The sequence below is a fragment of the Mesorhizobium sp. LNJC394B00 genome, assembly GCF_000502555.1.
GTDB lineage: Bacteria > Pseudomonadota > Alphaproteobacteria > Rhizobiales > Rhizobiaceae > Mesorhizobium.
Genome location: NZ_AYWH01000001.1, coordinates 282798 through 398140, shown reverse-complemented (window position 1 = coordinate 398140; position 115343 = coordinate 282798). Strand labels below are relative to the sequence as shown.

The following is a 115343-nucleotide window of genomic DNA, read 5'->3' as shown; positions in this document are numbered from 1 at the left end:
CACGACGATCCAGACGATCCGCGACGACTTCTCCCTGCTCGACGAGTGGGAAGACCGCTATCGCTATGTCATCGAGCTCGGCGAAGCGCTGCCGCCATTTCCCGACGCCGAACGCAACGCCGCCAACAAGGTGCCGGGCTGCGTCAGCCAGGTCTGGCTGACCACGAGCCGAGCGCCGGGCGCCGATCCGGTCATCACCTTCACAGGCGATTCAGACGCTCATATCGTGCGCGGTCTGGTCGCCATCATGCTCGCGCTGTTTTCGGGACGGACTGCCAGCCAGATCCTTGAAACGGACGCCGAGGCGACGCTGAGGTCGCTTGGCCTCGACGAACATCTGTCGCCGCAGCGGGCCAATGGCCTGCGCTCGATGGTCAAGCGCATCAAGCGCGACGCCGAGATGGCTCTCAAGCAGACTGCTTGATTGCTCTATCTTCTCTTCTTTCGACGCAATTCCAAGGGAAAGCGCTCGGCAGTTTTCCTGGAATTGTTCTAGAAACAAAAACGGCGCCGTAAGGGGCGCCGTTGATCTTGTCCATTGGAGCCGGTGTTACCGCCCCTTGCGCTTGCGGCCGAGGCCCATCTTCTTGGCCAGCTGCGAACGGGCAGCGGCATAGTTGGGGGCAACCATCGGATAGCTGGCGTCGAGATTCCACTTCTCGCGGTATTCATCGGGCGTCAGACCGTAATGGGTCATCAGGTGGCGCTTCAGCGACTTGAACTTCTTGCCATCTTCAAGGCAGACGATGTAATCGTCATGAACAGAGCGCTTCGGGTTTACCGCAGGCTTCTGCTTGTCGGCCGGAGGCTGTTCGCTTGCTCCGCCCACGCGCCCGAGAGCGGCATGGACATCAGCGATAAGGTTCGGCAATTCGCCGACCGGCACGGGATTGTTGCTGACATAGGCTGCCACCACATCGGCGGTCAGCTCGATCAGCGCATCGCTATTTCTGGAAGGTGTTTCGACGATATCCATGGTTTAGGCCCCAACGAAGGATGTTTCTGTTTGCGCCCTTTTTGGAAGATCGGGCATGGCGCGAATTTCACGCGGGAAGAGCTTCATGGATTCGCGTCCGGGCATCTTAATGAGCCCCCAGACAAAGTAAGTCAATTCGCATCTTGCGCTATATTCAACGATATTCATCGAATAGTCGCTCTTCAGCTTCAATCTTTCGTGCACTCTGTAACTTCGCGATATTTTCTGGTCGGACCAGGACTAGCATGACGTAAGGTCACGCCGTCGCTAAATCAGCAGGGACTCATAAAATGGGCAGCGATGCTTGATCTATGCTTCAAGGTTTGGGCAGCTGATTGTCGGATTCGTACCAAACCGCAAGTTGCAAAGCGTTGGCGAAACCCGCCGAAGAAGATCTTCGGTCTGACCGGATTCAATACGGCGTGAGGTATTTTCCATAGACCCAGCCACTAACAAAACCACCATTTTGCGCCGGGTCGTGCCAAACTTGACACCATTGATAGCGAATTGCCTGTTTCTGTTTCCAGTGCGGCTGGCCGGCGATCTCCAGAAGATTCAAGCCGCCGGTGCACTTGCCGGTCATCTGCAGGATCGTCCCGTTGGGATAGGCGGCCTGCTTCTGCGAGGTGCCGGACGGATATTTGCGAACGTTGAGCGTGTCGCCGAACGGCACGCCAGCCACTTGCCAAGCGGCGAACGCGGTTGCATGAGACTGGCCGGTGAAAGCCAGAACGGTCGAAGCGACGACGGCGAGAGCCGCAGCGGTGTTGATATGGAAATTCATCATCCTCTCCTTTTGGCTCATCTCCCGAGCCCGCCGCAACCAATACATCCCGGCCCTTGAACCCGCGCTGATCGGCGTGTTCATTTGCCATTCAAGTAATTTCTTCAGTGAGACGCAATGACCAAGACCTCAGCTTTTCCGTCCGCCAGCCCGCCGATCCCCGAGAAACACCCCGTCTTCGACACGCATCACGGCATTACCCGCACAGATGACTATGCCTGGCTGAGGGCCGAGAACTGGCAGGCGATGTTCAGGGACCCTTCCCTGCTTGAGGGCCGCATCCGCGCCCATCTCGAAGCCGAAAACGCCTATCAAGCAGTGCTTATGGCCGATACGCTAGAGCTTCGAAAGCAGCTGTTCGGCGAGATGAAGGGGCGCATCAAGGAAGATGATTCGACGGTGCCGATGAAGGATGGCCCCTATGCTTACGGCTCATCCTTCAAGCTTGGCGGCGAACAGCCCCGCTATTTCCGCATGCCGCGCGATGGCGGCGATGAGCAGATCCTGCTCGATGGCGACGCGGAAGCCGAGGGCAAGCCCTATTTCCGCCTCGGCGGCGTCGACCATTCGGCCGATCACCGCAAGCTGTTGTGGGCGTTCGACGACAAGGGCTCTGAATTCTTCACACTTCGCGTGCGCGATCTCACCAGCGGCAAGGAACTGAGCGACCAGATCGAGGCCACCAGTGGTGGCGGCGTCTGGAATGCCGCCGATGACGGTTTCTTCTACACAAGGCTCGACGACAATCATCGCCCGTCCAAGGTGCTGTTCCACGCGCTCGGCGGCAGCCCCCTTAATGACCGGCTGATTTATGAGGAAACCGATCCCGGCTTCTTCATGGATGTCGGCGGCACGCGCTCCAACGAATGGATCATGATCGGGATCAACGATCACGAAACCTCGGAATATCACCTGATGCGCGCCGATGAGCCTTTCGCCGAGCCAAAGCTGGTGGCAAAGCGAGAGACCGGCCTGCAATATGATCTGGAAGAAGGCGGCGACATCTTCTTCATCCTCACCAATGCCGACGGCGCCAAGGACTTCAAGATCATGACGGCGCCGGCTGATGACCCGGTTCGCGCCAACTGGGAAGAGCTGGTGGCGCACGAGCCAGGCCGGCTGATCCTGTCGGTGGTCGGCTTCAGGGATCATATGGTCAGGCTCGAACGCAAGGAAGGGCTGCCGCGCATCGTCGTGCGCGATCGCCGCAGCGGCGAGGAGCATCTGATCTCGTTCGACGAAGAGGCGTTCTCGCTCGGCCTGTCGGGGTCCTATGAATACGACACCGAGATCATGCGCTTCACCTATTCGTCGATGACGACCCCGGCGCAGGTCTTCGACTACAATATGCGCAGCCGCGAGCGTGTGCTGCTGAAGACCCAGGAAGTGCCGTCCGGTCACAATCCGGATCATTATGTCACGCGCCGGCTGATGGCGCCGGCCGCCGATGGCGAACTGGTGCCGGTCTCGCTCCTGCATCACCGCGACACGCCGCTCGATGGCTCCGCACCGTGCCTGCTTTACGGCTACGGCTCTTACGGCATTGCCATCCCGGCGGCGTTCAACACCAACTGGTTCTCGCTGGTCGACCGTGGCTTTGTCTTTGCCATCGCCCATGTCCGCGGCGGCAAGGACAAGGGCTATGGCTGGTATGACGACGGCAAGCGGGCGCACAAGATGAACACGTTCACCGATTTCATCGCCGTCGCGCAGCATCTCGTCGCCGAGCGTTACACCCAACACGACCGCATCGTCGCGCAAGGCGGCTCGGCCGGCGGCATGCTGATGGGTGCGATCGCCAACATGGCGCCGCAAAATTTCGGCGCCATCGTTGCCGAGGTCCCCTTTGTCGACGTGCTGACCACGATGCTCGACGCAAGCTTGCCGCTGACGCCGCCGGAGTGGCCGGAATGGGGCAACCCGATCGCGTCGGCGGAAGATTACCAAACGATCGCCGCCTACTCACCCTATGACAATGTCGCCGATCACGACTACCCGCCGATCCTGGCGCTGGCCGGCCTCACCGATCCGCGCGTCACCTATTGGGAGCCGGCCAAATGGGTGGCGCGGCTGCGCGAGCGCAAGAGCGGCGACAATCCGGTGCTGTTCAAGATCAACATGGATTCCGGCCATGCCGGCGCCTCCGGCCGCTTTTCAAGGCTGGAGGAGATCGCCTATACCTACTCCTTCGCGCTCAAGGTTACGGCCAAGCCCGAACCCGAGGTTACGGGCAAGGCTGAGAATGCAACGGAGGCGTCGCAATGATCGATCTATCCACCTTGACGGCTTACATAGCGGTTGTGCTTGGCTTTGTGTTTATTCCAGGCCCAGCCACGCTTTTGACGGTCGCGCGAGCGACGAGTTCCGGAACCAGGGTTGGCGTCGCGACGGGCGCGGGCGTCGCGGCTGGCGATGTGTTCCATACCGTCATGGCGATGGTCGGCATTTCGGCGATCATCGCCACTTCGGCAACGCTGTTCAGCGTCGTAAAATACATCGGCGCGGCGTATCTCGTTTACCTCGGCATCCGCGCAATCATCGAGAGAATACCGGCCGACCCTACTGCCGGCGCACTCGCGATCTCCGCCAGCAAGGCGTTTCGTCAAGCTGTCCTGACCGAAGTGCTTAATCCAAAGACGGCGCTTTTCTTCCTCGCCTTCCTGCCCCAGTTCGTGCGGCCTGAAAACGGATCGGTGATGCTCCAGCTGATGACGCTGGGCATAATCTTTGTTCTGCTCGGCCTTTTCAGCACAGTCGTCTTTGCCGTGAGTGCGGGCCGGCTCGGCACGTTCCTGCGCCGCAATCCGTCGGTGGTGAAATGGCAAGGCAAGGTGGTTGGCGGCATCTACTGCGCGTTAGGCGTCCGTCTGGCCTTGCAGCAGCGCTGATGTCGATGCGAAAGGCGCGCCCGTCGAGGCGCGCCGATCGTCACTTTTTGAATTCCAGGCTGCTCATTTTCACTCGCATTTGCAATGGCTGCGCGCTACCCAATGCGCGCCACCTTCCAGACCATGACATACGCAAAGGGGCCACTATGTTGCTCGTCGACACCTATCTCGAGAAATCACCGATCCAGGGCATCGGGGTTTTCGCCAGGAACCACATTGCCAAGGGCACGCTGGTCTGGAAGCTCGACCCCAGATTCGACCGGATCATCGACGTCGAGACCTATGAAGGCGAGAGCGGCCCGGTGAAGAACTATCTCGACCGTTATTCCTATCCAGACCGCCGGGATCCGAACTACATCGTCTTCGAAGCCGACGACGCCCGCTACATGAACCATGACGACGAACCGAATTGCGACGTCTCCTCGCCCGAGGAAACCTATGCCTTGCGCGACATCGCACCCGGCGAGGAACTGACCTGCAATTACAGCCATTTCTTCGAGACGGGCTTCGACTTCCTCGGCGATCGCCACCTGTAGATCGCCACCTGTGGCCGGGATCACTTGGCCGGCTTGCTGCGCACCGGGTAGCCGTTGGGATGCGGCGGCACCGCCTTGAGATAGGCGGCTATTGCCGCGCGATCTTCCGGCGGCAGTTCGGCCATGTTGCGCTGCACGTCGACCATGGCGCCGCCGACCGAATCGAAATCAGGGGTAAAACCGGTTTCGAGATAGTTGGCGATGTCGGCTTCCGACCAGTCACCGAGCCCGCCTTCGCCCGATGTGATGTTCGGCACGATGCCGCTGCCTTCGGCGGCCGCCGCGCCAGCCAGCCACTGGCTCTTCCTGGTGCCGCCGGTGATGTCGCGCGGCGTGTGGCATTCGCCGCAATGGCCGGGCCCCTCGACCAGATAGCGGCCGGCGAGTACCAGATCAGGCCTGCCATCGGCAAAGGCAATCACCGGCTCTTTGCTGAGATGGAGCCGCTTCCACAGGCCGAGGCCGCGGCGGATGTTGAAGGGGAAAGTCAGGGAATTGTCGGGCGCCTTGCCGGCGACCGCCGGCAGCGTCTTCAGGAACGCATAGAGATCGGCAATATCAGCCGGCTTCATCCGGGCGTAGGACGCGTAGGGAAAGGCCGGATAGAAATGCTCGCCCGACGGCGACACGCCCTTCAGCATGGCGTTGGCAAGGTCCTCGACCGTCCAGGCGCCGATGCCGTCCTTGGGATCCTGTGAGATGTTGGGCGGCACGAAGGTGCCGAACGGCGTCTTGAGCTCGAGGCCGCCGACCAGTTGCAAACGGCCGTCGCCTTGCGAGCCCGGCTTGGCGTGACAGGAGGTGCAGCCGCCGGCATTGAAAATGCGCTTGCCCCTGGCGGCGTCGCCGGGGCCGAGCTGCGCCAGGGTGTCAGTGTCGAGCTTGACCGGCGCCGACAACAGCCAGCCGGCGCCGGCACCGACGACGCCCAGGACAAGGGCGGCGCCGACAAATTTTTTCCACAAGGGCATTGCCCGGGATCAGCTCTTCTTCACCCGATAGGTCTTGTGGCAGGTGCCGCAATCACTGCCGAGCGTATCGATCTGCGCCTTCAGCGCATCGACATCGGCGGGTGCGGCGGCGACTGCGGCCTTGACGTCGGCGAGGTACTTGTCTTCGGTCGATTTGAAGCCCGCCATGTCTTTCCAGATTTTGGGCGAGGCGGTGGTATCACCGCTGTCGCTGCCGGCCGGGAACAGCGTGTCGACATCGAACTTTTCCGCGTTGACCTGCAGCGCCTGCAGCGCCGTCAGCACGGCGGCGGCATCGAAGTCCGCTTCGCCCTTGGCGATCTTCGACAGGCCGCCGACGATCTTGCCTCGTTCCTTCATCAGTCCCTGTCGGTCGAGGATCGGGTCGGCAAAAGCCGCCGAGGCGGCGAGGCTGAGCATAGAGATGGCGATAACAAGCTTTCTCATTCAATTGGCTCCAGGATGATGAGGGGTCGCGACCTAACGTTAACGGAGGGCGGGCCGGGATTATTCCCTGTCCGCCGGCCGGATTCTGCCGAATTTTGTGTGCCTGCTGCTTCAGCTGAGAAAGAAAAGCCCCGGAGTACCGGGGCTTCTCTGGGTCGATCAGGCTTTCGCCTCTTCGTACATTTCAAGGACATGGTCCCAGTTGATGAGGCTGTCGACGAAGGCCTCGAGATATTTCGGCCGCGCGTTGCGGTAGTCGATGTAATAGGAATGTTCCCAGACATCGACGCCGAGGATCGGCGATGCGCCATGGACGAGCGGGTTCTCACCATTCGGTGTCTTGGAGATCGCCAGCTTGCCGTCGTTGACCGAGACCCAGGCCCAGCCCGAGCCGAACTGCGTGATGCCGGCGGCGATGAAGTCGGCCTTGAACTTGTCGTAGCCGCCGAGGTCGGCGTCGAAAGCCTTCTGCAGGGCGCCCGGAAGCTTGTTGCCGCCGCCGCCCTTCTTCATCCACTTCCAGAAATGGATGTGGTTGTAGTGCTGGGCTGCGTTGTTGAAGAGGCCGGCATTCTTGCCGAACGACTGTTTGACCACCTCTTCGACCGACAGATCGCCAAGGCCCGCTTCGGCGGCCAGCTTGTTGCCGTTGTCGACATAGGCCTTGTGGTGCTTGTCGTGGTGATACTCCAGCGTCTCCTTCGACATGTAAGGCTGCAAGGCCTCGTAGTCGTAGGGCAAGGCGGGCAATTCAAAAGCCATCGGTCATACTCCTCATGGAAAAATCCGGTGCGGATACCGGATTAAGATAGGGCTGCATTGATCTGGAACAACTCCGGAATGAAGCGCCAATTGCCTTTTAGCGGCTCAACCGGCGGAAGTCGAATGCGCCCATTCCCAATAAAGGTCGCGCGCTTTCTTGGCCACCGGCCCGGGCTGCAGATCGCGGTCCTCGATGCGGGTGATCGGCACGACCTTGGAATGATTTCCGGTCGAAAAGATCTCATCGGCTTCGAGAAAGTCGCGCACCGACAGCATCTTCTCCGTGGTCTTGAAGCCGTAATCGCCAAGCAGCGTCATGGTGCGCGAGCGGGTGATGCCGGACAGGAAGGTGCCGTTGGGCGCCGGCGTCAACACGTGGCTGTCCTTGACCAGGAAGATGTTCGAGGTTCCGGTCTCGGCGACATTGCCCAGCATGTCCAGCACCAGCGCATTGTCGAAGCCGCGTCCCTTCGCTTCGAGGATGGCGCGGCCATTGTTGGGATAGAGGCAGCCGGCCTTGGCATTGGTCGGCATGGTCTCGATGGTCGGCCGCCGGAACGGCGACACGGTGATCGAAAAGCCGGTCGGCGAGATCATCGGCGATTCGTAGAGGCAGAGGCAGAAACGGGTCGAGGCCGGATCGGCCGGCACGCCCATGTAGCCGCCATGCTCGGCCCAGTACATCGGCCTGATGTAGACCGCTGTCTTGCCGTCGAACTTCTTCAGCCCGTCCCAGGTCAGTCCAACAATCTCATCGGCGCTCATCGACGGCGCGAGGCCGAGCGCGGTCGCCGATGCGTTCACCCTAGCGGCATGCAGCTCGAGATCGGGGGCGACGCCTTCGAACCAGCGGGCGCCGTCGAAGACGCTGGTGCCGAGCCACATGGCGTGGCTGCGCGGACCCAGAATGGCGACGTTGCCTTCGTACCAGTCGCCGTCGACGAAGGTCCATGTCGCCGATAGCGCCGCAGTCGCCAGTGTCATTGTTCGGTTCCGCTTCAAAGCTGCCTGTGCCAAGCATTGGAAGATGCTTTGACCGGCGCCGTCAACCGGCATGGAGCGGTTTTTGTTGAGGCCAGAGCGCCCCAAGAAAGCGATCAAGACTACAATCGATGCTTGCACCTTGCGCCGCCTGCCCTCAAAACTGTCGCCATGCATTACGCGGCTTACGTTTTCGACGCCTATGGCACGTTGTTCGACGTGCACGCCGCCGTGCGCCGTCACGACGGCGAGATCGGCCCCGACGGCCCGCTGCTTTCGGAAATCTGGCGCGCCAAGCAGCTGGAATATTCCTGGGTGCGCACGCTGATGGGCGGCTATGCCGATTTCTGGCAGCTCACCGAACAGGCGCTCGATTTCGCCCTGCGCAAGGTTCCCTCCGCCGACAAGGGACTGAAGGCCAAGCTGCTCGAAGCCTATTGGCGGCTCGACTGCTATCCGGAAGTGCCGGCCGTGCTGAAGGCACTGAAAGCATCCGGCGCCAAGCTCGCAATCCTGTCCAACGGCTCGCCCGAGATGCTGGAAGCGGCGGTCAAGTCGGCCGCCCTCGACCAGGTGCTGGACGATATCTTTTCGGTCGACGCCGTCAGGCGCTTCAAGACCGACCCGTCGACCTACGACATGGTGGCGACGGGCTGGCGGCTCTATCCGGGCGCCGTCTCGTTCCAGTCGTCCAACCGCTGGGACATCGCCGGCGCCACCAAATTCGGCTTTCGCACCGTCTGGATCAACCGCGCCAACCAGCCCGAGGAATACCGGGATTTCCCGCCGGCGCTGATCCTGCCGTCGCTTGAAGGCCTGCTGACCGGCGGCTGATCACTCTGTTGCCTTCGAGCAACAGTGGCAGGGCGGTCACAGCTTCGCCTTTGTTTGTCCACCCTCAGGCCAGAATCGGAACCGCCTATCGCGTCAGGCATTGGGGGAGGCCGACCACTGCGCCGCTTGAAGGCATTCACGCTTTCTTGCGATTCGAGACTTAAAAAAGGCAACCATGTTGAAGACCGAAATCGACCCCTATCGCCTGAGCCGTCGCGGCTTTCTGAATGCTGCAGCCCTTGGCGCCGCTTCGATTGCGGTCTCCGCCTGCACCACCACCGGACCGGCGCCGGCGCCGGTCGAACCGCCACCGCCGACCTATGACGAGCCGCCGCTCGGCGACTATGCGACGATGTACGGCCCGATTTCCGACAGCGGGTTCGAGCTCCCGGCCATCCCGATCAAGAAGATGGACCCGCAGTTCCTGCGCCAGATCGTTCCCGATCCGACCGGCCAGCGGCCAGGCACCATCATCGTCGATACGACCAACCATTTCCTCTATCTGGTGCGCGAAGGCGGCCAGGCGATCCGTTACGGCGTCGGCCTCGGCCGCGCCGGCTTCGAATGGTCGGGAGACGCCGTCGTCCAGTGGAAGCAGAAATGGCCGAAATGGACGCCGCCCGATGAGATGGTTGCCCGCCAGCCTGAACTGGAAGAATACAGCGCCAAGAACGGCGGCATGCCCGGCGGCCTCAAGAACCCGCTCGGCGCCCGCGCGCTCTACCTGTTCCACGACAACGTCGACACGCTCTACCGCCTGCATGGTTCGCCGGAATGGAACTCGATCGGCAAATCCGTCTCGTCAGGCTGCGTGCGCCTGATAAATCAGGACATCATCGACCTCTACGACCGCGTGCCGTCGAAGAGCCCGGTCATCGTGACGTCCGACATCGGCCAGCCGATGGCGGCGAGCGCAAACCGCAGAGCCATCCCGATCGATGGCGGGGTGCCGGATGGCTCGGTCCTGCTCGGCCCGGTGACCTGATCGACTTCATCGATGTCATGAAGCGGCAGGTTCGCCGCTCCATGCGGCAAACCCCCGCCAGGATTCCGATAGCTTTACGCGAATGCCTGGGGTTCGCATCCAAGATATGCAATGCCGGCAACAGGAGGCCAAAAAAGACGTCCAGACGAACCATGGAGCCGCTGCAATCGGGGCGGCCATGCCCTGTCAATCTCGACGCTGCTGTGTTTCGTTACCGATTGATGTATATTAGACGGGTGTATGATTGCAGAGACATACATTTCATTAGATCATTGATGGCGGGGGAACGCCGATGGTGGGATTTGATTTCGATAGTCCGCCTGCCGACGGCGCCGAGGCCAACCTGTCGGCCGAATGCGAGCGGCAATTGCTGCCGCTCGTCCGCGGAATTGTCGAGGCGGCGGTTGCCGCCGGGTGGAGCCAGGAAGACGTTCTTCTGGCCATGGTCGAGCTGTCCTGGGATCTGTACGAGAAACGCCGAGGCGATCTTTAGCAGGCCTGCGTGAGCCGGATAATTCCGTAGCGCCGGCCAAGCCAGGCCATGTTTTTCTCGCGCGAACTTTTTTCTTCACCTACAATGTTTTTTCTATCCGCGGGATGCGCTACGCTGCCTTTGGGCAGGACTATGGGGGATACAAATTACCGTCCGGATTTCCGGGTTGGCTGTTTGCACGGCACGGAATTTCGATGGGCTGGCAAAGCGGCTGAGGCAAGGCTGAATGAAAAATGCGGGCGAGGTTCAGGAACGCAGCGCAGGCGCCGATCGGGTCGATCGGCACGCCCTCGACACAATCCCCGAAAATGCCAATCCCAGAAGAGCAACCATGCGGGGGAGCGGGATATGCTCTGTCCGCAGCCCTGGATCGCTCCCGGAGGGTCGCCATCGCCGAAGTCGCCTACCTCGCGGGATTTTCGGATCAAGGCCATTTGGCCACCGCCATGAAGAAGCACAAGGGAAAGAAGCCATGGTTCGGGCGATAACTGCTGCTGGATCGTCCGTGGCGATGACAGATAGTCGACCAGCTCTGTCAATGGCCGCGCGATCTATATTCAGAATACAACGCTGGATTGTGACGGCGCACTATGCACAATAACTAGGCTAAAAATGGTAAGATAAGATCGGAAAATAGTCAGGTAGCCTTGGCTAAAAATTCAAACCTGTAAATTTATAGTCAAAATCCTGGTAAAATTTTCGCTTGAGCTCAAATTCTTCTTTGCAATATAAAGCAGCATCTGTAGGATTCGAAGGAACGCCCAGGAGCAAACGTGAATTCTGGGCGCCTCGATACAGCACAGGATTGGATTGATCGGCGCAGCAGTGGCAGAGACGAAGATGCAACATAGAGGCAACGTCCAGGAAAGCGCCGGGACAGAGCGGCGGCGCGCGGATCGTCGCATCTTCGACGGAATTCCGGAAAGCGCGGGGCGCTACCTGGTCACGTTTCGAGGCGGCGCGGCTCATGTCGTTCATGGGCCGGGATCACACACATTCAAAGCGGCGGAACATTTCGCTTCGGTTCTGCTTACGCCCTCACCAGGGATTGCGGCATCGCTGGGCAGCGACAAAGTCCACGAATACGACGGCGACGTCGGCATGATCATGATCGTCCCAGCCGACCTCGGCGGCAAGGTGACCCGATCATCCACCACGGAAAGCGCAATCGTGGCGCTCACCCCCGAGAGTCTCTTCGAGCTGGCAACGCGTGAATTCGACACCGGCCATGCCGAGCTTCAGCCGCCGCCGTTCGGGACCGTCGACTTCCAAGCGCTGCAACTCGCGCAGTTGCTGAAGGCGGAACTGACGGATCGGGAAACTCCAAACGAGTTCTATGTCGATTCGTTGGTCACCATGTTCGGCGTCCATTTGCTTCGGAACTACGCAGGAGCGCGAAAGTTGCCACAAGCCCCAAAGGGCGGTCTGTCGAACCGCAGCGCCCGGCGGGTGCGCGAATTCCTGGAGGTAAATTTTTCCAGCAAGATCGCGGTGGCCGAGCTGGCCGCACTCTGTGGCCTTTCGCCGAGCCATTTCATCCTGGCATTCACCAAGACCTTTGGCGAGCCGCCGCACAAATACCTGCTGCGGCTGCGTCTCGATTTCGCCGAAAAACTTCTCATCGAGAGCGACCTGTCGATTGCGGAAGTCGCTCATCTCAGTGGATTCTCGGACCAGAGCCACTTGACAGTCACCATGTCCAGATACCGGAACAGAACCCCCAGGCAGGTGAAGCTGCAACGTTAACGACTGTTGAGGCGCGCATGATTGTCCGCGGCGATACCTCGATTGATCTTCAGTATAGTCGAAGGTTGTGTGGCAGAGCAGTCACAGTTGTCGCGCAGGGACCAAATACCGGATTTTCCTACAAAGATTCCGGATTATTCCAAAATACCTGCACCGCGAATGTGCTCATGGTCGCGATGGAAGTCATTTGGGGCGGGGGAGCAACCAGATGATACAGCATGTCGGATTGTCCCATGGACATTCAATTCGCGGAAATCGAGGTCTTCGCGCCTAAGGCCGAAGCGGCCTGGGCTGCACTGCAACGCCAATACGCCAGCCGGATCAGCGCTGCGGAACTCGACCATCTCCTGGCCTGTTTCGTGCTTGGACTGACCTCTCCGGCTTGTGGTGAAGGCGATCCGGGATTTCATTTCGATCTCTGCCGCGCGCTGGTGGCGGTAAGCCTGCCGCCGGAACGGACGGAGGCTGCACTGCATACGGTTCCAGAACCGACGCAGCCATGGGTCGCGAGCGCCTATCAGCTGATTGAAAAACAAGGCGCGAAGGTTGGTCTCTCGTTGCGGGAGAAGACGCGCAATTTCGAAGATTTTTTGGCCACCGAGGCGAATGGTGCGGCACATCAGGGCGCCTCGGCAATTGCGAGGAAAAACTAGCATGACCAGACGCGTCGAGGGGCAAGCAAGGATCGAATTTCTTCCTGGATTTGTCGGAAACTGGATCGCGGGTGCGGCCGACAGTCGCTCGGTTCGTCGCCGCCTGATGGCGGTCCTGCGCATGGCGCATCGTACGCTTGGAATGCGCCGCAAGGGTTTGGGGTTGGGGACGTTGGGCGTCGGCACCAGCGTGCGTTCGGCCTTGGCCTGCGGCGTGAGCCCGGCCAGCATGATCGGCGGCCTGGCCGCGATCGCCGCGATCGGCATCGCCACACCGGCCCAGGCGCAATACCAGGCTGGCGGTGGTTCGGCGACCGGCGGCAACGCCGTCGCCATCGGTAACGGCACCGCGACGAATGGCAACAACAGCGTGGCGTTGGGCAGTTCCAACAGTGCAACGGGCGACGGCACGATCGCCATCGGCTATGCGATGGGTGTCAATGGCCTCAATGCCATAGGCATAGGTGTCTTCGCAGGCGCAACCGGCGTCAATGCCCTCGCCGTGGGCGGGAACGCCAAGGCCAACGGGGACGCAGCAAGCGCGATTGGCGTCAATTCGGTTGCGACCACAGGCGCGGCCGCCTTTGGCCTGAATGCGCGTGCCGACGGACTGAACTCGACGGCGATCGGCTATGTTACCCGCGCGACCGGGCTGCGCGCCACCGCGCTCGGGTTTGGGGCAACAGCATCCGGCGTGGATTCGATTGCGCAAGGTAACAGCGCCGTCGCCAGCAACCAGAATGCCGTCGCCATCGGTTTCCAGGCGACCGCGACCAGCATCAACTCCATCAACATTGGCGGGCGCACCGTCGTGGGAACAGGCGCGCTGTCGCAGGGCGCCATCGCCCTTGGTACGGATGTGCTGGCATCTCAGCAAAACACGGTCTCCATCGGCGTCCTGACCAAAGCGACCGGAACGGGCGCAACGGCGATGGGCAACACCGCCAGTGCATGGGGCAACCAGTCCATCGCATTCGGCGTCGGCGCGCAGGCAGGCGTTCAGGCCAACACTGCCCTGCCGAACAGCATTGCCATCGGCACCAATTCGCTGTCTTCGGGCGCTTTCGCCACCGCGATGGGCGCTACCTCGGTTGCGAGTGGCTCCGCCAGCACCGCTATTGGCAACACCGCCGTTGCCAGCGGCGCAAACGCCTCCTCGTTCGGTTCCGGCGCGAATGCGACGGGAGACAATTCTCTTGCCGCCGGTGTCAGCGCCGCCGCCAGCGGGATTGCCAGCACCGCGCTCGGCATCGGCTCCAAGGCCAGCGCCACCAACGCCGTGGCGATCGGTAATGCGGCGGTCGCCAATTCCGCCGACGCTGTTGCAGTGGGCACGAATGCAACGGCGACGGGCGGCAAGGCTGTCGCCATCGGCGCCGGCAACACAGCCTTTGGCAACGGCGCGGTCTCCATCGGCGATCCCAGCTATGCCAGCGGCACCGGCGCCTTCACCGGCGGCGCCAACAACATCGCCAACAGCGACGGCACGGCAACCGCCACCGCCGCAAACCAGGCCGCAGGCGCGGTTGCCATCGGCAACAACAACAAGGCCGTCGGGCAAGGCTCCGTGGCGCTGGGCAATGGCTCGACGGCGGGTGCAGCCGGCCTTGCCGGCAATGTCGCGCTGGGCAATGGCGCGACGGCGACGGCAAGCTCCGGCGACGTAGCGCTCGGTTCGGGCTCGGTGACCGCGACGGCGGTCGGCACCAGCGGCGCGACGATCGGCGGCACGGCCTACAGCTTCGCCGGCACGACGCCGACGAGCACTGTCAGCGTCGGCGCGCTCGGCGCGGAGCGGACAATCACCAATGTCGCGGCGGGCCGGCTCAGCAATTCGTCGACCGACGCCATCAATGGCTCGCAGCTGTTTGCGACCAACCAGCAGGTGACGCAGAACACGACGGCGATCGCCGCCAACACCGCCGACATCACCAATCTCGGCAACACGATCAACAGCATCAGCACCGGTGGCGGCATCAAGTATTTCCACGCCAATTCGACGGCGGCGGACTCGTCCGCAACGGGCACGGACTCCGTTGCTATCGGACCAGTCGCGACCGCGACGGGGACAAACGCCATCGCGGCCGGCACCAATTCGAGCGCCTCCGACGCCAACGCCTCGGCCTTCGGCAGCGGCGCCGTCGCATCGGCGCTTGACGCAACGGCGATGGGATACATCTCCAAGGCCTCGGGCCAATACAGCACCGCCGTCGGCGCCAACGCCAATGCCACAGCCACGTCCAGCACCGCGATCGGCCAGAACGCGTTTGCAACCGCCTTTCAAGCGACCGCTCTCGGCGTAGGAGCGAATGCCGGCGCCCAGAATGCAATCGCGCTGGGCGCCCTCGCCAACGCCAGCAACGCCGGCGACGTGGCGCTCGGCTCGGGCTCGGTAACCGCCGCGGCGGTCGGCACCGCCGGCACGACGATCGGCGGCGTCGCCTACAACTTCGCCGGCACGACGCCGGCAAGCACCGTCAGCGTCGGCGCGGTCGGCGCGGAACGCACCATCACCAATGTCGCGGCGGGCCGGCTCAGCAATTCGTCGACCGACGCGATCAACGGCTCGCAGCTCTTCGCCACCAACCAGCAGGTGACGCAGAATACGACCGACATCGCCGCCAACACCGCCGACATCACCAATCTCGGCAACACGATCAACAGCATCAGCACGGGCGGCGGCATCAAGTATTTCCACGCCAATTCGACGCTGGCGGATTCGCAGGCGCTGGGGACGGATTCCGTTGCCATCGGCCCGAACGCGGTCGCCAACAATGCCGGCGACGTGGCGATCGGCGCGAATGCGGTGTCGACCGTGACGACGGCTGTCGGCGGCACCACGATCGGCGGCGTTGCCTACACCTTCGCCGGCGCAACGCCCGCGGGTGCATTCTCGGTCGGCTCGGTGGGCGCCGAACGCCAGATCCAGAACGTCGCGGCCGGGCAGTTGAGCGGCTCCTCGACCGATGCGGTCAATGGTTCGCAGCTGTTTGCGACCAACCAGCAGGTGACGCAGAACACGACCGACATTGCCGCCAACACGGCTGACATAACCAATCTCGGCAATTCGATCAGCAACATTACCGGCGACACCTCGCTGGCCTACACCGACGCCAATGGCGACGGCATACGCTATGTGCGCACCAACGACCGGACGCTCGCCGTCGCCGACTCCTTCGCGCAAGGGATCGGCTCGTCCGCCCTCGGCTACCAGGCGACCGCGAGCGCCGACAATGCGCTGGCGCTCGGCCGCGACACCCAGGCCAGCGTCATCGGCGGCGTGGCGCTCGGCGCCGGCTCGGTTTCGGATCGGGCGGTCGCACCCGTATCGGGATCGATCCTCTCCGGCACCGGCCTCATTCCCTACAACACCGCGGACATGAGCCTGCTCGGCGCCGTCTCGGTCGGCACCTCCACCTCCTATCGCCAGATCATCAACGTGGCCGACGGCACGCAGGACCAGGACGCGGTCACGCTTCGCCAGTTGAAGGGCGCGCTGAGCTCGTTCGCGGTGACGGGGAGCCTGTACTTCCACGCCAATTCGACGGCCGCGGATTCGCTTGCGGTCGGCGTCGATTCGGTTGCGGTCGGTCCGCGCACCACCGTCAATGGCGACAACGGCATCGGCATCGGCAATGGCGCCATCGTGCAGCAGACGGCGCCGGGAGGCATCGCGATCGGCCAGAGTTCGACGGTCAACCAGGCCGACAGCATCGCCCTCGGCACCAACGCGACCACCAACGGAGCGCAGGCCGTGGCGCTCGGCGCCGGCGCAAAGGCCAACGAGCCGGGCAGCGTCGCGCTCGGCGCGGGCTCGACGACGGCGGCGGCGGTCGCCACCACCGGCACCACGATCAACGGCGTTGCCTATACCTTCGCCGGAACAGCTCCGACGAGCACGGTCAGCGTCGGCACCGTCGGCAACGAGCGCACCGTCACCAATGTCGCGGCGGGCCGGATCAGCGGCACCTCCACCGACGCCATCAACGGCAGCCAGCTCTTCGCCACCAACCAGGCGGTCGAAGCCATGCAGGGTAGCGTCGGCGACCTGAATCAGTTCGCCGTCCAGTACGACAAGGACGGGAACGGCAACAAGTCCAACTCGATTACCCTTGCCGGCGGCGACCCGAACACGCCGGTGGTCATCCACAATGTCGGGCCGGGCGTTGCCAACACCGATGCGGTCAATGTTCAGCAGTTCAACAGCGGGTTAGCACTCAACCTGGACAATTCGAAGAACTACACCAACCAGGTGGCGGCCACCACGCTGCAGCAAGCCAATGCGTATGCGGACTCCAAACTCAGCCAGCTCAACATGGACATGGGAGAGGTCAGGGGCGAGGCGCGCCAGGCTGCGGCAATCGGCTTGGCGGCCGGCTCGCTGCGCTACGACGATCGTCCCGGCAAGCTGAGCGTGGCCGCCGGCGGAGGCTATTGGCGCGGTGAAGGCGCCCTGGCCTTCGGCGCCGGCTACACGAGCGAGGAGGGACGTGTTCGAGCGAACCTGTCCGGCACAACGGCAGGCGGGCACTGGGGCGTCGGCGCGGGCGTCAGCCTTACGCTGAACTAGAGCCCGGCCATGATCAGGCAGGCAGTCCTTGCTGTCGCGATATCCATGACGTCAATGCTCCTGTCCGGCTCGTTAGCGGCCGGGCAGGAAGCGATCCCTTCCGACTACAGGGTAAAACCTTCCGACGTAGCGATCCCTGCGGATGCGAAGCTTGGCGAATATCAACGGACCACCCGTCCGTTCGAGAACTGGACGCTGATCTGCGACGAGAACCTGAAGGCGCGCCAAAAGGTCTGCAATGTCACCCAGATCATCGAGGACCAGGCAGGACAGGTTGCGTTCAGCTGGTCGCTTGCCGCCACCAAGGAAGGCAACCCCTACATGATCTTGCGCGCCCCGCCGATCGCCAAGAGCGACGCTCCTGTCTCGCTGACATTCGAGGGGCGCAAGGAGCCGATAAAAATTCAACTCGACGGATGCAATCAGGCCGTCTGCGTCGGCATGCTGCCGGTTGGTCCGATCATGCGCGAACAGATTTCGAAGGCCGCGGCATCCGTCATCTCCTTCCCGACCACGGATGGCAGGACGATCAACGTAACCGCGACCCTCAAGGGCTTGGCCGCGGCCGTTGCGGCGATCAATTGACGAGGCAATCGCGATGAACCAGCAATCGATCCATGACCGGATAATGTCCCGCAACCAGGGAAAGGATGCTGTCCGGGTCGGCATCGAAGACCGGAGCAGACCGCAACGAAACCGCGCGAGGACCGCTGTCTTCTCGTTGCTCGCCATTGCCGTCGTCGCCACGGCCGGCTTCGCGGCCATGCGCTACGACCTGCTCCACAATTTATTGCCGCAGCCGGCGGTCGCGGAGACCAACCAGCCCAATCCGGCCCTGGCCGAGACGCCATTTCTGCAACACGCCAAAGAGGCAGGCTTGCAGTCTTGTTCCAACATTTTCCCAGCCCTTGGGCAGATGCTGACAACCGGCACGACGTACAGCGTCCAGTCGATCTGGAACAACGAGGCCCCCGACAAACACCTCGTGGAAGCCCTGGTCGGCATGAACTACGCAACACAGGGCTACAGCGGCCCGGCGGCAGGCCTGGTGTTCGCGGCACCCACCGCATCCGTTTGCGAAGGTACGATGGTCAGGGTGGCGCCATTCGCGGCCAATTGCGCCGATGTTCCGGCCCTCCTTCCGAAAGACAGCAAGCTCGCCAACAATCTTGGACAAATCAGCGTCTATGAACTGGCCAATGGAGGGGGCAACGCGATGCTGCTGCCAACCGGCAACAGCTGCGTCGTCATTTCCGTGGCCTCGGCAGCAGGTAAACAAGGAGGCGTACAATGAGGGTGAATTCCGCCATTGCGGCGATCGGCATGCTGTTGCTTTGCGCCGGACGGCTGGGCGCGGCGGACCTCGCCCCGGCGGCGGACGTGCCCGAGCCGCCGGCCCAGGAGGAGAGAGGCATCTGGGCGGCGATCGCCTATTCGAGCCCCGACGAGAAGCACGGCTTCTTTTGGGGCGCCGACAAGCGGCAGGAGGCGATGGACATCGCGCTGAAGCATTGCCAGAACGCCGGCGGCGGCAGCTGCGCCGTGGTCAGCGTATTCCGCAATCATCGCCATTGGGACGATGACGACAATACCGGCTTTCCCTACAAGCATTGCGGCGCCCTCGCCGTAGGCGAGAAGCCGGAAGGGCGGCTGACCAGTTGGGGCGCCGAGACGGCGCAAACACGCCGGGATGCCGAAGACCTGACACTGCAGGCGTGCGAGCGGAACGGACAGAAATGCAAGATCCGCGAGTGGGTGTGCACATGACCCATCAGAGCGAAGCAGCGGAACGCCAATCGAGGCGCATGTTTGCACTCAGCGTAGCGCCGTGCTCAAGCGGGGTCAGCCCTTTGCCGTGATGCGCATCGACGGTATGCGACACCGGCTCGAAGCAGAAGAAATCGGCATCCATCGACGGCGAATAGAGGATGAAGACATCGAGGGGCGGTGAGGCGGTGAGCGAGATGGCGATCCTGTCCTCGGGCCGGGTGATCCTGGCGCGGCGGTCCCAGCCGTCGAAGGCGTTGCTGACCCAGCTCCGCGGCAACAGGGAGGCGTTCGAGAAATTCCACGCGGGGTAATCGGCCACCGGCGCCACGCCGACCGGCAGATGATGCTTGTCCTCCAGCCAGACCCGCGCCGCCTTCGCCTCGAGCGTCGTTCCGGCGCTGCGCGGGAACCACGGATGAAAGCCGAGCCCGTAAGGCAGGCGAATGCCGGTGCGATTCTCCACCGTGAGCGTGGCATCCAAGGCCCCGTCATGCAGCGCATAGGCGACCCGCGCCGTATATCGGTAGGGGCCGATTTCACCGGCGTCGAGGACCAGTTCTGCCTCGGTGGCGCTGTGGCTGGCAATCCGCCACTCCCTCTGGAAGCCGTCGCCATGGATTGGAAAGGCCTCCCCCGGCACGTTCGGCTCGATCGCATGGAAGCGGCCGTCGAAGGCGAAACCGCCGCCTGAGATGCGGTTCGACCAGGGAACCAGAAGCTGGCAGCCGGAGGCGCCGGTGCCATCGTCGGGGCGGAGCAGCGGCACCGTTGCGCCGCAGACCAGTGCGTCGAAGCGGGCGATCGCTGCGCCCTTTTGCGGCGCCAGGACCAGACGGGCGCGGTCGTCGCGCAGTTCCAGGAGGCCGGCCATCCCTACCAACCGCCGTCAATAGCGATATTTTGGCCGCTGATCATGTCCGAGGCGGGCTGGCTGACACTTTTCACCGCCCCCTGGACAGGCTGCCCAGAATCCCGCGCACGATCGCGCGGCCGACCGACGAGCCGACCGAGCGCACCACCGCTTTGATCGCGGCTTCGGCCACCGTCTGGCGGTTGGACGGGCGCGGCGCCGGGGCGCGGCGACCGCCTGATTGCGGCGGCGGCGGATCGTCATTGCCGAAGCCCGGAATAGTCCAGCGCGAGCGGCCAGTGTCGGCCTGCTGCGCCTGCTCGTCCTGCGCATCCCTGGCTTTCTTCTGCAGCATCTCGAAGGCCGATTCGCGGTCGATGGTCTGGTCGTACTGGCCGGCGACCGGGCTCTGGTCGATCAGCTTGCGGCGCTCGTCCGCCGTGATCGGGCCAAGCCTGGACGACGGCGGCCGGATCAATGTCCGCTGCACCATGGACGGCACGCCCTTGACCTCCAGCGTCGAGACCAGCGCCTCGCCGGTGCCGAGCTGGGTGATGGCGGTGGCGCAGTCGAAATCCGGGTTGGGCCGGAAAGTGTCGGCGGCGGTCTTGACCGCCTGCTGCTCACGCGGCGTATAGGCGCGCAGCGCGTGCTGCACACGGTTGCCGAGCTGGGCGAGAACCTTTTCAGGGATATCCAAAGGGTTCTGCGTGACGAAATAGACGCCGACGCCTTTCGAGCGGATCAAGCGAACCACCTGCTCGACGCGGTCGATCAGCACCTTCGGCGCTTCGTCGAAAAGCAGATGCGCCTCGTCGAAGAAGAACACCAGCTTCGGCTTGTCGGGATCACCGACCTCGGGCAATTCCTCGAACAGCTCCGACATCAGCCAGAGCAGGAAGGTGCCGTAGAGCCTGGGGTTCATCATCAATCTGTCGGCGGCAAGCACGCTGATGGCGCCACGGCCGTCGCGGGTGGTGCGCATGATGTCGGCGATGCGCAAGGCCGGTTCCCCAAAGAAATGCGCCGCGCCCTGCTGTTCCAGCACCAGAAGCGTGCGCTGGATTGCGCCGACCGACGGCTTGGTGACATTGCCGTAGCGCGAGCTGATCTCGTCGGCGCGCTCGGCGATGTTGGCCAGCAGCGCCTGCAGATCCTTCATGTCGAGCAGCAGCAGGCCATCCTCATCGGCGATGCGGAAGGCGATGTTCATGATGCCTTCCTGCGCTTCGGAGAGGTTCATCAGCCGCGACAGAAGCAGCGGCCCCATTTCCGAGACGGTGGCGCGGATCGGATGGCCCTGCTCGCCGAACAGGTCCCAGAAGATGACCGGGAATTCCTGGAAGTCGTAAGGGTCGAGCTTGACCTGCTCGGCCCGCTTGACCAGGAAATCCTGCGCCTTGCCCATCATGGCAATGCCGGACAGGTCGCCCTTGATATCGGCGCAGAACACAGGCACGCCGGCATTGGAAAACCCCTCGGCCAGGATCTGCAGGCTAACCGTCTTGCCGGTGCCGGTGGCGCCGGTGATCAGGCCATGGCGGTTGCCATATTGCAGCAAGAGCTGTTCGGCGCGCTGATAGCTGTCGTCCGGCTTGCGGCTGGCGCCGAGGAAAATACTGGTGTCGTCAGCCATATGGCCATGTCTCCGCAAATTGATGTGTTAAAAGCCTGTGGCCGTGCCGCAGGGTATAGGCAGGCCATTGCGCAGCGACAATGCTATTCTCCAATTGGGCTATCCATCCAGTTGGCTATTCATCCAGATTGGGCCAATCGTCTAAATTGAACCAATCCTCCAAATCGGCTTTTTGGAACTTGCGGATTTTGCCGCTGTTTGGCAATCGTTCATGGTTCGTCCACGCAGGCTGCCCTATGTCAGGGAAGCGAATCCCAACCGCGCAAGCGCATTGCATTGCGATATCTGGCAGGGAACCGTAGACTGGACGGCTGACGCTGGTGCGGCCGCATAAAAACGAGGAGCATGGATGGGCGCCGGAGCCTTGACCAGGAGTGTCGAACCCGCTGACGTCGAGCGCCAGCGTTGGCTGGCCTTGGCCGAAAAGGCGCTCGCCGGCGCCTCCTTCGAGGAAAAACTGGTCTCGCATACCGACGATCAGATTCGCATCGAACCGCTCTACGATCGCGCCGCCGGCGCCGAGCCGCTTGTGCGCGCCAACCCCAAATTGCCCTGGATCGTCAGCCAGCGCATTGACGATCCCGATATCGGCCGCGCCAAGGCGCAGGCCCTGGACGATGTGGCACAAGGCGCGACGGGATTGTCGCTTGTCTTCGAAGGTGCTCCGAATGCGTTCGGCTATGGCCTGCCGAGGACGGCGCAGGCGCTGGAGACGGTGCTGGATGGCGTACCGCTAAACCGCACGCAGATCCGCATCGACGCCCATCCCTGGAGCCGTGCCGTCGCTGACTGGCTGGTGGCGTTCCTGAGCAAGCGCCGCTCCGACCCGGCAAAGCTGAACCTCTCCTTCGGCATCGACCCGGCGGCAATCTTTGCCGGAACCGGCCGGCTGCGCATGTCGATCGAGGCGTTGCAGGCATCGATGCCGCAATCACTGGCGCATTTCTTCTCGCTGGGCGTGCCGGGTGTGCTGCTGGAGGCGGATGGGCGAGTGTTCCACAATGCCGGCGCCACGGAGGCGCAGGAACTCGGCACCATGCTCGCTTCCGCCGTCTCCTACCTCAGGATGTTCGAGGATGCGCGCCAGCCGCTTGTCTATGCCGCTCCCCATATCGGCTTTGCGCTGAGCGTCGACCAGGACCAGTTCCTGTCCATGGCCAAGGTCCGGGCCTTGCGCAGGCTGTGGGCGCGCATCCAGGAAACCTGTTCCATCCCGGCATCGNATGCCGAGACGTCGTTCCGCATGATGACGGCGGCGGATCCCGAAACCAACATCCTGCGCACCACCATTGCCAGCTTTGCGGCGGCAGCAGGCGGCGCGGATTCGATCTCAATCCTGCCACACACCATCGCCCACGGGCTGCCGGCCGGCTTTGCCCGCCGCGTCGCCCGCAATGCGCAGTTGATCATGGCCAATGAAAGCCATATCGACCATGTCGCCGACCCAGCATTTGGGTCGGGCGCAGTCGAGGCGCTGACCCTGGGCCTGTGCGAAGCGGCGTGGGAAGAGTTCCAGCGGATCGAAGCGGAAGGCGGCGTTCTGGCAAGCCTGCAGCAAGGGCATATCCAGAAGCGCGTGAAGGCAGCATCCGAGCGCCGCGCCGAGGCCTACCGGTCGGGTGAACGGGCAATCATCGGCACCACGCTTTACCCGCTGAAAAACGATGCCCCGGTCGAGACGCTGGCGGCTGAGCGGCGGCCGCTTTTCACAGAGGGCGTGGCGGTGTGCGAGGCGCTGTTTCCCGTCCGCATCGACCAGGCAATCGGAGCCGCACAGTGATCCCGGATTTCAGCCATATTGGCTGGTCGGCGCCACGGCGCGCGCCGGTCGAGGTCAAGGGCCAGCGGCTGACGCCGGAAGGCATCGCCGTCAAGCATCTCTACGGCCAGGGCGATCTCAAGGGGCTGCCGAATCTCGACACCTATCCGGGAATGCCGCCCTTCGTGCGCGGTCCCTATCCGACCATGTATGTCCAGCAGCCGTGGACGATCCGGCAATATGCCGGCTTCTCGACGGCCGAGGAATCCAACGCCTTCTACCGGCGCAATCTCGCCGCCGGCCAAAAGGGCCTTTCGGTCGCTTTCGATCTGCCCACCCATCGCGGCTATGACAGCGACCATCCGCGCGTTGCCGGCGATGTCGGCATGGCGGGCGTGGCCATCGATTCCATCCTCGACATGCGGCAATTGTTCGACGGCATCCCGCTCGACGAAATGACGGTGTCGATGACCATGAACGGCGCGGTGCTGCCGATCATGGCGCTCTATATCGTTGCGGCCGAAGAACAAGGAGTTGCGCAGAAGGATCTCGCCGGCACCATTCAGAACGACATTCTGAAGGAGTTCATGGTCCGCAACACCTACATCTATCCGCCGAAGCCCTCGATGCGGATCGTGTCTGACATCTTCTCCTATACCTCCCAGCACATGCCGAAGTTCAATTCGATCTCGATCTCCGGCTATCACATGCAGGAGGCCGGCGCGACCGCGGACCTGGAGCTCGCCTACACCATCGCCGACGGCATCGAATATGCCCGCGCCGGCGTCGCCGCCGGGCTCGACATCGACCGTTTCGCCCCGCGGCTTTCCTTCTTCTGGGCGATCGGCATGAACTTCTTCATGGAGATCGCCAAGCTCCGCGCGGCGCGCCTGTTGTGGGCGACCCTGATGCAGAAGAATTTTGCACCGAAGGATGAACGCTCGCTGTCGCTGCGCACCCATTGCCAGACCTCCGGCTGGTCGCTGACGGCGCAGGACCCCTACAACAACATCACCCGCACCATGATCGAGGCGATGGCGGCGACGCAGGGACATACCCAGTCGCTGCACACCAACTCCTTCGACGAGGCGATGGCGCTGCCGACCGACCACTCGGCGCGCATCGCCCGCAACACGCAGTTGATCCTGCAGAAGGAATCCGGCACCACCCGCATCATCGATCCGTGGGGCGGCTCGGCCTATATCGAACGGCTGACGCACGATCTGGCGGCGCGTGCGCTCGCCCATATCGAAGAGGTCGAGGCGCTTGGCGGCATGGCGGCGGCAACCGAACAGGGCATTCCAAAACTGCGCATCGAGGAAGCGGCGGCGCGCACGCAGGCGCGTATCGATTCCGGCGAGCAGATACTGGTTGGCGTAAACGCGCATCGCCCCGAGAACGACATCGACGTCGACGTGCTGAAGATCGACAATGCCGAGGTCAAGGCCCGGCAATTGTCGAAGCTGCAGAACCTGAAAGGCACGCGCAATGTCGGCGCGGTCGAGAGCGCGCTCGATGCGCTGACCCGCGCTGCGCAGGGTAACGAAAACCTGCTGGAATTTGCCATCCGCGCCGCGCGCGCCAATGCCACGGTCGGCGAGATCTCGCTGGCGCTCGAAAAGGTCTTTGGCCGTCACGTCGCCTCGGTGCAAACGATCTCCGGCGTTTATCGCAATGCGCTTGGCGACAATCTGACGGTCGACCGATTGCTGGAGAAGCTCGAAGCTTTCGAGAAGAAGTCCGGCGGCAAGCCGCGCATCCTGGTCGCAAAGATGGGACAGGACGGCCACGACCGTGGCCAGAAGGTGATCGCCACGGCCTTCGCCGATCTCGGCTTCGACGTGACGGTCGGCGCGATGTTCCAGACACCCGACGAGATCGCCAGGCTGGCGGTGGCGCAGGACGTCCATGTCATCGGCGCCTCATCGCTGGCGGCGGGGCACCTGACGCTGATCCCCGAACTACGCGACGCGCTGACGAAGCTCGGCCGCAGCGACATGCTGATCGTCGCCGGCGGCGTCATCCCGCCGCAGGATTACGGCGCAGTGCTGGAAGCGGGTGCCGCGGAAATCTTCCCGCCAGGGACGGTTATCCCGGAGGCTGCGGATCGGTTGCTGGACCGGCTGCTGGCGGGCTGATTGAAACAGTTGCACTGCTTATCAAAGTTGCGTTGCAATATCGGGCGCAACCTATGGTATAGCTATGAACACCATCATTCACGGACTTGAGGACGGATCGGGCGTTGTAATCCTGCCGCGGGAAACGCTCGACAGCTTGGGCCTGCAGGTGGGCGATGAACTCCAGATCATCGAAACCGACGACGGCATCATCCTAAGGCCGGTGCCGTGTGACGACGTCGAACGGCAAATGCGTGCTGCTCGCGATGTCATGGACAAGTATGAGCCCGCGTTGCGAAAGCTGGCTGTGCAAATAGGGTGAGCTGGCGTCAGGCGTCCGACAGCTTGACGATTTCCCATTCCTTGCCGTTGACGCTTGCGACGTCGCCGATCTTCTTGCCGAACAGCGCCACGGCCATTGGCGAGACGTGTGAGATGCTGCCCTTTGAGGGGTCGGCCTCGTCCTCGCCGACGATCTTCCAGTGCACTTTCTTGCCGTCATCGCTTTCCAGCGTGACACCCATGCCGAAGCGCACCTGGTCGCTGCCCGGTTCCGGCACGGAAAGCTCGGCGCTTTCGCGGCGCGCTGTCCAGTAGCGCAGGTCGCGCGAGACGACGGCAATGCGCTCGCGATCGGCTTTTCGCTCGGCTTTCGCCAAGATGTCGCGCAGATCGGCCAGATTGTCCTCGATCATCGCCAGGCCGCGCTCCGTCACCAGATTGCGGTGTTGGCTGATCGGCCGCTCGCCGATGCCGGCAATGGCGTTTTCGCTGTCTTCCTCGCGGGTAAAAGCCCTGCTCATCGGATAAACTTAGGCCCGCTTCGGCGACTGTACAAGCCACTTGCCGGACCCGGTCATTGGCCGGACTATCGCCGAGCGGAGACCTATGCGGCTGGCCCAATTCCTGCGAAGAACCATTTCATCGCAGGGATCTGTGCCGATGCTGAACAGACGAACGCTTCTCAAGGGGACTGTCGGCTTTGCGGTGCTCGGCGTTTCGCTGGACAACGCCTTGGCGAAGACGGCAGCGCTTGGCTCGATCAATGCCGCCGAGCTTGGCGTGGAGCCGGACGCACCGGACGACCAGAGCAAGGCCTTCGCCACGATGCTAGCCGAGGCAAGCCAGCGCAATGCGCCGGTGTTCCTGCCGCCGGGCACCTATGTCGTGTCCAACCTGACCCTGCCCGCCCGCGTCAGGCTTTCGGGCGTGCCGGGCGCCTCGCGCANTCGCGCATCCTCTATGGCGGCAATGGCCATTTGCTGACGGCCGAACAGGCCGAGCATATAGAGTTCACCGCATTGGTCTTCGACGGCGCCAACGGCGGGTTGGCCGACGATGCGCAAGGCCTGCTCGACCTGCGCCGCGTCGCCCATCTCGTCATCGACAATTGCACGATCACCGGCAGCGGCAAGCATGGGCTGGCGCTGGAGCATGCGTCGGGCCGCATCGAGCGGTCCGAGATTTCGGGGGCTGCGGACGCCGGCATCTACTCCGTCGAGGCCGCTGGCCTGGCGATATCCGACAACACCGTATCCGACTGTGGCAATGGCGGCATTCTTGTGCATCGCTGGCAGCAGGCCGAGGACGGCACGATCGTCAGCGGCAACCGCGTGCAGCGGATCGGCGCGCGCGGCGGCGGCACCGGGCAGAACGGCAATGGCATCAACGCCTTCCGTGCCGGCAATGTCTCGGTCACCGGCAACATCGTCTCGGACTGCGCCTTCTCGGCGATCCGCGCCAACAGTTCCAGCAATCTGCAGATGACCGGCAACACCTGCTCGCGGTCGGGCGAAACCGCGCTCTATTCCGAATTCTCCTTCGAAGGCGCCATCATCGGCAACAACATCGTCGATGGTGCCGCTAACGGCATCTCGATCGTCAATTTCAACGACGGCGGCCGTATGGGTGTCTGCTCAAACAACATCGTGCGCAACCTCTCGACCACCGGCCCCTACCCCGCCGACGCGCCGGGCTTCGGCGTCGGTATCAGCGTCGAGGCCGACACCACCGTCTCGGGCAATGTCATCGAGAACGCGCCGCTCTACGGCATGCAGATCGGCTGGGGCGCTTATATGCGCAATGTTGTGGCGACGGGAAACATCATCCGTCAGGCCGGAACCGGCATCGCCGTCACTGTGGTAGAAGGCGCTGGAAACGCCATCATTTCCGACAACGTCATCGACGGCGCCAAGAACGGCGCCATCATCGGCCAGCGCTGGGCCGAACCGGCGACCGGCGACCTCGCGCGGTCAAGCGTAAGTGGCTATGCGCATCTGACGGTCGAGCGAAACAGGGTCAGCTGAGCGCCGTCGTCGGCCGCAGCGCGCCGACCTTGGCGCCGATGCGGCTTTCGATCGGCGGATTGGCCCGCTCCAGAAGGTTCGCCGCCAGTGCGCCGTCGGCGCTGAGAAGTTTTGCCAGCACAGTGGCAATCATCACCTCGGCGGCGCGGCCGGCGCCGTCATCACATTTTAGCGCGATGCCGAGGCCAAGCTCCGGAACGGCAGCGCAATAGACACCCTCGGCGCCCGTCTTGACGAATATGCGGCCGGGCGCGGCCTGCATCAGCGCCACATCCACTTTGCCGGTGCCGGCGACCAGGAAAGGCTCGGCCATACAGGCAGACAGCAGGCGTTTGGCCGCCTTGGCGCGCTCAGGGCCAAAGCTCCTGCCCGTCGCCATGCGGGCAAAGCCAAGGGCAAAACTTTTCAGCGGCACGGCATAGGTGGGGATCGAGCAGCCATCGGTTGCCCGGTGATCCGCATCGTGGGCAGCGCCGGTCACCGCCTGCATGGCGTCGCGCACCATCTCCTGCAAACCATGGCCTGCCTTGACGTAGCCTTGGTGGGCAATCCCTGAGTGCACGCAGGTGCAGAGAAATCCGGAATGCTTGCCCGAGCAATTGTTGTGCAGTGCGTTCGGCGAGACGCCTGTGCGGGCCAGTGCGATCGTCGCGTCGTGGCTCGACGGCCAATGCGCGCCGCATTCCAGCGCCGACTTGTCGAGCCCGGCCTTGGCCAGCATCGCCTGCGCCAGTTCGACATGCGCGGGTTCGCCCGAATGCGAAGCGCAGGCCAGCGCCAGTTCGCGGTCGCCCAAGCCGTACGCATCGGCAGCACCCGTTTCAACCAGCGGCAGCGCCTGGATCGCCTTGACCGCCGAGCGCGGAAACACCGGCCGCGCCGTATCGCCGATCTCCAGGACAGGCTTGCCGTCACCGTCGAAGATTGCGACAGCGCCGCGATGGGCGCTCTCGACGATCGCGCCGCGCAAGACTTCGACCAGAACCGGATTTGTCATCACCAGCCCGAAATATACGGGCCGCTTCTACCTGATCCGGTCGAGGATGGAAACGTAGTTGGCGACGGCAGCGCCACCCATGTTGAAGATGCCGCCAAGCTTTGCGTCCGGCACCTGGATGCCGCCTGCTTCGCCGGTCAACTGCATGGCGGTCAGCACATGCATCGACACACCGGTGGCGCCGATCGGATGGCCCTTGGCCTTCAGCCCGCCCGAAGGGTTGACCGGCAGCCTGCCGTCTTTTGCAGTCGTGCCGTCTAGCGCCAGCCTGCCGCCCTCGCCCGGCTTGGCTAGGCCCATCGCCTCATATTCGATCAGCTCGGCAATGGTGAAGCAGTCATGCGTCTCGACGAAGGAGAGGTCGTCGAGCGTCACGCCGGCCTTCTTCAAAGCCTGGTTCCAGGCTTGCTCGCAGCCTTCGAAGGACAGGATGTCACGCTTCGACATCGGCAGGAAATCCTGGACATGCTCGTTGGCGCGGAAGGCGACGGCGCGGCGCATCTTCAGCGCCGTCGAGGTGTCGGTGAGCACAAGAGCGGCGGCGCCATCGGAAACCAGGGAGCAATCGGTGCGCTTCAGCGGACCGGCGACGAAGGGGTTCTTCTCGCTTTCCTGGCGGCAGAATTCGTAACCGAAATCCTTACGCATCTGCGCGTACGGATTGTCGACGCCGTTCTTGTGGTTCTTGGCGGCGATCATCGCCAGCGCGTCCGACTGGTCGCCATAACGCTGGAAATAGGCCTGCGCGATCTTGCCGAAGACGCCAGCGAAACCGGCCGGCGTGTCGCCCTCCTCCGGCAGATAGGAAGCCTTGAGCAGGTTCTTGCCGATCTCGGGGCCGGGGGTCGTCGTCATCTGCTCGGCACCGACCACCAGCACGATGCGGGCGGCATTGGCGTCGATGGCGCGGATGCCTTGGCGGACCGCTGCCGAACCCGTGGCGCAGGCGTTCTCGACCCGCGTCGCCGGCTTGAAGCGCAGCCGGTCATCGGCCTGCAGCACCAGGCTGGCGGTAAAATCCTGAGGGGAGAAGCCGGCGTTGAAATGGCCGAGCACGATCTCGTCGACCTCGTCCGGGCCAATGCCGGCATGGTCGAGCGCGTCGACCGCGACCTTTGTGATCAGGCCCTCGAGCGTCTGGGCTTCAAGCTTGCCGAAGCGCGAATGCGCCCAGCCGACGATGCATGCGGTCATGGCAACCTCCGTTCGCCGCAAGCCTAACATGTCATAGCGCGGCATCAGCCTCTAATATTGTTTCAACAGTGAACCGTTTTCCAGTCCAAGGGATGGGCCAGAGCGACACGATCGGTTGATCCGAGCGCGAGTTTTTTATTGATTGATCCGTCAATAAAAAATAATCTCGGTTTTGATCTGGATCTCCCCAATGCCGAAAGTCGGAATGGAACCGTTGCGCCGCAAGGCGCTCATCGACGCGACGATCTCGGCGATCGGCGAGCGCGGCTCGCTTGATGTGACCATGTCGGAGATCGCCGGACGGGCGGGCGTGTCGTCGGCCCTTGCCCACCACTATTTCGGCGCCAAGGACGAACTGCTGCTGGCGACGATGAGGCATATTCTGGCCGAGCTGACGATCGACATGCGGCGCGCGCTGCAATCCGCCGGCTCGCCGCGCGAACGTGTTTCGGCCGTGGTGGCCGTCAACTTCTCCGACATCCAGTTCCAGCCGGAAACCATCGCGGCCTGGCTCGCCTTCTATGTCGAGGCGCAGAAATCATCGGCCTTGCGCCGGCTGCTCAGGGTCTATGCGCGGCGGCTGCATTCCAACCTAATGAGCGGGCTGACCGGCATCTTGGCCAGGCACGAAGCCGACCGCGCGGCGGAAGCGACCGCGGCGATGATCGACGGGCTCTACATCAGGCGGGCGCTGAAGGACGGCGTGCCGGACGCGGCGACCGCGATTGCGCTGGTCGAGGACTATCTGGAAACCAAACTCGGCGGGCGACAGACACAGTGACAGCCTCAGTGACACAAAGGCGACCCAACATCCTGATCGTCATGGTCGATCAGCTCAACGGCACACTGTTTCCGAACGGACCGGCGGACTTCCTGCACGCGCCGCATCTCAAGGAGCTGGCCGCGCGCGCGGCACGTTTCCGGAACAATTATACGCCCTCGCCGCTTTGCGCGCCGGGGCGCGCCGCCTTCATGAGCGGCCAATTGCCGTCGCGCACCCAAGTCTACGACAACGCCGCTGAGTTCGCCTCCTCAATTCCGACCTATGCTCACCATCTGCGCGCCGCCGGCTATTACACCTGCCTGTCGGGCAAGATGCATTTCGTCGGCCCCGACCAGTTGCATGGTTTCGAAGAGCGGTTGACCACCGATATCTATCCCGCCGATTTCGGCTGGACGCCGGACTACCGCAAGCCCGGCGAACGCATCGACTGGTGGTATCACAATCTGGGCTCGGTGACCGGCGCCGGCGTCGCCGAGATCACCAACCAGATGGAGTATGACGACGAGGTCGCCTTCCACGCGGTGCAAAAACTCTACGACCTTGCCCGCACCTCCGACGATGCGGCCAGCCGGCCCTGGTGCCTGACGGTTTCCTTCACCCACCCGCACGACCCCTATGTCGCACGGCGGCAATATTGGGATCTCTATGAAGATTGTCCGGCGCTCGAACCGGAGGTGGGATTCATCCCCTATGCCGATCAGGACCCGCATTCGCAGCGGCTTTACCGCGCCAGCGACTACGACAGTTTCAACATCACGCCGGAGCAGATCCGCCGCTCGCGGCGCGGCTACTACGCCAACATCTCCTATCTCGACGACAAGGTCGGCGAGTTGATGTCAGTGCTGGAGCGAACGCGCATGCTGGACGACACCATCATCCTGTTCTGCTCCGACCATGGCGACATGCTTGGCGAGCGCGGCCTGTGGTTCAAGATGAATTTTTTCGAGGGCTCGGCGCGAGTACCTTTGATGATCGCCGGCAAAGGCATTCCTGCAGGGCTGATCGAGGCGCCGGTCTCCAACCTCGACGTGACGCCGACGCTGTGCGATCTCGCCGGCATCGACATCTCCGCGATCGCACCGTGGACCGATGGCCAGTCGCTGCTGCCGTTGCTTGATGGCGGACAGCGCACCGCGCCGGTGCTGATGGAATATGCCGCCGAGGGCTCCAACGCGCCGTTGGTGGCGATCCGCGACGGCCGCTACAAATTCATCCATTGCGAGATCGACCCGCCGCTTCTGTTCGACCTCGAAGCCGATCCGCAAGAACGCACCAATCGTGCCACCGATCCGGCGCATGCCGATCTGGTGGCGGCCTTCACGGGAGCCGTGCGAGCGCGCTGGGACATGGCGGCATTCGATGCCGCGGTGCGCGTCAGCCAGGCGCGGCGCTGGGTGGTTTATCCCGCGCTGCGCAACGGCACGCATTACCCCTGGGAGTTCCAGCCACTGCAGAAGGCGTCGGAACGCTACATGCGCAACCACATGAACCTCGACAATCTCGAGGAACAGAAACGCTTTCCGCGAGGCGAATGATGACAATTGTCCCCTCCCTCGAGCATCTCAGACAGGCCTATGCCGTGACGTCGAAGGCGACGCAGATCACGCCTTTGCTGGAATCGACAGCCTTGGCCAAGGAGACGGGTGCGGCCCGCGTCTTCATCAAACCGGAATCGCTGCAATGGGCGGGATCGTTCAAGGTGCGCGGGGCCTATTGGCGGTTGAAGCGGCTGTCGCCGGATGAGGCCATAAAAGGCGTCGTCGCCTACTCCTCCGGCAATTTCGCGCAAGGGTTGGCGGCTGCCGGCCAGGCGCTCGGCATTCCCGTCACCATCGTCATGCCGATCGACGCGCCGGCCGCCAAGCGCGATGCGACCGCAGGTTATGGCGCGCGCGTCGTGCTGACCGATCATGGCGAGCGCGCCCGTGAAGAGGTCGCAGCCGCCAAGGCCCGCGAGATTGCCGAGACCGAAGGGCTGGCGTTGCTGCATCCATTCGACGATCCGGAGATCGTTGCCGGCCAGGCCGGCGCCGGGCTCGAAGCGCTCGAACAACTCGAGGCAAAGGACGCCAGTGCCGACCTTCTGTTCTGCTCGGTCGGCGGCGGCGGACTGATCGGCGGCATGTCGCTCGCCTTCCACTATCTGTCGCCAGCAACCGAGATCATCGGCGTCGAGCCGGAAGGCTTCAACGGCATGGGTGCATCGCTAGCGCATGGCGCCATCGAGACCATGCCGATCGCGCCGAAATCGATTTGCGACGGGCTGATGTCGCGGCGGCCGGGCGACGCGCCTTTCGCGGCGGTCAAGACCGCCGGCGTGCGCGGCATCACCGTCGACGACCAATCGGTTAGGCGAGCGATGAAGATCGCCTTCGAGCGGATGAAGCTGGTGCTTGAGCCGTCAGGCGCAGCGTCGCTGGCGGCGCTGCTCGGCGGCAAGGTGGATGTGGCGGGTAAAACCGTCCTGGTTGTGGCTACCGGCGGCAATGTCTCTCTCGCCGATTTTATTTCGCATATGAACGATGGGCGCATGTGAACCATGCTTGAAGCAGACTTCGTCATCATCGGCTCCGGCTCGGCCGGCTCGGCCATGGCCTACCGGCTGTCGGAAGACGGCAAGCATTCGGTCATCGTCATCGAGTTCGGCGGCACCGATATCGGGCCGCTGATCCAGATGCCGTCGGCGCTGTCGATCCCGCTCAACATGAGCCTTTACGACTGGGGCTTTGCCAGCGAACCGGAGCCGCATCTCGGCGGCCGCGTGCTGGCGACGCCACGCGGCAAGGTGATCGGCGGCTCGTCCTCGATCAACGGCATGGTCTATGTCAGGGGCCACGCACGCGACTTCGACCACTGGGCCGAACAGGGGGCGGCCGGCTGGGGCTTCGCCGACGTGCTGCCCTATTTCAAGCGCATGGAGGACAGTGACGGCGGCGAGGACGGCTGGCGCGGCCACGGCGGCCCGCTGCACGTCCAGCGTGGCCCGCGCAAGAATCCGCTCTACGGCGCCTTTGTCGAGGCCGGCCGCCAAGCCGGGTTCGAACTGACCGACGACTACAATGGCTCGAAGCAGGAAGGCTTCGGACCGATGGAGCAAACCATTCGCGGCGGCCGCCGCTGGTCGGCGGCGTCAGCCTATCTGAAGCCGGCGCTCAAGCGGCAAAATGTCAGCGTGATCAGAGGCTTCGCCCGCCGGGTGATCATCGAGAATCAGCGTGCCGTCGGAGTCGAGATCGAAGCTCACAAACAGATTCAGGTCGTTAAGGCACGACGTGAGGTGATCGTCGCCGCATCGTCGATCAATTCGCCCAAGATCCTGATGCTATCCGGTATCGGCCCGGCCGCGCATCTCACGGAGAACGGCATCCAGGTCGTGGCCGACCGGCCCGGTGTCGGCCGCAATCTGCAGGATCATATGGAGCTCTACATCCAGCAGGAATCGACCCAGCCGATCACGCTGAATTCGGTTCTCAACCCATTCTCCAAGACGCTGATCGGGGCGCAGTGGCTGTTCTTCAAGACCGGCCTCGGCGCCACCAACCATTTCGAGGCCGCGGCCTTCGTACGCTCGCAGGCCGGTGTCGACTACCCCGATATCCAGTACCACTTCATCCCGGCGGCGGTGCGCTATGACGGCAAGGCGGCGGCGAAGGCGCATGGCTTCCAGGCGCATGTCGGGCCGATGCGGTCGAAGTCGCGCGGTTCGGTGACGCTGCGCTCGCCCGACCCGAAAGCGACGCCGGTCATCCGCTTCAACTACATGTCGCATCCAGACGACTGGACCGAGTTCCGCCACTGCATCCGGCTGACCCGCGAGATCTTCGGCCAGAAGGCTTTTGACGGCTTTCGCGGCAAGGAAATCTCGCCGGGTTCGCACGTCCAGTCGGACGAGGATCTCGACGCCTTCATCCGCGATCATGCCGAGAGTGCCTACCACCCGTGCGGCACCTGCAAGATGGGCCGCGCCGACGACATCATGAGCGTGGTCGATCCGGAGTGCCGGGTCATCGGCGTCGACGGCCTGCGCGTCGCCGACTCCTCGATCTTTCCGCGCGTCACCAATGGCAATCTCAACGCGCCCTCGATCATGACCGGCGAAAAGGCCTCCGATCACATTCTCGGCCGCACGCCGCTGGCGCCCTCCAACCAGGAACCCTGGATCAATCCGCGCTGGCAGGTGGCGGATCGATAGGGCATTGTCCGGCGAAGACCATTGGAGAATTCATATGCGCGCCCAGCCAACGGCATCGCACTATGTCAACGGCCGCTACATCGAGGACGAAGGCGGCGCGCCGCTGCCGGTGATCTATCCGGCGACCGGTGAGGTCATCGCCACTTTGCATTCGGCGACTCCGAACGTGCTGGAGCTCGCCATCGAAGCCGCGCGGGCCGCACAACCGGCCTGGGCGCGGATGAAGCCGGTCGAGCGTGGCCGCATCCTGCGCCGCGCCGCCGACATTTTGCGCGCGCGCAACGCCGATCTGGCGCGGATCGAGACGCTCGACACCGGCAAAGCGATCCAGGAGACGCTGGTGGCGGATGCACTATCGGCCGCCGACTGCCTCGAATATTTCGGCGGCGCGGTTGCCGCCTTCAACGGCGAGGCGATCGATCTTGGTGGACCTTTTGCCTATACGCGCCGCGAGGCGCTCGGTGTGTGCGTCGGCATCGGCGCCTGGAACTATCCGATCCAGATCGCCGGCTGGAAATCCGCCCCGGCGCTCGCCATGGGCAACGCCATGGTATTCAAGCCTTCGGAGAACACGCCGCTGTCGGCGCTGGCGCTGGCCGAGATCTACTCAGAGGCGGGCCTGCCCGACGGGCTGTTCAACGTCGTGCAAGGCTATGGCGAAGTCGGCGCCGGCCTCGTCGGCCATGATGTCGTTGCCAAGGTTTCGGTGACCGGCTCGGTGCCGACCGGCCGCAAGGTGCTGTCGCTCGCCGGTTCGAAGATGAAGCATGCGACGATGGAACTCGGCGGCAAGTCGCCGCTGATCGTGTTCGACGATGCCGATCTCGAAAACGCCATCGGCGGCGCCATGCTCGGCAATTTCTATTCGACCGGGCAGATCTGCTCCAACGGCACGCGTGTTTTCGTACAAAGCGGCATCCATGACCGCTTCGTCGACCGGCTGGTCGAGCGGACGAAAAAGATCCGCATCGGCGATCCGCTCGATCCTGAGACGCAGATGGGGCCGCTGGTCAACAAGGCGCAGCAGGAGAAGGTCGTTTCCTACATCGCGGCCGGCAGGCAGGATGGAGCAACGCTCGCCTGCGGTGGCAACGTGCCGTCGCTGCAAGGGTTCGATGGCGGCTTCTTTGTAGAGCCAACCGTGTTCACCGGTGTCACCGATACGATGCGCATTGCGCGCGAGGAGATTTTCGGGCCGGTGATGAGCGTGCTGAAGTTCGACGGCGAGGACGAGGTGATCGACCGCGCCAACGACACCGAATTCGGCCTCGCCGCCGGCGTCTTCACCCGCGACCTGCAGCGCGCCCATAGGGTGATCGCCGAACTGCAGGCCGGCACCTGCTGGATAAACGCCTACAATCTGACGCCGGTGGAAATTCCGTTTGGCGGGGTGAAGCAATCCGGCATCGGGCGAGAGAACTCGCTGGCGGCTTTAGCGCTCTATTCGCAGCTGAAGGCGGTGTATGTCGAGACCGGGGACGTGGCGAGCCCGTATTGAGGGTTGAAAGCGAAGTGACAGCTGATCTCCCCCCTTGCGGGGGAGATGGCCGGCAGGCCAGAGGGGGGTGTGACGGATCGCCACCTTTGGTCTGATCTTCGAGTAGCTGAGACGTCGGCGGGACAGCACCCCCCTCTGCCTTGCCAGGCATCTCCCCCGCAAGGGGGGAGATTGGCAGCTTCAGGCGCTCAGCTTCCCTTCTTCCCCGTCCCATCAAGATACTGCGTCAGCGCGCAGACCAGATGATAGAAGATGCTGGCCGGCACGTCCGATGCCAAGGAGCGGCCGCGTTCGTCGATGCGGTCGATCCACAGGCCGAGCGGGGCCGGATCGATGTGCCAGCGGAACAGGCGGCCGACGCGCGCCTCGATTTCCGGCTTGAGGTCGGGACCACCCGAGCCATCCAGCGCAATCGCCGCCTTGATCGCTTCGGCCTGTGGCCAGCTCCGCGACACAAGGTCGAGCGGCAGGCCCTGTCTGGAGACCGCGCCGTAGGCAAGGCCGGTGGCGCGGTTGAGGCCGTTGGCGATGGCCGAGGCGTAGAGCTTGCGGGCAAAATTGCTCAACTCGCCCTGGCCGCTGCGGGCGACGAAATCGGTGAGCAGCGAGGCCCATTCGAAATGATGACCGGGCTCGGTCCATGTGCCCTTCTCGCCGGCGGCCGGCTTCCACCCGGCGTCGAAATATTCGCCAAGCGTCCAGCTCTCGGCATCGAAGAAATGACTGCGGAAAAGGTCGATGATGCGCGCGGCGCGGCGCAGATAGGTGCGGTCGCCGGTCGCCTCATACCAGGCGAGGAAGGCCTCGAGCAGATGCATATGCGGGTTGGAGCGCCGCTCGCCCTCGCCATCGGATGTCTCGAGAAAGCCGGTCATGCGGCTGTCCTCGAGATGCGCGTCGAGGAACACGAAGGTCTCCTGGCCCAGCCGCAGCGCATCCGGATCGCCGCACATATGCGCATGCGCCAGCGCCAGCAGCACGCAGGAATGGTCGTAGGCATCCTCGGTTGGGTCGGCGACGGAGCCGTCGACATTGAGCGTGCGCACCCAGCCGCCCCGGTCCGTGCGGCCCTTGCCGGCCATGAAGGCGATGCCATGGGAGATCAGGCGATCGGCTGGACCGTCCCAGCCGCGGGCCTTGGCAACGGCGAAGGCGTAGACTTGCCTCGCCGTCGTGCGCATGCGCTTGGGCTTCAACAGCGCCTCGCCGTCGAAGCCGAGCGCCTCGTGGAAGCCGCCATGACGCTCATCGACGCCTGAAGTCGACCACAGCGGCAAGGTCTCCTCGAACAGCCAGTGATGCACGCGCCGCCGCCAGGCACCGCTTTCGATGACGCGGTCATGCGCCGGGGTGAACCTGGTTTCCAGACGGCCCGATTTTTCCAGCTGCTCGACGATCTTCTTGACGTGCTGGCTGTGACTGACCGGGGCAACGAAGGTGGCGTCCGCGGTCGAGACGATGGCGACATCCTTCATGCCGATCGCCGACAAAAGCCGGCCGTCGCTGCGGATGTAGGAGTTCTCGCAATCGATGGCGACGACATCGCCGACGACGACATTGCCCTTGGCGTCGGCGGGGCCGACATCAAGCAGCGACTGCCAGGAGCCGAGGTCGTTCCAGCGGAAGCCGGCCGGCACCATGGCGATGTCCTTGGCCCGTTCCATGATGGCGTAGTCGATCGAGTTCGACGGGATGGCGGCGTAGAGGTCGAGCGGCATATAGAGGCCGGACAGGTCGCTCGTTGCCGCCTTGTAGGCGGTTTCGGTGGCCTGCCAGATGTCGGGTTGGAAGGTGGCGAAGGCGTCGCGCATGGCGCCGGCGCGAAACAGGAAAATGCCGGTGTTCCAGTAGAAGGTGCCCGCACTGAGATAGCTCTGCGCAGTGGCGAGGTCGGGCTTTTCGACGAAGCGCGACACGTCGAAGACGCCGCCGCTTTCGGCTGCGACTTCGATATACCCATAGCCGGTCTCGGGCTGCGCCGGCTTGATGCCGAACACCACCAGACGGCCGGCAAGCGCAGCCTGGCTGCCCGCCTCGACGCTCTGCCAGAACTGCTTGGGCGTGGCGATTTCGTGGTCTGACGGCACCACCAGCACTAGGCTGTCGCCGAACTCCGACAATGTGCGCAGCGCGGCCAGCGCCACGGCGGCAGCCGTGTTGCGCCCGGTCGGCTCGAACAGCGGGCCACCGCCGGCGAGGTCGAGTCCGGCAAGATCGGCATGGACACGCTCGGCATGGCGCTCGGCGGCGATCAGGAAGATCGGCGTCTCACCTTCCGGCCGCGCCGTCAGCCGGCGCAAGGTCTTGGCCAGCATCGAGCCGTCGCCGGAGAGATCGTGGAACTGTTTCGGGTTGTCCTCGCGTGACAGCGGCCACAGCCGCGAGCCGACACCGCCGCTCATGACAAAACTGACGATGCGCTCGCTCATGAAAGGTCCAATCAGAACGTCTGGTTGTAAGCGCCGACTTCGGGGCTGCGGCGCAGCACGGCGTCGACGGCGTCGAACATCTGCCGGCGGCGCTCGGACGATACCGGGCTTTCGACAACCACGACAAGCTCCGGCTTGTTCGACGACGCCCGCACCAGCCCCCAGGTGCCATCCTCGGCCACGACGCGCACGCCGTTGACGGTGATCAGCTCGGCGATCTTCTGGCCGGCAAAAGCCTTGCCGGCGCGCTGCATCGCCTGGAAGTCCGCCACCACCCGATCGACCACGCCGTATTTCACGTCATCGGCGCAATGCGGCGACATGGTCGGCGTGCCGAAGGTCAGCGGCAGCGCGCGATAGAGATCGGCCATCGAACTTGTGGGGTTGCGGACGAGCATCTCACAAATGGCTATTGCCGTGATGAGACCGTCATCATAGCCGCGGCCGATCGGCGGATTGAAGAAGAAATGGCCCGACTTCTCGAAGCCGGCAACGGCGCCCAGTTCGGCGACCCGGCGCTTGATGTAGGAATGGCCGGTCTTCCAGTAATCTGTCTTCGCGCCGTTGGCGCGCAGGACGCTGTCGGTGTTGAACAGGCCGGTCGACTTGACATCGACGACGAAGGTCGAGCCGGGATATTGGGTTGATATGTCCCGCGCGAGCATGACGCCGACCTTGTCGGCGAAAATCTCGTTGCCCTCATTGTCGACCACGCCGCAACGGTCGCCGTCGCCGTCGAAGCCCAGCCCGACATCGGCGCCGGTCTCCAGCACCTTGTCGCGGATGGCGTGCAGCATCTGCATGTCTTCGGGGTTGGGGTTATAGCGCGGAAAAGTGTGGTCGAGCTCGACATCGAGCGGGATCACCTCGCAGCCGATGCGCTCCAGCGCCTGCGGCGCGAAGGCGCCGGCGGTGCCGTTGCCGCAAGCCGCCACAACCCTGATCTTGCGCGCGATGCGCTTGTCCTGGGTCAGGTCGTCGAGATAGGTCTCGCGAAAACCGGAGACGAAATCGTAGCAGCCGCCGCCGGCGAGATCGAAGTCGCTCGACAGCACGATCTGTTTCAGTGCGCTCATCTCCTCTGGTCCGAAGGTCAGCGGCCTCGCCGCACCGATCTTGACTCCGGTCCAGCCATTCTCGTTGTGCGATGCGGTGACCATGGCGACGGAAGGCGCGTCGAGCGCGAACTGGGCGAAATAGGCCATGGGCGACAGCGCCAGGCCAATGTCTTTCACCTTTGCGCCCGCAGCCATCAAGCCGGAAACCAGCGCCAGCTTGATGGCAAGCGAATAGGAACGGAAATCATGCCCGGTGACGATGTCGGGCCCGGCGCCAAGACGGCGGATCAAGGTGCCCAGGCCCATGCCCAGCGCCTGGACGCCGATCAGGTTCAGCTCCGGCGGCTGCGCGGAGCCGGGGTGACCGAACCACCAGCGCGCATCGTACTCGCGAAATCCCGACGCCTTGATCAGCGCTTCCGTTTCGAATTCGAAGCTGTTGGGCCGGGCGTCGCCTACGATTTTCAGGGGCAAGACAGCAAAGCTCCAGATGGCGAAAACACGATCTATCGAGGCTGCGACTTAGCACACAAGGCTTTAAGCCGGGTTTATCCCGGGAGGGAAAGCCAAGCTTTGCGGCAATGCCCAACGAAAGCCAACGAAATGCGACAGAAGCGCTGCCATTGCCGCTTGCAGGAACGGTATGCGGCGGCTATAAGCCCGCGGTCTGGTCACGGAGTGTAGCGCAGCCTGGTAGCGCACCTCGTTCGGGACGAGGGGGTCGCAGGTTCAAATCCTGCCACTCCGACCAGAAAAAACAGACACTTAGGTGTTTGTTCTCCCGAGACCCACAAGATGGCGCAATGCAAACCGGCCGCGTCGGCGTTCGCTGTCAGCATGGTGTTTTGACGCGACAACCATCCGCGCTACCTCGATAATAGGAATGCCGCCGAGACAGCGGCCCGGAACGAGGTTTGCGGAAGATGAATTTGTTGATTTCAAGCCGGCTGTCAGCGCTGCTCGCTTTGTCCCTGGCGGCAGGCTGCTCATCGCTGGGCAGCGCGGTGAACCCGGCGAAATACGACAGCATGACATGCGCCGAGCTCAACACCGCCGTAGGCGATACCGCGCGCGACATCTCGCAAACCGCCATCACCCGCGGCAAGGTCGCCAACACCAGCGTGCCGAACTGGCTGCTCGGCGGCACGCGCGTGAAGAGCGCAGTGGCCAAGCGTGAGACGGCCAGAATCGAACTGCTGAAGCAGCGGCAAGAGGCCATTGTCGCGACAAGGGCCAACAGATGCCCCAGGTCAGCGGGCTAAGCGAACTGGCCCTACCCTGACTATCTGCTGAACGTCACGCCTTAAGCACTCAGCCTGAAGCGCGTGACATCGATCGCCGCAGCCATCAGTGTCTGCGTGTAGGCGGCCTGCGGGTTGCTGAAGATCTCTTCCGTCGGGCCTTCCTCGACGATCTTGCCCTGCCTCATGACGATGATGTAGTCGGCCATGGCGCGCACCACGGAGAGATCGTGGCTGATGAAGAGGTAGGACAGTTCGTGGTCGGCCTGCAGCTTGCGCAGCAATTCGACGATCTGCTTCTGCACCGAGCGGTCGAGCGCCGAAGTCGGCTCGTCCAGCACCACCAGTTTGGGCTTCAGGATCACGGCACGCGCGATGGCGATGCGCTGGCGCTGGCCGCCGGAGAATTCGTGCGGGTAGCGGTTGCGGGCGTTGGGGTCGAGGCCGACCTCGAGCAAGGCCTCGACGGCGCGCTGGTCGCGTTGCTTGCCTGACAGGTTCGGCTCATGCACCAGAAGCCCTTCGGTGATGATCTGGCCGACGGTCATGCGCGGCGACAGCGAGCCGAACGGATCCTGGAAGACGAGTTGCATCTCACGACGCAGCGGCCGCATCGCCTGGCGGTCGGCGGTGGAGATGTCGCGGTCGCCGAAGCGGATGACACCGTCGCTGGGCAACAGGCGCAGAAGTGCGCGGCCGAGCGTCGATTTTCCCGAACCGGACTCGCCGACGATACCGATGGTCTGGTTGCGCTTCAGCCGGATCGAAATGTGATCGACGGCGCGTAGCAGCAGCGGTTCGCCGGCAAGGAAGCCGCCGCCGATCTTGAAGGTCACTTCGACATTGCGGCCCTCCAGCAGCACAGGAGCGCTGGGCGGCGGCGCCGCCTTGGTGCCGGTCGGTTCGGCGGCCAGCAGCATTTTGGTATAGGCATGCTGCGGGTTGGCGAAAAGTGCTTCCGCCTCGCCTTCCTCGACCACCTCGCCATAGCGCATGACATAGACGCGGTCGGCAAAGCGCCGGACGATGCCGAGATCGTGGGTGATAAAGACGATGGCCATGCCGAGCTTGCGCTGTAATTCGGCGAGCAGCACCAGGATCTGCGCCTGGATGGTGACGTCGAGCGCCGTCGTCGGCTCGTCGGCGATCAGGATGTCGGGGTCGTTGGCCAATGCCATTGCGATCATGACGCGCTGGCGCTGGCCACCCGACATTTCGTGCGGATAGGATTTCATCCGCCGCTCGGGATCGGGGATATGCACCAGCCTGAGCAACTTGAGCGCCTCGTTCCGTGCCTCGGCTGCGTTCAGCCCGCGGTGCTTGCGGATCGGTTCGATAAGCTGGTTGCCGATCGAATAGAGTGGATCGAGCGAGGTCATCGGCTCCTGGAAGATCATGCTGATCTTGGCGCCGCGCACCTTGTTGAGGTCGGGCTTGCTCATGGTCAAAAGGTTGCGGCCGCGATAATCGACGTGACCCGTCGCCTCGCCATTGGACGCCAGCAGGCTCATCGCCGCCATCATGGTCTGGCTCTTGCCGGATCCGGATTCGCCGACCACGGCAACGGTTTCACCTGCCTTGACGTGGATGTTGATGCCCTTGACCGCTTCGACCGCGCCGTCGAGCGTGCGGAAGCGGACGCGAAGGTCCTTGACGCTGAGGATCGTTTCGGGCGTTTCCATCGCAACGGTCCCCATTTTATTTGGTCCCCATATTATCGGTCTCTCGGATCGAGCGCATCGCGCAGGCCGTCGCCGACGAAGTTCAGCGCAAACAGCGTCGACACGAGGAAGAAGGCGGGGAACAAAAGCAGCCAGTTGGCGGTGCCGATGTTCTTGGCGCCGACCGAGATGAGCACGCCCCAGCTGGTCATCGGCTCCTGCACGCCAAGGCCGAGGAAGGACAGGAAGCTTTCCAGGATGATGACCTGCGGTACCAGCAGCGTCATGTAGATCACCACTGGTCCGAGCAGATTGGGGATGACATGGCGCAGCAGTATGCCGCGCTGGCCGACGCCCATGGCTTCGGCCGCCTGGACATACTCCTGCCGCCGGATCGACAGCGCCTGGCCGCGCACGATGCGCGCCATGTCGAGCCACAGCACCGCTCCCACCGCCAGGAACATCAGCACGAAGTTGCGGCCGAAGAACACCACCAGCATGATGACGAAGAAAATGAAGGGCAAGGAATAGAGCACGTCGACGATGCGCATCATCACCTCGTCGATCTTGCCGCCGGAAAAGCCTGCCGCCGCCCCGTAGAGGACGCCGATGACCACCGCGACAATGCCGGCAAGCAGGCCGATGGCCAGCGAGATGCGCCCTGCCATCAGCGTTCGCGAGAGAAGATCGCGACCGGTGTTGTCGGTGCCGAACAGGAAGTACTGCTGTTTGACCGACGCAGTCATAGTCAATTCGAGCCCGTCGGCCGATTTGCTCTCTATCTTGGTATCGTCGAAGGCATCGGAGCGGTCGAGATAGCGGATGTTGCGGTCGTCGATCGGTTTGGTCGAGGTGACGGTGACGGTGACGCGACTGCCGTCCAGTTTCCACTCCTTGATGTCGACGCGCATGCGCTTGACGGCATCCTTGAGCGCCGTCTCGATCATGTCGGGCTTCGGATAGGCTGAAAAGCTTGGCGGCGTGCGCACATAGTCGGCATAGATGGTGGTGTACTGATGCGGCACGAACCAGGGGCCGAAGATACTGATGACGCCAATGAAGGCCAGGTAATAGAGGCTGAACATGGCGGCGCGGTTGGCTTTGAGGCGCGCCCATGCGTCGCCCCAGAGCGAGCGGCCGACGACGGCCGGCGGAGCGGCGGCGGCTGTGATGTCGGTCATAGCGCACCCTCAGTCATAGCGTACCCTCGGGTCAACGACCGCGTACATGACGTCGACGATCAGGTTGAAGACGATGGTGAAGAGCGCGATCACCACCACGGTCCCCATCACCAGCGTGTAGTCGCGGTTGAGCGCGGCATCGACGAAATAGCGGCCGACACCGGGAATGGAGAAGATGGTCTCGACGATGACCGAACCGGTGAGCAGCGCCGCGGCTGCGGGGCCGGTGAAGGAAACGATCGGCAGGATGGCGCCGCGCAGCGCGTGCTTGACCACCACCGACCAGTCGGAGAGGCCGAGCGCACGCGCCGTTCGGATATGATGCGAACGCAAGCTCTCGATCATCGACCCGCGCATCAGGCGGGCAACGATGGCGATCTGCGGCAAGGCCAGCGTCAGCACCGGGCCGATCTTGTTGATCAATGCGCCATCACCCCAGCCGCCGATCGGCAACAGCTTCCAGGTCAATCCGAACACCAGCTGAATCACAGGAGCGATGACGAAGGTGGGGATAGTGCTGCCGGCGGTCGCCAGCGCAATCACCGTATAGTCGCCAAGCTTGTTCTGGTTGAGCGCGGCGATGGTGCCGAGCACCGAACCAAGCAGCAGCGCCAGGATCAGCGCCGAGGTGCCGAGCTGGACCGATATCGGCAGCCCCTTGGCAAACAGTTCGGTGACGGTGAAGTCAGGCAAATTGTAGCTCGGCCCGAAATTGCCGCGCAGAAGATTGCCGAGATAGTGGGCATATTGCAGCCAGAGCGGATCGTCGAGGCCGAACTGTGCTTCCAGATTGGCCCTGATCTCGGGACTGAGGCCCCGCTCCTGATTGAAGGGGCCGCCCGGTGCGACGCGTATCAGGAAGAACGCCATGGTCACGATGACGAATAGCGTCGGAATGGCGGTCAGAAGCCGCCGTAAGATGTATCGCAGCATCGGCGCCCCGCTTCGGCCAGAGCGACATACGTCCATGCGGACGCATTGCCACGCTCCGGCGCCAAATCTTCGCACCGGGCTTGCCGAAAATCGACCACGACTTTCGGACCGGTGCGATGACCGACCAGTCCGCCCCGCCCGGAGGGGGCGGGGCGGTCCAGTCAAGGATGATTATCAGTCCTTGGAGACGAAGCGGGACGGATGGATGTCCATCACATTGTCATCGAAGCCATGCAGCTTCGAGGAAACGATATCGTGGAAGCTGTAGTAGAGAAGCGGAATGTTGCCGACGTCATCGACAAGGATGCGCTCGGCCTCAGTGAGGTCCTTCATGCGCTCTTCCGGCTTGCCGCCGGCAGCCGCGGCCTTGTCCATGGCCGCCTCATATGCCGGGCTGACGTAGCTCGAATAGTTGTTGCCGCTGGCCTTGCGGGTGATGCCGAGGAAGGTCTCGGGATCCTTGTAGTCGGCGATCCAGGCGGCACGCGCCACGTCGTAGTTGCCCTTCTGCTCGAGGAAGGAATAGTGGGTCTTGGTATCGGTGTTCAGCAGCGTGATCTCGACGCCAAGCGGCTTCAACTGTTCCTGGATGGCAACCGCGGTGTTCTTGTGGTTTTCCGAGGTGTTGTAGCGGATCTCCATCTTCAGCGGATGCTCGGGCGTATAGCCGAGTTTCTCAAGGATCTTCTTGGCGGCGTCCTCGCGGTCGATCTGCGGCATGTCGGCGTATTTGGCCATTGCCGGCGTGTAGCCGGCGATGCCCGGAGGCACCATCGAATAGCCGGGCAGCATGGAATTCTGCCAGACCTTTTCGGCCAGGAAGTCGCGGTCGATCGCCATCGAGATGGCGTTGCGCAGCTCGACATTGTCCCAGGGCGCCTTGTCGGTCTTGATCGCGTAATAATAGGTGCCGAGATACGGTCCGACGCGGACCTGATCGCCGAACTTGGTCTTGAGGTCAGCGAGCTGTTCGGTCGGCAGGTCGCCGTAGCTGTCGAGTTCGCCTGCCTCGAAGCGCTTCATCGCCGAAGAGCGGTCTTCGGTCGGGATGTAGTTGACGACGTCCATCTTGACGGTCGCGGCATCCCAGAATTTCGGATTCTTGACCAGCTTCATGTGGTCGTTGGGAATCCACTCGGCCAATGTATAGGCGCCGTTCGAAACGAGATTGCCCGCCTTGATCCAGTCGGCGCCGAGCTTGTCGATCGAGGCCTTGTTGACCGGATAGGTAGCTTGGTGGGTCAGCATCTCCAGGAAGTATGGCGTCGGCGCCTTCAGCGTCACTTCCAGGGTGTTGGCGTCGATCGCCTTGACGCCCATGTCCTCGGGCTTGCCTTTCTTGGTGTTGACTTCCTCGGCGTTCTTCACGGGATAGAGCATGGAAGCGTATTCGGCGGCGGTCGTCGGATCCTCCAGCCTACGGAAGGAATAAACGAAGTCGTCCGCCGTCACCGGGCTGCCATCCGACCACAAGCCGTCCTTGCGCAGCTTGAAGGTGTAGACGGTGCCGTCATCAGATACCGTCCAGCTTTCGGCGGCGCCCGGGATGAGGTTCGTCTTCTGATCGTGCATGACCAGTCCCTGGAACAGGTCGCGTATGATATCGGCTTCGTAGACGGTCGAGGTCTTGTGCGGATCGACCGTCTCCGCTTCGGCGGCGCTGCCTCTGTTATAGACGGTCTCGGCAAGGGCCGGCGTCAGGAACGTGCCTGCGGCAAAGGTCATGGTCGCGGCGACAAGCGTCGCCTTCAGCATATTTTTCAGCATGAAGTCTCTCCCTGTGGCGCTGCCCATCGGCTGCGCCTTACGAGTGTTGACGCCCCGGAACCGATTTCTGGCCCCTTCGAGCGCGCCGCCGGTTCCCGTTCCGGCAGCTGGTGGCAGGAGACTAGACAGACGGAAATATTATTTCAACCGAGTCTTGCTTGACGCTAAGTGAGCATCCTCACCCTAAACCAGCCATAGCTAATCTATATTACCAGGTTCAATTGGGTGCAGCTTGCGGTTGTCCTGCAATTTTGCATTTTGCCCTCAGCAGTTGTCATTAGCGCAACCATCTGGAAACATTCCGGGAATGCAGTTCGTGGCGAAGCTCAACGAAAGTACCTAAGAAGCCCGAAAATGAAAAACGTGGCGCCGGTGACGTTGCGCGGATCACTCGGCACGGTTGCATGCGGACTCGATCTTTTGAAGCCGGACGGCGTCCCTGAAAGATCAGCCAACCTTGCCGACAAACCAGCCCAGGGCCGGCAGCAACAGCCCCTCCTCCTGCAGGACGGCACCGCCACCCAGAGCGATCGCCTCGACAGGCTGGAGATCCGGCGGCAGCCGCCAGTCGGCCGGCTTGTCGGCGAAATTGAAGACGCAGAGCAATATCTCGTCCTCGCCCTGCCGGATGAAGGCAAGGACATCGCCGTCGGTATCGAGAAAGCGGATCGGGCCCTTGACCAGCGCCAGATGCGCCTTGCGCAAGGCGAGCATCGTCCGGTAGCCGGCGAGCACGGACTTGTCGTCGGCGTTCTGGATATCGACCGCCCGAGCGCGGTGGCTTTCCGGCACCGGCAGCCAGGGTTTTCCCGAGGAAAAACCGGCATTGTCGGCGCCCGCTTCCCAGACCATCGGTGTGCGGCAGCCGTCCCTGCCCTTTACCCCCGGCCAGAAACGGATGCCGACGGGATCGCGCAGATCCTCGAAGGTCAGTTCCGCCTCCTCCAGCCCAAGCTCTTCGCCTTGGTAGAGACAGATCGAGCCCCGCAGGCAGGAGAGCAAAGCGATAGCGAATGTCGCCACCGCATCTGGATCGCCGCCCGGCCGCGTCCAGCGGCTGACATGGCGCACGACATCGTGGTTGGAGAACGCCCAGCAGACCCAGCCGTCGGCGACAGCTGCCTCGAAGGCCTCGACGCAGCCGCGCACATGGGCGGCTGAGAATTGCGGGCCGAGCAGGTCGAAGGTGTAGCACATGTTGAGCTTGTCGCCGCCGGATGTGTAGGCGGCCAGCGTCTGCAGCGAGCGGCCTTCGTCGCCGACCTCGCCGACACTGGCGCGGCCGTCATATTCGTCGAGCAAAGCGCGGAAGCGCCTGAGGAAATCGAGGTTTTCCGGTTGCGTCTTGTCGAACAGGTGCTCCTGGAAGAGATAGGTGTTGGTTTCGCCGTTGGTGCCGGCGACGCTCGACGCCAGCGGCGGGTTGCTGCGCAGCCAGCGGTCGTGGACATAGTAGTTGACCGTATCCAGGCGGAAGCCGTCGACGCCGCGCTCGAGCCAGAACCGCACCGTCTGCAACAACGCGTCTTGAACCTCAGGATTGTGGAAGTTGAGGTCCGGCTGCGAGGCGAGGAAATTGTGCATGTAGTATTGCCGGCGGGTCGCGTCCCACTCCCAGGCCGGGCCGCCGAAGACCGACAGCCAGTTGTTGGGCGCGTTGCCGTCCGGCCTGGTGTCGGCCCAGACATACCAGTCAGCCTTGGGATTATCCTTGCTGGCACGGCTCTCTACAAACCATTCGTGCTTGTCGGAGGAGTGCGACAACACCTGATCGATGATCACCTTCAGGCCGAGCCTGTGCGCCTCGGCAACCAGCGCGTCAAAGTCGTCGAGCGTGCCGAACATCGGATCGACCGCCTGATAGTCGGAGACGTCGTAGCCCATATCGGCCATTGGCGATTTGAAGAAGGGCGACAGCCAGACGGCGTCGACGCCGAGCGAGGCGACGTGCGCCAGCCGTGAGGTGATGCCTGAGAGGTCGCCGCTGCCGTCGCCGGTGGTGTCCTGGAAGGAGCGAGGATAGATCTGGTAGATGACGCAGCCGCGCCACCAGTCGGCGCTCTGTTCGGGTCCCGGCTGGGCATTGTCGTCGGCCATCACGGACCCTTCCTGGCGCGGGCCTTTGCGGTCCGGCGCTCGATCATGAAACTGACACTGCGGCCGGGCAGCGGCCACGCGAGGTCGACCGCTTGCGCTTCAACAGCCGGCTGCCATTCAAACCCTTGCCGCGCGGGCAGCGTGAAGACGCATTGGCGGCGATCGCCATTGACGATCACAGCCAGGCGGCCTTCCCCGCCATCGCCGAGCAGCATGACGAGGCGATGGCGCGAGCCATCGTTCCAGTCGGCTTCGCTGAGCGGCGCNTGAGCGGCGCGCCGGTCTCGGTCAGCCAGGCGACGTCGGGCGTTTCAGAACCGGCCGGCGGCTCTCCGGTCAGGAAGCGCGTATCGGAAAGCGCCGGCACCGCGCCGCGCAGAGCTGCGAGCACGGACACATGGGCTTCCAGCCCGACGTCGCGCCCGGCCCAGTCGAGCCAGGTGATGGCGTTGTCCTGCGCATAGGCGTTGTTGTTGCCCCCTTGCGTGCGGCCGAATTCATCGCCCGCCGTCAGCATGATGGTGCCGCGCGAGGCAAATAGAGTGGCGAGCAGCGCGAAGCGATCATGGGAACGGGCCTCGGCAATCGCCTTGTCCGAGGTTTCGCCCTCGACGCCGTTGTTCCAGGACAGGTTCTCATTGTGGCCGTCGCGGTTCTTCTCGCCATTGGCCTGGTTGTGCTTGGCTTCATAAGCGACGATATCGGCCAGCGTCATGCCATCGTGCGCGGCGATGAAGTTGACCGTGCGGCTGGCGGATTGGCCCTCCCTGCCGAACACATCGGAGGAGCCGGCGAGCCTTGTCGCCAGCGCACCGACCGCGCCGGCATCGCCGCGCCAGAAGCGCCTGACGTCGTCGCGGTAGCGGTCGTTCCATTCCAGGTATGGCGGCCGGAAATTGCCGAGCTGATAGCCATTCGGGCCGATGTCCCACGGCTCGGCGATCAGCACCCTATCGGCAAGCAGAGGATCGCCAGCGATGGTATCGAGCAACGGGGCCGCCGGATCGAATACGCCAGCGACGCGGCCGAGGACCGGCGTCAGGTCGAAGCGGAAACCGTCGACGCCGGCATGGCGGACGAAATGGCGCAGCGTGTCGAGTACCATGTCGCGAACGACCGGATGGTCGCAGGCAATGGTATTGCCGGTGCCGGTATCGTTGGCCAACCTGCCGTCCGGCTCGCTGCGGTAGTAGGCTTGATTGTCGAGGCCGCGCAGCGACAGCGTCGGCCCGAGCCGGTCACTTTCGCCGGTATGATTGAAGACGAGATCGAGGATGGTGCCAATGCCAGCCCTGCGCAGCACCCTCACAGTATCGCGCAACTCGGCGAGGCCGCCGGGCGCCAGGCGCGGGTCGAGCGCCATGAAGGTGACTGGGTTGTAGCCCCATGCGTTGCTGAGGCCGAGCGGCGGCAAATGGCGCTCATCGATCCATGCCGTCACGGGCATCAGCTCAACGGCGGAGACGCCGATCTTTCTGAGGTGTTCGAGGATGGCCGGATGCGCAAGTGCCGCAATGGTGCCGCGCTGCGCTTGGGGCACGTCCGGATGCAGTCTGGTGAAGGAACGGACATTGAGTTCGTAGATCAGACCGCCCGGCTGGAACAAAGGCGCCTTGGCCGGCAGCGGCTTGGGCAGCGCGCGGGCGACGGTCTTCGGCATCAGCGGCGCGGTATCGGTGCCTTCGTTGCGCCGGGCGGCAAGCCGCCAATGATGCTGGTAGGGCCGGTCGATCTCGACGGCGTAGGGATCGGTGAGCAGCTTGTCGGGATCGAACCACAGCCCGCGCTCCGGCGCATATTCGCCGTCGGCGCGAAAGCCGTAGCGCGTACCCGCGGCAAGGCCGGCGACGAACAGCGCATGGACGCCCTCGCTTTCCGGCTGAAGTTCGAGCCGGTCGATTTCACGGGCGCCGGTGTCGTCGAAGATCGACACCCACAGGCGCCGCGCGGATGACGACCAGGCGGCGAAGCGGATGCCTTCGGGAGTGACGGTTGCGCCGAGCTGGGTCATCGGCGCATCCTCCACTCTCCCCCTTGTGGGGAGGGTCGCGAACGAAGTGAGCGGGGTGGGGGTCGGCGCGGGGAAAGCGCTTTACGAGCACCCCCAACCCGATCCGCTGCGCGGATCGACCCTCCCCACAAGGGGGAGGGTAAAGACGTCACCACCCTCAAGTAATCACGCTCGGCTTGTTGCGCCCGGTGTGGCTCTTGATCCCGGCGATATCATCGGCAGCCGCGATCAGGTCAGCGAGCGCCTCTTGCGTGTCGAGATCATGCCGCGCTCTGTCCGGCTCGTAGCGCTCGATGTAGACGCGCAGCGTAGCACCCGACGTGCCGGTGCCGGACAAACGAAACACGACACGCGAGCCGCCTTCGAACAGGATGCGGATGCCCTGGTTCTTGCTCACCGAACCGTCGACGGGATCGTGATAGGCGAAGTCGTCAGCATTGGCGATCTTCAGGCCGCGCACGCTGGTGCCGGGCAGCGAAGCGAGCTTCGCGCGCAACTCGTCGACCAGGGCGTTGGCGCGCTCGGTTTCGACCTCCTCATAGTCATGACGTGAATAGTAATTGCGGCCGTAGGTCGCCCAATGTTCGGTGACGACGTCCTTGCAGCTTTCGCCGCGCACGGCCAGGATGTTCAGCCACAACAGCACCGCCCACAGCCCGTCCTTTTCACGGACATGGTTCGAGCCGGTTCCGGCGCTTTCCTCGCCGCAGATCGTTGCCATGCCGGCATCGAGCAGATTGCCGAAGAACTTCCAACCGGTCGGCGTTTCGTAGATGCCGATGCCGAGCTGTTCGGCGACGCGGTCGGCAGCGCCGCTGGTCGGCATCGAGCGGGCGATGCCTTTGAGGCCGTCCTTGTAGCCCGGCGCCAATTGCGCATTGGCGGCAAGCATGGCCACCGAATCCGACGGGGTGACGAAAATGCCCTTGCCGATGATGAGATTGCGGTCACCGTCGCCGTCGGAAGCGGCGCCGAAATCGGGCGCATCCGGTCCCATCATCTCGTCATAGAGATGCTTGGCGTGGACCAGGTTCGGATCCGGGTGATGGCCGCCAAAATCCGGCAGCGGCTTGTAGTTGCGGCAGGTGCCATTCTCCGCGCCGAGCCGGCGCTCGAGGATTTCCTTGGCATACGGGCCTGTGACCGCATGCATGGCGTCGAAGCGCATGCGGAAGCCGTATTTGAAATTGGCGCGGATGGCGTCGAAGTCGAACAGGCTCTCCATCAATTCGGCATAGTCGGTGACCGGGTCGATAATCTCGACCGCCATGCCGCCGGCGGTCACCGTGCCGATCTTGTCGATGTCGATCTGGTCGATGTCGGCAGTCTTGAAGCTCGAAATCGTCTTGGTCTTTTCGAAGATCGCGTCGGTCAGCTTTTCCGGCGCCGGGCCGCCATTGCCGGCATTGTACTTGATGCCGAAATCCTCGTGCGGGCCGCCCGGATTGTGACTGGCCGACAGGATGATGCCGCCGAAGGTCTTGTATTTGCGGATGACATGCGACGCCGCCGGCGTCGACAATATGCCGCCCTGCCCGACCATCACCTTGCCGAAGCCGTTGGCCGCCGCCATGGCGATGGCCTTCTGGATGACCTCGCGGTTGTAGAAGCGGCCGTCGCCGCCGATCACCAGCGTCTTGCCCTCAAAGCCCTCCAGCGCGTCGAAGATCGACTGGATGAAGTTCTCGGCATAGTGCTCCTGCTGAAAGACAGGCACCTTCTTGCGCAGGCCGGACGTGCCGGGTTTCTGGTCGAGATAGGGTTTGGTGGCGACGGTCCGGATCATGCTTCAGGCAACCCTTTTCGAAAGCAGCAGGCGGTAGAGTTCAACGTATTTGTCGGCGCTCTTGTCCCAGGAGACATCGGCCTTCATGCCCTGGCGCTGGATCTGTTCCCAGACGGCCGGGCTCGAATGCGCATCGACCAGCCGGCGGATGGCGTGCAGCATGGCGCCGCCACTATTGGGCGCGAACTGGAACCCGGTGGCGACACCTGCCGAGATCGCTGCTTCATTGGCGTCGATAATGGTGTCGGCAAGGCCGCCGGTGCGGGCGACGACCGGCACGCAGCCATAGCGCAGGCCGTAAAGCTGGGTCAGCCCGCAAGGCTCGAAGCGCGATGGGATGACGATGGCGTCGCAGCCGCCCTGCATGGTGTGGGAAAGCCCCTCGTCATAGCCGACGACGACGCCGACACGGCCGCGATGGCGGGCGGTTGCAGCCAGCAGCGCGCCTTCCAGGCCGGCGTCGCCTGAGCCGAGGATCGCCAGCCGCGCGCCGGTGGCGACGACGCCGTCGACCACAGCCGCCAGTATGTCCATGCCCTTCTGCCAGGTCAGCCGGCTGACGACGCAGACGATCGGACTGTCGTCGCGCTCGAGGCTGAAGCGGTCCTCGACAACCGCCCGGTTGGGAAGGCGAGCCTTCAGCGTCGCGGCGGAGTAGGCCGACACCAGATGCTTGTCGGTCTGCGGGTTCCAGATGTCGGTGTCGATGCCGTTGACGATGCCGTAGAGGTCGGAAGAGCGCATGTTGATGAGGCCGTCGAGGCCCATGCCGAATTCCGGCGAGCGGATTTCCTGGGCATAGGTGGGGCTCACCGTGGTGATCGCCCAGGCCGCCTGCAGGCCGGCCTTGAGGAAGCCGACGCCGCCATAATATTCGACGCCGTCAAGCGCCATCGCCGCGGCCGGCAAGCCGAGCTCGCCAAAAATGCCGGCGCCGAACTGACCCTGGAAGGCAAGATTGTGCACGGTGATCAGCGACGGTACGCCGACCGCCTTGCCGTAGCGCATATAGGCCAGCGTCATCGCCGACTGCCAGTCATGGGCGTGGACGAGATCCGGCTGGTAGCCGGAAATGGCGCCGCCGGCGATATCGCCACCGACCTGGCTCAGCGCAGCAAAACGCCGCCAATTGTCGGGCCAATCGGCGCCGGCCGCATTGCCGTAAGGGCCGCCGGGACGGTCGTAGAGATGCGGCGCGTCGAGCACGAACAGGTCGAGCCCGGCGATCTTGACGGCATGGACCGAAGCCTTGCCGCCCTGCAGCAGCGGGTATTGGTAGACAGCCTTCTTTTTCTTGAAGGCGTCCATCACCTGGGGAAAGCCGGGGATGAGCGTCCGCATGGTCACGCCCTTGGCGGCCAGCGCGATCGGCAATGCGCCGGTCACGTCGGCAAGTCCGCCGGTCTTGATCAGCGGAAATATCTCGGGCGTGACCGACAGAACCTGCATGCGTTTATGGTACCCCGTCTTACAGCTTCAGCTTGTCGATCATGTCCTGCGTGACCAGGCAGATGCCCTTTTCCGAAACCCGGAAACGCTTGGCGTCGAGAACAGGGTCTTCGCCAACCACCAGCCCTTCCGGTATCCTTACACCGTGGTCGATGACGACGCGCTTCAACTTTGCGTTCCGGCCGACATGAACGTCGGGCAGCATGACGACCTCTTCCAGCGTCGAATAGGAGTTGATGCGCGCGCCGGTGAAGATCAGGCTGCGCTTCAGCGAAGCACCCGAGACGATGCAATCGCCTGAGACCAGCGAGGAGACGGCCGAACCACGCCGGCCATCCTCGTCATGCACGAACTTTGCCGGCGGCTTCAATTCGGCATAGGTCCAGATCGGCCAGTCACGGTCGTAGAGGTCGAGTTCGGGGGTAATATCGGTCAGGTCGATATTGGCTTCCCAGTAGGCGTCGACCGTGCCGACATCGCGCCAGTAGGCCTCGTTCTCGGCAGTCGAGCGCACGCAGGATTTGGCGAAGCGATGCGCGATCGCCTTACCATGCTGGACGATGTAGGGGATGATGTCCTTGCCGAAGTCGCGGCTGGAGCCTGGCTCGGCCGCATCGCGGCGCAGCTGTTCCATCAGGAACTTGGTCTTGAAGACATAGATGCCCATCGAGGCCAGCGCGAATTCCGGCTTGTCGGGAATGCCGGGCGGGTCGGCGGGCTTTTCGACGAAGGCGATGATGTTGTCCTTGCCGTCGACATGCATGACACCGAAGCCGGTCGCTTCCAAGCGCGGCACTTCAAGGCAACCGACAGTGACATCGGCATTGGCATCGACGTGCTGGCGCAGCATCAGCTCGTAGTCCATCTTGTAGATGTGGTCGCCGGCCAGGATGACCATGTATTCGGGGCCATAGGCCTCGATGATGTCGATGTTCTGGTAGACGGCGTCGGCCGTGCCTTCATACCACTGCGTTTCCGAGACACGCTGGGAGGCCGGCAGGATGTCGAAGCTTTCGTTCCGCTCCGGCCGCAGGAAGTTCCAGCCGCGCTGCAGGTGGCGGATCAGCGAATGCGCCTTGTACTGGGTGGCGACACCGAGGCGGCGGATGCCGGAATTCAGCGCATTGGACAGCGCGAAATCGATGATGCGCGTCTTGCCGCCGAAATAGACAGCCGGCTTGGCGCGGCGGTCGGTCAATTCCTTGAGCCGGCTGCCGCGGCCGCCGGCCAGCACATAGGCCATGGCATCGCGCGCCAGCGGCTGGGTTCTCTTCAAGTCTGCCATCTTTACCCTCCCAAATTACCAGTCTGGAGCATCGCCCGGTCCGCAACGAGTCGACGGACCTAATCCGAAACGAGTTGACGGACCTAGTCCGCAACGAGTTCAAGCATGATCGTCGACAGCGGCGGCAAAAGCATCGTTGCCGAAATGCCTCCTCCTTCCGCCCTGGCTTCGACCACACCGCCATTGCCCTTGCCCGAACCACCGTAGTCCGAAGCGTCGGTGTTGATGATTTCGCGCCATTTGCCGACCTTGGGCAATGGCACGCGATAATTGTCGCGCGGCACTGGCGTGAAGTTGGAAATGACGGCGATCGGGTTGCCGCCGGGCGCGCTGCGCAGCCAGGCGAAGACCGAATTTTCCTTGTCGTCGACGATCAGCCAGGAGAAGCCGTCCGGCTCGCAGTCGCGTGCATGCAGCGCTGGGCGCGAGCGATAGAGATAGTTGAGGTCGCGCACCGTCTGCCAGACGCCGCGATGCGGGTGAAAGTCGAGCAGGTTCCAGTCGAGCGCGCGCGCCTCGCTCCACTCGCGGCGCTGGGCGAATTCCTGGCCCATGAACAACAGCTTCTTGCCGGGATACCCCCACATGAAGGCGTAAAAGGCGCGCAAAGTCGCGAACTTCTGCCAGTCGTCGCCGGCCATCTTGCCGAGCAGCGTGCCCTTGCCGTGCACGACCTCGTCATGGGACAGCGGCAGCACGAAATTCTCGGAGAAAGCGTAGGTCAATCCGAACGTCAGGTCGTTGTGGTGGTGCTTGCGGAAGATCGGCTCCTTGGCGAAATACTCCAGCGTGTCGTGCATGAAGCCCATGTTCCATTTGAAGCCGAAGCCCAGCCCGCCTTCATGCACCGGCGCCGAGACCTTCGGCCATGAGGTCGATTCCTCGGCGATGGTCATCACGCCGGGATGGTGGCCGTAGACCTCCTTGTTCATCTTCTGCAGGAAGGACACCGCTTCGAGGTTTTCGCGGCCGCCCTTCTCGTTGGGGATCCATTCGCCGGCCTTGCGCGAATAATCGAGGTAGAGCATCGAGGCCACCGCATCGACGCGCAAACCGTCGACATGGTATTTCTCGGCCCAGAACAGCGCGTTGTTGACGAGGAACGACACCACCTCGCGGCGGCCGAAATTATAGATCGCGGTGTTCCAGTCGGGATGAAAACCCTTGCGCGGATCGGCATGCTCGTAGAGTGCGGTGCCGTCGAAATTGGCGAGGCCATGCGCGTCGACCGGGAAATGCGCCGGCACCCAGTCGAGGATGACGCCGACGCCGGCGCGGTGCGCACCGTCGACGAAACGGGCGAAGCCGTCGGGGTCGCCGAAGCGCGCCGAGGGGGCATAAAGTCCGGTTGTCTGATAACCCCATGACGGGTCATAGGGATGTTCGGAGATCGGCAGGAACTCGATGTGGGTGAAGCCGGTCTCGACAGCATAGGGGATAAGCTGGTTGGCGAGTTCGTCCCATGACAGGAAGCTGCCATCATCGTGCTGCTGCCACGAACCGGCATGGACCTCGTAGATCGATATGGCTTCGCGCCGGGGATCGGCCTTTCGCCAGTAATTGCGATGCGCCTCGTCGCCCCATTCATGCGCCGGCGGCACCGCCGTCACTGAGGCTGTGGCCGGGCGCAATTCCGACTTGAAGGCGAACGGATCGGCCTTGAGCGGCAGGCGCACGCCGTCCGGGGCAATGATCTCGTATTTATAGGGGTGGCCGGCGCCGATATCGGGAATGAACAGCTCCCAGATGCCGGTGTCGCGGCGGTCGCGCATCGTATGACGGCGGCCGTCCCATTCGTTGAAGTCGCCGACCACGGAGACGCGCCTTGCATTGGGCGCCCAGACGGCGAAATGGACGCCCGACGCGCCTTCATGGTCGAGGAGATGGGCGCCGAGCTTGTCGAACAGCCTGAGGTGCGACCCTTGCGCGATATAGTAGTCGTCCATCGGGCCGAGCACCGGGCCGAAGGAATAGGGATCGGTCAGCCACCAGTCGCCGCCGGCATTTTTGGCGTGATAGCGCAGCGGCTGACGCTTCTTGATCGACAGTCTGCCTTCGAAGAAACCGGCGTCGTCGCGCCGCGTGAGTTCGCCGGCGTTCTTGCCGGTCAGCGTATAGGCGGTGACGAACTCGGCATTGGGGACGAAGCAGCGGGCAACCAGGCCCTTGTCGGCTTCATGCACACCCAGCACTGCGAAGGGATCACCATGCGTGCCTGCAACAATTGCGGCGACATCGCCGGCTGACGCCAGCCCGTCCGACCCGCTCGTCGTCGCGGTCGCGCGCGGTTTCTTCATCAGGCGGTGTCCCTCCCTGGGAACCAGTTCTTGTGCACAAGACCCGTTGCTCGTGGCCTCATGCAATCATATCAGGCGGGCACGTTCCAGATTTCTTTCGCATATTGGCGGATCGTGCGATCGGAAGAGAACCAGCCGACGCGGGCAACGTTGCGGATCGCACGCGCGTACCAGTCGGGGCTGTTGCGCCAGACGGCGTCGACATCGCGCTGGGCGGCGGCATAGGCGTCGAAATCCGCCGCCACCATGAACCAATCGCTGTTGTAGAGGCCGTCGACCAGCTCGCGGTAGCGATCCGGCTGGTCGGGCGAGAACACGCCCGACGATACTGCGGCAACAGCCTGCGCCAATTCAGGGGAGCCCTCGATCACGGCGCGCGGGTTGTAGCCATTGCTGCGCCGCTCGGCGACTTCCGCCGTGCTCAGGCCGAAGATGAAGATGTTGTCGTCGCCGACGCATTCCTTGATCTCGACATTGGCGCCGTCGAGCGTGCCGATGGTCAAGGCGCCGTTCAGCGCGAACTTCATGTTGCCGGTGCCCGACGCCTCCATGCCGGCAGTCGAAATCTGCTCGGACAGGTCGGCGGCCGGCATCATCACCTCGGCCAGGCTGACATTGTAGTTCGGCACGAACACCACTTTCAGCAGACCGCGCACCGACGGGTCGCTGTTGATGACCTTGGCGACGTCGTTGGCCAGTTTGATGATCAGCTTGGCATTGTGGTAGCTGGGCGCCGCTTTGCCACCAAAGAATTTCACACGTGGCATCCAGTCCTGCTCGGGATGCGAGCGGATCTGATCGTAGAGCGCGATCGCTTCCAGGATGTTGAGCAGCTGGCGCTTGTATTCGTGGATGCGCTTGACCTGGATGTCGAACAGCGCCGACGGGTCGAGCTTGATGCCGAGCCGGTCGGCGACCAGATTGGCGAGCTTGACCTTGTTGGAGCGCTTGACGGCGGCGAACTTGTCGCGGAAGGCGGCGTCACCGGCAAAGGCTTCGAGCCCCTTGATGGCGTCGATGTCGTCGAGGAAACGGTCCCCGATCGCCGCGCGGGTGAGCGCGGTGAGGCCTGGATTGCACTGGATCAGCCAGCGGCGTGGGGTGATGCCGTTGGTCTTGTTGTTGATGCGCTCGGGATAGAGCTTGTGGAGATCGGCAAACACCGTCTCCTTCATCAGTTCGGTGTGCAACGCCGACACGCCATTGATCGAGTGCGAGCCGACAAAGGCCAGGTTACCCATGCGCACGCGGCGGTCGCCATTTTCCTGGATCAGCGAGATGCGGCTGATCTGCTCATTGGAAAACTGGTTGGTGGCGCGGGCCTCAAGCAAAACCTGCGCATTGATGGCGTAGACGATCTGCATGTGGCGCGGCAAAAGCCGCTCGAACAGCGGCACCGGCCAGCTTTCCAGCGCCTCTGGCAGCAGCGTGTGGTTGGTGTAGCCGAAGGTGCGCTTGGTAATATCCCAGGCCTGGTCGAAATCCATGCCATGGACGTCCATCAGCAGGCGCATCAGCTCCGGCACGGCGATCGCCGGATGGGTGTCATTGAGATGGATCGCCGCCTTGTCGGGCAGCGAGGCGAGATCGCCATACTGGCTGAGATGGCGCTGGACGATGTCCTGCAGCGACGCGGTGGAGAAGAAATATTCCTGCCGCAGCCGCAGTTCCTGGCCGGCCTTGTGGGAATCGGCGGGGTAAAGCACGCGCGACAAGGCATCGGCCTTGTTGCTTTCGGCCAGCGCGCCGATGTGGTCGCCGGCGTTGAACTTGTCGAGCAGGATCGGATCGACCGGCATGCCGGACCAAAGCCGCAGCGTGTTGACGCGGTTGGCGCGCCAGCCAACCACCGGCGTGTCGTAGGCGACGGCCTGGACATGCTCGGTCGGCTTCCAGACGTGACGCTCGAGCCGGCCATCCTTGGAGGTGATCGATTCCACCGAGCCGCCGAAGCCGACCTCGAAGGCACGCTCCCGCCGCTCAAACTCCCAAGGGTTGCCGTGGTCGAGCCAGGTTTCGGGCAGTTCGACCTGCCAGCCATCATGGATCTCCTGGCGGAACATGCCGTTGGCGTAGCGAATGCCGTAGCCATGCGCGGGAATGTCGACGGTCGCCATGCTTTCCATGAAGCAGGCGGCGAGCCGGCCGAGACCGCCATTGCCGAGCGCCGCATCCGGTTCGAGCCCGGCGATGAGGTCGAGGTCGACGCCCAGCGACTTGAGCGCTTCTCGCATATTGTCCATCAGGCCTAGATTGGAGAAGGCATCGCGCATCAGCCGGCCGATGAGGAATTCGAGCGACAGGTAATAGACGCGCTTTTCCTGCTGGGCGTAGGCCTCCTGCGTCGCCTGCATCCAGTGATCGACGATGCGGTCGCGCACGACCTTGATCGAGGCTGTCAGCCAATCATATTGCGTGGCAACGGAGGTGCCTTTGCCGACCCGGTATTTGAGAGCCAGCAAGACTTCGTCGGCCAGCGTCTTGGGATCGGGTATTTCGAGATCGGGGGCTTTGGCTGTCATTGTTCGCGTCATACTGCCTCTCGTGATCGTGCTGCGATCATACCGGCTTTCGCTCTCAGTCCCAGCCTATCCTAGTGCATCGCAACATACGTTCAATCGATTTAGACCAGCATGCCGCCAGTTCCCCTGCGGCAATTTATCCGTCGAGCGGATCAGGCAGCGAGTGCAGCCTCCGGCGGAACCTTCGCTCCGGTCATGAAGGCGACGGCGTCGGACATGGTATATTGCTTGGGATCGATGACGCATAGGCGGCGGCCGAGCCGATGGATATGGATGCGGTCGGCAACCTCGAAGACATGCGGCATGTTGTGCGAGATCAGCACGATCGGCAGGCCTCGCTTCTTGACGTCGAGGATCAGTTCCAGCACGCGGCGGCTCTCCTTGACGCCGAGTGCCGCAGTCGGTTCGTCCATGATCACCACGCGGCTGCCGAAAGCGGCGGCGCGCGCCACCGCAACGCCCTGGCGCTGGCCGCCGGACAGCGTTTCCACCGCCTGGCTGATGTTCTGGATGGTCATCAGCCCAAGCTCGGTGAGTTTGTCGCGGGCGCGCTTTTCCATTGCGGGCCGGTCGAGCATACGAAGCCAGTCGCCGAGGAAGCCGGGTTTGCGGATCTCGCGGCCGAGGAACATGTTGTCGGCGATCGACAGGGCCGGCGACAAAGCCAGGTTTTGGTAGACCGTCTCGATGCCCGCCTCGCGCGCCTCCATGGGCGATTTAAAAGCGACAGCCTTGCCTTCAAGACGGATCTCGCCTTCGTCGGGCACGGCGGCGCCGGAAATCGCCTTGATCAGCGATGATTTGCCGGCGCCATTGTCTCCGATGACGGCCAGGATTTCGCCGGGGTAGAGGTCGAAGTCGGCATTGTCGAGGGCGGTGACACGGCCATAGCGCTTGATCAGGCCGCGCGCGGTGAGGATGGGTTCCACGGTCATGCCGAAACCTTTCTGATCCATTGGTCGATCGCCACGGCGCCGATGATCAGCACACCGGTGAGCAGCACCTTCCATTGCGGATCGGCGCCCAGCATGTTGAGGCCCATCGAGACGACGCCGACGATCATCGCGCCGAAAAGGGTGCCCAGAATTGAGCCGCGCCCGCCGAACAGTGAAATGCCGCCGATCACCGTCGCGGTTATCGCCTGCAGGTTGTAGTCGGTGACGGCGGCTGACGGCGAGATCGAGCCGTTGCGGCCGATGGAAACCCAGGCAGCGAAAGCGGCGATCAACCCGGCAAGGGTGTAGACCGTCATCAACACTTTCTTGGTCTGGATACCAGACAGCTTCGCCGCCTCCTGATCATCGCCAACGGCGTAGACATGGCGGCCCCAGGCGGTGTGATTGAGCACGTACCAGAGGATCAAAACGAGCACGACCGTGGCGATGACGCCCAGTGTCAGCACCGCCGTGCCGATCTTGAAACTCAGGGCAAAGAGATGCAGCAGCGGCGCCTGGGCGTCGACATCGGTATCGCGGATCGTCTCGTTGGCCGAATAGATGAAGTTCGTCGCCATGACGATGTTCCAGGTGCCGAGCGTGACGATGAACGGCGGCAGCTTCATGTAGGCGACCAGCAAACCGTTGAGCAGGCCGCAGGCTGCGCCGGCGGCAAGCCCGATGGGCACTGCGAGCACGGCCGGCATGCCGTAGCTGACCGCGCAATTGCCCATGATCACGGCTGAAATCACCATGATCACGCCGATCGACAGGTCGATGCCGGCGGTCAGGATGACCAGTGTCTGCGCGGCACCGAGGATGCCGACGATGGCGATCTGCTGCAGGATCAGCGTCAGCGTATAGGATGAGAAGAAACGCCCGCCAATGGCGATGCCGAAAATTACGATCGACAGGACCAGCACAATCAGCGGCACCGCCGCCGGCGTGGAGTGCAGGAAATGCTGGATGCGCTTGACGGCCGATTTGTGCTCGTCAAAGGCGGCAACGCTTGTGTCGCTGCTCGAGAGAACCTTCTCGAATTCCTGTGCTTGAGCCATGTTTCCTCCCCTGGGCTTCAGCTCCATGCCGAGACCCGCTCGCGCCTGTCCGGTCTGCTGCCGGGATTATTCGCGTGACGCATCGTCCACCCGAAGCGGCCGGGGATCAAGCCCCCGGCCGTCAGCTTGTCGCTGGCTGTCAGACAGCCATCAGCCCCAGCACTTGGCGAGGCCTTCCTTGGTGTCGATCGACTTCACGCCATTGGCCGGCTTGTCGGTGACGAGGTTGACGCCGGTGTCGAAGAAGTTCTTGCCTTCGGTCGGCTTCGGCTTGGCGCCGTCCTTGGCGAAGGCGGCGATCGCCTCGATGCCGAGTGCCGCCATCTGCAGCGGGTATTGCTGCGAGGTGGCGCCAATGACGCCTTCGGTCACCGACTTCACGCCGGGGCAGCCGCCATCGACCGAGACGATCAGCACCTGGCTTTCGAGACCGACCGCCTTGAGCGCCTGGTAGGCGCCGACAGCGGCGGGCTCGTTGATGGTGTGGATGACGGTGATGGAGTTGTCCTTCTGCAGAAGGTTTTCCATCGCCTTGCGGCCGCCTTCTTCATTGCCGTTGGTGACGTCGTGGCCGACGATGCGGGCATCGTCCTCATCGCCGATCTTGTTGGGATCCTTCACGTCGATGCCGAAGCCCATCATGAAGCCCTGGTCGCGCAGCACATCCACGGTCGGCTGTGAGGGGGTCAGGTCGAGGAAACCGATCTTGGCGTCCTTGGCCTTGTCGCCGAGGGTCGCGGCTGCCCAGGCGCCGATCAGCTTGCCGGCTTCCAGATTGTCCGTCGCGAAGGTCGCGTCGGCGGCATCGATCGGGTCCAGCGGGGTATCGAGCGCGATCACCAGCAGGCCGGCGTCACGCGCCTTCTTCACCGTCGGCACGATGCCCTTGGTGTCGGACGCGGTGATCAGGATGCCCTTGGCGCCGTCGGCGATGCAGCTTTCGATCGCCGCCACCTGGCTCTCGCTGTCGCCGTCGATCTTGCCGGCATAGGTCTTGAGGTCGACGCCAAGTTCCTTGGCCTTGGCGGTCGCGCCCTCCTTCATCTTGACGAAGAAGGGGTTGGTGTCGGTCTTGGTGATCAGGCAGGCGCCGACGCCGGCGGCCGATGCTGTCGAAGCAAACGCCATCAGGCCGAGGCCCGCCGCGGCGAACACGGTGGACTTCAATAATGCTTTGGTCACGATCTTCCTCCCATGGAACTATGCGGATGCCGCCAACCGGCATCTCGAGCGCATCCACTGAAGTTCTCCCAGTGTGGACGCGCCCTCAAATGACACCAGCGGGAGCCGCCTGTCAATAATTAAATCACTCTTATTTATTATTGACAGCTTTGCGCGGTTCACTCATTCTGCCGCAAAAGCAGTAAGAATAAACCAAGGGAAGGAACAAGGGTGGAGACCGGCATTGCGAGGCACGGTTCGCCCGAGGCGGCCGCCAGCCGTCTCCACCGTGGCACCAACCAGAGCGGCATGCGCGACCACAATGAGCGGCTGGTGCTGTCGTTGGTTCGCCAGCACGGCAGCTTGGCCAAATCAGACATTGCGCGCATGACCGGGCTTTCAGCGCAGACCGTCTCGGTCATCATGCGCGAACTGGAGGAAGACAGCCTGCTGCTGCGCCAGGCGCCGTTGCGCGGCAAGATCGGCCAGCCCTCCATCCCGATGGCGCTGAACCCCGAAGGCGCCTTCTTCATCGGCCTCAAGATCGGCCGCCGCAGCGCCGAACTGGTGCTGATCGATTTCCTCGGAACTGTGCGTTCCATGCTGCAGCACTCCTACCGCTATCCGGCGCCGCGCGAGACGGTGGAGTTCGTGACATCAGGCATGACGACGATGCGCGCCGAACTGACACCTGCGCAGGACAAGCGCATTGCCGGGCTCGGCATCGCCATGCCGTTCGAACTGTGGAACTGGGCCGACACCGCCGGCGCGCCACGCGACATCATGGACGAATGGCGCCATCGCGACATTCGCTCCGATATCCAGGCGCAATGCGAATTCCCGGTCTATCTGCAGAATGACGCGACGTCGGCCTGCGGCGCCGAACTGGTGTTCGGCCAGACCGGCGGCGCGCGCGACTTCGTCTATTTCTACATCGGCGCCTTTGCCGGCGGCGGCATCGTGCTCAATGGCCGGCTTTTTGGCGGACCGACAGGCAATGCCGGGGCGCTGGGTTCGATGCCGGTGCCGGGACCAGACGGCAAGCCGACGCAGCTCATCGACGTCGCCTCGATCGCCATGCTGGAAAAGGCGCTTAACGCACGCGGCATTGACGGCTCCTATCTCTGGACCTCGCCGCAGGAATGGGGCGAGATCGGCGCCGATCTGGACGACTGGATTGCCACCGCCTCGCAGGCGCTTGCCTACGCCATTGTCGCGGCGTCCTCGGTGATCGATTTCGAGGCCGCGGTGATCGATGGCTGGATGCCGCTCGCCGTACGCCGCCGGCTCGTCGATGCCGTCAGGCAGGCGATCGGCACCATTGACGGCGAAGGCCTGAAGCTTCCGGTGGTGCGCGAAGGCACCGTCGGCATCCATGCCCGGGCGCTGGGCGGCGCCAGCCTGCCGCTGTCCGAACGCTTCCTCATCGGTTCGAACACCATTTCCCGGAGCACCTGAATGCTGATCGGTATTCCGTCGCTGCTCGGTCCGGAGCTTCTGGCGACATTGCGCGCCATGGGCCATGGCGACGAGATCGCGCTTGTCGACGGCAACTATCCGGCGGAAGAACAGGCAAACAGGCTGATCCGCGCCGACGGTCTTCACCTCATACCGGTGCTTGACGCCATTTTGAGCGTGCTGCCGGTGGACGACTTCGTGCCGGAAGCGCTGTTTCGTGCCTCGGTAAAAGGCGATCCCTCGGTCGCCGATCCGGTCCACCATGAAATCGAAACGATCTGCACCAGGCGCGCGCCGGGCCGCAAGGTGGTTGCGCTGGCGGGCGCCGACTTCTATGCACGCGTCCGGTCGGCATATGCGATCGTCGGGACCAGCGAACCCCGGCTCTACGCCAACATCATCATCCGCAAGGGCGTGATCTATCCGCCGGAGAACAAGAAATCATGATCCTCTGCTGCGGCGAAGCCCTGATCGACATGCTGCCGCGCACCACGACACAGGGCGAGCCGGCCTTTGCGCCCTATGTCGGCGGCGCGGTGTTCAACACGGCGATCGCGCTTGGCCGCCTCGGCGCGCCCGCCGGCTTCTTTTCCGGCCTGTCGTCGGATCTGTTCGGCGGCCAGTTCCGCGAGGCGCTCGGCGCAAGCAAGGTCAGCTCCACCTATGCGCACACCTCCCCTCGCCCGACCACGCTCGCCTTCGTGCGGCTCACCAACGGCCAGGCGACCTACACTTTCTACGACGAAAACACCGCCGGGCGCATGCTGACGACAGAGGATCTGCCGAAACTGGGCGCCGAGATCGAAGCCATGCTGTTTGGCGCCATCAGCCTGATTTCGGACCCGGCGGGTGCTGCCTACGAAGAATTCATGAAACGCGAGCACGAACGCCGCGTCATGATGCTCGACCCCAACATCCGGCCGAACTTCATCCCCGACAAAGCCAAGCACCTCCGGCGCATCCGCTCGATGATGGCGATGGCCGACATCGTGAAGCTATCGGATGAGGATCTGCACTGGTTCGGCGAGGCCGGCTCGCATGAGGACGTCATCCGCAACTGGCTGGATCGCGGCCCGAAGCTGATCGTCGTTACCCACGGCAGCGAAGGTGCCGTCGGCTACAGCAGGGAACACAAGGTCACGGTGATGCCGCATAAGGTGGAGGTGGTCGACACGGTCGGCGCCGGCGACACTTTCAATGCCGGCATTCTGGCCTCGCTGCACGAGCAAGGCCTGCTCACCAAGGCCGGGATCGGCGGCCTTTCGGAGGACGCCATCCGTCAGGCGCTGGCGCTCGGCGCCAAAGCGGCGGCGGTGACCGTGTCGCGGGCCGGCGCCAACCCGCCCTGGCGGCACGAAATCGCCTGATCCACGCTTAGTCCGCCGCCAGCCGCTGCAAGCAGCCGATCACTTTATGTTTCCGCGAGCCGGAAAGACGGACTGATCAGCCGGATTAATAGGCGGCGAAGCCCGGATTTCCGGCATCTTGCGGCAATGCAGGGAAAGCCTGAAGTAACAGGCTGCGACACCTAGACAACCCGTCCCGCGGCCGGTCCGGCTTTCTAGACCGGCCCAACTCTGGTACCAGCGGCCCGGTTAAGTTGTTGTTTCTGTGCGTGTCATTGTCCCCGGGGCAGCCCGCACCACACCGTTTTGAGGCCGACATGCAGTTCATCGATCTTGGCGCGCAGCGCGAACGTATCCGCGACCGGCTGAAGGCCGCGATCGACAATGTCGTCGAGGAAGGCCGCTATATCCTCGGACCGCAAGTCACCGAATTCGAAAACAAGCTCGCAGCCTATATCGGCACCAAGCATGTCGTGGCCTGCGCCAACGGCACCGACGCGCTGCTGTTGCCGCTGTTTGCCGCCGGTATCAGCCCCGGCGACGCGGTGTTCGTGCCGAGCTTCACCTTTGCCGCGACGGCGGAAGTGGTGGCGCTTGCCAAGGCCGAACCAGTGTTCGTCGATGTCGAGGCCGAGACCTACAACATCGACATCGCCAGCCTCGAGGCGGCGATCGCCATGATCAAGAAGGAAGGCCGGCTGAAGCCGAAGGCGATCATTCCCGTCGACTTGTTTGGGCTTGCCGCCAACTACGAGGCGATCATGGCGATTGCCAGGCGCGAAGGGCTGCTGGTGATCGAGGATGCGGCGCAGTCGATCGGCGGTTCGGCCGACGGCACAATGTGCGGCGCCTTCGGCCATGTCGGCTCGACCAGCTTTTATCCGGCCAAGCCGCTGGGCTGCTACGGCGATGGCGGCGCGATGTTCACCAATGACGACGCGCTGGCCGACCAGCTGCGCTCGTTTGCGTTCCACGGTAAGGGCGGGACGCAGTATGACAATGTCCGCGTCGGCATCAATTCACGCCTCGACACCATCCAGGCGGCGATCCTGATCGAGAAACTCGCCATCCTCGAAGACGAGATGGTCGCCCGCCAGGTCGTGGCCAAGCGCTACGCCGAAGGTCTCGGCGACATCGTCAAGGCGTCACGCAATCTGGGCGGTGGCCGCTCGGCCTGGGCGCAATACGCCATCGAGACGCCGAAGCGCGACGGGTTGAGGGCGCATCTCGGCGAAAAGGGCATCCCTTCGGTGATCTATTATGTGAAGCCGCTGCACGAGCAGGTCGCCTATCGCGACTATCCGCGCACGCCGACCGGGCTTGCGGTTTCGGAGGAACTGCCGAAGCGCATCCTGTGCCTGCCGATGCATCCCTATCTCAGCGAAGCCGACCAGGACCGCATCATCGAGACGATCCGCAACTACATTGGCTCGAACTCGGCGCATGTAGCGGCGGCGTAAGTTACGCCGCGTCCGCCGCCTTCCCGCTCGCAATAAAATGCGGGTTGGCGAAATCCTCGTCGTCGCTCTGTTTGCGCTTGCCATAGGTGAGCGGCTCGCCGTCCAGCGTGCGCGTCATGCCGCCGGCGGCGCGCAGTACGGCGTCGCCGGCCGCCGTGTCCCATTCCATGGTGCGGCCGAAGCGCGGATAGATGTCGGCTTCGGCTGCGGCGAGCAGGCAGAATTTCAGCGATGAGCCGACCGAGACGATCTCGGCGGCGCCGAGATCCTTGATGAAGGCTTCGGTCTCCGGGGTGTTGTGCGAGCGGCTGGCAACGACCGCCAGCGGCGTGACCGCCCTCCTAACCGAAATCCGCCGGCGGCCGACGATACGGAAGTCGCCATCGACCTCGATTGCTTCGGCCCAGCCCGGCCGTCCAGAGAAGAACCGCCCGCTGCACGGTGCGAAGACGACGCCGATCTCCGGCACGCCGTGCCGGACAAGCGCGATGTTGACGGTGAAATCGGTCCGGCGGTTGACGAATTCCTTCGTTCCATCGAGCGGATCGATCAGGAAGAAGGCGCCATCCAGATCGGGCGGCACAATGCCTTCGGCGACCTCTTCCTCGGCCACGCAGGGAATATCGGGATAGGCCGCACGCAGGCCGGCGAGGATGATCGTCTCGCTCTCGCGGTCGGCTTCCGTGACCGGCGAGGAGTCCGACTTGCTGTCGACCGCGCAGCCGGCCTTGAAGACCCGCATCACCTCGCGTCCGGCTTCGAGCGCCAGGCGCTCGAACACGTCGAGCATCACTTCGTCGTCAGATGCCGCCGCCGCTGTCATATTGGTCTTCGGCAATGTCGCGCTCATTCAGCCAGTGTTCCAGAGCCTCTACCATCTCCTCGGCCGTCTTGCCGAGTGTCTTGAGATGGATTTCGGGATTTTCGGGAGCTTCATACGGGGAATCGACGCCGGTGAAGTTCTTGATCTCGCCATTCAGCGCCCGTGCGTAAAGGCCTTTCGGGTCGCGTCGGGCGCATTCCTCGAACGGCGTATCGACGAACACTTCGACGAACTCGCCGTCGGCCATCAACTCCCTGGCCATGCGCCGCTCGGCGCTGAAGGGGGAAATGAAGGAGACGATGACGATCAGCCCGGCATCGGCCATCAGCTTTGCCACTTCGGCGACACGGCGGATGTTTTCGACCCGATCGGCGTCGGTGAAGCCGAGATCGCGGTTGAGGCCGTGGCGGACATTGTCGCCGTCGAGAATGTAGGTGTGGCGCCCGGAAGCGAACAGCTTCTTCTCGAGCAGGTTGGCGATGGTCGACTTGCCCGAACCGGAAAGGCCGGTGAACCAGAACACGGCGGGACGCTGGCTCTTCAAGTCGGAACGGCCACGCTTGCCGACATCGAGCGACTGCCAGTGGATGTTTTCGGCGCGGCGCAAGGTATGCAGGATCATGCCGGCGCCGACCGTGGCATTGGTGATGCGGTCGATCAGGATGAAGGCGCCGGTATCGCGGTTGTCGGCGAAGGTGTCGAAGGCGATCGGCGCCCGGGTCGAGATGTTGCAGATGCCGACTTCGTTCATCTCGAGCGACTTCGCCGCCTCGCGAGCGAAGTCGTTGACGTTGACGCGGTATTTCAGGTCGGTGACGGTGGCGCTGGTCTGGTCGGTCTCGGTGCGCAGTATATAGGAGCGTCCCGGCAGCAGCGCTGCCTCGTCGAACCAGACGATGTTGGCGGCGAACTGGTCGGCGACCTGCGGCCGTGCCGCCGGCGACACCAGCATGTTGCCTCTGGAGACCTCGACCTCGTCATCGAGCACAAGGGTGATGGCCTGGCCGGCCACCGCCTGGGCAAGATCGCCGCCTTGCGCGACGATGCGCTTGACCCGCGAGGCCTTGCCGGATTTGGCGACCACCACCTCGTCGCCCTGCGCGACGGAGCCGGACGCGATGGTGCCGGCAAAGCCGCGGAAGTCGAGATTGGGCCGGTTGACATACTGCACCGGAAACCGGAACGGCAGTTCGACCGCGGCCTCGTCGACCGATATAGTTTCGAGATGCTCGATCAGCGACGGGCCGGAATACCACGCCGTCTTGCCGGAGCGGCTGGTGACATTGTCGCCATAGCGGGCCGACATCGGGATCGGCACGATCGTCTGGAAGCCGAGCTCGTGCGAGAACTGCCGGTAATCCTCGACGATACGGTCGAACACCGCCTGGTCGAAATCGACGAGGTCGATCTTGTTGACGGCAAGCACGATATGGCGGATGCCGAGCAGCGAAGCGATGATCGAGTGGCGCCGGGTCTGGCGCAGCACAGCCTGGCGCGCATCGATCAGCACGATGGCGAGATCGGCAGTCGATGCGCCGGTCGCCATGTTGCGGGTGTACTGTTCATGGCCGGGCGTGTCGGCGACGATGAACTTGCGCTTGGGCGTGGCGAAGAAGCGGTAGGCGACGTCGATGGTGATGCCTTGCTCGCGCTCGGCCTCGAGGCCGTCGACCAGAAGCGCGAAGTCGATGTCGTCGCCAGTGGTGCCGTGCTTGCGGGAATCGCGCTCGAGTGCGGCGAGCTGGTCCTCGAAGATCTGCTTTGTGTCGGACAGAAGACGGCCGATCAGCGTCGACTTGCCGTCGTCGACCGAGCCGCAGGTGAGGAAGCGCAGCAGCGACTTCTTCTCCTGCGCCGCCATGTATTCGCGCACGCCGTCGGTGGGAGCGAGGCTCTTGGCCAGGATATGGCGCATGCTCAGAAATATCCCTCGCGCTTCTTCTTTTCCATCGAGCCGGCTTCATCGCGGTCGATGAGGCGGCCCTGGCGCTCGGAGGTGCGCGCCGTCAGCATCTCGCCGACGATGGCTTCGAGCGTGTCCGCGTCGGATTCGATGGCGCCGGTCAGCGGATAACAGCCGAGCGTGCGGAAACGCACCAGACGGTTCTCCATCGTCTCACCGGGGCGCAATTGCATGCGATCGTCATCCTTCATGATCAGCATGCCGTCGCGTTCGACCACCGGCCGCTCCTTGGCGAAATAGAGCGGCACGATCGGGATGTTTTCCTGCAGAATGTACTGCCAGATATCGAGCTCGGTCCAGTTCGACAGCGGAAACACGCGGATCGATTCGCCCGGCGCGATGCGGGTGTTGAAGATCTTCCACATCTCCGGCCGCTGGTTCTTCGGGTCCCAGACATGCTGGGCGTTGCGGAAGGAAAAGATGCGCTCCTTGGCGCGCGACTTCTCCTCGTCGCGCCGAGCCCCGCCGAAGGCAGCGTCAAAGCCGTATTTGTCGAGCGCCTGGCGCAACGCCACCGTCTTCATGACATGGGTGTGGGTGTTCGAGCCATGGTCAAAGGGGTTGATACCGTCGCGCACGCCGTCTTCATTGACGTGGACCAGCAGGTCGAAGCCGAGCTTCTGCGCCATCTGGTCGCGAAAGGCGATCATCTCGCGGAACTTCCAGGTGGTGTCGACATGCAGGAAGGGGAAAGGCGGCTTGGCCGGATAGAAGGCCTTCATCGCCAGATGCATCAGCACGGAGGAATCCTTGCCGACGGAATAGAGCATCACCGGCTTGGAGAAGGAGGCGGCAACCTCACGGAAGATGTGGATGGACTCGGCCTCGAGCCGCTGCAGGTGCGTAAGCGCGATGTTCATGGACTGTGAGCGTTCTCTCGTGCAATCCAGACCTTGCATCAGATGGATCGGGCGTCCTTTTCAGCCGCCCGGTTCAAGCTTCACTGCTGGACACTATCGGTTCGTGCCGGCGTTCTAGCAGATCGCCACCTGATATAACAACGCTGGAAAGGCCGGCGGCCACACCGATCGGCAACGAATTTTCCATGAAAAGCCTAGAATCCGAAAATTCCTGCCCGACGGAGCGATAGCATTCAAAGGCCGGGAAAAATCTTGCCTGGACCGAAAGAAACGCCGGCCGGACCTCGTCGCACTTTCGAAAACCGCACCCAGCCGCTATACCGGCTCCTGAACCTGCGCCGGGCGGCATGCCGCAAATGCCGCCGCCAAACATTGTCCGTCGCCACGCGACCCAGCGCATTGTGAACCAGAGCATTGACCCCGATCTCCGCCATCAAGCAGCACGTTTCGCCGTCACGGATCAACGTCACCTTCTCCATTTTGTGCTTCTTTTTCCCGCCGGTACTGGGATCGGCGGTCAGCTTTTTGTTCAATGGCGGCGGCCTGTGGTCGGTGCTTCTGCTTGCGCTGAAAAGACGGCGTTTCAACATCGACCGGCCGATGACCGCGATGACGGTGGCCATCTATGCCTATTGCGCAGCCAGCGTGCTCGCCTCCATCGTCAACAATTCGATCGCCAGGGATGCGCCGCATCTGGCAGGGCTGATCACCTTCCTGTTTTTCCCTGTCTCATACGCGACCTGGAGCATTACCGAGAAAACCACGCTGACGCGCATCGTCGTGCTGGCGAGCGCCGCCGCCTGTTTTGGCGCCCTGCTGCTGGCGGTCGTGCAATATCACGGGCTGGGCATACGGGCCGAAGGCGGCGCCGGCAATCCGATCGTGTTCGCGACCGTCGCCTGCCTCAGCATGATGATGTGCCTGGCAGGCGCCTTATCGGGTGTCGAAAAGAACAGGGCGTTGCTGGCCTGCGCGACACTGGCCGGCGCGGTCGACATTGTCTATTCGGGGTCGCGGATCATCTGGCTGGCGATGCTGGTGGCCGGCATCGCGGTCCTGCTGATCAACCGTCGCAAGCTCAACAACAGAAACGCCATTCGGCTTTTGCTGATTGCGGGCGCGATCGGCATCGTCATCGCGGTCATTGGTCTCCCCATCATTTCCGAGCGCGCGGCCTTCCTGTTCAGCGACTGGGATGCGCTCGCCACGAAGGGCGACCACACGACCGCGCTCGGCTTGCGCGCAGCACTTTGGCAGATTGGGCTGAGCGCCTTCCACGACATGCCGATTTTCGGTCACGGCATTGCTGCAAGCCGTGAGCTGATAAAGGATGGATTCCACAATCAGTTCCACATGCCGTCCACGGGCTTCAGCCATTTTCACAATGGCTTCCTGACTGCATTGGTGGAGGCCGGGCTGCTTGGAGCCGTAACGCTCGCGGCTGTGTTCTTCGTTGCCGCGAGAAACGCGGCCATCGTGCTGCGCACCAGCACGGACGCGATCGAGCGGTTCGGCGCCACGATGATTGTCGTCACTGCGATCACCTACCTCATCGGCGGCCTGACCGGCATTCTGGTCGGCCACGACATCCTCGATGCCACACTGATGGTGTTCCTGGTGTCCGGGACATATCTTGCATCGGGCCGGCAACAAATGCTGCCGGAACAACAGGCACCGGCCCCGGCGCCCCAGGCAAGCCGGCCGTGAAAGTGCTGGTCACAGGCGCGACGGGTTTCATCGGCAGGCAGGTCGTCAACCAGCTGCGCGAAGCCGGGTTCGGGGTGCGCATGGCATCGCGCCACCCGGAACGGCTCGATCCCGTGAGCGATGCGGTTTTGTTGCCGGAATTCGACGCGCCGGCCCAGGCATTCCAGGCGCTGATGCGAGATGTCACCCATGTCGTCCACTGTGCGGCGCTCAACAATGACCGCAAGGCGAGCGAAGCCGACTTCATGGCAGCCAACGCGACACTGACCGCGCAGCTGGCGCGCGCGGCCGCCTCGCGGACAAGCGGGCGCTTCATCTATCTGTCGTCGATCCGGGCAGTAGCCGGTCCCGGTTTCAGCGGAACGATCAGCGAGGCGACGCTCCCTGCCCCGCAATGCGCCTACGGGCGCTCGAAACGCGAAGGCGAGATCAAGACACTGGAAGCCTATGCGTCCAGGCCCTCCGATGCCACGGCGCTGCGCCTGCCGCCGGTCTATGGCGAAGGCATGAAGGGAAACCTGCGTGGAATGATGCGGGCTGCCGCCATTGCCTTACCATTGCCCTTAGGCGCTTTCACCGCAGTTCGTTCGCTGATATCGCGCGACGCGGTGGCTGGCGCCGTGGCGCATCTTTTGACTCGTCCCACGCCACCGCGCCCGACCTATGTCCTGGGCGATGCTTCCCCCGTTGCGATGTTCGAAATCTTGACTGCATTCAGGCACGGATACGACGTTCCGACCCGGCTCGTTCCTGTGCCGGCCTGGCCATTCAGGCTGTTCGCCACACTGCTAGGCAGAAAAGCAGCGTACGACGCTTCCATGGCGACACAGATTTGCGACCCGTCACTGCTGATCTCGGAAGGCTGGATGCCGGAAACCGACACGCTCGGCCGGATTGAGGAACTTGCACGACAGGCCCGTCAGGTCCGGTAGATTGTGCCAAGCAGGATTTTGACGTCGAGTCCGATCGAGGCCCCCCTGAGATATTCGGCATCCGTTTCGGCGCAGAGTTTCGGATCCGACATGTCGATGCCTTTCATCTGTGCCAGCCCGGTAATGCCCGGAAGTGCGGCAAGCACACCCAATTGCCTGCGGCGTTCGATCAATTCGGTTTGCGTGGGCAGGCATGGACGCGGCCCAACCAGGCTCATCTCACCCTTGAGCACGTTCCAGAGCTGCGGCAGCTCGTCGATCTTGAATTTCCGCAGCACCTTGCCGACGGCAGTGACGGAAATTGCCGGCGCCTGATGCGAGGGCAGAGACGGCGTTCCCACAACCATCGTGCGCAGCTTGTGGCAGGCAAACGGCACCCCGTGCTGGCCGACACGGGTTTGAGAGAAGAGTGCCGGTCCAGGCGACGTCGTCCTGATTGCCAGCATGGCAAGCAGGACGAAAGGCGAGGCCAGTGGCAGCAGCAGCGCCGCCACCGCCAGGTCGAAAGCTCGCTTGGGTTCCCTCATGGCCGTGTCTGCATGCTCTAGATCCGCCGCCAGATGAAGGCCAGATAGAGCCCAAGTGTACCAGCCAGCGTCTGCCGGTAGACGCCGCTTTTCCGGAGAAGGCGCAGGCGTCGCAAGATACCGCCCTTTCGCGCCCTGATGAACAGGCCGAGGCAGGCGGCGGCATCCCTCGTGAGGATGTCGCGATTGACCGCCAGGCCGCTCAGATTGTGATCGGTCCAGACGGCGAACTCGCCCCTGAAGAGGCGCCCCAGCCGCGACAGCCTCGCCTTCCACGACACGTTGGCGCCGACCAAGTTTGCCTCATGCTGGCGGTAGCGCACCAGCGGTCGCGGGTCATAGCGGACAATGCCGCCGGCAGCCGTGACGATCAGATAGGTCCACCAGTCATGGCTGACGAACTCGGTCCTTGCCGATGCCTTTGCCAGCAACTTTCGCGCGGCGCGGTTGATCATCATCGTGTTGCCGCCGGCAATGCTTTGCACAAGCGCATTGCGAAATGCGGGTGGATGCTGGAACAGCGGCGAATACCCTTGCGCTGCTCCGGTTTCGGACATGGTCGCGGTTCTGGAGCAAAACAGCAGCGGCGTTCCGGCATCGTGCCATTGCATCCAGGCAATGGCGCTCTCCAGCCTGTCCGGCTCCCAGATGTCGTCCTGGTCGCAGAAGGCGTAGTAGTCGGCCTCGATACGCGGATCGATGATCATCGCGCGGAAATTGGCGGCAAAGCCTTGGCGAGGACCATTCGACAGGGTCAACCGGCCCTTGGACCAGCGGCTCTGCCAGGCGCCGATAATGGCCGAAGTGCCGTCTGTCGAACCGTCGTCGGAAACCCAGAGGTCGACAACAGGATGCGATTGCGCAGCCAGCGACGCGAGCTGCTCGTCAAGGAAAGCCGCGCCATCTTTCGTGCCCAGCAGCACGGCCACGCGCTGATCTTGTCTGCTCACTGGTTCAAAATCATCTGCAAACGCCTGGGAACGGCCATCGGATCGGTTTCAATAGCCAATCCCGGTCGATCAGGACAGGCTCTTTGTTTTGACGCAATCCCGGACGGAAAACCGCTCCACACTTTTCCTGGAATTGCTCTAACCAGCTTGCCCGACTGTTTTCGCAACGGTTTCCCGGCGTGCGTCACTTGGAGGCTCTTCCGCCTGATAGAGGCCGGCCATGACGGCGAGCGCCGAGGCCTTGTCCTGATCGCCCATGGCCGCCTGCAGCAATGTCAGCGCCGCCTGGACCTTGGGCCATCCCACGACATCGGTCCTGAGGCCGAAGATCTTGGGGATATCCAGCGCGACGATCTCCTCATTGCCGCCATGCAGCACTTCGTGAAGCTTCTCGCCCGGCCTGATCCCGGTGAAACGGATCGGAATGTCGATGTAGGGGCTTTTGCCGGCCATGCGGATCATGGTTTCAGCGACTTCGAGGATCGGCACCGGCTTGCCCATGTCGAGCATGTAGATGGCGTAGTCGTCCTTGCCCTGGCGCCGCTCGGCGTCGGCCGCCGACATGATGACGAGGTCGACGGCTTCGGCCACCGTCATGAAGTAGCGGGTCATGCGGCGATCGGTGATGGTGACCGGACCGCCGGCCTCGATCTGCGCCTGGAAGATGGTGGCGACCGAGCCATTGGAGCCGAAGACATTGCCGAACCGCACGGCGATGAACTTGGTGCCGGAGCGACGGCCGCTGGGCCCGGTGGCGTGCGTTTCGTGCAGCGAAGAGACGATCTGCTCGGCGGCGCGTTTCGTCATACCGAGCACCGAGGTCGGATCGACCGCCTTATCGCTGGAAATCAACAGGAACTGCGGCACCCCGCATTTGGCGGCAACCTCGGCGCAGACGAGGGTGCCCAAAATGTTGGTCTGGATCGCCGATTCCCAATTTTCCTCGAGCAGCGGCACATGTTTGAGCGCGGCGGCATGGAAGATGATGTCGGGCTTGAAATGGCTGACGACGCGGGTGATCTGGCGCCGGTCTGTGACATCGACGATGCGGCTCTTGAGCCGGACATGGTCCTTTTCGTCAACCTGCTGGTCGAGCTGGAAAATACCGAACTCCGAGATATCGGCGACCAGAACCGCCTCGGCGCCAAGTTCCAGCGACCGCTTGACCAGGATGCGACCGATTGAGCCGGCGCCGCCGGTGACCAGGACGCGCTTGCCACCGATAAAGCCGCCGATCCGCTCAATATCGGAAGCAACTGTGGAGCGGCGCAGGATGGTTTCCATCTCGACAGCGTCGAGTACCAGCTTTCCGCCTTGGCCGAGCTCCGAAACGCCGGAGAATTGGACGACGGCGATACCGCTGTGACGGGCGACACGGACCAGTTCCGAATATTCCTCGATCTCGCGTTCGGTGCCATTGCCGAAAATCAGCATGTCGAGGCTTTTGGTGCCTCTTGCATATTCTTCGAGGACCTCGACCAGGCGGGGCCGCACGGCCACCACCGGAACGCCCTGTATCTGCGTGCCCAACGGCGCGCCGTTCTCGATGGCCATGATGCCGGCGATGGAATATTCGGCCGGCTCGGCCGTGCGTGTGAAGCGGATGATGACGTCTGCTTCGCCAAGCCTGCCGACGAACAGCGCTTGTTTGATCGCCGCATTGTTTGCGTTGCGGCTCAGGATTCGCCAGCTCGCCCCGTCGCGCAGGAACCGGTAATAGAGCCGAGGCGCCGATATGATGGTGAAGGAGACGAGGAAAAAGACGATGAACTGGCGCTCGTTGAGGCCGGTCACCGGCTGAAACCATCGGACCGCCAGCGAGACGACATAGAGCGTGACGGTCAGGATCGCGCAGCTCTTCAGGATGTTGAAGAAGTCCGGCGTGGAGGCGAAACGCCACACGGTGTTGTAGAGGCCGCAATAGCGAAACAAGAGATGGCTGAGAAGAACAATGCTCACCCAGCACGCCAGGCCCGGCCAGGAGAGCGCATCGAATGAAAGTCTCGACTGCGAAAGCCCGAGACTCAGCGCCACCGCGACCAAGACCATGACCAGGTCCTGGATCATTATAATGGCGCGCCGCATCTTCGGCCGAAGTCCCGATACGGCTTGTACGTATGATGTCATTGGGTAGTACTGAACTCCAGGCGCGGGTATATCAATACCGGACAGGCACCGGATGGAACATCATCCGTCACCACTCCAGATTGCAAATTCCAAGTCCCTTGCCCAGCTATCGCAATAGCGCGGAGTCGGGGGTATCGCCAGATGTTTTTGACGAATATGTGATCAAAGGTGAATGCGGCTGTTCCGGACCAATCGCAATTGGCTGAACTGTGGCCTTTCAGGACAATTGTACAGGTCCAAAAGACATTGCTAATGGTTGCGCTCAAGATATTGCTGGGCTTCACTAAGCCGCAATCATTTGCCATACGCTCGTCGCAATGGCTATGAAATGTCCCTCGCCTCATGTGGCCATCGGACATACGAAGCGACCAAGAACGGATTGCGACACCAACAATGATTTTGGCACTGAACGGCGCCCTCGACGATATCAGCAAGGCTATGAGGCTGCATCGGGTCTGGATTGCGCTTGCTCACGAAGATATCGGCGACCAGCACAGACGCACGACACTTGGCCCGCTTTGGCTGCTGGTCAATTACATCGCGTTCGTCGGCACATTCGTTTTCGTGTTCCAGCCTGCCGGTAAGGATGCCGCAGGCTATTCCGCCTATGTCGCAATAGGCCTGATGGTCTGGTTCTACCTGATGGAAATCATCTCCTTGAGTGTTTCCCTCTTCCAGCGTGAGGAGAGCTTCATAGAGGGCACGACCCTGCCCCTGTTTGTGTACGTGATGCGGATGACGGTTCAGTCCGTCATTCGCGTGGGCTATGCGATCGCAGGTTGCATCGTGATTCTGCTCCTGAGCGGCTCGGGACTTACCCCCGCATGGCTATGGTCGCTTGCAGGGCTACTCCTGATCCTGTTCGCCACTCCAGCTGTCATCACGGTCTTCGCCTTCCTCGGCGCATTTTTTCCCGACAGCCAGTTCATCGTCGGCAACATCATGCGAGTCGGGATGTTTTTTACGCCTGTCTTCTGGATCTACAGCGGACAGGACGGCATACAGAAATACGCCTACCACTGGAATCCATTCAGCTATTTCCTGGAAATCGTGCGCGAGCCGATCACGAACGGCGCGTTTCCGATGCACGCATTCGCCGTAACGGTCTATATTTCCTTGTTCATGTGGGCGATTGCATTGTTGCTGCTTGGCCGATATCGCAGGCAAGTTGTTTTCCTGATTTGAGTTTTTTCGATGGTTTCTATCAAGCTGGATAACGTCAGTCTGGTCTACAAACTGCACGAAAAGTTGACGCTTTCCGCGCCGGATCGGCGTATGGGCGGACCAGGCGGCAGGATTGAGAGTTCAGGCAGAAACCAGTTCGTGCAGGCGCTCGACGGCGTCAGTTTCCAGCTCAAGGCCGGCGACCGATTAGGCTTGGTCGGCCCAAATGGAGCGGGCAAGACGACACTACTCAAGGTGCTCTACGGAATCTATGAACCATCCGGAGGGAACATCGCCATAGAAGGCAAGGTCGACGCCCTTTTCAACATCAACATAGGCTTTCGCCGCGAAGCCACAGGCCGCAGGAACATCGTTCTGCGTGGCTTGATCAACGGATGGACAGAAGCCGAGATCGAGGAAAAGATGGAAAGTATCATCGCTTTCAGCGAGCTCGGCGACTTCATCGACATGCCATTCAAGGCTTACAGCCAGGGCATGGCCGCGCGGCTTGCCTTTTCGGCAGCAACCGCGCTCGATCCCGAAATTCTGCTAATGGACGAATGGATCGGTGCCGGTGATGCCTCTTTTCAAGACAAGGCCCAAAGGCGCATGGACGAATTGGCGGAAAAGGCTGGCATCATCGTTCTGGCAAGCCACAATGAGAGCCTCATCGAAAGAGTGTGCACAAAAAAGCTGACGCTCAAAAGCGGCCGCGTGGAATCGCTAACGGCAGGGCCGGTCAAACACACCGGAACTGAAAAAATTGTCGTGTCATGACAGAAAGTTGCTGGAGTTGGGGCAGGGACGGGCTGGATTAGTTTGATAAAGTAATAAAGGGTTTTGCGGCAAAGGTGTTGGAGCGGCATGATTGGGGTTTACGGTGCGAACGGGTTCATTGGCCGTCATTTTGTTCGGCGGTTGGCGGTACAGGGTGTGGCAATTCGTGCCGTATCCAGAAGATTTGACCCAGAATTCCTTCGCTCCTTTGACAAGTCGGTTGACTTTGTTGAAGCCGACCTGCGTGATCCGATCGCAATGGCCTCTTCGCTGCAAGACGTCGACTCTGTTGTGCAATTAATATCGACCTCGAGTCCCGGCCTCAAGAACGACCACGTCATCGCCGATATTCAGGAAAATGTTATTCCCCATGTAGAGTTCCTGCAAACCTGTGTGCGGGCTGGCGTGAGACGCTATTTGTTTCTCTCATCTGGGGGCACGGTTTATGGCCCTGGTGCGCCAATACCTACGCCGGAGACCTGCGCTACCAACCCCATAAATTCACACGGACTGACCAAGCTCATCGTGGAAAAATACATTCAGATGCATGGACATCTCGAAGGGCTGGAATACGTGATCCTGCGGGTCGCCAATCCTTTTGGTCCAGGGCAAGCCTTCCGCAAGGGTCAAGGGCTGATCCCAGCCATCCTAGACCACTGGCAGAAAGGCCTACCCGTCCGAATTTTCGGCGACGGCCAAGCGCGTCGCGACTATATCTACGTTGAGGATGTCATCAACGCGATAGAAAGCGCGCTTGTGCTGCCGAGCACCCCCCGCCTAATCCTGAACATTGGCAGTGGCCAGGTTCGGTCCGTTACCGAGATAATTGCCGCGGTCGAATCAGCAACGGGCCACCGTTTCGAGCGCGAATACGTTGCTGCCAGAAACACTGACGTTGACATTGCCAGTCTGGATGTCTCGCGCGCGCGCTCCGTTCTGGGGTGGGTACCACGAACCGATTTTGACGAGGGCATCGCCAAGACAGTAGCAAGCATGAGCGGTACGGGGCGATAACAATGTCGCTGCGCGCACAGTATTTCGAGAAAGCCCTTGAGAAGAAGACCGGTCTCTAGCCTGCCATTCCATTCCTTGAAGAAGCGATAGGAATTTTTTCATGGGCCTAACCAGAGTAGAAATTGACCAGCCCAGAGATAGGCTTCTACGACATCCAATCGACGCCGTTAACGGTTGGATCGCGAAGCCGTTTGGTACTGAAATTTCCATTGGCTATGAAACCTTGGACGGTCGAACAGGGAAATTTCGATTATCAACGTACCGGAGGGCTGATCTTGACCCTTCTCAGGGCGTTGGCTTCACTTTTTACGTGGATTTCGTACGAAACGAGATACACAAAGCGGGAACGTTGGACCTGATATTCAGGGCTGAGGGCGAGAGGGCAGCCGACGTGGCAGTTGCCGTAACTGATGAGGCGATTGCTTTGGCTAACAGTTGCAGAGCCAATCAAGCTGCCAAGCTTGATATTTTGAAGCAAATCTTGAACCGTGACTTGCAACAATGCGAGGGCTGCGTAGCACCGTCGGCGCTGCCGGAAGGCTGGCCCATTTCGCCACAACTCGAATCTAAAATTGATGCTGTCTCTTCGCATTTCTACGGCGGAATGATTCATGAATTCCTCAAGCGATTGCCTAGTGGAGCCATTGCACTAGATGCTGGGGCTGGCCTGAGAAAGCGCCCGGTTCCAAACGTGATAAACGTAGAGATCTATGACTATCCCAGCACAGACGTCCTTGCGATAGGACAATCTCTACCCTTCAAGGATAACTCGTTCGCGGGGATACTATCACTGGCTGTTCTCGAGCATGTAGATGACCCCTTCCAATGCGCAAGGGAACTGGTACGGGTGCTGAAGCCCGGTGGCAAACTTCTTCTGATGATCCCATTCTTACAGGCGGAGCACGGTTATCCGTCCCATTATTTTAATGCAACTCGATCTGGTGCAACGAAGCTATTTGAGCAGCTCGACGTTGAGAGCCAAACGATCCACCGCTCGAACCATCCAATAAACACATTAAATCAGATACTTCGAGTCTATCATTCGGGACTTGATGCTGGAGTGCGAGAGGAATTTCTGAACATGCCGGTGCGAGAGATTTTCTCGCTGGCTGAACGGTTTGAAAGAGATGAAGATCCCCCTCTTACGCGTCTCTCGCTTGAAAAGCAGTTCGAAATCGCGTGGGGCACAACGACGGTATTTTCAAAAAGAGCGTGAAACGTCCATTAGGCGAGTGCTACGAAACCAAGGATATGCTTCCAAGCGAGGTGCCTCGATGGCGATTTGGTGATGCCTTATCAACGGTTATCCTGAAAAGGCCCGTGTTTGACGCGGCTCCGTCAAACTGTGGATAGATCGCAATCCCATTGATACTTTCCGCGTCAATGGTGATCACGTTCTCGCCGTGGAATAGCTGAATCCTGTCGGTGAGGCCGTCAGTGTAGCCGTCGCCTGTGTTGACACATAGATCGATAAAGGCCGGAGCGCTGCGCCTTACAAACGATAGATATACCCGCTTGTAACCTGCTAGGCCTTCGAACAGGATGTGCGGTTGATCACCATCCTTCTGGATCCAATTGTCGACCAGAGATAGTCCTACATTACACTGGAAGGCCTCAATCGCGTCTTTTGATCCGAAATCGAAACTCTCCGCCTTTGATACCCGGGCCGTCCAGTCTTCCTTCTTGGTTCTGACGTAGCCGCGCTGCGGGTCGGTCATCGCGAGAGCTCGTTCGCGCTCGTCCTCCGATGGCCGCAGATGGAGGAAGGCGCACAACTCATCTAATAAATTCGAGGGCTTCAGCACCGCCCGCTCATAGTTGACGATCATGAGAGGACAATCGATCTCTTGAGTTGCAGAAGCTACCTGCGCCAAGCGTGTTGCCGAGAAGCTGAATGCATCGCGAAAATTTACATCCGATTGCTTCATCTGACTCTCGGCTATCGCGGCCAGATTGCGGAACACAACGATCACGAATGGGTTGCGAAGGTGAGGCAGCAACCGCACGATATACTCGGAAGAGTGGGGCATCTTCCAGCCCCATACATTGTACTTCGCGTCACGATGAGCGACTACCTTCTTGATCGCCTGTAGGTCTTCCGTGATGAATTCTGGATCTTCATGGTTGTTGCCGAGGTTCCGCCCAAGGTTGACCCCAAGCTCCCGCGCTATCCCAGCGACCATCGATGTCCCGCCGCGCTGCACTCCAATGATCACGATTGTCTTGGTATTAGTGTCGAAGCCGGGCTTGACAATCATGTAATGTGGTCTCCGCTGGGAAGGCGGGGCTTCCTAGCGGTGATAGGAAGCATCTTCAAGATCGTTCCCACTCAAATTCCTCTCCACCGAGACCGAGCCAAGATGCACAGTTCCACTCAGATTTGTTACGAGGGGCGCGCATGGACGGCCTCCCTAGATAGGGACTCGAGGAATGCCGCCAACTTGTCTGCCTCGGAATCCCAACTGCCTGCCCTCGCGCGTCTCAAGCCCGCTTCTGCAATCCTAGCTGCTCCGACCGGGTCTTCCAATAGCCTGATCAAGGCTTGTGATATCCCATCCACACTCATATCGCAGTATACAGCCTCCTCATCGGACATGAGCCACTCAGACTGAGGCCCTCTGTTAAGCACTACAGGACAGCCGCAAGCTGCGACTTCAAGCGGGAGCAACGAAAGATTGGTTGCCGAGAGAATTAGGGCGACGTCGCATTGTGAGTAAAGGTCCGGCAATTCTCCAATGGAAACCGTGCCTGCATTGAGATGATGAAAAGGAATCTCGTACGCTCCGACATCCCAACCTGCAAAGATCACCGCAACATCCGGAAGCCTCTCACAGACTTTCTTCAGAGCGAGAAGACCCATTTCGAATCCACGTCTCGGGGTGACTGGCCTAGCATAGAAAAGTATATGCCTTACGGAGCCCGAACGTCTTCTTTGCGGATTATAATGACTGAGGTCACAAGCGAACGAATACGGAAACGTCGTCATTCCATATTCTCGGCTAAGTTTTTCTGCCAACCATGTCCCGGCAGTAATACCTGTCATACCAAGCTTATAGGTATTCTCTGCAAACGAATATTCGCTACCATGCGCATAAAATTCTGGTTCAAAATCTTGAACAAAGTATAATTTATGCTCTGTGTCGCGAAATTTGGAAACCCAATAGGCGGTCTGCCAGCCCGTGGCAACCAGATAATTGCACGGCTCGATTGAGCGAACGCCGAGCGAAATTGTAATCCCGTGATCTCCGAAAGCCTGGTTGAACGCCATTTGCGCTTCTTCCACAGAATTCCATCGATGCGGTTCCATAACCACGACATGCTGGTTGGGGAACCCTCGATCTTTCAGAAGTCGCATCATGCGAACAATATTTATGTGGCCACCTGAAGACGCATTGAAGTCTGGGATTACCCACGTCATCGAGCCGATCGGAGTATTCTCATGGGTGATCCTCAATCCGAAACCCTGCTCCTCCCCCAGAAGAAATTCATAGTGCCCAATAGCGTCTTGTTTGCCCTGAATGACTGGCGGCATCGTTGCAATCACTCGAGAAACAGCCTTGCGTGTCGCGACCCGCCATCCCTCTCGCCGTACAGTCCTTGCAAATTTTGAAAGATTTGATGACAGCATATCCAAAACGACCCCTATCTAGCGTGCAATTGCTTGTCTCTGGACAACGCATTACCGTATTTTCTCGCAAACTTAGAACTATTGGTCCCGATGTAATACCCGACCTGTCGCGCTAAATTATCTAGAGGTTTCTTGAAAGTAGCTACGGGATGAGAAATTACCCAACCATTCTTAAACGCGAGCGCAACATCGCGCGCGCTGGTTCTCAAAGCTTGCCCGAACAAATACCGCACTGTCGGGCACAACTTGTATCCGAACAGCTCTCTGAATGCCTTTGCTTCATCATAACTTCGCTGCACCCTTTGCCATAGAGAGTATTCATGAGAATGGTTCACCAACGAATCCCATGAAAAGGCCTTACGAAAACCGGCTTCAATTACCACCTTTGCCCATAGTTGATCTTCTGCAAAATCAACGTCTGGATAAGGATAATCTTGCCACACAGACTTGCGTAAACAGGATGAATTGTCAGAATAGAAATGAAATACCTGTCGAACGCCCTGCGTTTTCGAATACAATCTCGCGTCGCTGATCCAGACTTTCGGCCAATTTCTTAATCCCAAAAAATGAGTGTCGATCTCCCAAGCCGTGAACGGCGTTGCGTCCTCGTAGGCTGCATGGCGACCGAATACACCAGCAACCTGATCATCCTCCAAGAGCGGTCTCACCAGTTCCTTCAACCAAAAAGAATTGGCGGGACAAGCATCATGTGTTAGGAAAGCGCAGAATTCTCCCCTTGCTTCACGAACGCCAAGGTTCCTTGTCCTTCCGTGCCCAAACGAGCAAGGCTCTATCTCGATTAATTTGAATCTAGGGTCGTTGGTCGGCACCAATTGCTTAGAGCCGTCCTTTGAGCCGGAGTCGATAACAATTACCTCAAATCCCTGTTCGAATTCCTGCTTGGAAACCATCTCGATGACGCGCTTGAATTGCGGCAGTCCGTTCTTCACAGGAATAATCACGGACACTAAAGGCTTCGCTGCTGAAAATACCCGAAGTTTATTGTTTGGATCGGCGCTCATGGTCTCATCCGGTTTTCGAATTGTCGCTCGTCCTATTCCGCGAAACAGGAGAGTTGGAGGTCCGATGTGCACCGGGAGTTAATTTTCGCCCGACCTTTCCAAAGCCAACCAAAAGGCGCTTTGCTGCTCTCATCGGCATGGCTACGCGCCATGAGGTGCTTGCATAAACGGCATCGAGAACGCTACGCAGCCGCTTTTCCTCGGAGCGCGCTTGCTCCCGCTCGGCAAGCAACTGTCCGGCCAGAGCCTCATGAGCCTTGCTCTCGCCCGCCAGCCTCGCGATTTCGGCATCGTGCTGCGCGATCTCATTCGCGATCTCGACATCGCGCTGCGCGATCTCATTGGAGAGCGCCTCTATGCGAGCCATTTGGTGTTCGACCAGTTCCCGGTTGGTTTCAATCTCCTCTTCCATTGTCGCACGACGCAACGACCATGGATTCCCGGTCTCATCGATCGGTATGTTTACCGTACCGTTCAGGGCCAGCATGCTGCCCTCGACAAGTGCAACCCGGCCTTCCACACGACGGGGACCCAGAACATTTTCCTGTGACGGACGTTTGGCGACGATGCAAAGCGAGTTCAAGAACCCGATGGAGTGGATCGAAGCCAGGGAAGTTTCCTCGAACACGGCGTCGTACTTCTGAGAAAACGCGGCCAGTACATCGACACGAAGGTGGTGTAGTCCCCAATGCTCATAGTTGACCACGTCAAGCAGACGTTTGAAAAATGACATGGAGGAAAGAGGATCATATAGGCCGCCCTCATACTTACCCCAGTAACTGCAGTGCAAATCTTCAGCTACGTACAGGCCTCCCACCGCAAGATGAGGGAAGTAGCGGGCGAAAGAGCGTATGATATCCGAGGATCGGTGCGAGCCGTCATCAATAATGATGTCGAATTTTGCGGTCTGGGCGACAATGTCGCGTTCGACGTCGGCGGTGTTGGCATCGCCGACGATAACTGCGATCTTCTCATCATCGAAGGTCAGCTTACCACTGGCCGCATTGATATCGCAGCCTACAATAAGCTCCGCTTGCGGAAAATACTGCCGCCAGATTTCCAGCGAACCGCCGTTCTGAACGCCAATTTCCAGAAGTCGAACAGGCTTGTTTCGGAAATCCGAAAATATATCTTCATATGCGTCCAAATAAATCGACCATTTGTCCGATATTTTTCCGGTATGCTCCTCGTATATGTTGCGAAGTGACTTATCTCTTCCCTTTGTCGACCTCGCGTCCTGCAGTGCGTCAGGTGATGGATACTTTTTCATGTTATCAATGCCAGTTTCGTCTCTCCGCTCAAGAGACGGTGTGCCACCACTTCCGTCGCTTCCGGCCACTCCGGGGACGTCCATCCGAACACGGCAGAGAATTTGGCCGTCGACAGCCGCGAATTGCGAGGGCGACACGCCTTGGTTGGGTAGTCCTTGGTCTCGACGTTACCTACCCGCGCATAAGGACCACCATGAGCGCGGCTGGTCTCCAAAATATGACGGGCAAAGCCGCTCCAGTTGATCCCCCCGGTGCCGGCCAGATGATAGATGCCGTAACCGTCAAACGCCTCGTCGCCGCGCAACACCGCCGCCGCATGCAGGATCGCGTCGGCAATATCAAGTGCGGATGTCGGATTTCCCCATTGGTCGGCGACCACGGCGATCTCGTCGCGGTCGCCGGCCAGCCGCAGCATGGTTTTCACGAAATTCTTGCCGAACGGGCTGTAGACCCAGGCGGTGCGCAGGATCAGATGGCGCGGATTGACGGCGGCCACGGCCAGCTCGCCGGCAAGCTTGGAGGCGCCGTAGACGCCGAGCGGTGCGGTGGCGTCGGTCTCGACATAGGCGCCGTCCTTGGTGCCATCGAAGACGTAGTCGGTCGACAGATGGATTACGGGCACGCCGAGCTTCGCGGCCGCCTCGGCGACCTTGCCGGCGCCGACGGCGTTCACAGCGAAGGCAAGATCGGGCTCGTCCTCGGCCTGGTCGACGGCGGTGTAGGCGGCAGCCGACACCACGATATCCGGCCGCGCTGCCGCGAGTGCGTCGAACACCGTATCGGGCCGCGCCAGATCGAGCACTGGGCGGCCAAGGGTGACGACCTCGATGCCATCGCGCCTCTGCCCGGCCTCCAGCAGGCTGGCAGCGACCTGACCGTCGCGTCCGGTGACAACCAGCCTCACGCCGCGCCCTTCCTGCCTTCAACCTGGCCGCGCGACCGGACTTGCCCCAGCCGCTCGCCGGCGTAGCGCTGCTCGCGGATCGGTCCCCACCACCATTTGTTGTCGAGGAACCAGTCGACGGTCCTTGCAAGGCCGCTGTCGAAACTCTCCGCCGGCGCCCAACCGAGATCCCGGCCGATCTTGGAGGCATCGATTGCATAGCGGCGGTCGTGGCCGGGCCGATCGGTGACGAAGCTGATCAAATCGCGGTAGCTCCTGCCGCCGCTGCGCGGACGCCTGATGTCGAGCAGGCCGCAGATCGTCTCGACGACGCCAAGGTTGGTACGCTCGGAATTGCCGCCGACATTGTAACTTTCGCCGGGCTGGCCCTTTGTGGCGACCAGTTCCAGAGCACGGGCGTGATCCTCTACGAACAGCCAGTCGCGCACATTGGCGCCAGCGCCGTAGACCGGCAGCGGCTTTTCGTCGAGCGCGTTGAGGATGACCAGCGGGATCAGCTTTTCGGGGAAGTGATAAGGCCCGTAATTGTTCGAACAGTTGGAGAGCACGACCGGCAGGCCGTACGTCTCGTGCCAGGCCCGCACCAGATGGTCGGATGCGGCCTTGGAGGCGGAATAGGGCGAGGATGGCGCGTAAGGCGTCTCCTCCACGAACATGCCGCCATCGAAGGGCAGATCGCCGAACACCTCGTCGGTCGAGACATGGTGGAAGCGGAAGCGCGCCTTCCTGTCCTCGTCAAGGCCGCGCCAATATTCCAGCGCCGAATTCAGCACCCGGTAGGTGCCGACGATGTTGGTCTCGATGAAGGCGCCGGGTGCGTCGATCGAGCGGTCGACATGGCTTTCGGCGGCGAGGTTCATGACGACGTCGATCTCGTCGCGGTGGAGGATGTCGAGAACCGCCCGCTCGTCACAGATGTCGGCCTGCGCAAATTTGTAGTTGTGTGCATTCTCGATAGTGCGCAGCGAGGCCAGATTGCCGGCATAGGTGAGCTTGTCGAGATTGGTCACATGGTAGGCGGGATTGGCGCACAAATGCCGGCACACGGCCGAGCCGATGAAGCCGGCACCGCCTGTCACCAGAAAATTCATGGCGCTCTCCTCACATCGTCGCGCGTCATGCGAACACCTCGGCCTCAGCAAGCGCCGACGCCTTGAGGTCCTTGGCCGAGAGCTCGAAGGCGCCGGCCGGCGACGGCCAATCGATGCCGATATCAGGATCGTCGAAACGGATCGATCGATCATGCGCCGGCGAATAGGTGTCGGTGACCTTATACAGAACCTCGGTGTCCGGCACGAGCGTGACGAAACCGTGCGCGAAACCCTTCGGCACGAGGATCTGGTTGCCTCTCTCGGCCGATATTTCGAGCGCGACCCATTTGCCGAAGGTTTTCGAGCTGCGGCGGATGTCGACCGCCACGTCGAGAATCTTGCCTCGGATCACACGCAGCAACTTGTCCTGCGCGCGTGGAGGCAGTTGATAGTGAAGCCCCCGCACGACACCTGCGGCAGCCGAATAGGAATGATTGTCCTGGACGAAACGCAGATCGATGCCGGCCTCGGCAAAGGCCTCGGCATTCCAGGTTTCGATGAAATAACCGCGCGCATCGCCGTGCCGCTTCGGCACGATTTCCAGCACGCCGTCCAAACCGAGCTGCCTGACTTCCAGCACCCTATGTCTCCGTCAGCTCGGTGACACGCCGGCGCAGATAGGCGGCGTATTCGTTCTTGCCCAGGCGCGTGGCGCGCTCAAGCACCTTGTCGGCGGTCAGCCAGCCCTGCTCGAAAGCGATTTCTTCAGGACAGGCGACTTTGATCCCCTGGCGGTGCTCGATCGTGCGCACGAAGGAAGAGGCTTCATGCAGGCTGTCATGCGTGCCGGTGTCGAGCCAGGCATAGCCGCGGCCGAGCTGATGCACGTGCAATTTCCCGCGCTCGAGATAGACGTTGTTGACCGCCGTGATCTCGAGTTCGCCACGCGCCGAGGGCTTGATCGTCGACGCGATGTCGACGACCTCATTGTCGTAGAAATAGAGGCCGGTGACCGCCCAGTTGGACTTCGGCTCCCGCGGCTTCTCCTCGATCGTCAAAGCCGTGCCGCTGAGCTTGTCGAACGACACCACGCCGTAGCGCTGCGGGTCCTCGACATGGTAGGCGAACACCGACGCGCCGCTTTGGCGCTGCGCAGCAGTGCGGCAGAGCTGCGACAGGCCCTCGCCGAAATAGATGTTGTCGCCGAGAATCATCGACACATTATCCTTGCCGATGAAGTCGCGGCCGATGATGAAGGCCTCGGCAAGCCCGTTGGGCTGCGCCTGCTCGGCATAGGAGAATTCGACCCCGAATTCCGAACCGTCGCCCAGCAACTCCCGAAACACCGGCAAGTCGCGAGGTGTCGAAATGATCAAAATCTGGCGGATACCGGCGAGCATCAAGACGCTCAGCGGATAAAAAATCATCGGCTTGTCGTATATCGGCAGAATCTGCTTAGAGATCGCTAATGTAAGGGGATACAGACGCGTCCCGCTGCCTCCTGCAAGGATTATTCCCTTCAACAAGCTCTCCTTGAATTGCCGGCCCCCGCCTCGAAATCAAGTTGCCCGTGCTTAGGTTTCGCGCAATGGCTTGTCAATTCAATCTCGGCCGTGGATCGGCGCCAGAATTGCTCTGCATCTGCCGCCTCGCGGCAATTTGACCGACCAGGCACAAGCTGACGCTGCAATAGATGCGGCGATTTGGCAAACCGGCGTCCCGCCATCCTTTTGGATGCACAACAATAAAAAAGCCGGCGGGCCTTTGGCCCGCCGGCTCATTGTGTCGTCCGGTTTTCAGGGCTGCTTGGGCAGCAGCGACCATATCGCCGGCACCAGGCTGGCGGCGAGCGCAACCTTGATCAAATCCCCGAGAACGAACGGCAAAACGCCGAACTGCCACGCCTTTTCCACGCCGATGAGGGTGGCCAGCCAGGCAAAGCCCATGGCCATCATGACGATTTCGGCGACCAGCATGGCGTTGAACAGCTTGATCGGGTGGCGGTCCCAGCCGCGGTCGGCGGCCCAGCCGACAATGGCTGCCATGACGATGAAGCCGGCGAGATAACCGCCGGTGCCGCCGATCATGTAGGCGATGCCGATGCCCTTTTCAGGCGTGCTCTGGAAGACCGGGAAGCCCATGGCGCCTTCGGCCATGTAGAGAAGCAGGGTAGCGACGCCAAGCCGCAGGCCAAACGCGGTGGCGATCAGCAGGACGGCCAGCGTCTGCATCGAGATGTCGACCGGCCCGAGCACGACTTTCGTCTTGGCCGACAGGGTCAAAAGCAGCGTTCCGGCGATCGCGAGCAAAAGCTGGGTTGCCAGGCGCTGCGCGCCCTCCTGGGGCAAAGCGAGAGAAACAAGCGGACGCATCGTCGTTGCAAGTGCCATGGTCTTCCCCAATCCGGATTGCCGCAGATCGCGGCCTTGCGTTTTTCTATATTGGCTTCCGTGTTATGCGGCAATCAGTTTTGCCGTCCTCCTGAACAGAGGTTCAACGACACCGCCATGGCGCTCAAATTCGACACCAGCTTCGATCCCGCCTATGGCCGGGGCGTCACCGTCGCGCTCGAGGTCTTGCGCGTCACCGCCAAAAACCCCAGCCCATTCACCTTTCACGGCACAAACAGCTACATTATCGGCCGCGACACACTGGCGGTGATCGACCCGGGTCCGGATGATGAAGCGCATTTCCAGACGTTGCTGAAGGTGATCGCAAACCGGCCGGTGAGCCATATCTTCGTCAGTCACACGCATCGCGACCATTCTCCGCTGGCCGCCCGGCTGAAAGCGCGCACCGGTGCCGCCGTGCTGGCCGAAGGCCCGCACCGCCCGGCAAGGCCGCTGCGGATCGGCGAGATCAATCCGCTCGACGCCAGCGCCGACACCGGTTTCGCGCCGGATGTCACTTTGCCCGACGATACGCTGGTCGAGGGCGATGGCTGGACGATCCGGACGGTGCTGACGCCGGGCCACACCGCCAATCACGCGGCATTTGCGCTCGAAGGCACCGGCATCCTGTTTTCGGCCGACCATGTGATGGCGTGGGCGACGTCGATCGTGGCGCCGCCGGACGGCGCGATGGCCGACTACATGGCCTCGCTGGATAAATTGATCGCGCGCGGCGACCGCCTGCTGCTGCCCGGCCATGGCGGCCCGGTGAATGCGCCGCGCAGCTTCATGCGCGGGCTGAAGACTCACCGCAAGATGCGCGAACGGGCGATCCTCGAACGCATCCGGGGCGGCGACCGGACAATCCCGGACATGGTCAAGGCGATCTACAGGGACACCGACCCGCGCCTGCATGGCGCCGCCGGCCTGTCGGTGCTTGCCCATCTCGAGGACCTGGTGGCGCGCGGCCTGGTTGCTACCCAGGGTGACCCGGCCATCGACGGCGTTTTTGTGCCGGTGGGGTAGAACTACTCAGCCGGCGCCGCACCCACCTGGCCCGCAACTTCCTGATCAAGTTCGGCGAGGAACCCGACGATACGGGCGGCATTGTCGCCGAGGTCGTAGCGGCCGTAGCGGGAGGCCGAGCGCATGTCGACGACGATGGTGTCGCCATCATTGCTGACCCGGATGGCGACGTCGGCGGGCAGGCCCACGACGAAGCTCCGGGCCACGGCCGATATCGTCACCTCGTCTTGACCGTCGGTCACTGGGTATGGCGCGGTAAGTTGCCAATCGCGGCGGTCGAGCACGGTTTCAACGGCGTCGACGACGGTTTCGAAAGGCAGATTGTAGCTATGCCCGGTGACCAGCGGATAGGCGTCGGCCTGCAGGCGGGCTTCGCCCGGCGTTGGCAGCGCGAGCACGTTCATGTCCTTGGTGCGGTCGCTGGTGTCGAGCACTGGCGGATTGTCGAGGTCCGTCGTGATGTCCCTCAGGGGCGGCGTGGTCGCCGCCAAATAGGTGGCAAAGCCGTAGGGCGTCAGCACCAGCAGCGCCAGCAGGGCGCCGACCGAGAGGTCGCGGCCGCCACGGTCACCGAAATGCCACAGCCTGGACAGAGCGAGACCGGCAAACAGCAAAGCGAATGCGGCAAGCAGGGCGACGATCGCCAGCACCCACAGGAAGGCCGGCGTTTCCACCAGTTCGAAATGATGGCCGGCCAGCACGGTGAGCAGCAGGACCAGGGCAAAAGCGCCCGTGCGCCGCGACCAGCCGGCCGCCTTCGATGTCTGCCGCTCGTCAATTTCCATTGTCTTCAGCACCGCCCCAACCCGCACAGACGCTTAGAGCAAAGGATGCTCAAATTGAACATCCCCTGCCCTAACGTTTTTGCCGCCGGTAGCTTGAAGGTCAAGGAAACGCACGGTCCCGGTCAATCCGTCGGCAGGCGGTAGTCGCTGAACTGCTTGCGCAAGGTGATCTTCTGGATCTTGCCGGTGGCGGTGTGCGGGATTTCGCTGATGAAAGCGACGTCGTCGGGCATCCACCATTTCGCCACCTTGCCGCCCATGAACGCCAGTATGTCCGCCTTGCTCGGCTCCTTGCCGGGTTTGGCGACCACGACCAGCAAGGGCCGTTCGCCCCATTTCGAATGATGGACGCCGATCGCCGCGGCCTCGGCGACATCGGGATGGCCGACGGCGAGGTTCTCCAGGTCGATGGTCGATATCCACTCGCCGCCCGACTTGATGACGTCCTTGGCGCGATCGGTGATCTGCATGTAGCCGCCGGAATCGATATGGGCGACATCGCCAGTGTCGAACCAGCCGTCCTTGTCGAACTGCTCGGCTCCGACGCCGCCATAATAGGCGCTGGCGACGGCTGGACCGCGCACCTTCAGCCGGCCGAAGGTCTTGCCGTCCCAAGGCAGTTCCTTGTCGTCGTCATCCGTCACCTTCATCTCGACCCCGAAGGGCGGGTAGCCCTGCTTGGCCTGGATATCGAGCCGGTCCTCGCCCTCGAGCGCTTGATACTGCGGCTTCATGGTGCACAGCGTGCCGAGCGGCGACATTTCGGTCATGCCCCAGGCATGGATGACTTCGACACCGTAATTGTCCTGGAATTTCCTGATGATGGCGCGCGGGCAGGACGAGCCGCCGATGACGACTTTGCTGAGATAGGGAAGCTTCTTGCCGGTCTCTTCCAGATGCTGCAGCAGCATCATCCAGACGGTCGGCACGGCGGCGCTGAAGGTCACCTTCTCGGTGTCGAGCAGCTCGTAGATCGAGGCGCCGTCCATCTTGCAACCGGGCATGACCAGCTTGGCGCCGATCATCGGCGCGCTCTGGCCAAGGCCCCAGGCATTGGCATGAAACATTGGCACGACGGGGAGGATCGTGTCCCGCGCGGAGAGGCCCATGGCGTCGGGCATGGCAGCAATCATGGCATGCAGCACATTCGAGCGGTGGCTATAGAGCACACCTTTGGGATCGCCCGTCGTGCCGGAGGTGTAGCACATGCCGGCTGCGGTGTTTTCGCCGAAAACCTTCCAGGCGAAGTCGCCATCGGCCTCGTTCAACCAGTCCTCATAGGCAACCACATTCGGCAGCGTCGTTTCAGGCAGATGCGCCTTGTCGGTCAGGACGATCACCTGTTTCAGCGATTTGACCGCGCCGGCGATCTTTTCCAGCAGCGGCATGAAGGTCAGGTCGACGAAGATCCCTCTATCCTGCGCATTGTTCATGATCCAGACGATCTGCTCGGGGAACAAACGCGGGTTAAGCGTATGGTAGATGGCGCCGATGCCCATGATGCCGTACCAGGCCTCTATGTGGCGCGCCGTGTTCCAGGCCAGGGTCGCGATGCGGTCGCCGAGCACAAAGCCATCGCGCTCCAACCGTTGAGCGACCTTGAGCGCGCGGCGATGAACTTCAGCATAGGTGGTGCGAACGACAGGACCTTCGATCGAGCGCGAGACGATCTCGCGCGTCCCGTGCTGCCGCTCGGCATTGTCGATCAGCTTGTGGCAGAGCAGCGGCCATTCCTGCATCAGTCCGAGCATCTGGTTCCTCCCATTGCTTCCTCGTTTTTCCCGTCTTTTGTTCCATTGTGGGACGAACGGACGGATTGTCCAGCCATGACGTCTCCAACCGTTAACGGCTGAAGCACGCAGTGATCGAAAGGCGGGGAAAACCGCCACAATCCGGCCATCGTCGACGTTAAGGTTCGTTAACGGGGTAGGGGTGCGGATTGGCGACTGAAAGAGGTTCGCATGGACACGCAGCTCGACGACAAGCAGATCGACGGCAAGCAGATCGATTACAGGCAGATCGACGACAGGCAGCTGGATGACAGCGGGGCCGAAGACGTGCAGTTGGACGATATTCAACTCGACGAAGAGCTTGAAGACACGCTTGCCGCAAGTCTGGCCGATCTCGTGCCGGAGGCCAAAAAGGTCTCCGAAGACGAATTTGTCGAGGTGGTCGGCGGCGCCCTTGAAGCGGTCGGCGGCACGCTGCTGTTCAAAATGTGCGTCCAGAACGAAGGCGAAGGCCAGCATGTCGCCGCCGCATCGATCGGCGACGGCGGCAATCGCCAGTTCCTGCTGCTCACCTTGCCGACAGGCGGCGGCCCGCTAAAGGTCGAGACGACGTCAAGAAGCACCAACCCGGTAGCCGGTATTGCCGCGGCCTATGCCGGCCTCATGGACGTGTTCAAGACCGCAGCCTGAACATTCCACGTGGGATCGTTTTTAGTGATCGGAAGGCCAGCTCTGGCCTACTGGCGAAGGCTTGCGCAACGAGTTCTCCAGACACATTTTAGAGACATGGGAAGCAATCCCGCACTCTCTCAATCGGACTGTGCTCCCAATCGAACAAGGAGAACCCCGCATGGACCAGATCGCCAACCCCGCCCCCGGCTTTCAGAGCAATCCCGGCAAGGTCATCACCGTCGAACCCTATCGCGGTACCGTGGTCGTGCGTGCCGGCGATACGGTGATCGCCTCATCGACGCGGGCGAAGCTTCTGTCCGAACCGCCCTACCCTCAGGCATTCTACATCCCCTTCGAAGACATCGACTTCACCCAGCTCGGCAAAACCACCCTGTCGACCCACTGCCCCTACAAGGGCGACGCCAGCTACTGGAGCGTGCTGCCGGCCGGTGAGACCGGCAAGGACGCGATGTGGGGCTATGAGCAGCCCTTCGACGAAATGGCTGAGATTCGCGACCACGGCGCGTTTTATCCCAACAGGGTCACTATCGAAGCAGCACCGGCCTGAGCAAGCGACTCAAGCCGCCGTTGCTCGCTTCGTCATCCCAGGGTCTTCGCGACGGAGCTTCGCTCCTGTTTCATCCTGGGATGACGAGTTTAGAGGCCTCGGCTAATCTCAAACGTCGGCGACGTTAGTCCAAAGGCGATGAAACCGCCTTCCGCCGCCTAATCCTAATCAGTCGTCCCGTCGTTGCCGACACCGTCCGCGTCATCCAGCCGCACGAACGTCAGCCCCTTGGCCTTCAGCGCGAGCAGACCTTGCACGACGCCCTCACCGGCGGCGTGGGTCGGCTGGTTGATGTGGGCGATGATGACATCGCCATCCTTGGCGGCGGCGATGCGCCGGGCAGTTTCTTTTGCGCCGAGCAACGAGCCGCCATCGCCGTTGATCGAAAAGCCGGCGACCTTGAAGCCAAGCTTGCGGATCATGGCGATAGCCGACGGGCTGTATTCGGCGGTCGCGCCGCGAAACCATTTCGGCGCCGGCTCGCCGGTGCCAGCGAGAGCGGCGGCGCCCGATTCGACTTCGGCCCGCACCGCTTCCGGGCTGCCGGCGCTGCGGATGCCATAGATCTTACGCGGCGTGTCGACGGCCGGGATGTGATGGCCGCCATGGTTTTCCAGTTCGAACAGGTCCGGATGCGCGCGCATGATCTCGACGACGGCGGCGTTGCGCTTCAGCCAGATACCGGTGACGAAGATCGTCGCCGGAATCCGGTTCTCCACCAGTGCCGACAGGATCCTCGTATCGGTCTGGCCGCCGCAGGCGTCGAGCGTAAGCGCGACGCGGCCGACATTGCCACTGCCACCATCCTCAGCCTTCAGATGCAGCGTCGGCTCGACAAGCGGCGCGGCCTGGGCCGACGACACGGCCAGGATAGATAGCGCCAAGGCGCAAAACAGCTTTTGCAAGGGATGCCTGTCTTGTCTGAGAATCGGCGCTGTCATAGCCGCATCGCAGGACCCGCAACAAGGCGGAAATCGGGATAGTGGCCGTGAGAAAGCTGATATCCCGACAATGTGACCGCCGCGCACCGTCAGACGGCGTGTTCCAGTTCCACATGCGTGCGTGACAGGACTTCGCGCACGGCCGCGACGACCGGTTCGACCTCGAGGCGCCAGACACAGCAGGCCTTGCTGGGATCGAGCGGATTGCACAGGCTGCCCGCCACGCAATTGCACGGCATGGATGGCTGCAAGGCGAGGCTGGGCACGCCGACCGGTCCCCAGACGGCCGGGCTGGTCAGGCCGAACAGGCCGACAACCGGCGTTCCGGCCGCTGCTGCCATGTGCATGGGGCCGCTCTCATTGCCGACAAACAGCCGCGCCTGCTGCAACACCGCCAGCAGCGTTTCCAGCGACAGCGCGCCGACGAGGTTGACGATCGACGCGGCACTGGCGAGGATCTGCTCGGCCGGCTTGCGCTCGTCAGGGCCGCCGACGAGTACGAAATCCAGTCCGGTTTCGCGCGAAATCGTGTCGATCACGGCGGCAAAGCGTTCATGCTGCCAGCGCCGGCCGTGAAAACTTGCGCCGGCATGCACCGCGACAAAGCCATTTGGCCGCAGATGGTGTTTGTCCAACAATGCCTGGGCCCTCGCCGTCTCCATCGGCAATGGCCGAATCGACGGCACCCGCACGCGCAGGCCGACGCCGAGCGGCTCGAGCGGCGAAAGGTAGCGGTAGAGATAGTGACGTTCGCCAAAACCGAATGGCTCGGCAAAGACATTGGCGGGCTGGCGCTCATGCCAGCGCAGCGGCCTTTCCGGAGGATTGTAGCCGATGCGGGTGCTGGCGTTGAGGAACCTGACGATGAGCCGCGATGTCTTTGAATCGGTCAGGTCGATGGTCAGGTCGAAACGGAATTGGCGCAGCTGGCTGATCATCGAATAGAGTTCGCGTCCACGCTCCAGCGGGGTGCCGCGCATGGCGGCGCGGCGGAAGGTCACGACTTCCGAGGCGATGCCGTGGGCGGTCACAAAACTGGCCAGGCGCGCCTCGCAGAGAAAGACGATCCTGACACCGGGATATTCGAGCTGCAGGTTCTTGGCGAGCGTGGAGGACAGAACAACATCGCCGATGAACTTGGTCTGGATAATCAGGATCGAGCGGAAGGGTCTGGGCGAAATCTGTAACATCTTTTTCTCGGCACCGGGCGGGTTGGGGGGCCGTGAAATTGGGCGGAAACGATGTCGGGATTGCGTGTTGAGCCGCGCACATCAGCGTGAATTTGCTTACAAAATCGTAAGCTTAGCGCCAAACGGCCACCCAGGGGTGGCCGTTTCATCGATACCGAAAGGACTATGTCGAAATCAGGATGCCGCGGCGCTCTTTTTGGGGCGCGGCACTGCTGTTTTGGGAATCTGCACCGCGGCTTGGGCTGCGGCCAATCTTGCGATCGGCACCCGGTAGGGCGAGCACGACACATAGTCGAGGCCGACCTCTTCGCAGAAGCGGATCGAGGCCGGATCGCCGCCATGTTCGCCGCATATGCCGAGCTTGATGTCGGGCCGCGTCGCCCTGCCCTTCTCGGCAGCCATGCGCACCAGTTCGCCGACGCCCTCGATGTCGAGCGAGACGAACGGGTCCTGCTCGATGATACCTTTCTGCCGATAGGTCTCGAGGAAGGATGCCGCATCGTCGCGCGAGATGCCGAAGGTGGTCTGGGTGAGATCGTTGGTGCCGAAGGAGAAGAACTCGGCCGTAGCGGCGATGACGTGGGCGCGGATCGCCGCGCGCGGAAGCTCGATCATCGTGCCGGTGAGATAGTCGATCTTGACGCCGGTCTCGTCCATGACAGCCTTGGCGACCGCATCGATGCGCGCCTTGACGTAGTCGAGCTCCTTCACCAGGCCGACCAGCGGCACCATGATCTCGGGAACGACCAGCGCGCCGGCTTTCTTGCCGGCCTCGACGGCTGCCTCGAAAATGGCGCGCGCCTGCATCTCGGCGATCTCGGGATAGGAGACGGCGAGACGGCAGCCGCGATGGCCGAGCATCGGGTTGAACTCGTGCAAGGCTTCGGTGCGCTGCCTGAGCTTGTCGGGCGAGACGTTCATGGCGGCGGCGACCTCCGCCACCTCCGCTTCCGTCTTGGGCAGGAATTCGTGCAGCGGCGGATCGAGCAGCCGGATCGTCACCGGCAGGCCGGCCATGATCTCGAAGAGTTCGAGGAAATCCGAGCGCTGCATCGGCAACAGCTTGGCAAGCGCGGTGCGGCGGTCCTTCTCGGTATCGGCCAGGATCATCTCGCGCATGGCGACGATACGCTCGCCGTCGAAGAACATGTGCTCGGTGCGGCAGAGGCCGATGCCTTCGGCGCCGAAGGAGCGCGCCATGCGCGCATCGAGCGGCGTCTCGGCATTGGTGCGCACCTTCATGCGGCGCACCGCATCGGCCCATTCCATGATGGCGGCGAAATCGCCCGACAGTTCCGGCTGCAGCATCGACACGGCGCCCTTCAGCACCTGGCCGTTGCTGCCATCGATGGTGATGATGTCGCCCTTGCGGAAGGTCTGGCCCATCGACATCAGCGTGCCGGCCTTGTAGTCGACACGCAGCGAGCCGGCGCCCGAAACGCAAGGCTTGCCCATGCCGCGCGCGACCACGGCGGCGTGGCTGGTCATGCCGCCGCGCGTGGTCAGGATGCCTTCTGAAGCATGCATGCCGTGAATGTCTTCGGGGCTGGTTTCGATGCGCACCAGGATTGCCTTGCGACCTTGCGTCTTCAGATCCTCGGCATCGGCGGACGAGAAGACGATCTCGCCGGTCGCGGCGCCCGGAGAAGCCGGCAGGCCGACGCCGATGACATCGCGCGCGGCCTTGGGGTCGATGGTAGGATGCAACAGCTGATCGAGCGAGGCGGGATCGATGCGGGCGACCGCCTCCTCCGTCGTGATCAGCTTGTCGCGCGCCATTTCGACGGCAATCTTCAGCGCCGCCTTGGCGGTGCGCTTGCCGGAACGCGTCTGCAGCATCCACAATTTGCCGCGCTCGATGGTGAATTCGAGATCCTGCATGTCGCGGTAGTGCTGTTCCAGGCGGTCGGAGATGTCGACGAAGGACCGGAACGCGTCCGGCATCAGTTTCTGCAGCGACGGCTTGTCGGAGCCGGCGGCGATGCGCGCCGCCTCGGTGATGTTTTGCGGCGTGCGGATGCCGGCTACGACATCCTCGCCCTGCGCGTTCACCAGGAATTCGCCATAGAGCATCTTTTCGCCGGTCGAGGGGTTGCGCGTGAAGGCGACGCCGGTGGCCGACGTCTCGCCCATGTTGCCGAATACCATGGCCTGGACATTGACCGCCGTGCCCCAGCTTTCCGGGATGTCGTGCAGGCGCCGGTAGGTGATGGCGCGGTTGTTCATCCAGCTGGAAAACACCGCGCCGATCGCCCCCCACAGCTGCTCGTGCGGGTCCTGCGGAAACGGCTTGTCGAGTTCCTCCTCGACCTTGGCCTTGTAAAGGGCGATGACGCTCTGCCATTCCTGCGCTGTCAGTTCGGTGTCGAGCTCGTGGCCGAGGCTCGCCTTCTGGTCCTCGAGGATTTCCTCGAACACTTCGTGGTCGAGACCCATGACGACATCGGAATACATCTGAATGAAGCGGCGGTAGCTGTCATAGGCAAAGCGGGCATCGCCGGAATCGGCTGCCAACGCCTCGACCGTCTCGTCATTGAGGCCGAGATTGAGCACGGTGTCCATCATGCCCGGCATCGAGGCCCTGGCCCCGGAGCGGACCGAGACCAGAAGCAGCTTCGACGGATCGCCGAAACGGCGCCCCGTCAGCTGCCCGATATGGTCCAGCGCCTTGACGACATCGGCCTGCAACGCGGCCGGATAGCTGTTGCCGTTGGCGTAATAGGCGTTGCAGACTTCGGTGGTGAGGGTGAAGCCCGGCGGCACGGGCAGGCCAAGACTGCACATCTCGGCCAGATTGGCGCCTTTGCCGCCGAGAAGGTTGCGGTCGCCCGCACGTCCCTCCGCGGCGCCATCGCCGAAGGTGTAGACCCATTTGGTCATGCTCGCCCTCCAAGTCCTCGGAAGATAGAACACCGGGGCCAAGACCCGGTTCCCCCGCGTTCCGACCCGAGCGTTATTATGCTGCAGTGCGAAAGGCAAGGTGTGGCAGCGAAGCCCGGCGACTACAATCGATTAAGCAAAAGCTGCGTCGAAAAGACTTGCCGGATCGCTGCCCAGGATATAGAACATATAGGGAACAAGTTGGGAGCAGCGTGATGAAACTCAACGGAAAACTCGACTATCTCGAACTGCCCGCGACCGGCGCGACGCTGGACAGCGTCAAGGCTTTCTACAGCGCCGCCTTCTCGTGGTCGTTCACCGATTACGGGCCGACCTATTCGGCCTTCGGCGAAGGGCTCGATGGCGGCTTCCAGGCCGATGCAGCGGAGGCGCCGGCGAAACCATTGCCGGTGCTCTATTCGCAGGATCTGGAAGCAACGCTCGACGTTGTCGAAAGCGCCGGCGGCACGATCGTCAAGCCGATATTCTCGTTCCCGGGCGGCAGGCGGTTCCATTTCACCGATCCCGCTGGCAACGAGTTGGCGGTCTGGGGCGAATAGCGCGTCCCCGCGCCAAGCGGTGGATCAGTTTTGCACAGTGGCCAACTCGGCATTGAGCTTTCGTGCCGCTCGTCCTATAAGGCCGCGCGCAACGGGCAAAGCTCGCTTGCTGGGGCGTCGCCAAGTGGTAAGGCATCGGTTTTTGGTACCGACATTCCCAGGTTCGAATCCTGGCGCCCCAGCCAAATCACATGCCTTTGGAATCAATGATTTACCGACCTTATCGATGGCTGCCGTCAGGAGCTATCTGACTCCCACGCGACCCCGACTCCGTTGACAGAGCCGGGGCCGTGCGGAGAGGATCAGTAATCGTTGTCGTCCTGGATGACGACGGGATGATGCCGATGATGTCGATAATAGCGATGATGGCTGCGCTCGATCGAGCCGGTCACGATGACCGTATCCCGGCGATGATGTCTGCGGCCGTGGTCGTAGAAGGCAACCGTGCCGTGTCTGCGGTGATGAAGGCGTTGACCCTGGTCATTGATGACCTTTACGCTCCTGTGATGATGTCGATGGTGGGTCGTGATGACCACGTCAGCTTCGGCTGCCGGAGCTATCGTCGGCATGGCAATGAACAGCGCCAAGGCGCTCACGATCATTGTTTTCATTGTAATATCTCCACCTGCTAATTATCCCTTCGCGGGGATAACCGCGTCCCATCCCTTTGGTTCCGAGTAGCGTCGTCGGTCCACGGGCGCGATCAGTGACGGCTGCTCCCGTGCAACACGGCGTATCGAAAGAAGAAGTTGCGACAGCAGCTCCTGTTGGCAACTTCTGGTAAAGGCGCTCTTTCAAGCCGACCACCAGGGTTACGCCACTCGACAAAGGAGCGCTGCACAGGACCCTTCTATGTCGTCGCGTTCGATCTCCTGATCTGTGACGGGAAACACCCGTCTTGCGAGGAAGACCGTCGGCACAATTTGTGAGATTTACGAGACCAATCAGGCCATCTTAGATCGCCTAAGTCGGGCCGTCTCAGATCCCGTAAGAAAGTGCAAGGTAAACCACCGGCGCCAAGATCAGCAGAACCGCGATTCCGATAACCACTGCGATTGCCAGGCGCTCTGTTCGCCTGACAAGCTCAGCGACCTTGTCGTCGTCAGCCGATGGTATGAGGTCAAGAACGGAAGAAACCTCCGCAGGACTGTCGTTGTCGTTTGCGGGTCGGGTTGCGCCGTCACGCACAGATCTCTGGACAAAGGTCACTGTTAGCCTCGCTATTGAAACGCACGCCGTTGGCGGTGTCACGACAATCGGGTGCCCGCTAACCTCTCAGGAATGGCGGGCACCCGATTGACCACCGATGAAGGGACTCATGCTCGGCAGCCCGGTTCCAATGTATCGGGAGGGCATAGGTTGCCCGCCTTCAGGCCTATGGCTCCGACGTCAGGACTTCAGTCATACCCTGTTCGGACCTTGGTCTGGCAATCGACGAAGCGATGGCCGCCATTTTGTTTCGACGCAGAAAATGCGGGAACATTAGTAGGCTCTTACGAGTTCACTCCCAGCAACTAGTTCGGGAGAGATACGGTGAACAACATAATCTGGCTCATCGGAGCAGTCGTTATCGTGATTGCGATACTGAGCTTCCTGGGCTTCCGATAAACGTGGCAGCTGAATTGCGGTCGGAGCCTATTGCCATCTGCGCCTTGTAGGCCTCGCTTTCGCGTTGGCCGGGCGCTTTGCATGTGGGCTTTGGCGTTCGCTCTCAGGTGGCGCTTAAATTCCTTCTCTTCGAACCTTACAGAATGCGCGTCGCAAGCAGGTCGCAAGGGCGACGGTCCTATTGCAACAGTCGGATCGACGCCATCGCCGACGAAATCAACAAAGCATGCTGCGTCAGCTCGCCTCGCGCATCGCCTCGGCGGCCTGCAGATCGACCGAGACCAGTTGGCTGACGCCCTGCTCGGCCATGGTCACGCCGAACAGGCGGTTCATGCGCGCCATCGTGATCGGGTTGTGGGTGATGATGACGAAGCGCGTCTCGGTGGTCGCGGCCATTTCGTCCATCAAATTGCAGAAGCGCTCGACATTGTGATCGTCGAGCGGCGCGTCGACTTCGTCGAGCACGCAGATCGGCGCCGGATTGGTCAGGAACACCGCAAAGATAAGCGACATCGCCGTCAGCGCCTGCTCGCCGCCGGACAGCAGCGTCATGGTCTGCGGCTTCTTGCCGGGCGGACGGGCCAGGATTTCGAGCCCGGCTTCGAGCGGGTCGTCGGATTCGATCAGCTGCAGTTCGGCCGTGCCGCCACCGAACAGATGCGAGAACAGCCGCTGGAAATGGCCGTTGACCACCTCGAAAGCGGCAAGCAGCCGTTCGCGGCCTTCGCGGTTCAGGCTCTGGATCGCTTGCCTGAGCTTGCGGATCGCCTCGATGATGTCCTCGCGCTCGGAGACGATGGTCTCCAGCCGGTCCGACAATTCCTTCTGCTCTTCCTCGGCGCGCAGATTGACGGCGCCGAGCCGCTCGCGCTCAACCTTCAGCCGGTCGAGCTGGCGCTCGATCTCGGCCATTTCCGGCATCGGGCTGTCGGCTTCCAGGCCAGTATGGCGAATGACCAGATGCGGCGGCGTGTTCAGCGTTTCCTGGATGCGCGCCTCGACCTCGAGCCGGCGCTCATCGGCGGCGGTCAATCGCTCTTCGGCGCGGACGCGGGTTTCGCGGGAATCGGCCAGCGACTGGATGGCCGCGGTGGCGGCCTTGTCCAGCTCGGCCTGCTTGTTCTCGGCCTCCTGCAAACGGTCGGCGGCCGCCTTGCGCAAGGTCTCGGCCTCGGTCAGCTGCGACAGCAGCGCGCGCCGCCTGGCGTCGATCTCGTCGGGGGCGTCGGCCAGCGTTTCGCGCTCGGCCTCGGCCTCGGCCCTGCGCTCGCCCAGCGAGGCAATCTGCGTCGAGGCGTTTTCGGCCCGCTGCAACCAGTTGCTGCGCTCGGCGCCGATGGCGTCGAGCCGGCGCGTGCGCGCCTCGGCTTCGCGGCGCAGGCCTTCATGGACGGCGCGCGCGTCGGCCAAGGTTGCGCGATCGCGGCTGACATTGGCGGCGGATTGTTCAAGCTGCAATTGCAGGTCGCCGAGATCGGGGGCGTCCTGCAGCAGCATTTCGGCCTCGGCGAAGGCGGCGGCCGTTTCTTCATGGCTGTCGACGATTCGCGCGCGCGCCTCGTCCAGGGCGGCGCGGCGGCTTGCCAGCTCGCCACCGGCCTTTTCGGCCTCGGCCAGCGCGCTGCGGGCGGCGTCCAGGCCGTGCTGGGCATCGCGCCCGGCCTGGCGGGCGTTGCGTTCGGCCTCGCTCGCCTCACGCAGCGCCTGTTCGGCCTGGGCAAGGGCAGCCTCTGCCTCACGCATCATCTGCGTCGCCTGCACCGCCTCGGCATCGAGCTCGGCCAGCCGGTTCTTCTGCGCCAGCCTCTGCGCGGCCGCGGTCGGTGCATCGGCGCTGGCGGTCAAGCCATCCCAACGCCACAGCGCGCCGTCACGGCTGACCAGCCGCTGGCCGGGGGCAAGCAGCGTCTGCAGGCGTTTGCCGTCCGCCGCATCGACGATGCCGATCTGCGCCAACCGGCGGGCAAGCTGCGAAGGCGCGCGCACCACGCTGGCGAGGCTCTTGAGGCCTTCCGGCAAAGCCGCATCGCCTGGTTCAACCTGGCTTTCGCCCCAATGCACCGGCGCGCTGCGGTCGAGCGGCACGTCGAGATCCTCGCCAAGCGCAGCACCGAGGGCCGTCTCATAGCCGCGTTCGACGCTGAGTTGCTCCAGTACCGACGGGAAAAGATCGCCGCTGGCGGCATTGAGGATCTTGGCCAGCGTGCGGGCTTCGGTCTCGATGCCGGCGAGTTCGGCCCTGGCATCCTNATCCTGCAGCGGCGGACGGGCGGCACTCTCGGTGGCGCGCGCCTCGGCGACCGCCTGTTCGGCAGCAATGGCGCCGGCCTCGGCTTCCTCCAACCGGGCGAGCGCGTCCTCGACCAAAGCGCGCTTCTCGGCGGGATCGGGCAGGCCGGCGACTTTCGAGACGATCTCCGATAGCTCGCGGTCGACATCGGCCAGCTGGCGGGCAAAGCGATCGCGGCGTTCGGCGGTGTCGCGCAGCGTGCGCTCGATCTGGTTGCGCGAGGCGGCGGCCTCTGCTCGTTCGGCGGTCAGCGCCGCGAGCTTTGCTTCGCTTGTTATAAGCGTTGCGCCGGCCTGCTCGAAAGCGGCCCGCGTCGTGGCTTCGCGCTCGGCGGCGCCGGCATTGTCTGAGTTGAGCGTGGCTTCTTCCTCGCGCAGGCGCTCAAGAATATCCGCATTGTCGCGGACCATGCGCTCCTCGCGGGCGATGTCGCCGTCGAGCTGCTGCAGCCGGCGCTCGAGTTCGGCCTGGCGGGCGCGGATGCGGCCTGCCTCCTCCTCGATCTGCGCCTTGGCGATCGACAGGCGCTGGAAGGCGGCAGCCGCGGCGGCCTCGGCATCGCGCAGATCGGGCAGCCGGTGGGCACCGATGCCTTGCTCACGGGCGGCAGCCATCTGGGCGGCGGCGCGGTCGCCGACCAGAGCTGTGGCAACCGCCAATGCCGACCGCGCATCGCCCTCCTGGGTTTTGGCCAAGGTCCAGCGCAGATGCAAGAGCGTGGCTTCCGCCTTGCGGATATCGGCCGACAGGTTCTTGAAGCGCGATGCCTGGCGCGCCTGGCGCTTCAGGCTTTCGATCTGGCTTTCCAGTTCGCCGACGACGTCGTCCAGCCGTTCCAGATTCTGTTCGGCCGCCTTCAGCCGAAGCTCGGCCTCGTGACGGCGGGTGTGCAGGCCGGAAATGCCGGCGGCTTCTTCGAGCAGCGCGCGGCGCGCCTGCGGCTTGGCCTGGATCAGTTCGCCGATGCGGCCCTGTCCGACCATGGATGGCGAGCGCGCGCCGGTCGACTGGTCGGCGAACAGAAGCTGCACGTCCTTGGCGCGGGCTTCCTTGCCGTTGATGCGGTAGAGCGAGCCGGCTTCGCGCTCGATTCGGCGCGACACTTGCAATTCATCGGCGTCGTTGAAGGCGGCGGGCGCGGTCCGGTCGCTATTGTCGAGGAACAGCGTGACTTCGGCGGTGTTGCGGGCCGGGCGCGTTCCCGAGCCGGAAAAGATCACGTCGTCCATGCCGGACGCGCGCATGTTCTTGTATGAGCTTTCGCCCATCACCCAGCGCATCGCCTCGACAAGGTTCGACTTGCCGCAGCCATTCGGCCCGACAATGCCGGTCAGGCCGCGTTCGATGACGAACTCGCCGGGTTCGACGAAGGACTTGAAGCCGAGGAGGCGAAGGCGCGAAAACTTCATTCGCGCCTGCCTGGAAGGCACAAAGGTGCGCTGACGCCAAAGCGCAGTCGCTCCGGCGCCGCCTGGACGTCAGAGCAGAGGGTCGATGATGGCCGATATTTCCTCAATCGACATCGCACCTTTGTAGGTTTTCCCGTTGATGAAGAAGGTCGGTGTCGAGTCGACCTTGAATTCATCGGCGCCGCGCTTCTGGACCGATCTCACATCGTCCAGAAGTTTCTGGTCCGTCAAGCAGGCCTCGAAGGACTCCTGTGTAAAACCGGCGAGCTTGGAGATCTGCAGCAGCGCATCCTTGGTATTGTTGACGCCGACCCAGTTGGCCTGCTGCTTGAACAGCACGTCGACCATCGGGAAATAATTGTCCTTCGAACAGCGCGCCAGCATGAAACCGGCCTCGGCGCTCGGATCGAACGGGAATTCGCGCAGGATGTAACGCGCCTTGCCGGTGTCGATGTATTTGGTCTTCAACTCAGGGAAGGTGGTCGCCGCGAAATGCGCACAATGCGGGCAGGTCATCGAAGCATATTCGACGATGGTGACCTTGGCGTCATCCTTGCCGAGCTGCTTGTCGGGCAAAGCGCCGGGCTTCAGCAGTTCGGCCATGTCGACATTGCCGGAAGACTCCGGGACCTTGACGGCGGCCGGAGTGGCAGGCGTCGAAGCAGGCACCGCGGGAGCCGCAGGCTTCACATCCGCTGCTTTGGCATCCTCGCCTGAATCGCTGCATGCGGCGAGCATAGCCACTGCCGGAATGACGGCCAGCGAAGACAGGAGGTTTCTGCGGGACAAGCTACGGTTCATGCGAATCACCTGACTGTGGTTTGATTTTGCAACGCAAAGGCTAGAAAAGGCGAGAGTTGGCGGGAATTAAGGCATCGCCGTCCCCATTCCAATCGCCAAACTCTACATGCAGGATCACGAATGCGCGAGATAGATGACGCGTTCATGACCGACTGATTGCCGGTTGATTACCTTGGCCGCTTCCTTTGGCCAAGAATTGTGGCGCCAAGACGCTCCAGCGAGGCGCGCAAGCCTTCATCCTCGATCTTGCCGACGGTATCGGACAATTTGGCCTTTTCGACAGAAGTCAGTGCTCTCGGCGTCGGTTTCGGCCGGGCTTTGTCCCTCAGCACCGGCTTTTGCACGATCCGGATCCTGCCGATCGCGTTGAAGCCGAGAAAGGCATTGACGCGGTTGATGATCTCGCCGGTCTCGTGCTGTAGGTGCAGCGCGGCCATGCCCTCGCAGGCGATGACCAGCACCGCCGGCTCGAACGGATCGTCCTCATGCATGCGGCGCGGCCACTGGATTTTTTCGGGGCGCGAATGGCCGGCGAGCCTGGGGCCGGCGATCTCTTCCCATGACTGCACCAGCCCGATCGAAATGCCGGCCCGCTTGCGCAGCACGGGGTCGAGGATCGCGGTCGCGAGATCGCTCACCGGAACGGGATTGCCGTAAGGCGTTCTCCCTGCCATGTACGTTCTCCAGCCACGCTCCTCACCAGCCTAGAGCCAGCCCGCGATCAATGGCACTGCACGAACAGACCCGCAAGGCCGCATCCGAACCAACTCTATCAGGAGAGATCGCCGCGCGTCTGCTTGCCTGGTATGACGCGCACCATCGCGAACTGCCGTGGCGGATCACGCCGCACGCGGCGGCCGGCGGTGCACGGCCGGACCCCTATCGCATCTGGCTGTCGGAAGTGATGCTGCAGCAGACCACGGTCGAAGCGGTAAAATCCTATTTTCGCGCCTTTGTCGAGAAATGGCCTGATGTGAAGGCGCTGGCGGCTGCGCCGGCCGAGGATGTGATGAAGGCCTGGGCCGGGCTCGGCTATTATTCACGGGCGCGCAACCTCAAGGCCTGCGCCGATCTGGTTGCGAGCCAGGGCGGCCGTTTTCCCGACAACGAAACGGGATTGAGGGAATTGCCGGGGATCGGCGCCTATACGGCGGCGGCGATCGCGGCGATCGCCTTCGACCGTCCGGCGGCGGTCGTCGACGGCAATGTCGAACGTGTCATCTCGCGGCTCTATTCGATCGCAACGCGGCTCAGCGAGGCAAAGCCTGAAATCCGCGCGCTCGTCGCAAGACTGGTTCCGCAGACAAGGCCGGGCGACTTCGCCCAGGCAATGATGGACCTTGGCGCCACGATCTGCACGCCAAGACGGCCGCGCTGCATGCTGTGCCCGGTGCGCGAGGATTGCAGCGCCATCCTGTCCGGCGACCCCGAGCGCTTTCCGGTCCGCCTGCCCAAGGTCGACAAACCACTCAGGCGGGGTGCCGCCTTCGTCGCCGAGCGCGGCGACGGCGCCATCCTGTTGCGCAAGCGGCCTGACAAGGGCCTGCTCGGCGGCATGACCGAGGTGCCGACCACAGGTTGGACAGCGCGGATCGACGGTGCAACCACTTCGGAGGCAGCGCCCTTCCCTGCCGACTGGCGGCGCGCTGGAGAGATCGCGCATGTCTTCACCCATTTCGCGCTCGAGCTCGAAGTTTTTCACGCTCAAGTGAAAAGTGATGCGCCGGAAGGGCATTTCTGGTCGCTGGCCCATGACATTTCCGGAGAAGCGCTGCCGACCGTCATGAAAAAGGTCATCGAAGCAGCGATACCGGGCGCAACCAAAAAACACCGCCCAATTGACTAGCATTCGCTTTGAAAGGCCAGAAATGACTGAAATCCGCCATATCGTGTTCGACATCGGCCGCGTCTTGCTCCACTACGATCCGAACATTCCGTTCAGCCGCCTCATTCCCGATGCCGAAGAGCGCAAGTGGTTCTTCGACAATGTCTGCACGCATGACTGGAACATCGAGCAGGATCGTGGCCGGACGTGGGAAGAGGCGGAAGCGCTGCTGATCGCGGATTACCCGGATCATGCTGAAAACATTCGCAATTTCCGGCGCTATTGGAACGACATGGTGCCGCATGCCTATGAGGACAGCGTCGCCATCATGCTCGGCCTGATCGAGAGCGGCCGCGACGTGACCATGCTGACGAACTTCGCCGCCGACACGCTTGCCGAGGCAAGACTGCGCTTCGATTTCCTTAGCCGCCCGCGCGGCGTGACCGTGTCGGCCGATATCCGTGAGATCAAGCCCGACCGCGCCATCTACGACCATCACGTGGTCGCGTTCGGCCTGGAGCCCTCCGCCACGCTGTTCATCGACGACAGCCCCAGGAATGTCGACGGAGCCAGGGCGGCTGGCTGGAATGCTGTGCTGTTCACAGATGCAAAAACGCTCAAGGCGGACCTTGAGCGGTATGGCATCGCGACCTGAGCTACGCAGAGGGGTCGAGGTAGCGCTTTATGGCGCCCCCCTCTGCCCTGCCGGGCATCTCCCCCACGAGGGGGGAGATTGGCAGCCTCGCCGACGGCTCTTTCTTACAACGTTGAAGGTTGGCGAAAACAATGAAGCGCGCGATCTCCCCCCTCGTGGGGGGAGATGGCCGGCAGGCCAGAGGGGGGCGCCGTAGGGCGCCGACCTTTATGTGGTAGCGTCAGGCCCCTGCCCGTTCCATGCCGAGCCTGGCGATGCGGCGCAGTTCGTCGATCGGGGTCAGGCCGCCCGAGCGCTCATAGTGCCAGAAGGTCCAGCCATTGCAGGCGTCCAGGCCCTGCACTTCGGCGCCGATCTTGTGGATCGAGCCGGCGCTGTCGCCGATCGCCACCGTGCCGTCGGCGCGTACCTTGGCCGACCAGCGCTTCTTGGCATCGTAAAGCGTGGCGCCGGGCTGCATAAGCCCGGTATCGATGAGGCTGACAAAGGCGACGCGCGGCTCGGCGCGCTTGCCGGTGAGCACGGTGAGATCGGCGGTTTCCAGCGGCCGCACGGCATCGATGCGCTCATTGGCGGCGTCGATATAGGCCTGCTCGCGCTCGATGCCGACGAAATGGCGGCCAAGCCGCTTGGCCACGGCGCCGGTTGTGCCGGATCCGAAGAACGGGTCGAGCACGATGTCGCCCGGCTTGGTCGAGGCCATCATGATGCGGGCGAGCAGCGCTTCCGGCTTCTGCGTCGGATGCAGCTTGTCGCCATTGTCGTTCTTCAGCCGCTCGCCGCCAGTGCAGATCGGGAACAGCCAGTCGGAGCGCATCTGGATGTCGTCGTTCGATGCCTTCATGGCTTCGTAATTGAAGGTATAGCCCTTGCCCTTCTGGTCGCGCGAAGCCCAGATCATGGTCTCATGCGCGTTCTGGAAGCGGCGACCGCGGAAATTCGGCATAGGGTTGGTCTTGCGCCAGACGACATCGTTGAGGATCCAGAAGCCGAGATCCTGCATCTTGGCGCCGACGCGGAAGATGTTGTGGTAGGAGCCGATAACCCAGATGGTGCCATTCGGCTTCAGCACGCGGCGTGCCGCCAGGAGCCAGGCGCGGGTGAAGGCGTCATAGGCCTCGAAACTCTCGAACTGGTCCCAGTCATCGTCGACGGCGTCGACCTTGGACTGGTCGGGCCGGTGCAAATCGCCGTCGAGCTGCAGATTGTAAGGCGGATCGGCGAAGATGACGTCGATGGATTTTTCCGGCAGCCGGTCGAGCGCGGCGACACAATCGCCCTTGAGGATCGTGTCCAGCCACTCGGATTGCTGGGGGGCGTGGGAGAGGTCGGCGAGAAGACGCACGGCAGACATTTTTACACCCAAGGCACGCGTTACTGTTTACTCCCCGTTATGGTTACCGATCAGCGTAAATATTCGGTGAAGGACGCAACGGTCCAGGCAGCCCTGACGTCGTCAATTTGCGCAGCCCGGCCCGTTGGTGTATGTCGCGCCGCTTGAGCCTTGCCGGGCCTCCATCACCCTCCTCGTTCGGATTGCCATGCCCCAGCCAGATCTTGTCATCTTCGATTGCGACGGCGTGCTCGTCGATTCCGAAATCATCGCAGCCCGCGTCGAGGCCGAATTGCTGACCTTGGCCGGATATGAAATTTCGGCTGAGGAATACGCCGAAACCTATGCCGGACTGACCTTCAAGGACATCATGATGCGGGTCGAGCAAAAATCCGCCATCCCGTTCCAGGCCTCGATGATCGACCGGGCCGAAGAGCTGGTCGACCGCAAACTGCGCAGCGACGTGCGCGCCATCGACGGCGTGCGCGAGGCGGTCGCCGCGGTCACCGCGCCGCGCTGCGTCTGCTCGAACTCACGCTTGGAGCGGATCGAGTTCATGCTCGAGAAAGTGGGCCTGCTGCCGTTCTTCGCCGGCCGGATTTTTTCAGCGCGGGAAGTACCAAGCAAGAAAACCAAGCCCGCGCCGGATGTGTTCCTGATCGCGGCGGAGCAACTCAACGCCAATCCGGCAAACACCTTCGTCATCGAGGATTCGGTGCACGGCGTCACCGGCGCCAGGGCCGCCGGCATGCGCGTGATCGGCTTCACCGGCGCCGCGCACAGCTATCCCGGCCATGCCGATGTGCTGACCGAAGCCGGAGCCGAAACCGTCATCCGCCGCTGGGCCGAACTGAAAAGTGTGATTGCCGCTCTGTCGGAGTGGTCGGACGCCTGAACCGATCAGTCCTTGGCTTTGGCCGACCTGGCCGGTTTCTTCTTAGCCCTGTTGTAGGCAATCGCGGCGCGGACGAGCGCTTTCAGCGCATCCGCATCGATCACGTCGCCCTCCGACACATCGATGGCGCGCCACACCTTGCCGTTGAGCCCGTTGTTGAACAGCCTGTCGGGATCCGGCAGGCTGGCACCGTGAGAAAAGGTCAGCTTCACCTTGTCCTTGTGAGCGTTGCCGACGGCGATCATGCCGTCGCGTGACCATACCGGGCTGCCCATCCACTTCCACTCCTCGATGATTTCCGGGTCGGCGTCGAGGATGGTCTTGCGCAGGCTGGCCAACGTCTTGCCCCGCCAATCGTCCAGCTCCCGGATTCGGGCATCTATCCGCTCGGAGGCAGAGGCGCCTCCCTCGTCCTTGCTCGACATGCTGATCTTCATGGTCTGCCTCCGTTCACATCTTCTCGCCGGGCAATCGGCTGGCCTGCTTCACCCAGGAGGCGAAGCGGGCTTCGCCGATCTCTTCGCCTTCATGGATGTCGAGATAGCGCACTTCCTTTTGCCTGGAACCGCCGGGAGGCACAGGATCGAGCGACGTGCCGCGAAAGAAGGCGACTTTGACGTATCTGGTGAAGCAATGCAGGCTGAGGAACCAACCGTCGCCCTCGATGCCATAGAACGGTGAGTTCCACTTCACCGCCTTGCAGACGCCGGGGAAGGCGCTGACGATAAGTGCGTCGATCCGGCGCCCGACATCGCTTTTCCAGCCCGGCATGGCGGCAATATATGCCTGCACCGGAGCGTCCCCATAGACCTTAGGGATCTGCGGGTTGCCGCCCGAAAGCAGGACCGGCTTTTCCGGCTTGTCTGGGGCCGGTTTTGCGACCTTCGATTTTCCCGGCGCCTTGGCCATGTCCTACCCTTGCGCGCCCTGCTCGCCACGCGATCTCGCGACGTAAGGCAGCACGAACATGTAGAGGCCGCTGAACAGCAGCAGGAATAGCGGCAGCAGCGGCGAATAGACCACCCAGGCCGGAGGTTGCCCGAACGCCATGGTGATGAAATTGGCTGCCACGGTCAGCGTGAAGATGATCGACAGCCAACGATGGGTTTGACGTATCCATTTGCTCAAGTTCATTGCAACTTCCTCTTGAAACCAGCGCCTACCAACGCGCCAGTTGGGTGATCTGGATGAGATTGCCGCAGCTGTCGTTGAGCTGGGCGATGGTCGAGCCGGTCACTTCTGTCGGCGCCATGGCGAACGCACCGCCGCGTCCCTTGATGCGCTCGTAATCACCCTTGACGTCGTCGGTGAACAGCATGAGCGCGGGCTGCCCCTGCTTGAAGATGGCCTGCTGGTAGGCCTTGGCGGCCGGGTTGTCGTTGAGCGCCAGCTGTAGCTCGGCTCCCTCGGGCTCATCGGGTGAGATGACGGTCAGCCAACGAAAAGCCCCATTGCTGAAGTCGGCCTTCACAGCAAAGCCCAGCACGTCGGTGTAGAAGCGCAGTGCGTTGTCCTGGTTGTCCACATAGACGCTGGTCAGCTTGATCTTCATCGATTTCCTCCTTTTTGCATTCGGTGCCCCGCGATCAGGGCATGGTACCGGCAGGCTTCAATCCGGCTTCGCCAGGACCTGCTCCAGCTTGGTGAGGAATTGCTGCCACCCGGCCCTGGCGCCGCCATAGGCCTGCTTCTGGCTCGGATGGAAGCCCGACTGCTCGACGCGCAGATGGGTTCCCGAGCTCGTGGGTGTGAGCGTGAACGTCACCACGCTCGTCAGATTGTAGGCGGCATCCTCATGCGCAAAATCCCAGCTGTAGGACAGCGTCCTGTTTTGCTCGATGGCCAGCACCTCGCAGTCGAGCACGCCGCCCCAGTCGCCGCGAAGATTGAAGCTGTGGCCGACGACAGGCTTGAAATCGTTCTTCATGAGCCATTCCTCAATCAGATGCGGCTGCGTCAACGCGCGCCAGATCTTCTCCGCCGGCCAGGATATTTCACGTTCGACGACGACGGTGCGCAGCTCGGGATTGCTCACTGGTCCATCCTTTTCAGCAGGCTCTCGAGATCATCGAAGCGGCTCTCCCAGAATCCAGTCATTTGAACTGTCCAGTCGGTCAGCGGGCCAAGTGCCGCGGGCTGGGCGCTGTAGTGGGTCTGGCGTCCGGCGTGGCGGTCACGCACCAGGCCGGCCAGCTTCAGGACGCCGAGATGCTTCGACACCGCCGGTTGCGAGACCCCGGACTGCGCCGTCAGCGCCCCCACGGTCTGCTCACCTTGGCGGCACAAGCGCTCGAAGATGGCCCGCCGGGTCGGGTCGGCAAGCGTTCTGAACAAAGTATCGTGGGCGTCCGGCATCGGGATCAATAACCTGCGAGCTATTGATTGACGTATAACCGCCGGGATATGGATGAGTCAAGTGCGCTGGCGGAATGGATCGAGATTAAAGCGCAGACGCGACCTGCCGCAGGCGCACGCCTGCAGGATTACGATCGGATCGTTTGGATCTTTCAAAGAGTTGACCGGCACCGTCGCAGCAGCGGCGGCGCCCAGGCGCTTAGTTCGTCGCCGGAGCGCGCTTCTTTTTCTTGCCGGACTTCTTGTCCACCGCCGCCGGCGCGGTGTCGTCATAGCCGGCATAGACAGTGTAATCCCGGGCGGAGGGTTCGGGCACGACGACGTTGGGATCGGTGAACACGAACTGGGTGGCGGTCGAGGGATCGCTGACCTGGATCTGATAGGGGTGGATCTGCGAATAAAGTACGTCGGGGCCGTGCATGACGGCAATGCGGATCGGCATGGTGATGGTGCCGGGGGCGAACAGCGGTCCCGGCACGATCTTGCCGGCAACCCCAACCTTCATCGTCAACTGGCCGTTGGCACGGCTGCAATCGCGGCTCACATCGCTGATCGAGGCCTGGTAGATGATCTTGGCCGGATCCTTGTTCGGATCGACGATGGAGCCGTCAGGCGCCGTCTGCGCGGCGGCAGCGGCCTCGGCATCCTGTGTTGCATCAGCCTTTTTCTTTTTCGGCTGCGGCGCGCCCTTGGCGTAGGTATTGAAGTATGCGGTGCCGTCACGCACCGTCACTTTCGGGCAGTAGGCCTGCAACTGGCTGGCGAGAACCTTGGGATCCTGAGGCGGTATTGGCGCATTCGGGTCGGTCTTCTTGCCGAAACCGAGATTGAGGATGCCATTGTCGCTGGATTGGCAACCGGCGGCG

The 115343-nt window shown here is 62.4% G+C and carries 97 protein-coding genes, 2 tRNA genes and 2 pseudogenes (2 of these 101 cut by a window edge); 42 read left to right on the top strand and 59 right to left on the bottom strand.

Features of this window, described 5'->3' with window-relative positions:
* On the top strand, window positions 1-424 hold the 3' portion of the coding sequence (locus X751_RS161550) for a SufE family protein (RefSeq protein WP_023684547.1). 5 nt of this gene lie to the left of the window's left edge; only the last 424 of its 429 coding nucleotides appear in the window; its start codon lies off the left edge, out of view; it ends in the stop codon at window positions 422-424.
* Window positions 425-550: 126 nt separating this feature from the next.
* Here X751_RS161550 and X751_RS161555 read toward each other — a convergent pair whose 3' ends face one another.
* Both X751_RS161555 and X751_RS161560 read right to left on the bottom strand, forming a co-directional pair.
* Window positions 551-976, bottom strand: a complete 426-nt coding sequence (locus X751_RS161555) for a MucR family transcriptional regulator (RefSeq protein WP_023673680.1) — start codon at window positions 974-976, stop codon at window positions 551-553.
* Between the two features lie 412 nt (window positions 977-1388).
* Entirely contained in the window at window positions 1389-1763 is a 375-nt protein-coding gene (locus tag X751_RS161560) for an SH3 domain-containing protein (RefSeq protein WP_023702200.1), read from the bottom strand.
* A gap of 114 nt (window positions 1764-1877) precedes the next feature.
* Here X751_RS161560 and X751_RS161565 point away from each other — a divergent pair, with 114 nt between their 5' ends.
* From X751_RS161565 to X751_RS161575, 3 genes are all read left to right on the top strand, one after another.
* Window positions 1878-4025 carry a S9 family peptidase gene (locus X751_RS161565; RefSeq protein ID WP_023743725.1) on the top strand — a complete coding sequence of 716 codons (2148 nt, stop codon included), beginning with the start codon at window positions 1878-1880 and terminating at the stop codon, window positions 4023-4025.
* A complete protein-coding gene (locus X751_RS161570; RefSeq protein WP_023743724.1) occupies window positions 4022-4648 on the top strand; it encodes a LysE family translocator in 627 nt (208 codons plus the stop codon). The genes X751_RS161565 and X751_RS161570 overlap by 4 nt, the downstream gene beginning before the upstream one ends.
* A gap of 146 nt (window positions 4649-4794) precedes the next feature.
* On the top strand, window positions 4795-5184 hold the full coding sequence (locus tag X751_RS161575; RefSeq protein WP_023673684.1) for an SET domain-containing protein-lysine N-methyltransferase: 390 nt from the start codon (window positions 4795-4797) through the stop codon (window positions 5182-5184).
* A gap of 20 nt (window positions 5185-5204) precedes the next feature.
* Here the strand turns inward: X751_RS161575 and X751_RS161580 are convergent, their stop codons facing one another.
* The 4 genes from X751_RS161580 to X751_RS161595 form a co-directional block, all read right to left on the bottom strand.
* Window positions 5205-6155, bottom strand: a complete 951-nt coding sequence (locus X751_RS161580) for a cytochrome c (RefSeq protein ID WP_023743723.1) — start codon at window positions 6153-6155, stop codon at window positions 5205-5207.
* A 9-nt stretch (window positions 6156-6164) separates the two neighbouring features.
* Complete coding sequence (locus X751_RS161585) at window positions 6165-6602, bottom strand: cytochrome c (protein ID WP_023684552.1); 438 nt, start codon at window positions 6600-6602, stop codon at window positions 6165-6167.
* 159 nt (window positions 6603-6761) lie between these two features.
* A complete protein-coding gene (locus X751_RS161590; RefSeq protein ID WP_023743722.1) occupies window positions 6762-7364 on the bottom strand; it encodes a superoxide dismutase in 603 nt (200 codons plus the stop codon).
* Between the two features lie 105 nt (window positions 7365-7469).
* Window positions 7470-8348 carry a branched-chain amino acid aminotransferase gene (locus tag X751_RS161595; RefSeq protein WP_023673688.1) on the bottom strand — a complete coding sequence of 293 codons (879 nt, stop codon included), beginning with the start codon at window positions 8346-8348 and terminating at the stop codon, window positions 7470-7472.
* Between the two features lie 168 nt (window positions 8349-8516).
* On the opposite strand from X751_RS161595, the gene X751_RS161600 reads away from it, so the two are divergent.
* The 9 genes from X751_RS161600 (at window position 8517) to X751_RS161635 (ending at window position 19393) form a co-directional block, all read left to right on the top strand.
* Window positions 8517-9179, top strand: a complete 663-nt coding sequence (locus tag X751_RS161600; RefSeq protein ID WP_023743721.1) for a haloacid dehalogenase type II — start codon at window positions 8517-8519, stop codon at window positions 9177-9179.
* A 175-nt stretch (window positions 9180-9354) separates the two neighbouring features.
* Window positions 9355-10164, top strand: a complete 810-nt coding sequence (locus tag X751_RS161605; protein ID WP_023692792.1) for a L,D-transpeptidase — start codon at window positions 9355-9357, stop codon at window positions 10162-10164.
* A gap of 292 nt (window positions 10165-10456) precedes the next feature.
* Entirely contained in the window at window positions 10457-10657 is a 201-nt protein-coding gene (locus X751_RS161610; RefSeq protein ID WP_023684556.1) for a hypothetical protein, read from the top strand.
* 810 nt (window positions 10658-11467) lie between these two features.
* Window positions 11468-12403: an AraC family transcriptional regulator gene (locus X751_RS161615; protein ID WP_348524569.1), complete on the top strand. Its 936-nt coding sequence runs from the start codon at window positions 11468-11470 to the stop codon at window positions 12401-12403.
* Window positions 12404-12636: 233 nt separating this feature from the next.
* Window positions 12637-13056 (top strand): hypothetical protein, encoded by a 420-nt coding sequence (locus X751_RS26910; RefSeq protein WP_023684558.1) that lies wholly within the window; start codon window positions 12637-12639, stop codon window positions 13054-13056.
* A gap of 1 nt (window position 13057) precedes the next feature.
* On the top strand, window positions 13058-17626 hold the full coding sequence (locus tag X751_RS161620) for a YadA-like family protein (RefSeq protein ID WP_023743720.1): 4569 nt from the start codon (window positions 13058-13060) through the stop codon (window positions 17624-17626).
* 9 nt (window positions 17627-17635) lie between these two features.
* Complete coding sequence (locus X751_RS161625; protein ID WP_023684559.1) at window positions 17636-18211, top strand: invasion associated locus B family protein; 576 nt, start codon at window positions 17636-17638, stop codon at window positions 18209-18211.
* Between the two features lie 13 nt (window positions 18212-18224).
* Entirely contained in the window at window positions 18225-18920 is a 696-nt protein-coding gene (locus X751_RS161630; protein WP_023727661.1) for a hypothetical protein, read from the top strand.
* Window positions 18917-19393, top strand: coding sequence for a DUF4189 domain-containing protein (locus tag X751_RS161635; RefSeq protein ID WP_023687219.1), 477 nt, complete (start codon window positions 18917-18919; stop codon window positions 19391-19393). The genes X751_RS161630 and X751_RS161635 overlap by 4 nt, the downstream gene beginning before the upstream one ends.
* A 4-nt stretch (window positions 19394-19397) precedes the next feature.
* Here the strand turns inward: X751_RS161635 and X751_RS161640 are convergent, their stop codons facing one another.
* A complete protein-coding gene (locus tag X751_RS161640) occupies window positions 19398-20267 on the bottom strand; it encodes an aldose 1-epimerase (protein WP_023743719.1) in 870 nt (289 codons plus the stop codon).
* Between the two features lie 70 nt (window positions 20268-20337).
* Window positions 20338-21882 (bottom strand): helicase HerA-like C-terminal domain-containing protein, encoded by a 1545-nt coding sequence (locus X751_RS161645; protein ID WP_023687217.1) that lies wholly within the window; start codon window positions 21880-21882, stop codon window positions 20338-20340.
* A 349-nt stretch (window positions 21883-22231) separates the two neighbouring features.
* On the opposite strand from X751_RS161645, the gene X751_RS161650 reads away from it, so the two are divergent.
* From X751_RS161650 to X751_RS161660, 3 genes are all read left to right on the top strand, one after another.
* Window positions 22232-23662: a methylmalonyl-CoA mutase subunit beta gene (locus X751_RS161650; protein ID WP_023743718.1), complete on the top strand. Its 1431-nt coding sequence runs from the start codon at window positions 22232-22234 to the stop codon at window positions 23660-23662.
* Complete coding sequence (gene scpA, locus X751_RS161655; RefSeq protein ID WP_023743717.1) at window positions 23659-25779, top strand: methylmalonyl-CoA mutase; 2121 nt, start codon at window positions 23659-23661, stop codon at window positions 25777-25779. Before X751_RS161650 ends, scpA begins: the two co-directional genes overlap by 4 nt.
* A gap of 64 nt (window positions 25780-25843) precedes the next feature.
* Entirely contained in the window at window positions 25844-26080 is a 237-nt protein-coding gene (locus X751_RS161660; RefSeq protein WP_023670750.1) for an AbrB/MazE/SpoVT family DNA-binding domain-containing protein, read from the top strand.
* Window positions 26081-26087: 7 nt separating this feature from the next.
* On the opposite strand, the gene greA is transcribed toward X751_RS161660, so the two are convergent.
* Complete coding sequence (gene greA / locus X751_RS161665; RefSeq protein WP_023743716.1) at window positions 26088-26561, bottom strand: transcription elongation factor GreA; 474 nt, start codon at window positions 26559-26561, stop codon at window positions 26088-26090.
* Between the two features lie 139 nt (window positions 26562-26700).
* Between greA and X751_RS01000000163405 the strand changes: the two are divergent.
* Window positions 26701-28064, top strand: a pseudogene (locus X751_RS01000000163405) (TIGR03808 family TAT-translocated repetitive protein).
* Here the strand turns inward: X751_RS01000000163405 and X751_RS161670 are convergent.
* Together X751_RS161670 and X751_RS161675 are read right to left on the bottom strand one after the other, a co-directional pair.
* Entirely contained in the window at window positions 28057-29061 is a 1005-nt protein-coding gene (locus X751_RS161670) for an asparaginase (RefSeq protein ID WP_023743715.1), read from the bottom strand. The pseudogene X751_RS01000000163405 and the gene X751_RS161670 sit on opposite strands and share 8 nt — an antisense overlap.
* A 27-nt stretch (window positions 29062-29088) precedes the next feature.
* Complete coding sequence (locus X751_RS161675; protein WP_023743714.1) at window positions 29089-30255, bottom strand: acetyl-CoA acetyltransferase; 1167 nt, start codon at window positions 30253-30255, stop codon at window positions 29089-29091.
* A 190-nt stretch (window positions 30256-30445) separates the two neighbouring features.
* On the opposite strand from X751_RS161675, the gene betI reads away from it, so the two are divergent.
* Genes betI through betB form a run of 5 tightly spaced genes read left to right on the top strand, consistent with a single transcriptional unit; the run spans window position 30446 to window position 36729 of the window.
* On the top strand, window positions 30446-31036 hold the full coding sequence (betI, locus tag X751_RS161680) for a transcriptional regulator BetI (protein WP_023692769.1): 591 nt from the start codon (window positions 30446-30448) through the stop codon (window positions 31034-31036).
* A gap of 8 nt (window positions 31037-31044) precedes the next feature.
* A complete protein-coding gene (betC, locus tag X751_RS161685) occupies window positions 31045-32574 on the top strand; it encodes a choline-sulfatase (protein ID WP_023743713.1) in 1530 nt (509 codons plus the stop codon).
* Window positions 32571-33575 (top strand): threonine/serine dehydratase, encoded by a 1005-nt coding sequence (locus X751_RS161690; protein ID WP_023743712.1) that lies wholly within the window; start codon window positions 32571-32573, stop codon window positions 33573-33575. The genes betC and X751_RS161690 overlap by 4 nt, the downstream gene beginning before the upstream one ends.
* Before the next feature lie 3 nt (window positions 33576-33578).
* On the top strand, window positions 33579-35231 hold the full coding sequence (betA, locus tag X751_RS161695) for a choline dehydrogenase (protein WP_023743711.1): 1653 nt from the start codon (window positions 33579-33581) through the stop codon (window positions 35229-35231).
* Window positions 35232-35265: 34 nt separating this feature from the next.
* Window positions 35266-36729 (top strand): betaine-aldehyde dehydrogenase, encoded by a 1464-nt coding sequence (gene betB, locus X751_RS161700; RefSeq protein WP_023743710.1) that lies wholly within the window; start codon window positions 35266-35268, stop codon window positions 36727-36729.
* A gap of 188 nt (window positions 36730-36917) precedes the next feature.
* On the opposite strand, the gene X751_RS161705 is transcribed toward betB, so the two are convergent.
* Together X751_RS161705 and X751_RS161710 are read right to left on the bottom strand one after the other, a co-directional pair.
* On the bottom strand, window positions 36918-39158 hold the full coding sequence (locus X751_RS161705; RefSeq protein WP_023743709.1) for a mannose-1-phosphate guanylyltransferase/mannose-6-phosphate isomerase: 2241 nt from the start codon (window positions 39156-39158) through the stop codon (window positions 36918-36920).
* 11 nt (window positions 39159-39169) lie between these two features.
* Complete coding sequence (locus tag X751_RS161710) at window positions 39170-40690, bottom strand: phosphomannomutase/phosphoglucomutase (RefSeq protein WP_023743708.1); 1521 nt, start codon at window positions 40688-40690, stop codon at window positions 39170-39172.
* A 200-nt stretch (window positions 40691-40890) separates the two neighbouring features.
* On the opposite strand from X751_RS161710, the gene X751_RS161715 reads away from it, so the two are divergent.
* Both X751_RS161715 and X751_RS161720 read left to right on the top strand, forming a co-directional pair.
* A tRNA-Pro gene (locus X751_RS161715) sits at window positions 40891-40967 on the top strand.
* Window positions 40968-41139: 172 nt separating this feature from the next.
* Window positions 41140-41478: a hypothetical protein gene (locus X751_RS161720; protein WP_023684572.1), complete on the top strand. Its 339-nt coding sequence runs from the start codon at window positions 41140-41142 to the stop codon at window positions 41476-41478.
* A gap of 41 nt (window positions 41479-41519) precedes the next feature.
* Here X751_RS161720 and X751_RS161725 read toward each other — a convergent pair whose 3' ends face one another.
* The 14 genes and pseudogenes from X751_RS161725 to X751_RS161785 all read right to left on the bottom strand — a co-directional run bounded on the left by X751_RS161725 (window position 41520) and on the right by X751_RS161785 (window position 63606).
* On the bottom strand, window positions 41520-43139 hold the full coding sequence (locus X751_RS161725) for an ABC transporter ATP-binding protein (RefSeq protein WP_023702233.1): 1620 nt from the start codon (window positions 43137-43139) through the stop codon (window positions 41520-41522).
* A gap of 32 nt (window positions 43140-43171) precedes the next feature.
* Entirely contained in the window at window positions 43172-44299 is a 1128-nt protein-coding gene (locus X751_RS161730; RefSeq protein ID WP_023743707.1) for an ABC transporter permease subunit, read from the bottom strand.
* A gap of 9 nt (window positions 44300-44308) precedes the next feature.
* Entirely contained in the window at window positions 44309-45232 is a 924-nt protein-coding gene (locus tag X751_RS161735; RefSeq protein ID WP_023684574.1) for an ABC transporter permease subunit, read from the bottom strand.
* A gap of 174 nt (window positions 45233-45406) precedes the next feature.
* A complete protein-coding gene (locus tag X751_RS161740; protein WP_023743706.1) occupies window positions 45407-46999 on the bottom strand; it encodes a peptide ABC transporter substrate-binding protein in 1593 nt (530 codons plus the stop codon).
* 447 nt (window positions 47000-47446) lie between these two features.
* Window positions 47447-49096: an alpha-glucosidase family protein gene (locus X751_RS161745; protein ID WP_023743705.1), complete on the bottom strand. Its 1650-nt coding sequence runs from the start codon at window positions 49094-49096 to the stop codon at window positions 47447-47449.
* Window positions 49096-51107: pseudogene (gene glgX, locus X751_RS01000000163400) on the bottom strand (glycogen debranching protein GlgX). Before glgX ends, X751_RS161745 begins: the two are co-directional and overlap by 1 nt.
* A 157-nt stretch (window positions 51108-51264) precedes the next feature.
* Window positions 51265-52893 carry an alpha-D-glucose phosphate-specific phosphoglucomutase gene (locus X751_RS161750; protein ID WP_023684576.1) on the bottom strand — a complete coding sequence of 543 codons (1629 nt, stop codon included), beginning with the start codon at window positions 52891-52893 and terminating at the stop codon, window positions 51265-51267.
* A 3-nt stretch (window positions 52894-52896) separates the two neighbouring features.
* A complete protein-coding gene (gene glgA, locus X751_RS161755; protein WP_023684577.1) occupies window positions 52897-54342 on the bottom strand; it encodes a glycogen synthase GlgA in 1446 nt (481 codons plus the stop codon).
* Between the two features lie 19 nt (window positions 54343-54361).
* The gene (gene glgC / locus X751_RS161760; RefSeq protein WP_023715696.1) at window positions 54362-55627 is read right to left on the bottom strand and encodes a glucose-1-phosphate adenylyltransferase; all 1266 of its coding nucleotides are present in this window, start codon (window positions 55625-55627) and stop codon (window positions 54362-54364) included.
* Window positions 55628-55710: 83 nt separating this feature from the next.
* Window positions 55711-57924: a 1,4-alpha-glucan branching protein GlgB gene (glgB, locus tag X751_RS161765; protein WP_023743704.1), complete on the bottom strand. Its 2214-nt coding sequence runs from the start codon at window positions 57922-57924 to the stop codon at window positions 55711-55713.
* 71 nt (window positions 57925-57995) lie between these two features.
* Window positions 57996-60458 (bottom strand): glycogen/starch/alpha-glucan phosphorylase, encoded by a 2463-nt coding sequence (locus tag X751_RS161770; protein WP_023743703.1) that lies wholly within the window; start codon window positions 60456-60458, stop codon window positions 57996-57998.
* A gap of 140 nt (window positions 60459-60598) precedes the next feature.
* On the bottom strand, window positions 60599-61381 hold the full coding sequence (locus tag X751_RS161775; protein ID WP_023670726.1) for an ATP-binding cassette domain-containing protein: 783 nt from the start codon (window positions 61379-61381) through the stop codon (window positions 60599-60601).
* On the bottom strand, window positions 61378-62439 hold the full coding sequence (locus X751_RS161780; RefSeq protein ID WP_023670725.1) for an ABC transporter permease: 1062 nt from the start codon (window positions 62437-62439) through the stop codon (window positions 61378-61380). Before X751_RS161780 ends, X751_RS161775 begins: the two co-directional genes overlap by 4 nt.
* 150 nt (window positions 62440-62589) lie before the next feature.
* A complete protein-coding gene (locus X751_RS161785; protein WP_023670724.1) occupies window positions 62590-63606 on the bottom strand; it encodes a sugar ABC transporter substrate-binding protein in 1017 nt (338 codons plus the stop codon).
* 225 nt (window positions 63607-63831) lie between these two features.
* Between X751_RS161785 and X751_RS161790 the strand changes: the two genes are divergently transcribed.
* The 4 genes from X751_RS161790 to X751_RS161805 all read left to right on the top strand — a co-directional run bounded on the left by X751_RS161790 (window position 63832) and on the right by X751_RS161805 (window position 67864).
* Window positions 63832-65058, top strand: coding sequence for an ROK family transcriptional regulator (locus X751_RS161790; RefSeq protein WP_023743702.1), 1227 nt, complete (start codon window positions 63832-63834; stop codon window positions 65056-65058).
* Entirely contained in the window at window positions 65059-65505 is a 447-nt protein-coding gene (locus X751_RS161795; protein WP_023684581.1) for an RbsD/FucU domain-containing protein, read from the top strand. It abuts the gene before it with no gap.
* Complete coding sequence (locus tag X751_RS161800) at window positions 65502-66425, top strand: carbohydrate kinase (protein WP_023684582.1); 924 nt, start codon at window positions 65502-65504, stop codon at window positions 66423-66425. The genes X751_RS161795 and X751_RS161800 overlap by 4 nt, the downstream gene beginning before the upstream one ends.
* A 296-nt stretch (window positions 66426-66721) precedes the next feature.
* Window positions 66722-67864: a DegT/DnrJ/EryC1/StrS aminotransferase family protein gene (locus X751_RS161805; RefSeq protein ID WP_023743701.1), complete on the top strand. Its 1143-nt coding sequence runs from the start codon at window positions 66722-66724 to the stop codon at window positions 67862-67864.
* Between the two features lies 1 nt (window position 67865).
* Here X751_RS161805 and cysQ read toward each other — a convergent pair whose 3' ends face one another.
* From cysQ to cysD, 3 genes are read right to left on the bottom strand one after another with little or no spacing between them, the layout of a single operon-like run.
* A complete protein-coding gene (cysQ, locus tag X751_RS161810; RefSeq protein WP_031196090.1) occupies window positions 67866-68654 on the bottom strand; it encodes a 3'(2'),5'-bisphosphate nucleotidase CysQ in 789 nt (262 codons plus the stop codon).
* Window positions 68655-68664: 10 nt separating this feature from the next.
* Complete coding sequence (gene cysN / locus X751_RS161815) at window positions 68665-70602, bottom strand: sulfate adenylyltransferase subunit CysN (RefSeq protein ID WP_023684584.1); 1938 nt, start codon at window positions 70600-70602, stop codon at window positions 68665-68667.
* 2 nt (window positions 70603-70604) lie between these two features.
* Entirely contained in the window at window positions 70605-71510 is a 906-nt protein-coding gene (gene cysD, locus X751_RS161820) for a sulfate adenylyltransferase subunit CysD (RefSeq protein ID WP_023670717.1), read from the bottom strand.
* Window positions 71511-71924: 414 nt separating this feature from the next.
* On the opposite strand from cysD, the gene X751_RS161825 reads away from it, so the two are divergent.
* Window positions 71925-73217 carry an O-antigen ligase family protein gene (locus X751_RS161825; protein ID WP_031198404.1) on the top strand — a complete coding sequence of 431 codons (1293 nt, stop codon included), beginning with the start codon at window positions 71925-71927 and terminating at the stop codon, window positions 73215-73217.
* Window positions 73214-74149 (top strand): NAD-dependent epimerase/dehydratase family protein, encoded by a 936-nt coding sequence (locus X751_RS161830; RefSeq protein WP_023743700.1) that lies wholly within the window; start codon window positions 73214-73216, stop codon window positions 74147-74149. Before X751_RS161825 ends, X751_RS161830 begins: the two co-directional genes overlap by 4 nt.
* Here X751_RS161830 and X751_RS161835 read toward each other — a convergent pair.
* The 3 genes from X751_RS161835 to X751_RS161845 form a co-directional block, all read right to left on the bottom strand.
* The gene (locus X751_RS161835) at window positions 74137-74676 is read right to left on the bottom strand and encodes a sugar transferase (RefSeq protein WP_023670714.1); all 540 of its coding nucleotides are present in this window, start codon (window positions 74674-74676) and stop codon (window positions 74137-74139) included. The genes X751_RS161830 and X751_RS161835 overlap by 13 nt on opposite strands.
* Before the next feature lie 17 nt (window positions 74677-74693).
* Window positions 74694-75626, bottom strand: coding sequence for a glycosyltransferase family 2 protein (locus tag X751_RS161840; RefSeq protein WP_023743699.1), 933 nt, complete (start codon window positions 75624-75626; stop codon window positions 74694-74696).
* A gap of 138 nt (window positions 75627-75764) precedes the next feature.
* Window positions 75765-77753 carry a nucleoside-diphosphate sugar epimerase/dehydratase gene (locus X751_RS161845; RefSeq protein WP_031246843.1) on the bottom strand — a complete coding sequence of 663 codons (1989 nt, stop codon included), beginning with the start codon at window positions 77751-77753 and terminating at the stop codon, window positions 75765-75767.
* Window positions 77754-78146: 393 nt separating this feature from the next.
* On the opposite strand from X751_RS161845, the gene X751_RS161850 reads away from it, so the two are divergent.
* The 4 genes from X751_RS161850 (at window position 78147) to X751_RS1000000164665 (ending at window position 81924) form a co-directional block, all read left to right on the top strand.
* A complete protein-coding gene (locus tag X751_RS161850) occupies window positions 78147-78938 on the top strand; it encodes an ABC transporter permease (RefSeq protein WP_023743697.1) in 792 nt (263 codons plus the stop codon).
* A 9-nt stretch (window positions 78939-78947) separates the two neighbouring features.
* Window positions 78948-79694, top strand: coding sequence for an ABC transporter ATP-binding protein (locus X751_RS161855; protein WP_023743696.1), 747 nt, complete (start codon window positions 78948-78950; stop codon window positions 79692-79694).
* An 87-nt stretch (window positions 79695-79781) separates the two neighbouring features.
* Entirely contained in the window at window positions 79782-80708 is a 927-nt protein-coding gene (locus tag X751_RS161860) for an NAD-dependent epimerase/dehydratase family protein (protein WP_023743695.1), read from the top strand.
* A gap of 100 nt (window positions 80709-80808) precedes the next feature.
* Entirely contained in the window at window positions 80809-81924 is a 1116-nt protein-coding gene (locus X751_RS1000000164665; protein WP_050591296.1) for a class I SAM-dependent methyltransferase, read from the top strand.
* 19 nt (window positions 81925-81943) lie between these two features.
* Here the strand turns inward: X751_RS1000000164665 and X751_RS161870 are convergent, their stop codons facing one another.
* From X751_RS161870 to X751_RS161900, 9 genes are all read right to left on the bottom strand, one after another.
* A complete protein-coding gene (locus X751_RS161870; protein ID WP_023743693.1) occupies window positions 81944-82966 on the bottom strand; it encodes a sulfotransferase family protein in 1023 nt (340 codons plus the stop codon).
* 125 nt (window positions 82967-83091) lie between these two features.
* Window positions 83092-84240: a glycosyltransferase family 4 protein gene (locus X751_RS1000000165120; protein WP_023743692.1), complete on the bottom strand. Its 1149-nt coding sequence runs from the start codon at window positions 84238-84240 to the stop codon at window positions 83092-83094.
* A 110-nt stretch (window positions 84241-84350) separates the two neighbouring features.
* On the bottom strand, window positions 84351-85358 hold the full coding sequence (locus X751_RS1000000165115) for a glycosyltransferase family 2 protein (protein ID WP_081726137.1): 1008 nt from the start codon (window positions 85356-85358) through the stop codon (window positions 84351-84353).
* 4 nt (window positions 85359-85362) lie between these two features.
* Window positions 85363-86628, bottom strand: a complete 1266-nt coding sequence (locus X751_RS1000000164655; protein WP_023743691.1) for a class I SAM-dependent methyltransferase — start codon at window positions 86626-86628, stop codon at window positions 85363-85365.
* A complete protein-coding gene (gene rfbD, locus X751_RS161880) occupies window positions 86625-87533 on the bottom strand; it encodes a dTDP-4-dehydrorhamnose reductase (RefSeq protein ID WP_023743690.1) in 909 nt (302 codons plus the stop codon). The genes X751_RS1000000164655 and rfbD overlap by 4 nt, the downstream gene beginning before the upstream one ends.
* Window positions 87530-88624, bottom strand: coding sequence for a dTDP-glucose 4,6-dehydratase (rfbB, locus tag X751_RS161885; protein ID WP_023743689.1), 1095 nt, complete (start codon window positions 88622-88624; stop codon window positions 87530-87532). Before rfbB ends, rfbD begins: the two co-directional genes overlap by 4 nt.
* Window positions 88625-88649: 25 nt before the next feature.
* Window positions 88650-89204 (bottom strand): dTDP-4-dehydrorhamnose 3,5-epimerase, encoded by a 555-nt coding sequence (gene rfbC / locus X751_RS161890; RefSeq protein WP_023687179.1) that lies wholly within the window; start codon window positions 89202-89204, stop codon window positions 88650-88652.
* Window position 89205: 1 nt separating this feature from the next.
* Complete coding sequence (gene rfbA, locus X751_RS161895; protein WP_023698135.1) at window positions 89206-90087, bottom strand: glucose-1-phosphate thymidylyltransferase RfbA; 882 nt, start codon at window positions 90085-90087, stop codon at window positions 89206-89208.
* 273 nt (window positions 90088-90360) lie between these two features.
* A complete protein-coding gene (locus X751_RS161900) occupies window positions 90361-90954 on the bottom strand; it encodes a biotin transporter BioY (RefSeq protein WP_023738505.1) in 594 nt (197 codons plus the stop codon).
* 117 nt (window positions 90955-91071) lie between these two features.
* On the opposite strand from X751_RS161900, the gene X751_RS161905 reads away from it, so the two are divergent.
* Window positions 91072-91980 carry an MBL fold metallo-hydrolase gene (locus X751_RS161905; RefSeq protein ID WP_023743688.1) on the top strand — a complete coding sequence of 303 codons (909 nt, stop codon included), beginning with the start codon at window positions 91072-91074 and terminating at the stop codon, window positions 91978-91980.
* A gap of 2 nt (window positions 91981-91982) precedes the next feature.
* Here the strand turns inward: X751_RS161905 and X751_RS161910 are convergent, their stop codons facing one another.
* Both X751_RS161910 and X751_RS161915 read right to left on the bottom strand, forming a co-directional pair.
* Window positions 91983-92765 (bottom strand): DUF1499 domain-containing protein, encoded by a 783-nt coding sequence (locus tag X751_RS161910; RefSeq protein ID WP_023684603.1) that lies wholly within the window; start codon window positions 92763-92765, stop codon window positions 91983-91985.
* A gap of 122 nt (window positions 92766-92887) precedes the next feature.
* The gene (locus X751_RS161915; protein WP_023743687.1) at window positions 92888-94516 is read right to left on the bottom strand and encodes a fatty-acid--CoA ligase; all 1629 of its coding nucleotides are present in this window, start codon (window positions 94514-94516) and stop codon (window positions 92888-92890) included.
* A 312-nt stretch (window positions 94517-94828) separates the two neighbouring features.
* Here X751_RS161915 and X751_RS161920 point away from each other — a divergent pair, with 312 nt between their 5' ends.
* Both X751_RS161920 and X751_RS161925 read left to right on the top strand, forming a co-directional pair.
* On the top strand, window positions 94829-95185 hold the full coding sequence (locus X751_RS161920; protein ID WP_023743686.1) for a hypothetical protein: 357 nt from the start codon (window positions 94829-94831) through the stop codon (window positions 95183-95185).
* Between the two features lie 160 nt (window positions 95186-95345).
* Entirely contained in the window at window positions 95346-95735 is a 390-nt protein-coding gene (locus tag X751_RS161925) for a DUF427 domain-containing protein (protein ID WP_023698131.1), read from the top strand.
* Window positions 95736-95899: 164 nt separating this feature from the next.
* Here the strand turns inward: X751_RS161925 and X751_RS161930 are convergent, their stop codons facing one another.
* The 3 genes from X751_RS161930 to ppdK form a co-directional block, all read right to left on the bottom strand.
* Window positions 95900-96676, bottom strand: a complete 777-nt coding sequence (locus X751_RS161930) for a polysaccharide deacetylase family protein (protein WP_050587064.1) — start codon at window positions 96674-96676, stop codon at window positions 95900-95902.
* An 89-nt stretch (window positions 96677-96765) separates the two neighbouring features.
* A complete protein-coding gene (locus X751_RS161935; RefSeq protein WP_023743685.1) occupies window positions 96766-97866 on the bottom strand; it encodes a glycosyltransferase family 9 protein in 1101 nt (366 codons plus the stop codon).
* A gap of 174 nt (window positions 97867-98040) precedes the next feature.
* Entirely contained in the window at window positions 98041-100746 is a 2706-nt protein-coding gene (gene ppdK, locus X751_RS161940) for a pyruvate, phosphate dikinase (protein ID WP_023692731.1), read from the bottom strand.
* 215 nt (window positions 100747-100961) lie between these two features.
* On the opposite strand from ppdK, the gene X751_RS161945 reads away from it, so the two are divergent.
* The gene (locus tag X751_RS161945) at window positions 100962-101306 is read left to right on the top strand and encodes a VOC family protein (RefSeq protein ID WP_023670692.1); all 345 of its coding nucleotides are present in this window, start codon (window positions 100962-100964) and stop codon (window positions 101304-101306) included.
* Window positions 101307-101416: 110 nt separating this feature from the next.
* Window positions 101417-101491 (top strand) — tRNA-Gln (locus X751_RS161950).
* 117 nt (window positions 101492-101608) lie between these two features.
* Here X751_RS161950 and X751_RS161955 read toward each other — a convergent pair.
* The 4 genes from X751_RS161955 to X751_RS161975 all read right to left on the bottom strand — a co-directional run bounded on the left by X751_RS161955 (window position 101609) and on the right by X751_RS161975 (window position 108088).
* Window positions 101609-101917 (bottom strand): hypothetical protein, encoded by a 309-nt coding sequence (locus X751_RS161955; protein WP_023670691.1) that lies wholly within the window; start codon window positions 101915-101917, stop codon window positions 101609-101611.
* A 1231-nt stretch (window positions 101918-103148) separates the two neighbouring features.
* Complete coding sequence (gene smc, locus X751_RS161965; protein ID WP_023743684.1) at window positions 103149-106613, bottom strand: chromosome segregation protein SMC; 3465 nt, start codon at window positions 106611-106613, stop codon at window positions 103149-103151.
* Window positions 106614-106682: 69 nt separating this feature from the next.
* Window positions 106683-107414 (bottom strand): DsbA family protein, encoded by a 732-nt coding sequence (locus X751_RS161970; RefSeq protein ID WP_023687169.1) that lies wholly within the window; start codon window positions 107412-107414, stop codon window positions 106683-106685.
* A 167-nt stretch (window positions 107415-107581) separates the two neighbouring features.
* Window positions 107582-108088: a DUF721 domain-containing protein gene (locus X751_RS161975; protein ID WP_023687168.1), complete on the bottom strand. Its 507-nt coding sequence runs from the start codon at window positions 108086-108088 to the stop codon at window positions 107582-107584.
* Between the two features lie 50 nt (window positions 108089-108138).
* On the opposite strand from X751_RS161975, the gene mutY reads away from it, so the two are divergent.
* Together mutY and X751_RS161985 are read left to right on the top strand one after the other, a co-directional pair.
* Complete coding sequence (gene mutY / locus X751_RS161980) at window positions 108139-109260, top strand: A/G-specific adenine glycosylase (RefSeq protein WP_023743683.1); 1122 nt, start codon at window positions 108139-108141, stop codon at window positions 109258-109260.
* Window positions 109261-109282: 22 nt separating this feature from the next.
* Window positions 109283-109894: an HAD family phosphatase gene (locus tag X751_RS161985; RefSeq protein WP_023668391.1), complete on the top strand. Its 612-nt coding sequence runs from the start codon at window positions 109283-109285 to the stop codon at window positions 109892-109894.
* A gap of 220 nt (window positions 109895-110114) precedes the next feature.
* On the opposite strand, the gene X751_RS161990 is transcribed toward X751_RS161985, so the two are convergent.
* A complete protein-coding gene (locus X751_RS161990; RefSeq protein WP_023668392.1) occupies window positions 110115-111248 on the bottom strand; it encodes a site-specific DNA-methyltransferase in 1134 nt (377 codons plus the stop codon).
* A gap of 187 nt (window positions 111249-111435) precedes the next feature.
* Between X751_RS161990 and X751_RS161995 the strand changes: the two genes are divergently transcribed.
* Complete coding sequence (locus tag X751_RS161995; RefSeq protein WP_023743682.1) at window positions 111436-112122, top strand: HAD family hydrolase; 687 nt, start codon at window positions 111436-111438, stop codon at window positions 112120-112122.
* A 5-nt stretch (window positions 112123-112127) separates the two neighbouring features.
* On the opposite strand, the gene X751_RS0132465 is transcribed toward X751_RS161995, so the two are convergent.
* From X751_RS0132465 to X751_RS162025, 7 genes are all read right to left on the bottom strand, one after another.
* A complete protein-coding gene (locus tag X751_RS0132465; RefSeq protein ID WP_245260083.1) occupies window positions 112128-112559 on the bottom strand; it encodes a DUF1801 domain-containing protein in 432 nt (143 codons plus the stop codon).
* A gap of 13 nt (window positions 112560-112572) precedes the next feature.
* A complete protein-coding gene (locus tag X751_RS162000; protein WP_023743681.1) occupies window positions 112573-113031 on the bottom strand; it encodes a DUF1801 domain-containing protein in 459 nt (152 codons plus the stop codon).
* A gap of 3 nt (window positions 113032-113034) precedes the next feature.
* Window positions 113035-113256, bottom strand: a complete 222-nt coding sequence (locus tag X751_RS162005) for a hypothetical protein (RefSeq protein ID WP_023668396.1) — start codon at window positions 113254-113256, stop codon at window positions 113035-113037.
* 25 nt (window positions 113257-113281) lie between these two features.
* Window positions 113282-113674 carry a VOC family protein gene (locus tag X751_RS162010; protein WP_023687162.1) on the bottom strand — a complete coding sequence of 131 codons (393 nt, stop codon included), beginning with the start codon at window positions 113672-113674 and terminating at the stop codon, window positions 113282-113284.
* 57 nt (window positions 113675-113731) lie between these two features.
* A complete protein-coding gene (locus X751_RS162015; protein WP_023668398.1) occupies window positions 113732-114157 on the bottom strand; it encodes an SRPBCC domain-containing protein in 426 nt (141 codons plus the stop codon).
* On the bottom strand, window positions 114154-114477 hold the full coding sequence (locus X751_RS162020; protein ID WP_023668399.1) for a metalloregulator ArsR/SmtB family transcription factor: 324 nt from the start codon (window positions 114475-114477) through the stop codon (window positions 114154-114156). Before X751_RS162020 ends, X751_RS162015 begins: the two co-directional genes overlap by 4 nt.
* Before the next feature lie 199 nt (window positions 114478-114676).
* Window positions 114677-115343 carry the 3' portion of a hypothetical protein gene (locus X751_RS162025; RefSeq protein WP_023687159.1) on the bottom strand. Its footprint extends 65 nt past the window's final position, so the window shows 667 of its 732 coding nt (coding positions 66-732); its start codon lies beyond the right edge, outside the window — the gene reads right to left on this strand; its stop codon occupies window positions 114677-114679.

Coding starts and splice junctions, on each gene's coding strand:
- X751_RS161555 (WP_023673680.1), bottom strand. CDS start 976: ATGGATATCGTCGAAACACCTTCCAGAAATAGCGATGCGCTGATCGAG.
- X751_RS161560 (WP_023702200.1), bottom strand. CDS start 1,763: ATGATGAATTTCCATATCAACACCGCTGCGGCTCTCGCCGTCGTCGCT.
- X751_RS161565 (WP_023743725.1), top strand. CDS start 1,878: ATGACCAAGACCTCAGCTTTTCCGTCCGCCAGCCCGCCGATCCCCGAG.
- X751_RS161570 (WP_023743724.1), top strand. CDS start 4,022: ATGATCGATCTATCCACCTTGACGGCTTACATAGCGGTTGTGCTTGGC.
- X751_RS161575 (WP_023673684.1), top strand. CDS start 4,795: ATGTTGCTCGTCGACACCTATCTCGAGAAATCACCGATCCAGGGCATC.
- X751_RS161580 (WP_023743723.1), bottom strand. CDS start 6,155: ATGCCCTTGTGGAAAAAATTTGTCGGCGCCGCCCTTGTCCTGGGCGTC.
- X751_RS161585 (WP_023684552.1), bottom strand. CDS start 6,602: ATGAGAAAGCTTGTTATCGCCATCTCTATGCTCAGCCTCGCCGCCTCG.
- X751_RS161590 (WP_023743722.1), bottom strand. CDS start 7,364: ATGGCTTTTGAATTGCCCGCCTTGCCCTACGACTACGAGGCCTTGCAG.
- X751_RS161595 (WP_023673688.1), bottom strand. CDS start 8,348: ATGACACTGGCGACTGCGGCGCTATCGGCGACATGGACCTTCGTCGAC.
- X751_RS161600 (WP_023743721.1), top strand. CDS start 8,517: ATGCATTACGCGGCTTACGTTTTCGACGCCTATGGCACGTTGTTCGAC.
- X751_RS161605 (WP_023692792.1), top strand. CDS start 9,355: ATGTTGAAGACCGAAATCGACCCCTATCGCCTGAGCCGTCGCGGCTTT.
- X751_RS161610 (WP_023684556.1), top strand. CDS start 10,457: ATGGTGGGATTTGATTTCGATAGTCCGCCTGCCGACGGCGCCGAGGCC.
- X751_RS26910 (WP_023684558.1), top strand. CDS start 12,637: ATGGACATTCAATTCGCGGAAATCGAGGTCTTCGCGCCTAAGGCCGAA.
- X751_RS161620 (WP_023743720.1), top strand. CDS start 13,058: ATGACCAGACGCGTCGAGGGGCAAGCAAGGATCGAATTTCTTCCTGGA.
- X751_RS161625 (WP_023684559.1), top strand. CDS start 17,636: ATGATCAGGCAGGCAGTCCTTGCTGTCGCGATATCCATGACGTCAATG.
- X751_RS161630 (WP_023727661.1), top strand. CDS start 18,225: ATGAACCAGCAATCGATCCATGACCGGATAATGTCCCGCAACCAGGGA.
- X751_RS161635 (WP_023687219.1), top strand. CDS start 18,917: ATGAGGGTGAATTCCGCCATTGCGGCGATCGGCATGCTGTTGCTTTGC.
- X751_RS161640 (WP_023743719.1), bottom strand. CDS start 20,267: ATGGCCGGCCTCCTGGAACTGCGCGACGACCGCGCCCGTCTGGTCCTG.
- X751_RS161645 (WP_023687217.1), bottom strand. CDS start 21,882: ATGGCTGACGACACCAGTATTTTCCTCGGCGCCAGCCGCAAGCCGGAC.
- X751_RS161660 (WP_023670750.1), top strand. CDS start 25,844: ATGAACACCATCATTCACGGACTTGAGGACGGATCGGGCGTTGTAATC.
- greA (WP_023743716.1), bottom strand. CDS start 26,561: ATGAGCAGGGCTTTTACCCGCGAGGAAGACAGCGAAAACGCCATTGCC.
- X751_RS161670 (WP_023743715.1), bottom strand. CDS start 29,061: ATGACAAATCCGGTTCTGGTCGAAGTCTTGCGCGGCGCGATCGTCGAG.
- X751_RS161675 (WP_023743714.1), bottom strand. CDS start 30,255: ATGACCGCATGCATCGTCGGCTGGGCGCATTCGCGCTTCGGCAAGCTT.
- betI (WP_023692769.1), top strand. CDS start 30,446: ATGCCGAAAGTCGGAATGGAACCGTTGCGCCGCAAGGCGCTCATCGAC.
- X751_RS161690 (WP_023743712.1), top strand. CDS start 32,571: ATGATGACAATTGTCCCCTCCCTCGAGCATCTCAGACAGGCCTATGCC.
- betA (WP_023743711.1), top strand. CDS start 33,579: ATGCTTGAAGCAGACTTCGTCATCATCGGCTCCGGCTCGGCCGGCTCG.
- betB (WP_023743710.1), top strand. CDS start 35,266: ATGCGCGCCCAGCCAACGGCATCGCACTATGTCAACGGCCGCTACATC.
- X751_RS161705 (WP_023743709.1), bottom strand. CDS start 39,158: ATGAGCGAGCGCATCGTCAGTTTTGTCATGAGCGGCGGTGTCGGCTCG.
- X751_RS161720 (WP_023684572.1), top strand. CDS start 41,140: ATGAATTTGTTGATTTCAAGCCGGCTGTCAGCGCTGCTCGCTTTGTCC.
- X751_RS161725 (WP_023702233.1), bottom strand. CDS start 43,139: ATGGAAACGCCCGAAACGATCCTCAGCGTCAAGGACCTTCGCGTCCGC.
- X751_RS161730 (WP_023743707.1), bottom strand. CDS start 44,299: ATGACCGACATCACAGCCGCCGCCGCTCCGCCGGCCGTCGTCGGCCGC.
- X751_RS161735 (WP_023684574.1), bottom strand. CDS start 45,232: ATGCTGCGATACATCTTACGGCGGCTTCTGACCGCCATTCCGACGCTA.
- X751_RS161740 (WP_023743706.1), bottom strand. CDS start 46,999: ATGCTGAAAAATATGCTGAAGGCGACGCTTGTCGCCGCGACCATGACC.
- X751_RS161745 (WP_023743705.1), bottom strand. CDS start 49,096: ATGGCCGACGACAATGCCCAGCCGGGACCCGAACAGAGCGCCGACTGG.
- X751_RS161750 (WP_023684576.1), bottom strand. CDS start 52,893: ATGATCCGGACCGTCGCCACCAAACCCTATCTCGACCAGAAACCCGGC.
- glgA (WP_023684577.1), bottom strand. CDS start 54,342: ATGCAGGTTCTGTCGGTCACGCCCGAGATATTTCCGCTGATCAAGACC.
- glgC (WP_023715696.1), bottom strand. CDS start 55,627: ATGGCAGACTTGAAGAGAACCCAGCCGCTGGCGCGCGATGCCATGGCC.
- glgB (WP_023743704.1), bottom strand. CDS start 57,924: ATGAAGAAACCGCGCGCGACCGCGACGACGAGCGGGTCGGACGGGCTG.
- X751_RS161770 (WP_023743703.1), bottom strand. CDS start 60,458: ATGACGCGAACAATGACAGCCAAAGCCCCCGATCTCGAAATACCCGAT.
- X751_RS161775 (WP_023670726.1), bottom strand. CDS start 61,381: ATGACCGTGGAACCCATCCTCACCGCGCGCGGCCTGATCAAGCGCTAT.
- X751_RS161780 (WP_023670725.1), bottom strand. CDS start 62,439: ATGGCTCAAGCACAGGAATTCGAGAAGGTTCTCTCGAGCAGCGACACA.
- X751_RS161795 (WP_023684581.1), top strand. CDS start 65,059: ATGCTGATCGGTATTCCGTCGCTGCTCGGTCCGGAGCTTCTGGCGACA.
- X751_RS161800 (WP_023684582.1), top strand. CDS start 65,502: ATGATCCTCTGCTGCGGCGAAGCCCTGATCGACATGCTGCCGCGCACC.
- X751_RS161805 (WP_023743701.1), top strand. CDS start 66,722: ATGCAGTTCATCGATCTTGGCGCGCAGCGCGAACGTATCCGCGACCGG.
- cysQ (WP_031196090.1), bottom strand. CDS start 68,654: ATGCTCGACGTGTTCGAGCGCCTGGCGCTCGAAGCCGGACGCGAGGTG.
- cysN (WP_023684584.1), bottom strand. CDS start 70,602: ATGCGCCATATCCTGGCCAAGAGCCTCGCTCCCACCGACGGCGTGCGC.
- cysD (WP_023670717.1), bottom strand. CDS start 71,510: ATGAACATCGCGCTTACGCACCTGCAGCGGCTCGAGGCCGAGTCCATC.
- X751_RS161835 (WP_023670714.1), bottom strand. CDS start 74,676: ATGAGGGAACCCAAGCGAGCTTTCGACCTGGCGGTGGCGGCGCTGCTG.
- X751_RS161845 (WP_031246843.1), bottom strand. CDS start 77,753: ATGACATCATACGTACAAGCCGTATCGGGACTTCGGCCGAAGATGCGG.
- X751_RS161850 (WP_023743697.1), top strand. CDS start 78,147: ATGATTTTGGCACTGAACGGCGCCCTCGACGATATCAGCAAGGCTATG.
- X751_RS161855 (WP_023743696.1), top strand. CDS start 78,948: ATGGTTTCTATCAAGCTGGATAACGTCAGTCTGGTCTACAAACTGCAC.
- X751_RS161860 (WP_023743695.1), top strand. CDS start 79,782: ATGATTGGGGTTTACGGTGCGAACGGGTTCATTGGCCGTCATTTTGTT.
- X751_RS1000000164665 (WP_050591296.1), top strand. CDS start 80,809: ATGGGCCTAACCAGAGTAGAAATTGACCAGCCCAGAGATAGGCTTCTA.
- X751_RS161870 (WP_023743693.1), bottom strand. CDS start 82,966: ATGATTGTCAAGCCCGGCTTCGACACTAATACCAAGACAATCGTGATC.
- X751_RS1000000165120 (WP_023743692.1), bottom strand. CDS start 84,240: ATGCCGCCAGTCATTCAGGGCAAACAAGACGCTATTGGGCACTATGAA.
- X751_RS1000000165115 (WP_081726137.1), bottom strand. CDS start 85,358: ATGAGCGCCGATCCAAACAATAAACTTCGGGTATTTTCAGCAGCGAAG.
- X751_RS1000000164655 (WP_023743691.1), bottom strand. CDS start 86,628: ATGAAAAAGTATCCATCACCTGACGCACTGCAGGACGCGAGGTCGACA.
- rfbB (WP_023743689.1), bottom strand. CDS start 88,624: ATGAATTTTCTGGTGACAGGCGGTGCCGGCTTCATCGGCTCGGCCGTG.
- X751_RS161900 (WP_023738505.1), bottom strand. CDS start 90,954: ATGGCACTTGCAACGACGATGCGTCCGCTTGTTTCTCTCGCTTTGCCC.
- X751_RS161905 (WP_023743688.1), top strand. CDS start 91,072: ATGGCGCTCAAATTCGACACCAGCTTCGATCCCGCCTATGGCCGGGGC.
- X751_RS161910 (WP_023684603.1), bottom strand. CDS start 92,765: ATGGAAATTGACGAGCGGCAGACATCGAAGGCGGCCGGCTGGTCGCGG.
- X751_RS161915 (WP_023743687.1), bottom strand. CDS start 94,516: ATGCTCGGACTGATGCAGGAATGGCCGCTGCTCTGCCACAAGCTGATC.
- X751_RS161925 (WP_023698131.1), top strand. CDS start 95,346: ATGGACCAGATCGCCAACCCCGCCCCCGGCTTTCAGAGCAATCCCGGC.
- X751_RS161930 (WP_050587064.1), bottom strand. CDS start 96,676: ATGACAGCGCCGATTCTCAGACAAGACAGGCATCCCTTGCAAAAGCTG.
- X751_RS161935 (WP_023743685.1), bottom strand. CDS start 97,866: ATGTTACAGATTTCGCCCAGACCCTTCCGCTCGATCCTGATTATCCAG.
- ppdK (WP_023692731.1), bottom strand. CDS start 100,746: ATGACCAAATGGGTCTACACCTTCGGCGATGGCGCCGCGGAGGGACGT.
- X751_RS161945 (WP_023670692.1), top strand. CDS start 100,962: ATGAAACTCAACGGAAAACTCGACTATCTCGAACTGCCCGCGACCGGC.
- X751_RS161955 (WP_023670691.1), bottom strand. CDS start 101,917: ATGAAAACAATGATCGTGAGCGCCTTGGCGCTGTTCATTGCCATGCCG.
- X751_RS161970 (WP_023687169.1), bottom strand. CDS start 107,414: ATGAACCGTAGCTTGTCCCGCAGAAACCTCCTGTCTTCGCTGGCCGTC.
- X751_RS161975 (WP_023687168.1), bottom strand. CDS start 108,088: ATGGCAGGGAGAACGCCTTACGGCAATCCCGTTCCGGTGAGCGATCTC.
- mutY (WP_023743683.1), top strand. CDS start 108,139: ATGGCACTGCACGAACAGACCCGCAAGGCCGCATCCGAACCAACTCTA.
- X751_RS161985 (WP_023668391.1), top strand. CDS start 109,283: ATGACTGAAATCCGCCATATCGTGTTCGACATCGGCCGCGTCTTGCTC.
- X751_RS161990 (WP_023668392.1), bottom strand. CDS start 111,248: ATGTCTGCCGTGCGTCTTCTCGCCGACCTCTCCCACGCCCCCCAGCAA.
- X751_RS161995 (WP_023743682.1), top strand. CDS start 111,436: ATGCCCCAGCCAGATCTTGTCATCTTCGATTGCGACGGCGTGCTCGTC.
- X751_RS0132465 (WP_245260083.1), bottom strand. CDS start 112,559: ATGAAGATCAGCATGTCGAGCAAGGACGAGGGAGGCGCCTCTGCCTCC.
- X751_RS162000 (WP_023743681.1), bottom strand. CDS start 113,031: ATGGCCAAGGCGCCGGGAAAATCGAAGGTCGCAAAACCGGCCCCAGAC.
- X751_RS162005 (WP_023668396.1), bottom strand. CDS start 113,256: ATGAACTTGAGCAAATGGATACGTCAAACCCATCGTTGGCTGTCGATC.
- X751_RS162010 (WP_023687162.1), bottom strand. CDS start 113,674: ATGAAGATCAAGCTGACCAGCGTCTATGTGGACAACCAGGACAACGCA.
- X751_RS162020 (WP_023668399.1), bottom strand. CDS start 114,477: ATGCCGGACGCCCACGATACTTTGTTCAGAACGCTTGCCGACCCGACC.